Origin of the sequence: Corynebacterium nasicanis (assembly GCF_042658165.1) — a bacterium.
In the GTDB taxonomy this organism is placed as follows: domain Bacteria; phylum Actinomycetota; class Actinomycetes; order Mycobacteriales; family Mycobacteriaceae; genus Corynebacterium; species Corynebacterium nasicanis.
In genome coordinates, this window is record NZ_JBHSQE010000001.1 from 224546 (window position 1) to 337186 (window position 112641).

A 112641-nucleotide genomic window follows, 5' to 3' on the forward strand; every position below is an offset into this window, starting at 1 on the left:
GGCTTCACCGGCACGTGGCAGGGGCACGAGGTCTCGGTCATGGGCTCGGGCATGGGCATCCCGTCGATCTCCCTGTACGCGCACGAGCTCATCCACGTCTTCGGCGCGCAGCGTCTCATCCGCGTCGGTTCCTGCGGGGCGCTGCAGCCGGAGCTGGATCTCTACGAGATCATCGTCGCCCAGGGCGCGTGCACCGATTCGCGTTTCCTCGCCCAGTACGGCCTGCCGGGCACGTTCGCGCCGATCGCGTCGTGGCCGCTGCTGCGGGCCCTCACCGAGGAGGCCGCCCGCCAGAGCACCACCGTGCACGTGGGCAACATCCTCTCCTCCGACATCTTCTACCAGGCCGATGACACCGCGCTGTCCCGTTGGGCGCGGATGGGGGTGCTCGGCGTGGAGATGGAGTCCGCCGGCCTCTACGCGGTCGCGGCGGAGGCGGGTGTCGACGCCCTCGGGGTGTTCACCGTCTCCGACAACATCGTCACCGGCCAGGCCACCTCGGCGGCCGAAAGGGAGACCGCCTTCACCCGGATGATGGAGCTGGCGCTGCCGCTCGCAGCGCTGTGAGCCGCTCCTGCGCCTCCGCGCGCGTCGGGGCGACGGCCTCGAAGTAGTACTTGATCTTCGGCTCCGTGCCCGAGGGCCGCACGATGATCCGGTCGGGGCCGCGCTCACTCACCCGCATCTCCCCCTGCGGCGCGGCCACGCGCACCGCCACCTGGCTGGTCAGGTGGTATCCGAAGAGCTCGCCGAGCTCATCGAGCCGCGTCTCCAGGTTGCTTCTCGACGCCACCTCCGCCACCCGCAGACACGCCGTGATGCCGTCCTTGTCCGCCACCGCCTCCGGGTCGACGCAGTAGCCCAGGGCCTCCTCGTAGCCGAAGATGAGGTCGGGGACCCGCGCGATCCATTTGAATCCGGTGGGGGTCTCCACACAGTCGAGCCCGTGGTGCGCGGCGATTTTGCGCAGCAGCCGCGAGGAGACGTTCGAGCAGGCCAGGACGCCGCTCTCGGTCCGGGAGGCCACCTCCCACCCGAGGATCGCCCCGATCTCGTCCCCCGTGAACTGCCGCCCCGGGACCGCCACGGCGCAGCGGTCCGCGTCCGGGTCCAGCGCCAGGATGAGGTCCGCCCCGACCCGCTCGGCGTGGGCGAACGCCAGGTCCAGGGCCCCCGACTCCTCCGGGTTGGGGAAGGCGACCGTCGGGAAGTCGGGGTCCGGCTGCTCCTGCTCGGATACCGGGTGCACGCGCTGGAAACCGGCCGCCCGCAGCGCCCGGGCCAGCAGCTCACCGCCGACGCCGTGCAGGGCGGTGGTGACGATGACGGGCTGGGAGGAGGGGGCGTCGATAAGCGAGACGGCGCGGGCGAGGTACTCCTCGACCACGGTCACCTCGCGGATGAGCGAACGCGATCGGGGGATGGTGTCGGCCCAGTCGGCGGCGTCGATGAGCGCCGCGATCTGCGAGTCCGCGGGCGGGATGATCTGCGATCCGGTGGCGTCGTAGACCTTGTAACCGTTGTCCGTGGCGGGGTTGTGGGAGGCGGTGATCATGACGCCGGCGTCGGCACGCAGGTGGCGGACGGCGAAGGCGGTCACCGGGGTCGGAAGGTGCGGCGGGAGGGCGAGGACCTCGATGCCCGCGGCGGAGAGCACCTCCGCGGCGACGGCGTAGAAGGCCCGCGACCCGTGGCGGGCGTCGCACCCGAGGACGACGCGGGCCCCCGCGCCGAGCCAGGCCGCCACCCCGGCCGTGGCGCGGGTGACGGTGGCGACGTTCATCGCCGTCTCCCCCGCCCCGATCGGCCCGCGCAGCCCGGCGGTGCCGAAGGTCAGGGGCCCGGAAAAACGCTCCCGGAGCAGCGGATCCCCCGAGTCGATCCAGCCGCGCACCTCCGCCCGGGTCACCGGATCCGGGTCGTGCGCGGCCCACTCGGCGGGGTTCACAGGCCCGCCAGCACCGCCGCGGACGCGGAGCAGCCCAGGCGGGTCGCGCCGGCGTCGATCATGGCCAGCGCAGTCTCCGTGTCGCGGATGCCGCCGGAGGCCTTGATGCCCAGGAAGCCGCCGACGGTGTCGTTCATGAGCTGCACGGCGTGGACGCTCGCCCCGCCGGCGGGGTGGAATCCGGTGGACGTCTTGACGAAGTCCGCGCCCGCCCGTTCCGCGGCGATGCAGCACCGGACGATCTGCTCGTCGGAAAGCACGGCCGTCTCGAGGATGACCTTGAGCACCGCGGTGGGGATCGCGTCGCGCACGGCGCGGATGTCGGACTCGACGGCCTCGAACTCATGCTCCATGGCGAACGCCAGGTTGATCACCATGTCCACCTCGTCCGCCCCCGTGCTCACCGCCAGCGATGCCTCGGCGGCCTTGACGTGGGAGTGGTGGGCGCCCGAGGGGAAGCCGCACACGGTGGCCACCCGCAGGCTGTCCGGGGTGTACACCGGCAGGCGGGAGGGCGAGACGCACACGGAGTAGACGCCGAGGTCGACGGCCTCCTCCACGAGCCACTCGACGTCGGCGGCGGTCGCCTCCGGCTTGAGCAGGGTGTGATCGATATACCGGGCCAGTTCGTGTCGCTTCATACCTCAAGTATTAGCCGATCTGCTCCTCGATGAGCGCGCGCGGCGCGGGTGGGGTGTCCCCGATGTGCGGATGCAGCACCTCCCGGGCCCGCGCGAACCTCTCGGGGGTGTCGGTGTGCAGGGTGAGCAGCCTGTCGCCGCGGCGCACCCGCGCGCCCTGCGGTGCGTGGATCTCCACGCCCGCCCCCGCCTGCACGGGATCCTCCTTCCGGGCGCGCCCCGCGCCGAGCCGCCAACTGGCGATACCGACCTCGAGCGCGTCCAACCCAGTGACCCAGCCGTCGCGCTCCGCCACCACGTCCTCGGTGTGCCGGGCCCGGGGCAGCGGGGCATCCGGATCCCCACCCTGGTGGCGGATCATCGCCCGCCACGCGTCCATGGCGCGGCCGTCGCGCAGGGCCGCGTCCGGGTCGGCGTCCACCCCGGCCAGCGCCAGCATCTCTCGGGCCAGCGCCAGCGTCAGTTCCACCACGTCCGCGGGGCCGCCCCCGGCGAGCACTTCGACGGCCTCGCGCACCTCCAACGCGTTGCCCACCGTGCGCCCCAGAGGGGTGGACATGTCGGTGATGAGCGCGCACGTGCGCACCCCCGCGTCCTGCCCCAGCTCGACCATGGTGCGGGCGAGCTCGCGGGCGTCGGCCAGCTCTTTCATGAACGCCCCCGACCCGACCTTGACGTCGAGCACCAGCCCGTCCGTGCCCTCGGCGATCTTCTTGCTCATGATCGAACTCGCGATGAGCGGGATCGAATCGACGGTCCCCGTCACATCCCGCAGCGCGTAGAGCCGACGGTCCGCCGGGGCGAGATCAGCGGTCGCGGCCGCGACGAACCCGCCCGGAGCAGCGCGCATCTCCGCCTCGCTCAACTCCGCCCGCCACCCCGCAATCGCCTCCAGCTTGTCCAGCGTTCCGCCCGTGTGGCCCAGCCCGCGCCCCGACAGCTGCGGCACGAACACCCCGTGCGCGGCGACGAGCGGCCCCAGCGGCAGGGTGATCTTGTCCCCCACCCCGCCCGTCGAATGCTTATCGACGCTCCCCGGCCACCGCATCCGCACCCCCGAATCGATCATCGCGCCCGTCCAGTCGACGATCTCCCGCCGCTCCATCCCCCGCAACACGATCGCCATGGCCAGCGCCGCCATCTGCTCCTCGGCAACGCCCCCGTGCGTGTACGCGTCGATGACCCACCGGATCTGCGCGGTGCTCAAGAGCCCGCCGTCGCGCTTGGTACGGATAATGTCGACCATGTCCATGGCCCCCACCTTAGGGAGAAACATGCTTCTCGACGCCGCCCGCGCCGCCGCCCGCCACGCCTACGCCCCCTACAGCAACTTCGCGGTCGGGGCGGCCGTGCTCACGTCAACGGGGCAGATCTTCACCGGCTGCAACGTCGAGAACGCCGCCTACGGCTCGACCCTCTGCGCCGAGCGCGGCGCGGTCATGGCGATGGTCGCGGCCGGCTTCCGCGAGATCGACACGGTGGCCGTCATCGGACCCGACGGCCCCTGCTGGCCCTGCGGCGCCTGCCGGCAGGTGCTCGCCGAGTTCGGATGCCGGCGGGTGCTGGTCGAGGGCCACGAGGTGGCGTTTGCGGAGCTGCTGCCCCACGCTTTCGGGCCGACGCCGTAAGTTACAGCTCCCGCACGCGACCGCCCTCCACCGACAGGTGACGGGTGGCGCGGAAGGCGTCCCGGAGGCGGCGGTCGTGGGTGACCAGGAGCACCGTCCCGGTGAAGGAATCCACGGCCTGCTCCAGCTGCTCGATGGCGGGCAGATCCAGGTGGTTCGTGGGCTCGTCGAGGACGAGGGTGTTCACCCCGCGGGCCTGGAGCAACGCCAGGGCCGCCCGGGTGCGTTCCCCGGGGCTCAGTGAGGAGCTGGGGCGCAGCACGTGGTCGCCGCCGAGGCCGAACTTGGCCAGGAGCGTCCGCACCTCCGCGGCCGGCCAGTCGGGCACCTCCTGGCCGAAGCGCTCGACGACGGGCACGGGGACGTCGAAAAGCGCGCGGGCCTGATCGACGACACCGAGCTGGACCCCGGAACCGAGGTGGGCTTCGTCGGTGAGCAGGTCCAGCAGGGTCGACTTCCCGGCGCCATTGGGCCCGTCGATGAGCACCCGGTCGCCCTGGGTGATCTGGACGGTCACCGGCCCGAGGGTGAAGCCCTCCTTCTCCACGACCACCTCGTGCACCGCGCTGACCACCGACCCCGAGCGCGGCGCGGCGGCGATGCTCATCTGCAGTTCCCACTCCTTACGGGGTTCGGCCACCTCCTCGAGCCGGTCAATCGCCCGCTGGCTCTGCGCGATCTTCCCGGCCTGCTTCTCGCTGCGCTGCCCGGCCCGCGCCCGGAGGTGCTTGTCGCCGTCGCTGGCCTTGCGCACGGCGTTCTTCGTCCCCTTGTCCAGCCACGTCTTCTGCGTCTGCAGCCGGTCCTTGAGCTTGTCCACCTTCCCGGCGTACTCCTCGTAGGCCTCCCGGGCATGGATCCGCGCGCGCTCCCGCTCGACGAGGAAGGCATCGTATCCCCCGGCGTACACCGTGATCTGGCGCTGGGCGGCGTCGAGCTCCACCATGCCGGTGACGGTGCGGGCCAGAAACTCACGGTCGTGGCTGACCACGATCAGCGGGCGGCGCTCCGCGGTGACGAAGCGCTCGAGAGTCTCCAGGCCCGCCAGGTCGAGGTCGTTGGTGGGTTCGTCCAGCAGCAGGATGTCATGGCCCGCCAGGAGCACGACCGTAAGGTTGGCCCGCGCCGCCTGCCCACCCGACAGCGCGCGCATGTCGGTCTCCGCGCTGACGTCGAGGCCCAGGTCCGCCGACACCCGTTCCAAACGGCCCTCCAGATCGGCGCCCCCGAGTGCCAGCCAGTGGTCCAGCGCGGAGGCGTAGGCGTCGCCGACATCCTCCCCCGCGGCGAGGCCATCCGCCAAACGGTTCATCTCCGACTCCGCGGCCGCGACGCCGGTGCGACGCCGGATGAAGTCCCCGACGCTCTCCTCCCGGCGCTCGACCTCCTGCTCCAGCAGCCCGATCGTGGCCTCGGGCGGGGAGGTCTCCCCCGCGCCCTCGGCGATGAGCCGCAACAGCGTCGACTTCCCCGCCCCGTTGGGTCCCGCCAACCCCCAGGTCTCCCCCTCACTCACCACGAGGTTGAGGCCGGAGAACAGTTCACGGGCGCCGCGCGCCGCGGAGACATCGCGGAGATTGAGAGTTGCCATGCCTCGACAGTAACGGCTTCCCCGGAAACGCGAAAACCCCGCCGCAGCGGGGTTGATCACGGGCGCAGAACTACTCTGCGGACTCCTCGGAAGCCTCAGCGGCCTCCTCAGCCGGAGCCTCTTCCTCGGCAGCAGCCTCGGCGGCCTCAGCAGCAGCGGCCTCTTCGGCGGCAGCCTTCTCGGCGGCCTCCTTCTCAGCAGCAGCCTTGGCCTCGGCCTCTTCCTTGGCCTTGCGCTTCTTCTCGGTGATGGCCTCGGCGGTCGGGCCGTCGTTGGCCTCGGTGAGGGCCTGGTTGAACAGGTCCAGCTTGGACGGCTTCTCCTCGGCGACGCGCAGGGTGCCCTCGGCGCCGTCGATGCCCTTGTACTTCTGCCAGTCACCGGTGACCTTGAGCAGGGCGAGGACCGGCTCGGTCGGCTGGGCGCCGACGGAGAGCCAGTACTGGGCGCGCTCGGAATCGATCTTGATGACGGACGGGTCCTGCTTCGGCTCGTAGATACCGATGTTCTCGATGACCTTGCCGTCGCGGCGGGTACGGGCGTCGGCGATGACGACGCGGTAGTGCGGGGTACGGATCTTGCCGAGACGCTGCAGCTTGATCTTGACAGCCATGTGGGGCTCCTTCAATAAAGTCACTGGGCAGTTCAGACACCCGCCACTGATTCGGCGGGCCGGTTCAACCCTCGGATTTCACTGCGTGTGACTGACCGGCCGACCGGGGTCGGGGGCGGTATGACGCAGTAACCCCGAAAACTATACCGGGGCCACCGCAGGGAGCGAAATCGCTACTTCTTGCCCTGGCCGAAGTCGAGGTTGTCCAGGTCGATGCCCTCCATGCCGTTCGGCAGCTTGGGCATGCCCGGCATACCCGGCATGCCCCCGCCTTCCATCTGCTTCTGCATCTGCTGGAGCTGCGCCATATCCGGCATGCCCGGCATCCCGGGCATCCCCGGCATGCCCGGCGCGCGCATCGGACGACGCTTGCCGCCCTTGCCCTTGCGCCCCTTGGGCCGCTTCTTGGTGGCGGAGCGCTGCATGCCGCCGCCGGGCATACCGAACTGGCCGGCCATCTTGCCCATCATCTTCTTCGCCTCGAAGAAGCGCTCGACGAGCTGGTTGACGTCGGTGACGGTGACGCCTGAGCCGGTGGCGATGCGCTTGCGTCGAGAAGCATTGAGGATCTTCGGATCCTCCCGCTCGGCGGGCGTCATGCCGCGGATGATGGCCTGGATGCGGTCGAGCTGCTTCTCGTCGACCATGTCGGCCATCTCGTTCATCTGCTTGCCGCCGGGCAGCATCTTGAGGATGTTGCCCAGGGGGCCCATGCGCCGGATCATGAGCATCTGGTCGAGGAAGTCCTCGAGCGTGAGCTCGCCGGAGCCGAGCTTGGCGGCGGTTTCCTCGGCCTTCTTCTGGTCGAGAACCTGCTCGGCCTGCTCGATGAGGCTGAGGACATCGCCCATGCCGAGGATGCGGCTGGCCATGCGCTCGGGGTGGAAGACGTCGAAGTCCTCGAGCTTCTCGCCGGTGGAGGCGAACATGATGGGCTTGCCGGTGACCTCGCGGATCGACAGGGCGGCGCCACCGCGGGCGTCGCCGTCGAGTTTGGTCAGGACGACACCGGTGAAGTCGACGCCGTCGCGGAAGGCCTCGGCGGTGGTGACCGCGTCCTGGCCGATCATGGCGTCGATGACGAAGAGGACCTCGTCGGGGTTGACGGCGTCGCGGATGTTGCGGGCCTGGGTCATGAGGGTTTCATCGATACCCAGACGGCCCGCGGTATCGACGATGACGACGTCGTGCTGCAGGCGCTTGGCTTCCTCGATGCCCCGCTTCGCGACGTCCACCGGATCACCGTGGGAGGTTCCCATGTCGTGGTCGTGGGAGTCGATGCTGGTGCCCGGGTCCGGGGCGAAGGTGGGCACGCCCGCGCGCTTACCGACGATCTGCAGCTGCTGGACCGCACCGGGGCGCTGCAGGTCACAGGCCACGAGCATGGGCGTGTGGCCCTGCTTGGTCAGGTGCTTGGCCAGCTTGCCGGCGAGGGTGGTCTTACCGGCACCCTGCAGGCCGGCGAGCATGATGACGGTCGGCGGGTTCTTCGCCAGGGTGAGGCGCCGGGTCTCGCCGCCGAGGATCTCCACGAGCTCCTCGTTGACGATCTTGACCACCTGCTGGGCAGGGTTGAGCGCCTCCGAGACCTCGGATCCGGCGGCGCGCTCCTTGATGCGCTTGATGAAGCCGCGGACGACCGCCAGCGAGACATCGGCCTCGAGCAGGGCGAGGCGGATCTCCCGGGCGGTGGCGTTGATGTCCGCCTCGGTCAGTTTGCCCTTGCCGCGTAGCCCGGTGAGGGCACCGGTTAGGCGGTCTGAAAGAGACTCGAACACTAGGACACACTCCTACGACTGCGACAATGACGACTGATCAACGTCCCCATGCTAACCGTTGCCCAGCACGCGGGTCACATCCCTGTCCACCTTGCGGCGGTCGACGGGCCCGGTGAAGGCGGCCTGGACGATCATCGTGGCGCCCGGGGTGGTCATGGTGAGCCACGCCACCGCGGGCAGGGTGCGCAGCAGCACCGCCAGCGCACCGACCCGCACGGTGGTGCGCACCTCGAGGACCTGCCCGCGCCAGGACACCCACGTCGGCGCGGGCCCGGGGGCGGGAACGCTCGGGTGGACCCCGGATTTGTGGGCCTGGATGAAGGCGGCGGCGTCGAACTCCCCCGGCGTCTCGACGGTGGGCCGGGCGTCATATTCCGCGTGCTCCCCGGAGATGCGCACCGCCAGCAGCTTCCAGGCCTTGGCCGCCAGCACCGCGAGCACCCCCTGCGGGTCCTGCCCCCGGGCGGAGATGGTCACCAGGTCGTCGACGCGGCGGACGCTCAACTCCGCGGGGGCGTGCACGTGGGGGCGCAGGGGCTCCGCCTCGACCAGGGCGTGCCGGGCGCGGCGGGCGAGGGTCCGCAGAGAGGACTCCAGGCGGGAGTTCCACACGCCGGGGCCGGTGGCCTTGGCGTCGGCCTCGGTGAGCACCACGAGGAGGTCGAGGGTGTCGCGGTCGTAGTGGACGGCGTCGAGAAGCAGGTCGAGGGTGGTGTCGGAGGTGGGGTCGCGGCGGGCGGCGAGGCGCGCGATGGTGGTGTGCTCCGCGACGAGGGTCTGCACGCGGGAGCGGTCGGGCAGGTGGAGGCCGAGGCGGGCGGCGAGCCGGGCGACGGCCTCCGCCCCGACCTGCTCGTGGGGGCGTCCGGTGCCCTTGCCGATGTCGTGGAACAGCGCCCCGAGCAGCAGCAGGTCCGGCCGCGCGACCGACACGCCGGCGGCCGCGCAGTGCGCGACGGTGACGATGCTGTGCTGGTCGATCGTGTGGATGTGCGTGCGTTCCCGCGGCATACGCCCCCGGATGCGGTCCCAGTCTGGCACCACCCGGGTCCACAGCCCGTGGGCGTCGAGGTCGTTGATCACCTCGGGGTGGGTGAGCAGCTCGAAGAAGTCCTCCGCGGCGGCCGCGGGGAGGATCTCGGGCAGGGCGGGCAGCTCGCGCAGCCGGGCCCACGTGTGCTCGGTGACGGGCAGGCGGGTGCGGGCGCTGGCGGCGGCGACGCGCAGCAGCAGCGCCGGGTCGCCGAGGTCGGGGCGCCGCGAGAGCGTGATCTCTCCCCCGGCGTCGACGACGTCGACATCCAGCGGCCGGCGCTCCCCGCGCACCCGCGAACCCAGCGCAGCGCGAGCGGTGGCCAGGGCGGTGGTGACGGCGGCGTCGATACGCCGGGCGGCGACGGCCAGTTGCGCGGCGAGCTCGTGCCGGTCACGCAGGCCCATGGCGGTGGCGATGTCGGCGGCGAATTCGGGATCGAGGACGTCGCGGCGGCGGCGGGCGAGGGTGTGCAGGTGGGCGCGGACGTCGAGAAGCAGCCGGCGTTCCGCGGCGAGCGGGGGCTCGTCACACAGCTGCGCGAGCGCCAGAGCGCGGAGGAGCGCGAGGTCACGCAGGCCGCCGCGGCCGTTCTTGAGGTCCGGGTGCGTCATCGTGACCACGGAACCGAAGCGCCGCCAGCGGGCGATGGCGGTGTCCACGAGCGCATTGAAATTGCGGTGGATCTCCACGCGCCACTCGCGCAGCACCAGCTCGCGGGTCCGCGCGCTGAGCTCCGCGTCCCCCGCGAGGTGCCGCATCTCCAGCAGAGCCAGCGCCGCGGTGGAATCCGCGCTCATCATCCCCGCGCACTCGGCCGGGGTCCGCACCGCGTGATCCACGCGGAAACCGCTGTTCCACAGCGGGTACCAGAGCTTATCGACGTCCGGCTGTTCCCCTTCCGGATGCAGCAGCAGCAGGTCCAGGTCCGAATGGGGCGCCATTTCCCGCCGCGCCAGCGACCCGGTGGCCACGAGGGCGCAACCGGGAGGGACGGGCAGGTCAGAGAGCAGCTTCATCCTGCTCACCGGTGCGGACGCGGATCACCCGCTCCACCGGCGTGACCCACACCTTGCCGTCGCCCATCTTGCCGGTGTAGGCGGTGCGCACGACGGCGTCGATGACGTCGTCGGCCTGGGCGTCGGACACCAGCACCTCGAGCTTGACCTTCGGCACGAAATCGGTGGCGTACTCCGCACCGCGGTAGACCTCACTGTGTCCGCGCTGCTGGCCGTAACCCTGCACCTCGGTGACGGTGAGTCCGCCCACGTCCAGTGCTTCCAGCGCTTCCCGGATATCGGAGAGGGTGAAGGGCTTGATCACTGCGGTGACGAGTTTCATGAGCTAGATCCTAGTGTCGAGGGGGCGGGGCTGTCATCGTAGGCGGACTCGCGGTGCTCGGCGAGGTCGATGCCGCCGAACTCGTCCTCGGGGTTGATGCGCCACCCCATGGTCGCCTTGAGGGCGAGGCCGATGATGAAGGTGACCACCGCGGAGAAGACCATGGCCACCAGGGCGATGACGATCTGGACCACGAGGAGCCGCAGGTGGTCGACGTCCGCGGCGAAGAAGGCGAGGCCGATGGTGCCCCACAGACCCGCGACGAGGTGGACGCCGACGACGTCGAGGGAGTCGTCGTAACCGAAGCGGTACTTCAGCCCGACGCCGAGGCAGGCGAGGATGCCGCCGATGAAGCCGAGCATGAGGGCGCTCACCGGGGTGAGGGCGCCGGCGGCCGGGGTGATGGTGACCAGGCCGGCGACGACACCGGAGGCCGCGCCGAGCGAGGTCGGGCGGGAGTCCCGGATCCGCTCGACCAGTACCCAGCCGAGCATCGCGGCGGCCGCGGCGGCGGTGGTGTTGAGCCACGCCAGGCCGGCGAGCCCGTCGGCCGCGAAGGCGGAGCCGCCGTTGAAACCGAACCAGCCGAACCACAGCAGGGCCGCGCCGAGCATCACCAGCGGGAGGTTGTGCGGGCGGGAGGCAATCTGCCCGCGCTTGCCCACCATGAGCGCCAGGACCAGGGCGGCGGTGCCGGCGGAGATGTGGACGACCGTGCCGCCGGCGAAGTCGATGGGCGCGACCGTGGCCTCCCCGTCGGTGGTGCCGAACATCAACGCGGCCAGGCCCTCCGCCGAGTGCGAGAGCAGGCCTCCGCCCCACACCATGTGCGCGAGCGGGAAGTAGGCGAAGGTGGCCCACAGTCCGGAGAACACCAGCCAGGTGGTGAACTTCACGCGCCCGGCCAGGGCGCCGGAGATGAGGGCGGTGGAGATGACGGCGAAGGTCAGCTGGAAGGCGACGTCGATGCCGAGGGGGTAGCCGTTGGGGCCGGAGGCGTCGATAAGCATGTCCTTGAGCCCGAAGTACTGGGTCGGGTCGGAGACGACGCCCCCGATGGAGCGGTCTCCGTACGACATGGACCAGCCCCACAGGATGTAGACGACCGTGACCACGCCGAGCGTGCCGAAGGACATCATCATCATGTTCAGTGCTTGTCTGCGACCCGCCATGCCGCCGTAGAACAGCGCCAGCGCGGGTGTCATCAGGAGTACCAGGGATGCCGATGTGAGCATCCATCCGGCGTCAGAGTTCATGGGTCAGCCCTCCTAGTTTCTGTAGTGCGACAGGTCCGCACTCACAGCGTTAACTATAGGGCTATAGAAACAGTTTCTATAGAGGTGCAGATATAGTGTGGCGAAGGCAACAAAAAAGGGGCCCGAGGGCCCCTTGACTGCTTATCGACGCCTACTTCGTACCCAGCAGAGCATCCACGAAGCCCTCGACCTCGAAGGGCGCCAGGTCATCCGCACCCTCGCCCAGGCCGACGAGCTTGACCGGCACACCCAGCTCCTCCTGCACCTGGAAGACGATGCCGCCCTTGGCGGTACCGTCCAGCTTGGTCAGCGCCACGCCCGTGATGTCCACGACATCCCGGAACACCCGCGCCTGCGTCAGACCGTTCTGCCCGACGGTCGCGTCGAGCACGAGGATGACCTCATCGACGACCGCCTTCTTCTCGACGACCCGCTTCACCTTGCCCAACTGATCCATGAGACCCGTCGCCGTGTGCAGACGACCCGCGGTATCGACGAGCACGACATCCGCCTGCTCCTCCACACCCTTGGCCACGGCATCGAAGGCGACCGACGCGGGATCCGCGCCCTCCGCACCCCGCACCGTCGTGGCCCCGACCCGTCGGCCCCACGTCTCCAGCTGGTCAGCGGCCGCCGCACGGAAGGTATCCGCGGCCCCGAGGAGCACCTTGTGCCCCATGGACACGAGCACGCGCGCCAGCTTGCCGGTCGTCGTGGTCTTGCCCGTGCCGTTGACACCGACGATGAGAATGACCGCCGGCTTGCCCTGGTACGGCATCGCCCGGATCGCACGATCCATCTCCGGGTGACACGCCTCGATGAGGGTCTCACGCAGCATGGTGCGGGCCTCCGCCTCACTGGACACACCGCGCTCGGCGATCTTGTCCCGCAGCGAGTCCACGACGTTCATGGTCACCGTGGTGCCCAGGTCCGCCATGAGCAGCGTGTCCTCGATCTCCTCCCAGGCGTCCTCATCGAGGTCACCCGCCGTGAGGATGCCCAGCACGCCCTGGCCGATGACGTTCTGCGAACGCGACAGCCGACCGCGCAGACGCCCGATACGACCTGCCGCCGGTGCAATGTCCTCCACCTCAGCGGGCGCGGGAGCCTCCGCCGGGACCGTGGTAGGCACCGGAGTCTGCTCGAGTGCCGCCTCCGCAGCCTCGGCCGTCACCGACGCCGCAGCGGCAGCCTCGGTGGCCTCCTCTTCAACCCGCTCCTGCTCCTCGACGAGCTCCTGGGTTGCGTCCTCCTGCGCCACTTCTTCCTGAGACTCCAGCTTGAGCTCCGGCTCCTCAGCCAACTCCTCGAGCCTCTCAGCCACCGGCTCAGCGACGGCCGGGCTGTAGTCAGACGCCTGCGCGGCACCGTCCAGGGAGAAGGTGGACTCCTGGTGCTCCAGGGGCTCGGCGATCTCGACCGGCTCCGGGATTACCGGTGCCTCATGCGGAGGAAGATCCTCGGGTTCTGCTTCGAGCTCAGGCTCGGCAGCTTCGGGAGCGATGAACTCCGGCTCGGGGGCAATGTCGGTGTCGATCTCCTCCACGGTTTCAACTTCGGCCTCAGCCACAGCCGGCTCGGGAGCGATGTCGGTGTCGATCTCCTCCACGGTTTCGGTCTCAACCGCGGCAGGCTCGGGAGCGATGTCAGACTCGATCTCCTCCACGGTTTCGGTCTCAACCGCGGCAGGCTCGGGGGCGACGAACTCGGGCTCAGCGGGCTCGGGAGCGACAGGCTCAGCAATCGATACCGGCTCCTGCTCGTCGACGTACTTCAGCTCCTGTGCTTCCGCTGCCTCAGCAAGGTTGTCGCGCTGGACAGACTCCGACAGAAGCTGTCCCTCGAGCAGCTCGGGCTCCTTCTCCTCCGTCTTGGCGGGTGCGAAGTTGAAGCCGCCGGCAGCCTGATAGTTACCGGACTTCTCCTGCTGCGTGAGTTCCTTCGGCGCCTCTTCAACCTTCTCGAAGCTGACGGTCTTGGACTTCTTGCGGTTGAGTCCCACGATGACCAGGACGATGAGCAGCAGAATCAGAACTACTGCGATGCCAATAATGAGGTAAGTGATGTTCATGGTGTCCATAGTGTCAGCACGCGGCCGAATATTCACGCTGGTACGAGCAATTCCCGTAGCTGCGCGCTACTGGACACCCCCAGCACCAGAAGACCCGCCCTCCCCCCGCATGCGCGCACGTGCGCGGTTGCTGACCCATCCCCAACCCCCCGCCCTCACCCCGCATGCGCGCACGTGCGCGGTTGCTGACCCATCCCCAACCCCCCGCCCTCACCCCGCATGCGCGCACGTGCGCGGTTGCTGACCCATCCACAGACTTGGGATCAGGCGGACACCGGGCTCATGCGCTGGCTGAGGACGCGGGTGACGCCGTCGCCACGCATCGTGACGCCGTACAGGACATTGGCCACGTCCATCGTCGGCTTCTGGTGGGTAATAACGATGAGCTGTGAGTCCTGCCGGAGGTCCTCGAAGAGGGCGATGAGGCGGCGGAGGTTGACGTCGTCGAGCGCGGCCTCGACCTCGTCCATGACGTAGAACGGGCTGGGGCGCGCCTTGAAGATGGCGACGAGCATGGCCAGGGCGGTGAGGGATTTCTCGCCACCCGAGAGCAGCGACAGTCGCTTCACCCGCTTGCCCGGGGGGCGTGCCTCGACTTCGATGCCGGTGGCGAGCATGTCGTCGGGGTCGGTGAGCACGAGGCGGCCCTCGCCACCCGGGAACAGGGTCTGGAACACTTTCGGGAACTGCTCCTCCACGTCGTGCCAGGCGTCGGTGAACAGCTGCAGGATCCGGGCGTCGACCTCGTCGATGACACCGGCGAGGTCCTGGCGGGCGCGGATGACATCATCAAGCTGAGTCGACAGGAACTCATAGCGCTCCTCGAGGGCCTTGAACTCCTCCAGCGCCAGCGGGTTGACCTTGCCCAGTGCGCGGAGGTCCTTCTCCGCCTGCGCCAGGCGTTTTTCCTCGGCCGGGCGGTCGAAGTCCTCGTCCGGGGTGTAGTCGGCCAGCAGATCGGTGATGGACAGGCCGAGCTGCTCGACGATTTTGGCTTCGGCCTCGTCGATGCGCACCTGCGCCTGCGTGCGCGCAATGTCGCCGGAGTGGGCGTTGTCGGTGAGCCTGCCCAGCTGCTGGCGCACGGCGTTGACCTTGTCTTTCGCGCGGGCCAGGTGCGCGCTCAGTTCGGTGCGCCGGCGCGCGAACTCGTCGCGTTCCGACGCCGCCCTCTCCGTCGCATCTGCCACCCGAGCTGCCACGTCGAGCGCGCCCTTCTTCACGACGCCCGCCAGCTCCGCCGCCTCCCGGCGCTTTGTCATGGCCTCGTCGTGGCGCGCCTTCGCCTGCCGTTCGTGCGCGGCCTGCCGACGCAGCGCATCACTCTTGCCGGCGGCCTGCCCGGCGCGCTCTTCGGCGGTGCGCAGGGCGAGGGTGGCCTCCATCTCCATCGCCTTGACCTGCGCGAGGGCGGTGTTGGCTTCATCGCGGGCCAGGGTCGAGGGCTCTTCCGGGGCGTCGGTGTCCTCGACGCGGGAGAGCCGGTCGCGGGCTTCGTCGAGCTGGTCGCGGAGGTCGGCGAGGCGGGCGTCGGCACCCGTGGCCCGTTCGGCGGCCCGCTGGTGCTCGGCGCGGTTGGCCTCGTACTGCTTCTGCAGCCGCTGCAGGTCGCGCTCCCACGCGGCGAGGGCCTGGTCATGATCGCGCAGGGCGGCCTTGGTGGCGGCGGCGTCGACCCGTGATTCCTCGGCGGCGATGCGGGCACCCTCGAGGGTGCCGGAGAGTTGATCGAGGATGGCGCGGGCGTCGATAAGCTCGCTGTCGGCGTCGGCGATCTGGGCGCTCACCTCGACCGGGGACACGGCCCCCTGACCAGCCTGGATCCAGCCCTCGCCGACGAGGACGCCGGCGGGCGTGACGGCGCGCAGGCGCGGATCCTCGTGCACGACCGCGCGGGCGGCCCCCAGGTCGGGGGCGAACACGACGTCGGCGAGCAGGCGGTTGAGGGTGCGCGCGAGGCGGGCGTCGGCGTCGATGTGGTCGAGCAGCCAGCTCGTGCCCGGCGGGAGGTCGGCGTCGAGACGCCAGGTCTCACCCTGGTGCTGCGCGTCGACGAGGACGGTGCGCGAGGCCCCCGCGAGCTTCTCGACGACGCCCTCATCCACCTCACCCACCAGCGCCTCCGCGTGCGCGCCGAGGGCGGCGGACACAGCCGCCGCGTGCCGGGTGCGCAGCAGGGTGGCCAGCCCGGGCCAGTCGAGATCGACGGCGGCGACGGGCACGTTCTGCCGCAGGGTCTCGATGCGCGACTCCAGCGAGTACACCGCCCGCTCCCGCTGCCTCTGCTCATCGCGCAGCTGGTCCAGGCGCTTGTCGGCGGCCCCGGCCTCGCTGGCGGCGCGCACGTGCGCGTCGTCGAGGGGGGCGCGGGCGGCGCGCAGATCGCGGATGTGCTCCTCCGCCTCCGCAGCCTCGGCCTGCGCAGCCTGCGTGCGTCCCAGGGTCTCGGCGAGCGTCTCCGCCTGGCGTGCGATCTCCTGCTCCGCGGACGCCACCTGCCCGGCGAGGGACTCCTCTGCAGCGAGAAGGCGCACGACACCTTCCCGACGGTCCGCGATCGCCCGGACCTGCGCCATGTGCTCGGCCTCCGCTTCGCGACGTGCCTCCTCCCGCTCGAAGACCTCATCACGGATGGATTCGAGCCTCTCGGCGGCGATCTCCACGGCCTCGGTGAGCGCGGCGAGCTCCTCGTCGGCCTGCTCCGCACGCAGTTCCAGGGCCTGCGGGTCCACGCCGTGGTAGGCGACGACGTCGGCGTGCGAGGCCCGCTCAGCTGCGATACGAGCTGTCGCGGAAACACGCTCCGCCAGTGTCGAGAGGGTGAACCACAGCTGCTGCGCGGCCTCGGCCTGCGGCACGAGCACCTCGAGCTCGGCCTCGATCTCCAGCTGCTCCCCGCTGGCCTCCTCGAGCAGCTCGGTGAGCTCCTCCACCTGCTCGGCGAGCAGGCGCGCGCGGCGGTCAGCGTCCTCGAATTCCCTACGCAGGCGGTGGACCCGCTCCCCCGCCAGGCGGAGGCGGGCATCGCGGAGCGTGGCCTGCACGGTCTGCGCGCGCTGCGCCGCCTCCGCCTGCCGGGCCAGCGGCTTCAGCTGCTTGCCAAGTTCATCGGTGAGATCCTGCAGCCGGTCGAGGTTGGCCTGCATCCCGAGAAGTTTGCGCTGCGCCTTTTCTTTGCGACGCCGGTGCTTGAGCACCCCGGCCGCCTCCTCGATGAAGGCGCGGCGCTCCTCCGGACGGGACTCGAGGATCTGTGCCAGGCGCCCCTGCCCGACGATGACGTGCATCTCCCGGCCGATGCCGGAATCGGAGAGCAGCTCCTGAATGTCCATGAGACGGGCGCGGGACCCGTTGATCTCGTACTCGCCCGCGCCGTCACGGAACATCCGCCGGGTGATGGACACCTCGGTGTAGTCGATCGGCAGCGCGCCGTCGGAGTTGTCGATGGTCAGCGTCACCTCCGCGCGACCCAGCGGCTTACGGTCGCCGGCGCCCGCGAAAATGACGTCCTGCATCTTGCCGCCGCGCAGGGTCTTCGCGCCCTGCTCGCCCATGACCCACGCCAGGGCGTCGACGACATTGGATTTACCCGACCCGTTCGGCCCGACGACGGCACAGATGCCGGGCTCGAATTTCAGGGTCGTCGCTGACGCGAAGGACTTGAATCCCCGCAGCGTCAGTGATTTCAGGTGCACCCGGTCAGGTTAACACCTGGAAACCGGAGTCCCCGCGAGGTTCCTCCCATTGATGGGAGACGGTGTCGACGTGACCGGGGCGTCGATAAGCGGAGGGCTGTTCCTCGAGGCGGGCGAGCATCTCGCCGACCGCATCGTCGGACCCTTCCAGGATCACGCGGACGCGTCCGTCGGCGAGGTTCTCCGCGGAGCCGGCGAGCCCGAGCTCCGTGGCCTCCCCGCGGACCCACCAGCGGAAGCCGACGCCCTGCACGTGGCCGTCAACGAGCGCTACGAGGCGCTTCACACGCGGTCCTCGAGGGAACGGCGGGTGACCGGGTCGGAACCGTCCCAGTACTCGACGTTCTTCAGCTCGGGCAGCATGTCGCGGTGGAAGACCGGGTCGAGGCCCTTCCGGCGCTGCTCACCGTAGTTCTTGAGCAGCTTGATGGCCACGCCGCCGAGCGGGACGATCGCGATGAGGTTGATGAACACCATGGTGGCGGCGAAGGTGTCGCCCAGTGCCCACACGAGCGGGAGGGAGCCGACCGCACCGAAGAACACGAAGCCGATGACGACCACACGGTAGATGTTGAGGACCAGGTTCGACTTGGTGAGGTACTCGATGTTCGTCTGGGCCAGGTAGTAGTTGCCCAGGATGGAGGAGAACGCCAGGAAGAAGAGGATGAAGGTGACGAAGTGGGTGCCCCACGCGCCGACCTCGCTGGCCAGGGCGGTCTGGGTGAGCGCCGCACCCTGGATGCTCTCTCCGTAGGCGATGTCCTGGGTGCCCAGCAGGATGATGAAAGCGGTGATGGAACAGACCACCAGGGTGTCGAAATACACGCCCAGAGTCTGCACGAGGCCCTGCTTCACCGGGTGGGAGACAGTGGCGGTGGCGGCGGCGTTGGGGGCGGAGCCCATGCCGGCCTCGTTGGAGAACAGGCCGCGGCGCATGCCGTTCATGAAGGCGGCGCCGACGGTCGCGCCGACGATCTCCTTGAGGCCCAGGGCGTGGCCGACGATGTCCGCGATGACCCCCGGCACCTCCTCGATGCGCAGGGCGAGCACGATGACGGCGACGATGATGTAGGCGACCGCCATGAACGGCACGATGATCTGCGTGGCGTTGGCGATACGACGCACGCCGCCGAAGATGATCATGGCGGTGAACAGGGCGAGGATGCCGCCGACGACCATCTTGAAGCCGGTGTCGTCGCGCTCGAGGGAGCCGCCGACGGCCTCGACGATGGAGTTGGTCTGGATCGCGTTGTAGACGAAGCCGTAGGTGATGGAGATGAAGACGGCGAAGATGACCGCCAGCCACTTCGCGTTGAGGCCGCGGGTCATGTAGTACGCGGGACCGCCGTGGTAGTTACCTTCGGCGTCCTTGGTCTTCCACAGCTGCGCCAGCGTCGACTCGATGAAGGAGGTGGCGCCGCCGATGATGGCGATCATCCACATCCAGAAGACGGCACCTGGGCCACCCAGGGTGATCGCCACGGCCACGCCGGCGACGTTGCCGGTGCCGACGCGGGAGGCCGCGGAGATGGTGAAGGCCTGGAAGGCGGAGATGCCGCCGTACTCCTCGTCATGGTCCTTGCCGGGGCTGCCCGGCTTCTCCATGACGGCCTTGAACATGTCCGGAACCATGCGGATCTGCACGAGGATGGTGCGGATTCCGAAGTACACACCGGCTGCGATCAGCACCCACGGTACGACGGCCCAGAGATTGTCATTGATCGTCCCTGTGACGAAGGATTCGAGTTGGTCCATTCCCTTAAGGTAGCCCCCGATGTGTCTCAGGACACAATTAGGGACCGAATTGTTACGCCTCGCGGGCCAGAGCGTCGAGGCCCTCCCGGATCGAGTTCACCCGGAAATCGGGGAAACGTGCGCGGAACTGGGAGTCATCGAAGAGGTTGTCGTGGCCGTAGCGCGGCAGCAGCTCGCGGATCTCGCGTGCCTCCGGCGAGACCAGGCCCAGGGCCCGGAATGCCCAGGCCGGCACGACGGTGAGCTGGCCGTCGGCGGTAAAGGCCTCCACGATCTCCCGGTACGTCGGCCGGACGTCGTCGACCGGCAGGTGCCAGGTCTGCCCGTAGGCGTCGGGAGAATTGCCGAGCACGGCCAGGGCCCGGCTCGCGTCCGGCGTCCAGATGAGGGAACGACGACGGTCCGCGCTCACGGGGACCAGCGCCCTCTTCCCGGCGCGGAGGCGATCGATGACGAGGGTGTTGGTGAAGCTCTGCGTGCGGCCCGGTCCATAGAACTCGGGGGCGCGGGCGATGAGGACGGGAATCGCGCCGCGCTCCATCTCCGCGAGCACCATGTCCGCCATCTCGGCGCGGACGCGGCCCTTCCTGCCGACGGGCGCGAAGGGCGTGTCCTCCGTCTGGACGCGGTCATCCTGGGGGTACATGTACGTGTTGTCGAAGTAGGCGAAGGCGGCGCCAGCCGCGCGGGCGGCGTCGAGGCTGTTGCGGAGCATGGTGGGGAACTGCTGCTCCCACAGTTCGGTCTTCGGGGGCAGGCCGGCGGTGAAGTAGACGATCTCGCTGCCGGCGACGGCGTTTCGCGCCTGCGCGGCGTCGAGCAGGTCGGCGGCGACGACCTCATCCGTGGGGTGGAGAGCGCGCGGAGAGCGGCTGACCAACCGGAGGTCGGTGGTGTGGTGGCGGTGCAGTTCGTGGGCGAGTTCGACGGCGATCTGGCCACTTGCTCCGAGGATGGTCTGGGTCATGGGTTGTTCCCTCTCGCGCCGGACGCGGTATGTTATCAGTGTTCACATCAGGCTAGAGAAGAGAGTAAGCAGTGTCAACATCCGCGAAGCCCTACCACCACGGGGACCTGCGTGCGGCGCTGATCAGGGCGGCCGTCGACATGCTCGAAGAGGGCGAGAACTACTCCCTGCGCGCAGTGGCGCGCCGCACGGGTGTCTCCCCCACCGCCCCCTACCGGCACTTCCCCGACCGCGAAGCCCTCGACACCGCCGTCGCCGGCGAAGGCTTCACCGATCTGCACGGGGCCTTGAGCGCCACGCTCGACGCCGCCCCGGACAGCGCCGACCCCGTCGAGGTGATGGCCGAGCTCGGGGTCACCTACGTTGAATTCGCCCGGCGCCGCCCCGCGGTGTTCCGCCTCATGTTCGCCGACGGGTGCGGCAGCGGCAACGGCAGTGCTGACCGCCTCCACGCCCTCCTCGAACAGGCCCTCAGCAGGCTCTTCCCCGCGCGGTCCACGCCCGAACTGTGCACCGGCCTCTGGGGGCTCGCCCACGGGTTGGCATTCCTCCACCTCGCACGCGCGGATGCTGACACAGACACAACCGCGCACGTGCGCGCCGCGGTGGCCGCCGTGCTCCGGCTCTAACGCTGGCACTCCGGGCAGAAGTGCGAGGAACGCCCGCCCACCACGATCCGCCGCAGCGGCGTCCCGCAGCGCCGGCACGGCTCCCCCTCCCGGCCGTAAGCGTTGAGGGAACGCGAGAAGTAGCCCGACTCGCCGTTGACGTTGACGTAGAGCGAGTCGAAGGACGTACCGCCCTCGGCGAGGGCGCGGCGCATGACGTCGGCGGCGGCGTCGAGAAGCAGCAGGGCCTCGCGCTGCAGCAGCGAGGAGGCGCGCCGCGTCGGGGCGATTCCTGCCTGCCACAGGGCCTCATCGGCGTAGATGTTGCCTATCCCGCTGACCACTTCCTGGTTGAGCAGCACCGCCTTGATCGCCGAGCGTTTGCGACGGATGAGCCGCGCCACCGCCACGGGATCGAAATCCGCCTCCAGCGGGTCTCGCGCGATGTGCGCCACCGGCACCGGCACGCCGCCGACCTGCGGCGTGTACAGCCAGCGGCCGAAGGTGCGCTGGTCGACGAAGTTGAGTTCCCGCCCCGACACGTCCGCCCGGATCCGCACGTGCGGAGAAGTCGTCGGGCCGATGAGCATCTGCCCGCTCATGCCGAGGTGGACGTAGAGCGCGTCCTCGCCCAGATCGAGCCACAGGTACTTCCCCCGGCGTCGCAACGCCTCCACCCGGGCCCCGACGAGCAGGTCCGCCAGCGGCGCGTCCTGCCCCCGGTTGGCGCGCGGGTGCAGGACCTCGACGTCCTCGAACACCCCACCGAGCACGTGCGCCTCCAGCCCGCGGCGCACCACCTCGACTTCAGGCAGCTCCGGCACGCGGATTCTCCCGCAGCAGCAGGTAGGCCTGGCGGGCGGCCTCCTGCTCGGCGAACTTCTTGCTGCCGCCGACGCCGGTGCCCAGCACGTGCTCGTTGACGGTGACCGTCGCGGCGAACGTCAGATCATGCTCCGGGCCGGTCGACGTCGCCCCGTACACCGGCATCGGGTACTTCAGCTCCGCGACGCGCTCCTGCAGCGTCGTCTTCCAGTCCCGGTGGATGTTGCTTGCCGACGCCTGGTCGATCTTCGCCGCGAACAGCCGCAGGATGACTTCCCGGGCGGTCTCGAAACCGTGCTCCAGGTAGATCGCCCCGAACAGGGCCTCGGTGGTGTCGGCGAGGATGGAGTCCTTGGTGCGGCCCTCGGTGACCAGCTCCCCCTTGCCCAGCAGGATGTGCGCGCCGAGGCCGATCTCCCGGGCGATGTCGGCCAGGCCGAAACGCGAGACGATGGAGGCCCGCATCTTGGAGATGTCCGACTCCGGGCGCGAGGGGTACTGCGCATAGAGCTGATGCGCCACGGACAGCCCGAGCACGGCGTCGCCGAGGAACTCGAGGCGCTCGTTGTTGGCCAGGTTGCCGTTCTCGTTGGCGAAGCTGCGGTGCGTCAGCGCGTGGCGCAGGAGAGCGTCGGGAAGGGTGACCCCGAGGGCGTCGAGAAGCGGGGTGTGGTCGACCGCGGCGAAGGCCGCCGCGAGCGCCTCCTCCCCGCTGGGACGGTGGCGCTTGCGACTCACAGGAACTTCTCCAGGTCGGCCCAGCGCGGGTCGACGGGCTCGTACTCGCCGGACACGCCGTCCGGGGCCGGCGTCTCGGAGTCCGCGCAGCCGCCCTCACAGGTCGGGTTGAAGGGCAGGGTCAGGCCGGCCTCGTCGATGACGGCCTGGAGCAGGTCGATCTCGTCGCCGACAATCTCCGGCAGCTCATCCACCTGGCCCTCGTCGTCCTCTTCGCCGGTGACGAAGTCATCCGAGCCGGAGTAGACCTGCTGGACCCGCAGCTCGAGCGGGGGGTTGAGGTCACGGAGGCACCGGACGCACTGGCCGCTGAGCTGGCCGGTGACGGTGGCGTCGACAAGCACTCCCCCACCGAGCTGGGTGAGCGTCGCGTCGACGGTGACCTCCGCGCCCTCGGCGATACCGATCATCTCCGGCCCGATACGCGTGGGGGCGGGGCCGGTCTGGGTGCGCTGCTCGAAATCCGCGAGGCGCGCGACATTAAACACAAAAGGTGAAGTCATAGCGGGTGACAGCCTACTCAGGTCGGCGGCGGGACACACCTGCGCCCCGTCGCAACGCCTGCCGGTCGCGCGTGACAGTGCGCAGCACCTCCGAAAGGGAGCCCTCGAACTCGGCGAGCTTGCCGTCGACGAACTCGTCCGCCTCGACGCGCAGGCGCTCGGAATCGGCATGCGCGGTGTCGACGATGCGGTGGGCCTCCTCGTTCGCGCGGCGCACGACCTCCGCCTCGGAGACCAGGCGCTGCTGCTCCGCGAGGCCCTCGTCGACGCTGCGGCGGTAGGAGTCGTTGCCGTCCTGGATGAGACGGTCGGCCTCGTTCTGGGCGCGGTGGACGGTGTCCTCGGCCTCCCGGCGCGCCGAGCTGATCATGTGGTCGACGTCATCCTCGGCCTTGGCCACCATGGTGGTCGCCCGGTGCTGGGCGTCGTCGACCATGTGGTCGGCGTCGGCCTGCGCGCGGGTGACGATCTCGTGGGCCTGCGCCTCGGCCTCGGCGATCATCTCGCGGGCCCGGTCCTCGGCGCCGCGGAGGATCTCCTCCTGCTTGTCCAGGACGTCCTGCGCATCGTCGATCTCCACGGGGAGGGCGTTGCGCAGATCGTCGAGCAGCGCGAGGGTGTCGTGGCGCGGCACCATGCAGTTGGAGGTCATGGGCACGCCGTAGGCCTGCTCCACGGTCTGGTTGAGCTCGTCCAGGGCTTCGAAGACTCTATACATGGGTCCAACGTTACTGGCCCTGCCGCCCAAAGTGTGGTGCGGCAGGGCCAGTCGGGGCTCAGGGTCTAGATGACACCCTGGGCGAGCATCGCGTCGGCGGTCTTCTTGAAGCCGGCGATGTTGGCACCGGTGACGTAGTCACCCTCGCGGCCGTACTCCTCGGCCGTACGCGACATGGTGCGGAAGATCTTGGACATGATCTTGTGCAGGCGCTGGTCGGTGTACTCGAAGGACCAGGAGTCGCGGGAGGCGTTCTGCTGCATCTCCAGGGCGGAGGTGGCCACGCCGCCGGCGTTGGCGGCCTTGCCCGGGGCGAAGTGGATGCCCTTCTCACGGAAGACCTCGATGGCCTCCGGGGTGGAGGGCATGTTGGCGCCCTCGGCGACGAAGCGGACACCGTTGTCTGCCAGGGTGCGGGCGTGATCGCCGTTGAGCTCGTTCTGGGTCGCGCACGGGAGGGCGACGTCGGCCTCGAGGCTCCAGATGGTGCCGTCGGCGTGGAAGGTGGCGCCGTCGGCCTCCTCCGCGTAGCAGTTGATGCGCTCGCGGCGGTTCTCCTTGATGTCGCGGAGCAGCTCGACGTCGACGCCGTTGGGGGTGTGGACCCAGCCGGAGGAGTCGGAGACACCGATGACGGTGGCGCCCAGCTCCTGCGCCTTCTGCGCGGCGTAGATGGCCACGTTGCCGGAGCCGGAGACGATGACCTTGGCGCCGGACATGTCGGCACCGTGGGCACGCATCATCTCCTGGGTGAGGTAGACACAGCCGTAGCCGGTCGCCTCGGTGCGCACCAGGGAACCGCCCCAGGCGAGGCCCTTACCGGTGAGGACACCGGACTCGTGCTGGCCGGCGAGGCGACGGTACTGGCCGAAGAGGAAGCCGACCTCGCGGCCACCGACGCCGATGTCACCGGCGGGGACGTCCTTGTACTCGCCGATGTGGTTGTGCAGCTCCGTCATGAAGGACTGGCAGAAGCGCATGACCTCGAGCTCGGACTTGCCCTTCGGGTCGAAGTCGGAGCCACCCTTGCCGCCGCCGATGGGCAGGCCGGTGAGGGAGTTCTTGAAGATCTGCTCGAAACCGAGGAACTTGATGATGCCCAGGTTCACGGACGGGTGGAAGCGCAGGCCGCCCTTGTAGGGGCCGAGGGCGGAGTTGAACTGGACGCGGAAACCGCGGTTGACCTGTACCACCCCGTTGTCGTCGATCCACGGCACGCGGAAGATGAGCTGGCGCTCCGGCTCGCAGAGGCGCTGGATGAGACCGTAGTCCGCGTAGTGCGGGTCCTTCTCCAGGACGATCTTGAGGGAGGCGAGCACTTCTGCGACTGCCTGGTGGAACTCCGGTTCTCCTGCATTCCGCTTGAGGAGCATGTTGTAGTAGGAGGAGACCTGCTCGTCGATAGACATACGAGTCCTTTCCGGCCCGCAGTCGCGGGCTGCCGGGGGTGGCTTTTCTAACGGCTAACAGTTTTCACGCGAGACGCCATTCATGCAAGTCACTGACGAGTTGAATGCGTCACTCACCCTACCCCCTAGGATGTGTTGCCATGGTCCATATCATCATCGCCCCCGACTCCTACAAGGGCACCGCCACCGCCGAACAGGCTGCGCGCCTGCTCGGGGAGGGCGTCCGCTCCGTCATCCGCGACGCCGAGATCACACTCGCCCCGATGGCCGACGGGGGTGAAGGAACCGCCGCCACCTTCGACGGCGAGACCATCACCCTGCCCACCACCGACGCCGCCGGACGCCTCACGGAGGCCTCCTACGTCTTCGACGGCTCGACCGCCTACATCGACATCGCCGCCGCCTCCGGGCTGCCCGCCGTCGCGGACAACCCCGTCCCACTCACCGGCGACACCTACGGCACCGGAGTCCTCATCGCCGACGCCCAGACCCGCGGCGCCACCCGCATCGTCCTGTGCCTGGGCGGGTCCGCCACCTCCGACGCCGGCACCGGCATCCTCGTGGCCCTCGGCGCCACCCCCCTCGACGCCGCCGGCTACTCCCTGCCCAAGGGCGGCGGCGCGTTGTCCGCGCTGGAGTCCATCGACACCGCGCAGCTCAACATCCCCGCGGCCGCCGTGGAATGGGTCCTGCTCACCGACGTCCGCGCCACCGTCCCCGAGGCCGCGACCGTCTTCGCGCCACAGAAGGGCGCGTCCGCCGAGGACGTCACGCTTCTCGACGCCGCCCTCACCCACGCCGCCGAGACCCTCGGCATCGATCCCCACACCCCCGGCTTCGGGGCCGCCGGCGCCGTGCCCGTCGGCCTGTACTGGCTGTCGACGATGCTCCACGGCTCGGCCGACCACATCCACATCCTGCCCGGCGCGCCGCTGGTGGCCGACGCGCTCGGCCTCAACGAGTCCATCCCCACCGCGCAGCTCGTCATCACGGGAGAAGGCGCCTACGACGAGCAGTCGCTGACGGGCAAGGTCGTGGGCACCATCGCCGACCTGGTGGCCGGCACCGACGCCACGCTGGCCATCGCCGCGGGGCGACTCGACATCGACCCGGGCGAGGACGTCATCGCCGTGGCGATGGGTGAGCCGGGGGACGTCGAGAAGCAGCTTTTCGACGCCGGCGCCCGCATCGCGGCCGACTACCTGCGGATCTCGACCGCCCAGGGGTAGGTCGCGTCGACCTCGTAGTTCTCCTCCTGCTCGAGGAGGACGGCGTCGCCGGGCAGGTCGGCCTGCGGGGTGAGGAAGCGCGAGAGGACCATGGCCAGCTGGTTGAGCGACCCGGTCTGCCCCTCGACGCGGATGAGGTAGCGGTGGACCTGCGCGTCGTGGAGATCATCGCGGTCCTGCCGCAGCCCCTCCTCCACACCCTCGTAGAGGGCCGGGGCGTGGTCGTGGGTGACCTCGGCGGCGCTGAGCTTCCCGGCGTCGACAAGCCGACGCATGGCGTTCTCGAAGACCCCCTGGAGTTCGGGGGCGGCGGTGTCGGGAATGAGGACGTCGAACTGGATCGCAGGCATGAGCACAGACTAGCCAATAACCTGGTTGGTATGAACATCCCCGCCAACGCGCACCGCGATCCCATCACCATCATGGCCGACGGCACGATCAAGCAGGTCAACCCGTTCTCCGGAACCGAGGTGTGGACCGTGCCGGGACGCGGGAACCGGCCCCTGTCCAAGCCCGCCGTCGACCCGGCACCGCTCGGCCCCCACGACAGGGACCACCGTTGCGCCTTCTGCGCGGCCACCCCGTTGGCCACCCCGCCGGAGAAGTCCCGCATGGTCCGCGAGGGTGCCGACTGGCACATCATCAACGGCCTGCTCCCCCAGCAGCTCGACGACACCGTGCCCGAGTTCCGCCGCGTGCCCAATCTCTTCGAGATCATCTCCTACGACTACTGGGTGAAGAACTACGGCTACGTCATGGACCCCGAGACCGTGGCCCGCATGGAGACCTACCTGAGCGATCCGGAGGGCCTGGAGCACGTCCTCGACATCGTGCGCACGCGACTCACCGCCGGGGGCAAATCGGCGGATGTGCCGGTGGAGGAGCTGCTCACCTACGCGCCCGCTTACTTCGGCGGCGGACACGACGTCATCATCGCGCGGCGCCACTTCACCGACGACGCCACCCACGACAACCAGCTCGCCTCCTCCGGCACACTGACCCCCGAGGAGCATTTCGCCTTCACGCTGTTCACCATCGACGGCATCGACGACCTGTACCAACGCAACCGCTACGCCCCCTACGTGGCCGCCTTCCAGAACTGGCTGGCCCCGGCCGGCGCCTCCTTCGATCATCTGCACAAGCAGCTGGTGGCCATCGACGCCCGCTCCGTCCAGTCCGAGCTGGAGATCGCGCGACTGCGCACGAACCACAACATCTACAACGAGTGGGGCGTGGACTACGCCGGATACCGCAACCTCATCATCGCGGAGAACGAGCACGCCGTGGTCCACGCCGGGTTCGGCCACCGCTACCCCACCCTGACGATCTACTCCCGCTCCGCCGTCCCGGAGCCGTGGCTGCAGTCCAACGACGAGATCCGCGGCATGAGCGATCTCATCCACGCCTGCCACGCGGCCACCGGAGCGGACGTGCCCGTCAACGAGGAGTGGCACCACCGCCCCGTCGATCTCGACCTGCCGATGCCGTGGCGGGTGAACATCAAGTGGCGCGTATCGACGCTCGCCGGATTCGAGGGTGGCACCAAGATCTTCGTCAACACACTGTCCCCGGACAACGTCCGCGACCGGATGGTCTCCGCCATGTACCGGCTCCGCGACGAGGGCCTCATCGCGCAGGACATCAAGATCGCCACCGAGTGTTCGGCGCAGCGCAACTCCCTGCTGTACAACCCGCTGCTGCAGTAGCCCGACAAGCGCGCACGTGCGCGCTTCTCGGGCACCCCTGGCGCATGTCGAACGGGCGTGCTATGTTTGGGTTGATCGAACAGCAATTCGACAATTCCCGGGGGGAATCATGCTGGCCACGACCATCAACCTCAGCACACTCGACGACCACGACCTGCGCGACTCCATCACCACCGCCAACCAGTCCTTCACCCGCCACAAGGCCCAGTTCATCACGTCCATCGCGGAGTTCGATGCCCGCGGCCTCGCCCGCACGCAGGGAGCACCCACCACCGCCTCCTGGGTGGTCCGCACGCAGGGGATGTCCGCGCGATCGGCCCAGGAGTACCTCAGCGTGGGCCGTCGATTGCGCGCCTTCCCGCTCCTCACGGAGGCCTCCCTCCGCGGCGACGTCAGCTACTCCAAGGTGCGCCTCCTGCTCAAGTACCTGACGGCCGATAACGAATACGCACTCGTTGAACTGGCCCGGACCCACACCGTCACCGAACTGGAGGCGCTCCTCGCCGGGCAGCCGAAGGTCGGCGGCACCACGCCCAAGTCACCGAACCGCCTCTCCGTCACGGTCTGCCCCGACACCGGGCACGTCAAGCTCTGGGGCAGCTTCGACCCCGAGAACGGGGCCGAGGTTCTCGCCGCCCTCAAGGCTGCGGAGCTGGCGTCCGCCGAGCAGGAGGACCCAGAAAGCTCCTCCACCACCCGCTTCGGAGCGCCCACCGCCAGCGGCCTCCTCGGCTCCTTCCTCAGCCTCATCCGGCTGGCGCGCACCAACCCGGTGGCCAAGACCCTGGCCCCCGGCGCCCAGGTCAACATCATCGTCGACACCGATGACACCGCCCTGCTGCCCGCCCAGCCGGCCGCGGAAGGCAAGGACCTCCTGCGCAGCATCATCAACGGTTTCCTCTCCGTTCAGATCCGGGGCCGGGGCGGACGCATCCTCAACCTCGGGCGAGCGTCCCGCCTGGTCAACGGCGCGCAGGCGAAGGTCCTGCTCACCCGCTGGCGCCACCGCTGCGCCACCCCGGGGTGCAATCACACCCGTTGGTTGGAGTTCCACCACATCCTCGACTGGGCGTCCGGCGGCGCCACGGACCTGGACAACCTCATTCCGCTGTGCTCGACCCATCACACGATGATCGCCAACGGAGAGATGACGATCGTCCCCGACTCCATCGACCCCTCCCTCCTGCGCTTCCGCTTCCCAGGTGGAGAGTCATGGACCTCCTCCGACAACCGGCCGCCCGTCCCCGATGCCGCCATGGGGCAGCACGCGGACAAGTACTTCCACGGCCCCGTTCCCGCCGGAGACGAGCATCTGCTCAACACGTGGGAGCACACGGACACCTTCGACGACGAGCCGATCGGCCCGGAGCACTCCACTACAGTGGACCTGACATCAACGTCCACCTCCCGAGGAGCCTCCGAACACCCCCATGAGTGACATCTCCCGCCTTCTGTCCCAGCATTCCGCCGACCTCTCCTGGCAGCAGGCCTTCTACGAGGATCTGCACGAACGTCCGGAGCTGTCGGGCCACGAGTACGAGACGGCGGAGAAGATCGCGGCCAAGCTCGCGGACTTCGACTGTGAGGTGATCACCCACATCGGCGGTCACGGCATCGTCGCGGTATTCCGCAACGGCGACGGTCCCACGGCGCTGTTCCGGGCCGATTTCGACGCCCTCCCCATCAAGGAGGAGACGGGGGTGACCTTCGCCTCGACGCGGGTGCGCCGCGCCGCCGACGGCACGCAGACCGGCGTCATGCACGCCTGTGGCCATGACATGCACACCACCGCGCTGCTCGGCGCCTGCGCCCTGCTGGATACCCACCGGGAGGCCTGGGCGGGCACCTTCATTGCCCTGTTCCAGCCCGCCGAGGAGACGGGAGAGGGGGCCGCGGCCATGGTGGCGGACGGCCTGGCCTCCCGCATCCCGCGCCCGGACGTGTGCCTCGGGCAGCACATCATGCCGGGACGCGCCGGAGAAGTGCAGACGAAGGCCGGACCGCAGTTCGCGGCGTGCGACTCCATCCGGATCACCATCCCCGGCCGCTCGGCCCACGGATCCATGCCGCACAACTCCATCGACCCGACCTACATCGCGGCCATGGTGGTCATCCGCCTGCAGGGCATCGTAGGCCGTGAGGTGGACCCCAATGACTTCGCGGTGATCTCCGTGGGCACCCTGCGTGCCGGGACCACCAACAACATCATCCCGGACTCGGCCGAATTGGTCCTCAACTGCCGCTTCTACGACGAGACCACCAAGCGTCGCGTCTACGCGGCCATCACGCGGGTGGTGGAGGCGGAGTGCGCGGCGTCGGGAAGCGAGGCGAAGCCGACCTTCGAGTTCTTCGGCCACGGTGAGCTCGTCGACAATGACCAGGGCGTGTTCGACACGCTCCGCCCCGTCTTCGATGAGGTCTTCGGCGCTGCCTCGGTGGACGGGAAGCGCACCACGGTGTCGGAGGACTTCCCCAACATTCCGCTCGCCTTCGGCGCGCCCTACTTGTACTGGGTCGTCGGCTGCACCCCGCGCGAGGTGTGGGACAAGGCGGTGGCCGAGAACCGCGTCAAGCAGGATGTGCCGGTCAACCACATGACCACCTTCCTACCGGAGTACGGGCCCACGGTCGATGCCACCACAAGGGCGGCCGCCGCCGGGGTTCTCGCCTATCTCGGACGCTGAGGCGCGCAACAAAGTCCCTGCCTATATGCTGAGACAAGTGGCTACCTGGGGTAGCCCTCACACCTGTTGCCATATAACGACAACCCAGGAGCAATCCACATGAGTGACTCCCTTCCCGCGCTGAACACGACCGTCGGCGGTCATGTCCGCGCAGCCTCCGGCGCCACGCCGGAGACCGCCACCGACTACAAGTTCTGGTTCGGGCTCTCCCGCGGCGTGATGGAGCAGATCGCCGACAAGTGGGAGGCCACCACCGAGGCGTACGCGGGTGTCCGCCAGCAGCACTACTTCTCGGCCGAGTTCCTCATGGGCCGCGCCCTGCTCAACAACCTCACCAACCTCGAGCTCGTCGACGACGCCGCCGCCGCGGCCCGCGAGCTGGGCCACGAGCTCGGTGACGTCCTGGAGGCGGAGAACGACGCCGCTCTGGGCAACGGTGGCCTGGGGCGTCTCGCCGCCTGCTTCCTGGATTCCTCCGCCACGCAGGACCTGCCGGTCACCGGCTACGGAATCCTCTACCGCTACGGCCTGTTCAAGCAGGCCTTCGACAACGGCTTCCAGACCGAGAAGCCGGACGCGTGGAAGGAGAACGGCTACCCGTTCTACATCCGCCGCGAGGAGCAGCCGCGCATCGTCCAGTTCGACGACATGACCGTCCGCGCGGTGCCCTACGACATGCCCATCACCGGCTACGGCACCGACAACGTCGGCACCCTGCGCCTGTGGAAGGCGGAGCCGATGGAGGAGTTCGACTACGACGCCTTCAACTCCCAGCGCTTCACCGATGCCATCGTCGAGCGCGAGGCCGTCATGGACCTGTGCCGCGTGCTCTACCCGAACGACACCACCTACGCCGGCAAGGTGCTGCGCGTGCGCCAGCAGTACTTCTTCGTCTCCGCGTCCCTGCAGGCGATGATCGAGTCCCACCTGGCCAACCACGGCGATCTGTCCACCTTCGCCGAGTTCAACTGCATCCAGCTCAACGACACCCACCCGGTGCTCGCCATCCCGGAGCTCATGCGCCTGCTTCTCGACGAGCACGACATGACCTGGGAGGACGCTTGGGACATCGTGACGAAGACGTTCGCCTACACCAACCACACCGTGCTCGTGGAGGCCCTCGAGCAGTGGAACGTGTCCATCTTCCAGCAGCTCTTCCACCGCGTGTGGGAGATCACCGTGGAGCTCGACCGTCGTTTCCGCGAGGACCTGCGCGCCCGCGGCCTCGACGAGGAGCACATCAACCGGATGGCCCTGGTCCAGGACGGCCACGTCCACATGGCCTGGATCGCCTGCTACGCCGCGTACTCCATCAACGGTGTGGCCGCGCTGCACTCCGAGATCATCAAGCGCGACACCCTCGGTGACTGGCACGACATCTGGCCGGAGAAGTTCAACAACAAGACCAACGGCGTCACCCCGCGCCGCTGGCTGAAGATGTGCAACCCGCGTCTGTCCGACCTGCTCACCCGCCTCGTCGGTTCCGATGAGTGGGTCACCAACATGGACAAGCTCAAGGAGATCGCGCACTACGGTGACGACGACGCCGTGATGAACGAGCTGCTCGAGATCAAGGAGGCCAACAAGGCCGACTTCGCCGAGTGGATCCTCGAGCGCCAGGGCATCGAGGTGGACCCGCACTCCATCTTCGACACCCAGATCAAGCGCCTGCACGAGTACAAGCGTCAGCTGCTCAACGCCCTCTACATCCTCGACCTCTACCTGCGGATGAAGCACGACGGCCTCAGCGATGTCCCGCCGCGCACCTTCATCTTCGGCGCGAAGGCCGCTCCGGGCTACTACCGGGCCAAGGGCATCATCAAGCTCATCAACGAGATCGCCAACGTGGTCAACAACGACCCGGAGGTCAACCAGACCATCAAGGTCGTCTTCGTCGAGAACTACAACGTCTCCCCCGCCGAGCGCATCATCCCGGCGACCGACGTCTCCGAGCAGATCTCCACCGCCGGTAAGGAGGCCTCGGGCACGGGCAACATGAAGTTCATGATGAACGGTGCCCTCACCCTGGGCACCATGGACGGCGCGAACGTCGAGATCCACGACTCCGTGGGCGACGACAACGCCTACATCTTCGGCGCCCGCGAGGAGGAGCTGCCGGAGCTGCGCGCCACCTACAACCCGTGGCACGCCTACGAGACCGTCCCCGGCCTCAAGCGCACCCTCGACGCCCTCGTCGACGGCACCCTGGACGACAACGGCACCGGCCAGTTCCACGACATCCGTTCCTCGCTTCTCGACGGCGGCGGCTGGGAGACCCCGGACGTGTACTACGTCCTCGGTGACTTCGCCGATTTCCGCGAGACCCGCGACCGCATGGCCGCCGACTACGTCGCCGACCGTCTGCACTGGGCACGCATGTGCTGGGTGAACATCTGCGCCTCGGGCCGTTTCTCCTCCGACCGCACCATCGGCGACTACGCCCGCGAGGTCTGGAAGCTCGACCCGACCCCGATCACCAAGTAGCCACACGCACAAAGGAGGCGGCGGAGAGGATATCCTCTCCGCCGCCTCCTTTCTGTGTGGCCTGTTACTTCTGCGAGGCCGTCGGGGAACTGGTGTCCTCGCCCAGCAGATGCACGTGGATCATGTTGGTGTTGCCGGAGACCCCGGGCGGGGTGCCGGCGACGACGACCATCATGTCGTCACGGTGGTAGTCGTCCATGGCGAGCAGGGAGCGGTCGAGCTCGGCCATCATGTCGTCGGTGGAGCGGGCCTGGGCACACAGGAAGGTCTCGGCACCCCAGGTGAGCGCCAGCTGGGAGCGGACGGCCTGGTGCGGGGTGAACACGAGCAGCGGCAGGTGCGAGTGCAGGCGGGCCACGCGGCGGGCAGTGTCACCGGAGGTGGTGAAACACACCAGAGCGCGGGCGTTGAGGCGCTCGGCGATGTCGCGGGCGGAGTAGGAGATGACGCCGCGCTTGGTGCGCGGGACGTGGCTCAGCGGCGGCACGTGGCCGTCGGTCTCCGCCTGGATGACGATGCGCGACATGGTGCGCACGACGTTGTGCGGGTCGACGCCGATGGAGGTCTCGCCGGAGAGCATGACGGCGTCGGCACCGTCGAGGACGGCGTTGGCGACGTCGGAGGCCTCGGCGCGGGTCGGGGTGGAGTTCTCGATCATCGAGTCGAGCATCTGGGTGGCCACGATGACGGGCTTGGCGTTCTCACGGGCGATCTGGATCGCGCGCTTCTGCACCAGGGGGACCTGCTCGAGGGGCACCTCGACGCCGAGGTCGCCGCGGGCCACCATGATGGCGTCGAAGGCGAGGACGATGGACTCGAGGGCGTGGACGGCCTCGGGCTTCTCCAGCTTCGCGATGACCGGCACGTGGCGGCCGACGCGGTCCATCACCTCGTGGACGAGGTCGACGTCCGCCGGGGAGCGGACGAAGGAGAGGGCGACGAAGTCGACGCCCAGCTTGAGGGCGAACTCGAGGTCCTCGATGTCCTTCTCGGACAGGGCGGGCACGGAGATGTCCATGCCGGGCAGGGAGACGCCCTTGTTGTTGGAGACGGGGCCGCCTTCGGTGACCTCGAGGACGACATCGTTGCCGTCGACGGAGACGCAGGTGAGGCCGACCTTGCCGTCGTCGACAAGCAGACGGTCGCCGGGCTTGGCGTCCTTGGCCAGGTTCTTGTAGGTGGTGGACACGCGGTCGTGGGTGCCCTCCACATCGTCGACGGTGATGCGGACGGTCTCGCCGGTCTCCCAGACGGTCGCGCCGTCGATGAAGCGGCCGAGGCGGATCTTGGGACCCTGCAGGTCGGCGAGGATGCCGACGGCGCGGCCGGTGACATCCGTGGCCTCGCGGACCCACTTGTAGTTCTGCTCGTGGTCGGCGTGATCGCCGTGGGAGAAGTTCAGGCGGGCGACGTCCATGCCGTCCTCGACGAGGCGCCGGATGGCGTCCTTCGAGGCGACGGCGGGACCGAGGGTGCACACAATCTTGGTTCGTCTAGACACGGCTACCAACCTACTCTGTTTCGTTGACGACAGCCTGTCGGCGTCGCTGAAGCCACAGGAACACGCCCACTGCGGCGAGGAACACGATCGCGGACACCCAGGTGTTGACGCGCTGGCCGAGGATCATGGTGGCGGAATCATCGCGCATGAACTCGATCCAGAAGCGACCCAGCGTGTAGCCCGCGACGTAGAGGGCGAAGATGCTGCCCTGCGCCAGCTTATAGCGGCGGTCGATGAGGATGAGCGCAGCGAAGATGAGCAGGTTCCACAGCAGCTCGTAGAGGAACGTCGGGTGAACGGAGGTGATGATCTCCCCCGTGGAGCTGCCCGTCAGCGGCGCGAAGTCGCCGTTGCCGTCGACGCGGTAGAAGATGTCCAGCGCCCAGGGCAGGTCGGTGGGACGGCCGTAGATCTCCTGGTTGAACCAGTTGCCCAGCCGGCCGACGGCCTGCCCGAGGATGATGCCGGGCGCGACGGCGTCGGCGAAGGGCGCGAGAGGGACCTTCTTCCAGCGGAACAGCACCGCCACCGCCACCGCGCCGAGCGCGACGGCCCCCCAGATGCCCAGGCCACCGGCGGTGATGTTGAGGGCGTCGACCGGGTTGCAGGTGTCACAGAAGTACTTGTCGGCGTCCGTGAGCACGTGATAGAGCCGCCCGCCGATGATGCCGGCGGGAATGGCCACGATGGCCGCGTCCCACACGAGGTCCGCGTCCCCTCCGCGCGCGGTGTAACGCCGGTGGGTCACCCACAGCGCCAGGAGGATGCCGATCATGATGCATATCGCGTAGGCGCGCAGCGGGATCGGACCGAGGTACCACACGCCCTGGGGCGGGGACGGGATGTTCGCGAGGATAGTGGTCTGCACGCTAAGACAGTGTGCCAGAGACCTCAGCGCGAGGGGCAGGAGGGATGCTGACCGGTGGCCACCAGCATGCGGGTGAGCCGCGCGGGGTCCTCGGCGGTCATGAGCTCCTCGCCGACGACGACGGCGTCGGCACCCGCGGCCGCATACGTGAGCAGGTCGCGCGGCGTGTGCACCCCCGAGAGGGCGATGCGCACCGTCGTCTCGGGCAGCCCCGGGGAGATCTCCGCGAAGAGTTGCTTATCGACGTCCCCGCCCACCAGCGGGCGCGCGTTGACCGCGACGACCCGCGCCCCGGCTTCCATCGCCCGGTCCGCTTCGGCGGGGCTGCGCACCTCGAGGACGGCGGTCATGCCGAGGGATTCGATGCGGTCGAGCAGGGAGACGAGGCGGTTCTGGTCGAGCAGCTCCACCTGGAGGGGCACGAGGTCGGCGCCGTAGCAGCGGGCCTCGTGGATCTGATACGGGTCGATGATGATGTCACGGCAGAACATCGGCAGATCGACGGCGGCGCGGGCGACCCGCATGTCCTGCAGCGAACCGTGGAAGCGCAGGCGCTCGGTCTGGCAGGCGATGAGGTGGGCCCCGCCCTCCTCGAACTCGCTGGCCAGGTGGGCGATGGGGGCGGTGTCGGTGGAGTCCGCGCTGAGGAGAGTCCGTCCGGGGACGGCCCTTTTGATCTCGGCGATGACGCTGCAGCCGTTGCGCAGCAGCGCGTGGTACCCGTCACGGGTGTTGTCCGTGTCGCGGGAACGGGCCTTGATCTCCTGGAAGGAGACCCGGGCCTCGCGGGCCGCCACCTCCTCCAGGACAGCGGCGACAAGTCGCTCACGTGCACTCATCGGCACCTCCCATCGAGATCCCATTCAGGGTATCCCGTGACCTTCCTCACGAAGAAATCAGGGGCGGGAAGTGTCCGTGGGATCGATGTCGGCGTCGAGGGCGTCCCACATGACGCGGCCGGAATCCGGCTCCGCCTCGAGGTCCTCGGTGATCTTCGCCGCGCGGGACTGGCGGGTCTCGTAGCGGTTGAGCTTCGCGGAATCGGTCCCCGGGCGCACCGCCAGCAGCACCCCGCCGAACAGGGCGAGGGCAGCGCCGAGCATCGCCAGGGCGGGTCCGCCCGTGTGAACGTCGAGGCCCGCGATCTCCGCCCAGGAGGCGATGACGGTCTCATCGCCCGTGGACAGCAGCTGGTGGACGCGCCGCGGGTCGGGCTCCCCGGCCAGCAGGCCCAGCGGCGCCCAGGAGGCGCCGATACCGGCCAGGGCGGCGACGATGCCCACCACGCGGCGCCCCACCCGGCGCAACGCCAGACCGGCCACCGCACCGGCGAGCAGCAGCAGCGCCACGGCGGTCTGTTCGGTGGACCACAGGCCGCCGATGACCGCGTGCGTGGCGTTGCCGGACTTGTCGTCGAAGGTGTCGGCGGTGATCCAGGGCATGCGCGAGGCCGCCCACAGGATGAGCGCGGACAGGGCGAGCAGGAGAGCGGAGATGCGGTGCAGGTTCTTCATGGCTACAGCAGCTCGTCGGCGTCGAAACAGGTGCGGTCGCCGGTGTGGCAGGCGCCGCCGACCTGGCGGACGGTGACCAGGACGGTGTCGCCGTCGCAGTCGAGGCGCACGCCGGTGACCTCCTGGGTGTGCCCGGAGGTCAGGCCCTTGATCCAGTATTCGTCGCGGGAGCGCGAGTAGTAGGTGCCCTGGCGGGTGGCCAGCGTGTGGGCCAGCGCGTGGGTGTCCATCCACGCCATCATGAGCACCTCGCCGGTGCCGTCGGCCTGGACGATGGCGGGGAGCAGCCCGGCGTCGTTGAGCTTCAGCCGCGCGGCAATGTCTGCGTCGAGTTCGTAGTCGGCGGGGTTGCTCATCGGCGCACCTCGTGGCCGGCCTCGGCGAGCGCGTCCTTGACCTCGCCGATGCTCACCTCGCCGAAGTGGAAGATGGTGGCGGCGAGCACGGCGTTGGCGCCGGCGTCGACGGCGGGCGGGAAGTGCGCGGCCTCCCCCGCACCGCCGGAGGCGATGACGGGCACGGTGACGGCCGCGCGCACCAGGCGCAGCAGCTCGAGGTCGAAGCCGTCCTTCGTGCCGTCGCCGTCCATGGAGTTGAGCAGGATCTCGCCGACGCCGAGCTCCTCGCCGGTCTTCGCCCACTCGATGGCGTCGAGGCCGGCGGACTTCGTGCCGCCGTGGGTGGTCACCTCGAAGCCGGAGGGCTGGTCGGCGGCGCGGCGGGCGTCGACGGACAGGACGATGCACTGGGAGCCGAAGCGGTCCGCCAGCTCGCGGAGGAGCTCCGGGCGGGCGATGGCGGAGGTGTTGACGGAGACCTTGTCCGCACCCGCGCGCAGCAGCTGGTCGACGTCCTCGACGGAGCGGACACCACCGCCGACGGTCAGCGGGATGAAGATCTGCTCGGCGGTGCGCTTGACCACCTCGAGCATGGTGCCGCGCCCGTCCTTGGAGGCGGAGACATCGAGGAAGGTGAGCTCGTCGGCGCCCTCCTGGTTGTAGCGGGCGGCGAGTTCGACGGGGTCACCGGCGTCGCGGAGGTTCTCGAAGTTGACGCCCTTGACCACGCGACCATTGTCGACGTCCAGGCAGGGGATGACGCGGATGGCGACGGCCATGAATCCGCCCCTTTCAGTTCATGAGTTGAGGATCCCACTCATCGTACTCATGATGGCCTCGTGCGCCCGCGCGGTACCCGCCACCACCCCGATGGACTGCGGCGTCCAGTCGTTGCCCTCGATGTCGGTGACCACCCCGCCGTTGGCGCGGATGAGCATGACCCCGGCGGCGTTGTCCCACACGTGCGGGGAGAAGCTCACGGCCCCGCCGAAAATCCCCTGCGCCGTGAACGCCAGGTCGACGCCGACGGAGCCGGTGATCCGGGGGCGCAGGTAGGTCGCAGCCAGCTCGGCGAGCAGCCCCTGCCGCAGGAGGGAGGGGAACTCGGAGCGGACCTGGGAGGCGACCGAGGAGAAGCCCACCTGCGCGACGAGCTGGTCGCTTTCGCTCAGCGGGGTCAGCGCGCGGCCGTTGAGGCGCAGCGGCCCACCCTCGAAGGCGGTGAGACGGCGGCCGAGCAGGGGCATGGAGGTGATGGCGGCGACGGGGCGGTCGTCGATAAGCAGGCTGATGAGGATCGCGCACATCGGATTGCCCGCCGCGTAGTTGGCGGTTCCGTCGATGGGATCGACGATCCACACGGCGTCGTGGCTGTAGCTGCCGCCGGCCTCCTCCCCCAGCACGGGGATGCCGGTGAACTGGGTGAGCATCTGCCGCAGGTGCGCCTCGATGGCCAGGTCCACCTCGGTGGCGAAGTCGCCCGGGCTCTTCATCGCGGCCGGGTCCGAGCCGACGCCGGCGAGGAACATCGCCTCCGCGTCGTCGCACACCGCCTCCGCGACGGCGAGCAGTTCCCGGGCGTCCATGACTACTGCTTCGCGACGGCCGCGAGTGCCTCCCGCAGCGTGAATCGTCCCTCGTAGAGGGCCTTGCCGATGATGGCGGAGTCGATGCCCTCGTCGGTGTACTTCGCCAGCTCGACGACGTCGTCGAGGACGGAAATGCCACCCGAGGCGACGATCTTCGCGTCGGTGGCGGCAGCCACCTCGCGCAGGAGCTGGACGTTGGGGCCAGCGAGGGTGCCGTCCTTGGAGACGTCGGTGACGACGAAGCGGGAACAACCTGCGGCGTCGAGACGCTCGAGGACCTCCCACAGGTCGCCGCCGTCGGAGACCCAGCCGTTGCCGCGGGTGCGCCACTCGCCGTCGATTTCGCGGACGGCGATGTCGACGGCGACCTGCTCGCCGTGGGTCCGGAGCACCTCGGCGATCCACTCCGGCTTCTCCAGCGCGGCGGTGCCGATGTTGACGCGGGTGGCACCCGTGGCCAGGGCGCGCTCGAGGGAGGCATCGTCGCGGATGCCGCCCGTCAGCTCGACCTTGATGTCCAGCTGGCGGGTGATCTCCGCCATGAGCTCGTGGTTGGAACCGCGGCCGAAGGCGGCGTCGAGGTCGACGAAGTGCAGCCACTCCGCGCCCTGGGCCTGCCACTCCAGCGCCGCCTCCAGCGGGGAGCCGTAGGACTTCTCGGTGCCGGCCTCGCCCTGGTCCAGTCGCACGGCCTGGCCGTCGACGACATCAACGGCGGGAAGAAGAGTGAAATCGCTCATGGTGGTCAATCCTAACCTCTACAGGGTGTCGACCCAGTTGGACAGCAGTTGCAGGCCGGCATCGCCGGACTTCTCCGGGTGGAACTGGGTGGCCCACAGCGGGCCGTTCTCCACGGCGGCGACGAAGCGGTCACCTTCGTGCTGCGCCCAGGCGACGGACGGCGGAGTGGTCAGATCGTCGGTCTCCAGGGTCCAGTCGCGGACGCCGTAGGAATGGACGAAGTAGAAGCGCTCCTCCCCGGAGAGCTGGGCGAACATCTGGGAGTCGGAGGCGCGCTGGACGGTGTTCCATCCCATGTGGGGGAGGATGTGGGCGTGCAGGCGCTCGACGGAGCCCGGCCACTCCCCTGCACCGCGGGTGTGCACGCCGTGCTCGTGGCCTTCATCGAAGAGTATCTGCATGCCGACGCAGATGCCCATCACCGGGCGCCCGCCGGCCAGGCGCTGGCCGATGATGCGGGCGCCGTGGACGGCGTTGAGCCCGGCCATGCAGGCGGCGAAGGCGCCGACGCCGGGGACGAGGAGCCCGTCGGCGGTGACGGAGATCTGCGGATCGGAGGTGACGGTGACCTCGGCCCCGACCTTCTCCAGTGCCCGGTGGGCGGAGCGCAGGTTGCCGGAGCCGTAGTCGAGGAGGGCGACGGTTTTTGCCATGGGGGAAAGTGTAGCGCGGGCTACAACTCCCACTCCTCGACGGGTGTTCGACGAGCTCCCCACAGTTTTAACCCAGGCCAGGCCTCTCGTTGTTCCAGCATTGTCTCCTCGCTCAGGCGCGGGATCGACCGTGCCACGCCAACGTATTCAGGCAGCGGCTTGATCTCCTCGTGCACTCTGTATTCCTCATGCCACGTGAAGGCCCCGGCGGCATAGTACTCGCGGTAGAGGTCACTCAACGTCGCCAAGTCGGCGACCGCACAATGAAACCGGAACTCTTCCAGCGTGTATTCCCCGAAGAAGGAGTCACCCAGCAGCTTCAGTCGGATGATCAGCTCCGGATCAAGATCGGGAATGTCGCTGAGCCTCCAGAGCGGAACAGGGCATACCCTCATGCGGCTTCTTCTACGGAGATTGATCCACCTCTGCACCCGCCGCCGGCGCGTATGAGTTCAGCCGGTCCCCCCGGCCACACTTCCTTGCAATACCAACCGTTGGTGTTTTCTCCCCTACCAGCGTAGTCGCCGATTCGATTACAGCAATGTTGAAAAAGAAATATGTCTCGAAATCCTGCTGCGTCGGCAGCCGGTGCCTATCCAGACCAAAGTAGGAACACCGTGACAACGGATAACATCTTTCTTTTCCTCTTTAACCCTCTCATCTATTAGGCCCGATGTGTCACGGCCCCTTGCCCGTCGACCGACGGGGCACCGGAATCTGGCGCAGGCGGGTGCGGATGTTGTTGTGCTCGGTGACGCGGTGCGCCCCGAGGACGCGGTCGAGCACGGTCGCCAGGATTCCCACCGCCACGATTGCCGCCGCCACGGTGTAGGCGCCGGAGTAGGCGGCGCGGGCCGCGACGAAACCCAGGATGACGGAGCCGACGCCGGTGCCGGCGTCGTAGGCCATGTTCCACACGGCGGAGGCCTCCGAGACCTTGGTGCGCGGCAGGCGCTGGAACATCCCCAGCAGGGCCTCATTCTGCACCATGCCGAAGCCGCCGCCGAATAGAACGCCGGCCAGGACCAGCCACCACACGGACCACCCCTGTGCCAAGACCAGCGCCATGAGAGCCACGCCCGCAAACCCCATGATCTGACCGGGGATCATGGTCAATCCCGCGCGGCCCACCCGGTCGGCGACCATGCCGGAGATGTAGCGAAGCACCATGGAGGCGCCGCCGATGATCGAGAGCATGACGCCGCCGATGACGGCCCCGGCGACAGGGTCAAGTTCCAGCACAGCGGCCGGCAGGAAGGAGGAGACGGCACCGAAGCTCATGGCCAGGGTGTTGACGGCCAGGGCCGGGACCAGCACCAGCTTCCACATGGACACGTCCCCCGCCGCACGCCCGCGGGGACGCGCCTGCGCCCGGATCCTGGGTATGCGCAGGCACATGAGAGCCGCCACGAGGGCCACCACCGCCGCGGTGACATAGACGGTGTCGTAGCCGAAGCGGCCGACCATCCACAGTCCGGCGGGCAGGCCGATCATCTGGGCGACACCGAGGAACACGCCGAGCATGCCGGAGGCCTGGCCCAGGAAGCGGGCGGGGACCAGCTCCGCGATGAGCGCCGATTCCGCCACGGTGAGCGCGCCGAAACCGATGCCGCGTAGGGCAGAGAAAAGGAGCAGGGCCCAGACGGCGTCGTCAAGCAGGTGGCCGAGCGCCGGCACCCCGAGCGTGAAGGCGGCGGCCACCATGACCGGGTTGTAGCCGATGCGGCGCAGCATCGCCGGAGTGAGGATCTGGGTGGCCACCGTGGTGGCCATGAACACGCCCGTGGTGGCCCCGGCGATGGTGGCGGAGTGCCCCGCATCGAGTGCCGCCAGCGGGACCACCGGCAGCAGCAGCGACCAGGCGCCGAAGGCCGCGAAGACCGCGACGAGGGTGGGGATGAATCCGGGGGCCTTCCACATGGTGTCGATTTACTCCATCGCTCCCATCATCCAGAAGACGGCGCCGGCGAAGGCCACCGCGGAGCACAGCGCCAGGAAGATCGTCAGCGGACGGCTGCCCGACTGATAGGCGGACCACGTCGCGCCGACGAGCAGGCCGGCGACGATGAACAGCAGGTAGACCAGCCAGTTACCGGAACCCTCCACCGCCTACAGCGCTCCCTTGGTCGAGGGGACGCCCTCGACGCGGGGGTCCTTCTCCACGGCCTCGCGCAGGGCTCGCGCCACGGCCTTGTACTCGGCCTCGGTGATGTGGTGCGGGTCGCGGCCGTAGTGGCAGATGACGTGCAGGGTGATACGGGAGTTGAGCGCGAGTGTCTCGAAGAAGTGCTCGTTGATCACCGTGGCGTAGTGCCCGCCGATGACCGCGGTGACCATCTGGTCCGGCTCGCCGCGCATGACGAAGTAGGGGCGACCGGAGATGTCGACGACCGATTCGACGAGCGTCTCATCCATCGGCAGCTGGCGGGAGCCGAAACGACGGATGCCGGACTTGTCCCCGACGGCGTCGAGAAGCGCGGCGCCGAGCACGATGGCGGTGTCCTCGACGGTGTGGTGCGCGTCGATCTCGATGTCGCCCTTGGCGTGCACGGTGAGGTCGAAAGAGCCGTGCACCGCGAAGGCGGTGAGCATGTGGTCGAAGAAGGGCAGGCCGGTGTCGATGTCGGCGCGGCCGGTGCCGTCGAGGTTGATCTCGACGGTGATGTCGGACTCCGAGGTCGTCCGGGTGGAACGTCCGATGCGGTCGGTCACTAGTGGTTCTCCTTGATCACGTCGGCGGCGGCGCGGAGGAACGCGTCGTTCTCCGCGGGCAGCCCGATGGTGGTGCGCAGGTGTCCGGTGACCCCGACGTCACGGATGAGCACGTCGGCGTCGAGGAACTTCTGCCAGGCGGCGTTCTGGTCGGCGAAGGTGCCGAAGAACACGAAGTTCGATTCGCTGGGGACCACATCGTAGCCCAGTTCCTCCAGGGCCGCGACGACGCGGATGCGCTCCTGCGAGAGCTTCTCGACGGTCGCCAGCGTGTCACCCCGGTGGCGCAGCGCCACCGTCGCCGCCGCCTGGCTGAGCATGGACAGGTGATACGGCAGGCGCACGAGCATGACGGCCTCGACGAAGGCGGGGTCGGCGACGAAGTAGCCCAGGCGCCCGCCCGCGAAGTCGAAGGCCTTCGACATGGTGCGGGAGACGACGAGCTTGGCCGGGTACTCGGCGAGCAGGGTGACGGCCGAGGGCGAGGGCGAAAACTCGCCGTAGGCCTCGTCTACGATGACGATGCCGGGGGCGGCGTCGAGAAGCGTACGGATGTCGTCGAGCGAGGTGACGTCCCCGGTCGGGTTGTTCGGGGTGGTGATGAAGATGACGTCCGGCCGGTGCTCCGCGATGGCGGCCAACGCGGCGGCCATGTCGATGCGGAAGTCCGCACCGCGCGGGCAGTCGAGGAACTGCGTCTGCGTACCCGCCGCGAGGATGGGGTGCATGGAATAGGAGGGCTGGAAACCGAGCGCCGTCCGCCCCGGGCCGGCGAAGGCCTGCAGCAGCTGCTGGAGGACCTCGTTGGAGCCGTTGGCGGCCCACAGGTTGTCCACCGTCACGCTCACGCCGGTCTGCTCGGTGACGTAATCCGCCAGCTGGGTGCGCAGCTCGACGGCGTCGCGGTCCGGGTAGCGGTTGAGCTCGGAGGCGACCTTGGTCACGGTCTCCACGAGGTCATCGATGAGCGCCTGGGAGGGCGGGTAAGGGTTCTCGTTGGTGTTCAGCCGGACGGGCACGTCGAGCTGCGGCGCGCCATAGGGCGACTGGCCGCGCAGTTCCGCGCGCAGGGGCAGCTGGTCCAGGGTGAGGCGGGTCACCTTACATCACCTCGAATCGGGCGCGGATGGATTCGCCGTGGGCGGGCAGGTCCTCGGCGTCGGCGAGCGCGATGATGTGCGGGCCGATCTCCTTGAGCGCAGTGCGGTCGTACTCGATGAGGTTGACCTCGCGCAGGAAGGTGTGGGTGGACAGGCCGGAGGAGAAGCGCGCCGTGCCGGAGGTCGGCAGGACGTGGTTGGAGCCCGCCGCGTAGTCGCCGAGGGGCACGGGCGAGTAGGGGCCGACGAAGATGGCGCCGGCGTGGCGGATGCGCTCGGCCACCGCGCGGGGGTTCGCGGTGTGGATCTCCAGGTGCTCGGCCGCGTAGGCGTCGGCGGTGGCGATGCCCTGCTCGAGGTCGTCGACAAGCACGATGCCGGACTGCTGGCCCGTGAGCGCCCCGGCGACGCGTTCGGCGTTGCGGGTGACGGTGTAGCGCGCCTCGATCTCGCGGTCGACGGCGCGGGCCAGCTCCTCGGAATCGGTGATGAGGACGGAGGCGGCGAGGTCGTCGTGCTCGGCCTGGGAGATGAGGTCATAGGCGAGGTAGACGGGGTCGGCCGTTGCGTCGGCGAGGATGGCGATCTCGGAGGGACCCGCCTCGGCGTCGATGCCGACAACGCCGTTGACCAGGCGCTTCGCCGCGGTGACGAAGATGTTGCCGGGGCCGGTGATGATGTCGACGGGCTCCAGGTCCTCGTCGCCGTAGGCCATGAGCGCCACGGCCTGGGCACCGCCGACGGCCCACACCTCCTCGACGCCGAGGAGACGGCAGGCCGCGAGGATGGTCGGGTGCGGCCAGCCCTCGTGATCCGCCTGCGGCGGGGACGCGACGACCAGCGAGGAACAGCCGGCCTCCTGCGCGGGGACGACGTTCATGATGACGCTCGAGGGGTACACGGCCTTGCCGCCCGGCACGTAGAGCCCGACGCGCTCGATGGGCAGGTGCACCTCGGTGACGGTCGCCCCCTCCGCCAGCGTGGTGGTGTGCGGGCCCGGCTTCTGCTCGGCGTGCACCTGGCGCACGCGGGAAATCGCCTGCTGCAGGGCCTCGATGACCACGGGGTCGAGCGTCTCGACGGCGCGGGTGAGCAGCTCCTCCGGCACGCGGACGGACGCCGGGGTGACCCCGTCGAAGGTCGCGCCGTAATCCAGGGCCGCCTGCGCGCCCCGCTCGCGCACCGCCTCGACGATGGGTGCCACGGTCGGCAGGACCGCGTTGACGTCGGTTCCGCCGCGCGGCAGGGCGCGCCGTAGTTCACTGGTCGACGGGGTACGACCGCGCAGGTCGATGACGTTGAGCATCGTGAGAATTCTCCTAGGTCGGCACTGTATTGCCCTATTGTAGGACTCAGGACCTGTGCATTCCGGCACAGCCCGGACAATGCCTGGAGGTGCCAGCCCGATGGTCACCCTGACGGAGGTGTACGTCGCCGCCGAGACTTTCGGATTCCACTGTTATGTGGGCGCCGACCGGCTCGTGTTCCCGTGGCATGACCACATCGTCACCGCCTACCTGGATGAACGCAATCCCCCGGCACTCATCTTCGACACCGAACTGCGCGCGACGATCGGGATGGAGCACACCGGCGAGCTGGCGCGCACCATCACCGCCTGGAACCACGAGCGCCTCGGGCCCACCGTCTCCCTGCGGGTCGGCGACGAGGCCGCCGTGACCCTCCACGCCCGTTCCAGCCTGCTCATCGGCGCGGGAATCACCCCCGACCAGCTGGCCGACTTCGTCCGCCTCTCCATGGAGACGACCCGCCTGGCCGTCGACCACCTCATCGAGGACCTCCCCGACCTCGCGATGCCCGAATCGGAGGACAACGCCGCCCAGCGGCGCAAGCAGGACACCGCCGCGCTCAGCGGCCCCCTCCCCCGCGACCGGCACGTGGGCGTCAACGAGCTTGACGACGACGTCGTGCAGCTGAGGGACATGGACCACCGCCGCAGTCAGGACGACATCACCCCGGGCGACCCGGACGAGGAGTACTCCGCCAGCATGAGCACCGACCACGACTGGGACACCCCCGCCGGGTTCGACGCGGAACCCCCCGCGGACGTCACCCTCGAGCGCGTCCGGCAGACCCTGGCGGATCTGGGCATCGAAAAGACCCACGGCGACGACGACGTCGTCATCGCCTGGATCAACGACATCCTCTTCGGCTTCTTCCTCGACAACGGCCCGAGCTACCTGGTCAAGGGGCACTGGGACCCCGGCCTGGACCCGGACTCGGACTTTCTGCGGATCTTCCTCCTGTGCAACGACTGGAACGAATCCACGATGACCACCAAGGCCTTCTGCCACAAGGACGACGACGGCCTGCAGGTGCGCGTCGAATTCACCGCCCCCGTGCGTGCAGGCATGACGGATCTGCAGCTCGAGCACAACACCGCCGTGGCCATCAACCAGGTGCTCCACGCCATCGACGAGATCAGCACCGACGCCATCGGCGAATCCGCCGTGGCCTGGCCGGAGTGATCAGTCGAAGTCGAGGCCCAGGTCGAGCGCCGGGGCGGAGTGCGTGAGCGAACCGACGGCGAGGAAATCCACGCCCGTGCCCGCGTAATCGGCGGCGCCGTCGAGGTTGAGCCCGCCGGAGGCCTCGAGGAGGGTGTCAGGGGAGACGGCGTCGCGCCGCTGCACCGCCACCTGCACCATCCACGGCTCGAAGTTGTCCAGCAGAATCTCATCGGGGTGCTCGGGCAGCAGGGCGTCGAGCTGCTCGAGGGTGTCCACCTCCACCTCGCACCACTTGTCGGGGAAGTGCTCCCGCACGGCGCGGAACGCCGCGAGGACTCCCCCGGCGGCGATGACGTGGTTGTCCTTGATGAGGGCCCGGTCGCCCAGCCCGAGGCGGTGGTTGACTCCCCCGCCGACGGTGACGGCGTATTTCTGCAGCAGGCGCAGGCCCGGGAGGGTCTTGCGGGAATCGCGGATCCGGGCCCCGGTGCCCTCGACGGCGTCGACCCATCGCGCGGTGGCCGAGGCGATGCCGGACAGGTGCGTGAGCAGGTTGAGCATGGTGCGCTCGGCGGTGAGCAGGTCACGGGTGCCGGCGCCGATGCGCGCGACGACGTCCCCTGCCTGAACGCGGGTGCCGTCGGCGGCGATCTCCTCCACCCGGAAATCGGTGGTGGCCACCTGCCGCAGCACGCGGTCGACGACGAACAGGCCTGCCACCGTCCCCGGCTGCCGGGACACGATCCGCGCGCTCGAGCGGTGCTCGGCGGGCACCGTGGCGCGGCTGGTGATGTCCGGTCCGAAGGTGAGGTCCTCGTCGAGGGCGCGGGCGATGAGCCGGTCCACGTCCTCGAGATCGACGGTCACGGTGGGGAAGTCTGGCGTCATGCCCTCACTGTAGCGGCGGGGTCACCAGCGCGGAACACCAGTACGCCAGAGCCGCCAGGAGGGGGGCCGCGGCCCAGCCGATCCCCGGGGCCAGGCCCGGCACGATGCTCACCCGGTCCCCCGCGGCGAGCAGATGCGGGTCCCCGACGTCATGCAGCCACCCGGACGTGACGGTGCCGACCTCGAGGAACGCGAAGGCCGAAACCACCGCGACGGCCATGAGCCACCACAGCATGAGCGGGCCGCGGGTGGCGGGCGAGAGGACGTAGGCGCTCAGCGACACAAGCACCGCCAGCAGTCCGGTGGCGGCGACGAAGCTGCCGAAGGAGACGAACTCGATGTTCGCCGCGGCGGCATCGATGATCACCTGACCACCCTCGGCCAGGGTGCCCGAGTAGGCCGGGCGGAGCAGCCCCCACAGTGCCCCGACGGCACTGTAGATCAGCAGGGACACCGCGGCCACGCCCGCCGCGGTGCCCACGGTGCGCGGGATCCTCATTTAGGTGCAGAACTTCCAGCGCCCGTCCTCGTGCAGGTAGCGCTGCGTCCGGGTCTCGGTCTGGCCGGCGGACACCGCGGTGACCACGGCGGAGGCCCGGTTGCCGTCGACGCGGACGTCGGTGACGGACTGGATGTGCGGGTTGGCCGTGGCGTACTGCGGCATGTCGGCCAGGCGGGAGTCGGGCACCCCGTTGAGGTCCATGGCCTGCGCGCCACCCTGGGCGGCGACGGCCTCGTGGCACGTGTTCTCCGGGATGTAGCGCAGCATCTGGTGGAAGGTCTCCACCTCATAGATGCCGCGGACCAGGTGCTCGATCTCCGCCTGCTCCGCCGCGTTGGCGGTGTGGCCGCCCTGGACGGGCTCCGGCTCCGGGATGTTCGTGTCGAGCAGCGGATCGGCGGCGGGGGCCGCCTCCGGCTCCGGCGTGGGCTCCACGGTGGATTCCTCCGTGGTCGGCTCCTCCGAGGAGCTGGTCGGCGTCGTTGACTCGCTCGTGCGGGTCGAGGTGACGGTGCTCTGGGTGGGGACACCGGTGGCGGTGCTCTCCACGGTCTCGCCGGATCCGCACGCCGCTGCGAACGTCAATGGGACGGTGAGGGCCAGGGCCGCCACGAGGGTCTTCTTCACGGTCACTGTCGTCAATCTCCTACCGGATGCTCAATGTGCGATCGATGGGCCACCCTATCAACACGCCGCGGTCGACGCCTGGCAGCACCCTGAGAGTTTGTCCACCAGGTAGGCTCTGACGGTGTGCAGCTGACCCGCGATTCCATCATCGCCGCCGCCGTGACCATTCTGGACACCTACGGCCTGGCGGACATGAGCATGCGACGGGTCGCCACCTCCCTGGGTGTTGCACCGGGGGCTCTGTACTGGCATATCGCCAACAAGCAGCAACTCATTACAGCCATCGCCGAGGAGATCCTCTCCCCCGTCCTCTCCGACCCGGCGCCCGGCGGAGCGGCGGAGGTCGCCGGGGCCCTCCGCACGGCGATGCTCTCGCGTCGCGACGGCGCCGAGGTGGTCGCCGCGGCCCTGTCGCAGCCGGATTCGCCGACCCGCGCGGACGTCGAGAAGCGGCTCGGGCAGAGCCTGCCCGGGGACGCTGACCTGGTCCGCATCGGCGCGGCCACCCTGCTGCACCTGGTGCTCGGGGCCACCGCCCTGGAACAGGCGCGCGCCCAGCACGCGGCGGACACCGGGGCCGAGCTGCCGGGGGACGCCTCCGCCGATTTCCGGCGCGGAGTGAGCCTGCTGCTTGCTGGTCTGTCCACAAGCCGTGGCTGAGACGGAGAATCTGTCCGGGAACCGTTAAGATCGGCAACCATGACTACTGAGTCCGACCACAACTACACGGTCTGGCCGGGTGACCCCTATCCCCTGGGCTCCACCTACGACGGCGCAGGCACCAACTTCGCACTCTTCTCCTATGTCGCCGAGAAGGTGGAACTGTGCCTCATTGACCGGGAGGACAACGAAGTCCGGATCAATCTCGAAGAGGTGCACGCCAACGTCTGGCACTGCTACCTCCCCGGCGTCCAGCCCGGGCAGCGCTACGGCTTCCGCGTCCACGGTCCCTACGACCCGCACAACGGCAAGCGCTGCGACCCGAACAAGCTCCTCGTCGACCCCTACGCGCGGGCCTTCGACGGCGATTTCGACGGCGACCCCTCCCTGTTCTCCTACGACATCTTCGCCGACCCGCCGGGCTCGGGCCGCAACGAGGACGACAGCCTGGGCCACACGATGAAGTCCGTGGTGATCAACCCGTTCTTCGACTGGGGTTCCGACCGCGCCCCGCGCATCCCGTACAACGAGACCGTCATCTACGAGACCCACGTCAAGGGCCTCACCATGACCCACCCGGACGTGCCGCCGAACCTGCGCGGCACCTACGCCGGTCTCGCCCACCCGGCGATCATCTCCTACCTCAAGGACCTCGGCGTCACCGCGATCGAACTCATGCCGGTGCACCAGTTCCTGCAGGACGACCGCCTGCGTGACCTGGGCCTGCGCAACTACTGGGGCTACAACACCTTCGGCTTCTTCGCCCCGCACCAGGACTACGCCGCCGCCCGCAAGCCCGGCGGCGCCGTCTCCGAGTTCAAGGGCATGGTCCGCGCGTACCACGAGGCGGGCATGGAGGTCATCCTCGACGTGGTGTACAACCACACCGCCGAGGGCAACCACCTGGGCCCGACGATCATGTTCCGCGGCATCGACAACGAGGCCTACTACCGCCTCGTCGACGGCGACAAGTACCACTACATGGACTACACGGGCACGGGTAACTCCCTCAACGTGCGGGACCCGCACTCGCTGCAGCTCATCATGGATTCGCTGCGCTACTGGATCACGGAGATGCACGTCGACGGCTTCCGCTTCGACCTCGCCTCCACCCTGGCCCGCGAGCTCCACGACGTCGACCGCCTGGCCACCTTCTTCGACCTCGTCCAGCAGGACCCGGTCGTCTCCCAGTGCAAGCTCATCGCCGAGCCCTGGGACGTCGGCCACGACGGCTACCAGGTGGGCAACTTCCCGCCGCTGTGGACCGAGTGGAACGGCAAGTACCGCGACACCGTGCGTGACTTCTGGCGCGGCGAGCCGGCCACCCTCGGCGAGTTCGCCTCCCGCCTCACCGGTTCCTCGGATCTCTACGCCAACAACGGCCGCCGCCCCACCGCGTCGATCAACTTCATCACCGCCCACGACGGCTTCACGCTCAACGACCTGGTGAGCTACAACGAGAAGCACAACATGGCCAACGGTGAGGACAACCGCGACGGCGAATCCCACAACCGCTCGTGGAACCACGGCGTCGAGGGCCCCACGGACGACCCGGAGATCCTGGCCCTGCGCGCCCGCCAGCGCCGCAACTTCCTCACCACGCTCATCCTCTCGTTGGGCACGCCCATGCTCAGCCACGGCGACGAGATGGCACGCACCCAGGACGGCAACAACAACGTCTACTGCCAGGACAACGAGCTGGCGTGGATGAACTGGGACCAGCTGGACGAGAACTCCTCGCTCCATGCCTTCACCAAGCGGCTGCTCAACATCCGCCGCCGCCACCCCGTGTTCCGTCGTCGCCGCTTCCTGGCCGGCGGCCCCCTGGGTTCCGACGTCCGCGACCGTGACATCGCCTGGCTGGTGCCCTCCGGCAAGCTGATGACGCAGGACGACTGGGACTTCGCCTTCGGTAAGGCCCTCATGGTCTACCTCAACGGCAACGCCATCACCGAGCCGGACGCCCGCGGGCAGAAGATCGTGGACGACTCCTTCATCCTCATGTTCAACGCGCACTACGAGGAGATCGAGTTCACCCTGCCGCCCCGCGCCTTCGGTGTCCGCTGGCAGCTGCTCGTGGACACGACCGAGGACATCGGCTACCCCATCGAAGCCTCCATCATCGAGGCGAAGGGCACCATCACGGTCCCCTCCCGCGCGACCATGGTGCTCAAGCAGATCGAGCCGCCGGTCTACGACGAAGAGGACGAGCTGGAAGAGGTCGAGGTCGTCGACGACGCCGAGCGCGAGAAGGACCTCGGGATCGTCGGCGACAAGGTGACGGCGGACTCCGCCGCCACCGCCGAGCGGATCGCCGTGGAGCCCACCGTCGCGGAGCTCGAGGCAGAGGCAGCGTCGGAGGACGGCGAGGACGAGATCGAGCCCGGGCAGAACAAGGCCCTCCTGGCCACCATGAGTGAAGAGGAGCAGCTGGCCGCCAAGCGTCGCGCGGCGCAGCGCGACGAGTACACCGACGAAGAGGCCTAAGTGTCCGCCCGGTGGCGGTGGTCCTCCACGTCCCGGGTGTGGTCGATGAGCCACCCGATGAGCGGGTAGAACACCGGCAGCAGGCTGCGGCCCAGGTCGGTGAGCTCGTAGGCCACGTGCGGCGGCACCTCCGGGAACTCCCAGCGGGCGAGGAGGCCGTCGTCGACGAGCGTGCGCAGGCGGTGGGTGAGCATCTTCGGGGAGATGCCGTCCACCGCCTGTTCCAGTTCGCGGTAGCGCAGCTGCTCGCCGTCGAGGGCGAGGATGATGAGGACGGTCCATTTGTCGGCCAGCCCCGCCAACAGCAGGCGACTCGGGCAGGTGCGGTCGAAGGGATCAGCGTCGCGTACCCAGTCCTCCATGCCCGTCCATGGTACGCCGGTAGACTGACGGTTCATCCCGCCCTTCCTTCAGATCGGAGCCCTCGACGTGATCCCCGCCCACGGCGCCCAGCTCAGTGTCACCGCCGCCAGCATCCGCATCGACCGTTCCGCCCTGCTGACGGCTCTGACCGGGCAGGCCGTCGTGGAGATCCCGCTGTCCCAGGTCACGGGCGTGCGCCTCGAGGTGCCCTCGCTTCTCGACGCCGGCGTGCTCACCCTCGAGGGCCCCGGCACCACCATCGCCTTCGCCCCCGGCCAGGCGCAGGCGGCTAAGGACGCGCGGGCGGCCATCGAGGCGGCGCAGCGCGGGGAGTCGCCGGCGGCCGTGCCGGGCCTCGACTTCGTCGCCCTGTCCCTGGAGACCGCGAACGCGGACCCGGGTTCGATCCGCCAGATCGAGGTGCGCCGGATCATCGACGGTACGGAAGTGGAGGCCGCCGCGTGGTCGTGCACCCCGCCGCCCGCACTGGCGGAGGGCCCCGCAGACGGGCCGCCCTTCGCCGCGCTGGTGCCCGCGCTGCGGGAGTTCATCGGGGACCTGCCGGTCCTCGCGCACGACGCCCAGTTCGCCATGATGGGGCTGCGTCGGGCGTGCCTGGCCTCCGACGTCGAGGTGCCCGAGCTGCGCTACGCGTGCTCGCTCGTCCTGGCGCGGGCGACCGGGGTGGACGGGCAGCGTCCGGAGGAGATCGTCCTCGCAGTGGCCCAGCAGCCCGGCAGCCTCGCGGACCTGCAGGAGGCCGCGGGCTTCACCCTGGGCACCCTCAGCGCCGCGCACGCCTACCCGGTGCTGCGGCAGCGGCAGCGGCCGGCTCCCGTGGCCGCCCCGCAGAAGCCCGCCCGGCGCGCCCCCTGGCAGTCGGTGGCCACCCCGGACGTCATCCCCGAGGCCAACCCCGACGCCGACCCCACCGGCCCCCTCTTCGGTCAGCACGTCACCCTCACCGGGGATTTCGAGCCCTTCGACAAGGGGCGTTTGTGGTCGGCCATCGCGGACCTCGGCGCTGGCGTGGGCAAGAACGTGACCAAGAAGACGAGTATCCTCGTCGCCGGCACCTGGGCCACGAAGACCTCCAAGGAGAAGCGGGCGGAGGAGCTCATCGCCCAGGGGCAGGACATTCAGATCTGGAGCGGCGAACAGCTGCTGGCGGTGCTGGGGCTCGAGGAGCAGGACTCGGAACAGCCCCCGTTTTAGGGTGGGCGGGAACCGGCGGGGCGGAATCGCAGTCCAACAGTGGTGAACCTGCCCCCGCCCCAGACAGGACACCGCCCATGCCCCTTGACCCTGCCGCCCTCCTGCCCGCGCTGCGCCCGCACTCCTGGTTGCGCCGCTGCGGGCTGAGCGACGACGGATTCTCCGACACCATCGCCTACATCGCCCTGTCGCGGGAGCTGTGCGCGACGTTCACCTGTGACGGCGCTGACGTCAGCTACCGCGGCCTGGGGGACCTCGATCTCTCGGCCCACCGGGCGTGGGACCTGGCTGCCGCCAACCTCATGGCCCGCGCGCAGACCCCGGAGGGCATCCGGGTGCGCACCCGTCCCGCTCAGATCCTCCTCGGCCCCGGGGCCGAGGGTTTGCAGGTGGCGCTGCCCGGCGCGCCGGCCAGCGCGTGGCTGGCACACCCGCGGCCCTTCGCGGTGCTCGACGAGCATCTCCGGGGCCTGCTGGGTGAGTCGGTGGCGTGGTGGGCCCTGGCGTCGGGGACGGTGGTGGCGGTGCCGGAGGGGGGCGTCGAGAAGCAGGCGCCGGGCGCGGCGCTGGTGTCCACCCCGCTGGTGCGGCGCCACGGCTTCCCCGCGGCGGTGTCGTCCCGCACACCGGTGGCCGCTCCCGCCTAAGCTGTGAGGTGCACTTTTCTTCATTCATCCGACCCGAGGAGTTTCATGCGTCGTCCGATCACCGCCACCTACCGTCTGCAGCTGCGCGGACCACAGGCGGATCCTTCGGGACGCGCCTTCGGTTTCGCGGAGGCGGCCGCCCAGGTCCCCTACCTGCAGTCCCTGGGCGTCAGTCACATCTACCTCTCCCCCATTTTCACGGCGGACCCGGCCTCCAGCCACAACTACGACGTCACCGATCCCACGGAGATCAACCCGGAACTCGGGGGGATCGAGGGGCTGCGTGAACTCGCCGCCACCGCGCAGGCGGCGGGTCTGGGGCTCATCATCGACATCGTGCCCAACCACCTCGGGGTGGAGAACCCGCGGCTGAACAAGTGGTGGTGGGATGTGCTCCGCCACGGGCAGGACTCGGAGTACGAGCACTACTTCGACATCGACTGGCACGCGGACAACGGCGCGGGCGGCAAGCTGGGCATGCCGGTGCTGGGTTCCCCGGAGGACATCGATCAGCTGGAGCTGCGCGAGGTCGACGGCGAGGTCATGCTCGCCTACCACGAACACCTCTTCCCCGTCGGCGGGGAGGTCACCCTCGACGACGACGTGACGGAGGTGTACGAGCGGCAGCACTACCGCCTCATGTACTGGCGCGACGGGGTCATCTCCTACCGGCGCTTCTTCTCCGTGAACGGGCTGGCGGGAATCCGCCAGGAGGATCCCATGGTGTTCGAGCACACGCACCGCATCGTGCGCCAGCTCATCGCCGAGGACCTCATCGACGGCGTGCGGGTCGACCACCCGGACGGCCTGTCCGATCCCTTCGGTTACCTCAACCGGCTCCGTGAGGTCATCGGCCCGGACCGCTGGCTCATCGTGGAGAAGATCCTCGAGGTCGACGAGGTGCTGGACCCGCGTCTGGCGGTCGACGGCACCACCGGCTACGACGCGCTGCGCGAGCTGGACGGCGTGTTCGTGGCCCGCGAGTCGGAGGATTCGCTGTCCATGCTGGCGCTGCAGCAGTCCGGTTCGACGTGGGATGAGGCCGCCGTCGAGGTCACCCAGCACCTGCTCAAGCGGGAGGTCGCCCAGGAGGAACTGGCCGCGGAGATCCGCCGCCTGGCCCGTGCCATGCGCCGCGACAACTTCTCCACCGCCGGTTCCGGCGTGTCGGAGGAGGACCTCATCACCACCATCACCGAGCTGGTCGCCGCGATGCCTGTCTACCGCGCCGACTACCTCTCGCTGTCCCGCGTCACCGCGACGGTGGTGGCGGAGATGTCGCGGCGTTTCCCCTCGCGGCGGGACGCCCTCGACCTCGTCGTCGCGGCCCTCAACGCCAACGCGGAGGCGAAGATCCGGTTCGCGCAGGTGTGTGGCGCCGTCATGGCCAAGGGCGTGGAGGACACGACCTTCTACCGTGCCTGCCGCCTCGTCGCGTTGCAGGAGGTCGGCGGTGCCCCGGGCCGCTTCGGCGTCTCGGCGGCCGAGTTCCACCTGCTCCAGCAGGAGCGGGCGCGGCTGTGGCCGAAGGCGATGACGACGCTGTCCACCCACGACACCAAGCGCGGCGAGGATGTCCGCGCCCGCATCATCGAGCTCACCGAGCGCCCGATGGATTTCTCCGAGCTCGTCCACCGCGTCACCTCGGTCGTGCCGGCCCCGGATTCCGGCACGGGCCATTTCCTGCTGCAGAACCTGCTGGGCGTGTGGCCCGCCGACGGCCCGCCGACGGAGGCGCTGCGCGAGCGCTTCCACGGGTACGTCATCAAGGCGCTGCGCGAGGCCAGCGTGCACACCACGTGGGTGGATCCGGTGGAGTCCTTCGAGACCTCCGTGCTCGACTGGGTCGACGTGCTTCTCGACGGCCCCGTGACCTCCATGATCAGCGAGTTCGTCGCCCCCCTGGCCCGCGGCGCCGTCCGCGTCTCCCTGGGGCGCAAGATGCTGCAGCTGACGGGCCCGGGCATCCCGGACGTCTACCAGGGCACCGAGTTCTTCGATGATTCGCTGGTGGACCCGGACAACCGGCGCTTCGTGGACTACACCGCGCGCCGGCAGACCCTTGACATCCTCGCCGCGGGGGTCGACTGGGAGGATCTGGCCGCCGAGGCTGAGGCGCAGGCCGCCACCACCGGCGATTACCCGCACCTGGATCTCTACGGGGACCGCGCCAAGCTGCACATCGTCCACGAGGGCCTGAAGGTCCGCGCGGAGCACCCCGAGTACTTCGTCGGCGGGGACACGCAGGCGGTCTTCGCGGTCGGCCCGGAGGAGTCCCACCTCATCGGCCAGGCCCGGGGCACGGAGTCCGGGGTGGGCATCATCACCCTGGCCACCCGTCGCCCACTCGACCTGGAGCGCAGCGGCGGCTGGGGCGGCACCACGGTCACCCTCCCGAAGGGCACGTGGCGCGACCGGCTGACGGGGCGTTCCTACGAGGCGACGGTCCCGCTGGCCGAGGTGCTCAACCTCTTCCCCACGGCCTTGTTGGTCAAGGATGTCTGACCGGATGGCCCGCTTGGGCAGCCGCTATCACGAGTGGGTGCGCGCCCATCCGCAGGCGGCGGAGGATTTCGCCGCCGGGGTGGAGGACCTGCTGGCGGACGCGGGCGTGACCTATGACCGCGTCGTCGCCCGGGTGAAGGACTGGCCCTCGCTGAAATCCAAGGCCTACAAGCGGCGGGAGAACGGCGAGTGGATGTACCCGGATCCGTGGGAGGACATCCACGATCTCATCGGCGTGCGCGTGACCACCTTCCACTCCACGGAGATCCCGGTGGCCATCGACGTGCTCAAGCAGTCCTTCACCGTCCGGCGTTCCGTGGACAAGACGGCGGAGACCCGCATCGCCGGCGGCTTCGGTTACGGCTCCCACCACCTCATCCTCACCGTCGACGAGAACTCCTCGGACATCGAGGAGCTCAACGGTTACCTGGGTGTGAGCTTCGAGGTGCAGATCCGCACCGTCCTCCAGCACGCGTGGGCGGAGTTCGAGCACGACATCCGCTACAAGCGGGGCAACGAGGAGCTCGATCCCAAGGTGGACCGCGCCTTCGCCCTGGCGGCCGGGCTCATCGAGCTGGCAGATCAGCAGTTCGACCAGATCGCCGCCACGCAGGTGGACAGCGAGGATTCGACGACGCAGGACGTGGATCTCACCCCGGAGACGCTGCCGGGTGTCCTGGCCGTGCTGCTGGGCAACCGTTTCCCCCGCTCGCGTTCCGAGAACTACCGCTTCCTGGCGGAGATCCTGGCGGCCGACGGCATCACCACCGTGGACGAGCTGGCGGCGCTGCTCGAGGAGGGCGACATCGACTCGGTGCGCGGCGCCCTGCGCTACCGCTTCCATCCGGGACAGATCCGCCTCATCGATGACCTGCTGCTGCGCCGCTACGGGCAGGAGCACATCTCCCGGACGGGGCAGATCGGTGCGCGCCCGGCGCTGCGCCCGCAGCAGTTGGCCCGGCGTCTGAAACTCATGCGCGCCGCGCGCATCCTGCGCGACGGTGGACAGTGACAAGCAGTATCATGTGCAGGGTCTGCACTTTTCGTTGATTTGAAGGAGTTCTATTTATGTCGTCCCTCCGCGAGAACCTGCCCCAGGTGGCGGATGCCCTCCACGTGTGGGCTCTGACCGTCGCGAATTTCTTCCGCCCGATGGGCATTGACTTCCCGCCGGCGCACTGGGGTCTCTGGTAGCCACACCACGGGTTGTTGACGTATCATCGTCAGCATGAACCCTCACCTCACTTTCGGTCTCGACACCTTCGGTGACGTCAACGGCGTCGCCCCCGACCAGGTTCTGCGCAACGTGGTCGCCGAAGCGGTCGAGGCCGATCGCGTGGGCGTCGATGTCTTCGGCATCGGCGAGCACCACCGCGATGATTACGCCGTCTCCTCCCCCGACATCGTGCTGGCCACCATCGCCGGCCGCACCGAGCGCATCCACCTGACCACCTCCGTCATCGTGCTCTCCTCCGATGACCCGGTGCGCATCATGGAGCGCTTCTCCACCCTCCAGGCCCTGTCCTCGGGCCGCGCCGAAATCACGCTGGGCCGCGGCTCCTTCGTCGAGTCCTTCCCGCTCTTCGGCTACGACCTCGCCGATTACGAGCGCCTCTTCGAGGAGAAGCTCGAGCTCATCCGCGTGCTTCTCGACGCCGCCTCCTCCGGCGAACCCATCGCCTGGGACCGCGGCCCCGCCCACCTGTACCCGCCGCTGGCCGAGGATCTGCCGGTGTGGGTCGCCGTCGGCGGCTCCCCGGAGTCGGTGCTGCGCGCCGCCCGCCACCGCCTGCCGCTCATGCTGGCGATCATCGGCGGATCCGCCCGCCGCTTCCGCCCCTTCGTCGACCTCTACCGCCGGGAAATCCCGAACGGCCCCGTCGGCGTGCACTCCCCCGGGCTCATCGCGCCCACCGACACCGAGGCGCAGGAGCGGCTCTTCGAGCACTGGCTGGCCGCCCACCGCCGCATCGGCGCGGAACGCGGCTGGTCGCAGCCCACGGCCGAGCAGTTCATGGCGGAGGTCCACCACGGCTCGCTCTACGTCGGCTCCCCCGAGACCGTCGCCCGCAAGATCGCGGACACCGTCTCCGCTCTGGAACTGGACCGCTTCACCCTCAAGTACGCCACCGGCCCCATCTCCCACGAGCACAACATGGAGACCATCCGCCTCTACGGCGAGGAGGTCATCCCGCGGGTGCGGGAGCTGCTCGGCTAGAAGCCCCGCAGGCGGTCCAGCTCGCGGCGCTCCCTTTTGGTGGGGCGCCCGGCCCCGCGGTCCCGACGCGGTTGGGAGGCCAGAATCTCCTTCGGCGGGGGCGGCGGGGAATGGTCGAGGTAGCAGGTCCGCGCGACCGGGGCCCCCACCCGCTTGCGCGGGGTCTCCACCACCTCGAGCTGCAGTTCCCGGTGGTTGACCCATGCGCGGACGCGGTCCCCGGGCACCACCTGCTGGGCGGGCTTGACCGCCACCCCGTTGAGTTTCACGTGCCCGGCGCGCACGGCTGCGGCGGCCTCGGAGCGGGTCTTGAAGATCCGCACCGCCCACACCCACACGTCGATACGCACGGACACGGCTAGTAGTTGTCCCGGTGGTTGACGATCTTCTGCACCTTGTTCCAGTTGTAGAAGCCACCGACGACGGCGACGACCAGGCCCAGGACGAGCCAGGTCCAGCTGGTGGCCAGCAGTGCGAGGGCGGCGCCGCCGACGACACCGCCACCGACGGAGAGGGCCGCGTTGCGGGTGTACTTGCGCACGGCCTGCTTGCGAAGTTCGATCGGGTTGTTGGGGCGACGCTGCATTGTCATGCGCCCCATCCTAATACTCGACCCACGCGGTGCCCGCCTCGACGGGGACGACGGCCCCGGCGGTGAGCGCCGCCAGGGTCGACTCGAGGGCCTCCCGCCCGCCGGGCTCGACGGCCAGAGTGTAGGTGACGGCTGCTCCGTACTCGGTGTCGGTGACACTCACGCCCCGCGCCCGCAGGTCCGCCTCCAGCCGCCCGGCCGCGGCGTGGGGAACCTCGATGCGGTAGAGCTCGCGGCTGGCCCGGGTCACGCGCTCCACCTGCGGGAGCAGGTCGCCGACGGACTGGGAGTAGGCGTGGACGAGTCCGCCGGCGCCGAGTTTGATGCCGCCGAACCAGCGGACGACGACCACGGTGGCGTCGAGAAGCTCGGAGCCCTTGAGCACGTCGAGCATGGGCCGACCGGCGGTGCCGGAGGGCTCGCCGTCGTCGGAGGAACGCTCGACGGGGTTGGCGTTCTCCACGTGCAGGACATAGGCGCTGCAGTGGTGGCGGGCGTCGGGGTAGTCGCCGCGGACCTGCGCGATGAAGGCGCGGGCGGCCTGCTCGTCCGGGGTGCGGCGCACGAGGGAGAGGAATCGGGAGCGCTTGACCTCCCATTCGTGGCTCCACGTCTGCTCGGCGGCGGGCAACTGGTACTGCATGGGCTCTGATAGTAGTCGGGCTTTCCGTTAGCCTGGGGTGCATGACTGCGCATGAACCGTTCTCCGTCTGGGCGCCCTTCGCCCAGGATGTCCGCCTCCGACTCGGTGCGGAGGAGGTCGGGATGCGGGGCTTGGCCGGCGGCTGGTGGATCGCGGACCGGGTCGCGGAGCCGGGGATGCGCTACGGCTACGAGCTTTTCGACGGCGAGAACTGGTCCCACACCCTCCCCGACCCGCGCAGCACCTCCCAGCCCGACGGCGTCCACGGCCTCTCCGAGGTCACGGACCCCGCCTTCGGGTGGCAGGCCGCTTGGACGGGCCGGCCGCTGGCGGGGCAGGTCATCTACGAGCTGCACGTGGGGACGTTCACGCCGGAGGGGACGTTTGACGGGGTCGTCGAGAAGCTCGGCTACCTCAAGGACCTGGGGGTCACCGCCATCGAGCTCATGCCCGTCCAGCCTTTCGGCGGGGCGCGCAACTGGGGCTACGACGGGGTCACCTGGCACGCCGTCCACTCTGCTTACGGCGGTCCGGAGGGCCTCAAGCGGCTGGTCGACGCCGCGCACGCCGCCGGGATCGGCGTCATCCTCGACGTGGTGTACAACCACTTCGGCCCCGACGGCAACTACAACGGCATGTTCGGCCCCTACACCGCGGGCGGCTCGACGGGCTGGGGCGAGGTGGTCAACATCTCCGGCCCCCAGTCCGATGAGGTGCGCTCCTTCATCCTCGACGCCGTGCGCCTGTGGCTCGCCGACTACCGCATCGACGGCCTGCGCCTCGACGCCGTCCACTCCCTCGACGACACCGGCGCCTACTCCATCCTCGAGCAGATCCAGGAGGTCGCCGACGACGTCACGGCGCGCACCGGCGTGCCGCGCACCATCATCGCCGAATCCGACCTCAACGACCCCCGCCTCATCACCGAGCGCGCCGGCGGCGGCTACGGGCTGGCCGGGCAGTGGGTCGACGACATCCACCATGCGCTGCACACCATCGTCTCCGGCGAGCGCCACGCCTACTACGAGGACTTCGGCTCCCTCGACGCCCTGGCCAAGACCCTGCGCGGCGGCTTCTTTTTCGACGGCACCTACTCCTCCTACCGCGGCCGCCACCACGGCCGCCCCATCGACGTGGACACGATCCCCGCCCACCGCCTGGTCACCTACACCACCACCCACGACCAGACCGGCAACCGCGCCTCCGGCGATCGGCCCTCGATGAATCTCAGCCCCGCGCAGCAGGTGCTCAAGGCCGCGGTCATCTTCTGCTCGCCCTACACCCCCATGCTGTTCATGGGCGAGGAGTACGGCGCGCAGACCCCCTTCGCCTTCTTCTGCTCGCACACCGACGACAACCTCAACCGTCTGACCTCCGAGGGCCGCAAGCGCGAGTTCGCCCGCTCCGGGTGGGACCACTCCGCGGTGCCCGACCCGGCCGAGCCTGCCACCTTCGAGGCCTCGCAGCTCGACTGGGATTTCACGCCGGAACAGCTGGAGATCCACGCCGCCTACACCGAACTGCTGCGCCTGCGCCGCGAGCTCGGGCTCTCGCGTGCGGACCTCTCCCAGCTCATCGTCGAGACCGGCGACGGCTGGCTGGCCCTGGGCTGGGAGGACGTCATCCTGGTGGCGAACCTTTCGGAGTCCGACGTAGTCGCCCCCTACGGCGGCGAACTCATCTACTCCTTCACCGCGCCGGAAGTCGGCCCCAACGAGACGCGCCTCGGCGCGTGGGACTTCGCGCTCCTGCGCCGGTAGATGTTCCTCCGCGCCGCGCTTCTCGACGCCCCGCCCCATCCCGCCTGGCTGCGGGAGCTGCCGGTCGTGCGTGCCCTGGAGGCCGCGCCACTGGAGTTCACCTCCTCGATCACGGTCATCTCCGGAGAGAACGGAGCCGGGAAATCCACCCTTGTGGAGGCCCTCGCCGTGGCCAGCGGATTCAACCCGGAGGGTGGTTCGCGCCACGCGAGGATGCAGGTGGAGGACAACTCCGTCTCCCCGCTGCACGAGTACCTCACGCTGCGGCGCCACAACGCCCCGGACGGTTTCTTCCTGCGCGGCGAATCCTTCTACAACCTCGCGGATTGGTACGCGCGGCTGGATGATTCCCCGCTGCCCGACCTGCTGGAGATGAGCCACGGTCAGTCCCTCCTGGCCCTCATCGGGCGCCGCTTCCACGGCGGCGGCCTCTTCTTTCTCGACGAGCCCGAGGCCGGCCTGTCGAACCTGCGGCAGCTCGAGGTGCTCGGCAGGTTGTGGCACCTGGCGGATGCGGGCTCGCAGATCATCCTGGCCACCCACTCCCCGATCCTGCTGGCGATCCCCGGCGCGCAGATCCTCGAGATCGACGCCGACGGCATCCACGAGCGTGCCCTCGAGGACACCGAGGCTTTCCGGGCCGCCACCGAATTTGTCGCCGACCCGGTGGGCACCGCCACCTTCCTCACGTCATGAGGAAATACTTCGTCCACGGATACCGGCGCGCGTTCCACCCGCAGGCCCCGGCCTGGGTCGACAACGTCCCGGCCTTCCGGGCGCTGCGCGACGGCCTCAACCTCCGCCAACCAATCACCCTTTTCACCGGCGAGAACGGCGTCGGCAAGTCGACGCTGCTCGAAGGCATCGCGGTGAGCGCAGGTTTCAACGCCCTTGGAGGAGCCTATGGGGAGACCATAACCGGCCGTGAGAACCCGTTGCGCCACGCCGCTACCCTGCTGCGTGGCCCCCGCGCGATGAACGGCCACTTCCTGCGCGCCGAAGCCCACTACGGGGTGTCCAGCCAGTTCAACCTCACCCACGACACTGATCTCTACGCGCTCTCCCACGGCGAGTCCGTCCTCCGCATCGTGCAGGAGAGCTTCCACGGGGCGGGGCTGTTTCTTCTCGACGAGCCCGAGTCCGGCCTCTCCTTCATCCGCCAGATGACGCTGCTCGCGGAGCTGCACCAGATCGCGGAGGCGGGGGCGCAGCTCATCATCGCCACGCACTCTCCCGTACTGCTGGCTCTGCCCGGCGCGCGTATCTACGAGTTCACCGCCGACGGCGGCCTCCTCGAGGGCATCGGCGTGGAGGAGACCACCTCCTACCGGGCGCTGCGGGATTTCCTCGCCGACCCGCACGGTATCGCCGACTACATGCTCGACGTCACCGACGCCTAGGTGTTGACCAGGTACTCGTACTCCGGGGTGTTCGGCTTGAGGTGCTGGCAATCGATGCGCGAGGCGTTCATGCGCTCGAGGAGCGGGTCGAAGTCGCTGGCCCGGCCGAGCTCGAGACCGACGAGCGCCGCACCCGTCTCGCGGTTGTTGCGCTTGAGGTACTCGAAGAGAGTGATGTCGTCGTCGGGTCCGAGGATGTCGTTGAGGAAGTGCCGCAGCTGGCCCGGCTCCTGGGGGAAGTTCACCAGGAAGTAGTGCTTGAGGCCGCGGTGGACCAGGGAGCGTTCCATGATCTCGGCGTAGCGCAGGACGTCGTTGTTGCCCCCGGAGATGATGCACACGACGACGGAGTCGGGCTGCAGTTTCATTTCCTTGAGGCCGGTGACGGACAGCGCGCCCGCGGGCTCGCTGATGATGCCCTCGTTCTGGTAGAGGTCGAGCATCTCGGTGCACACCGCGCCCTCGGAGACGTCCATGACGTGGATGCGGCCCTGGTTGCGTTCGACGATCTCATAGGTGAGGGTGCCGATGCGCTTGACGGCAGCACCGTCCACGAAGGGGTCCACGGAGTCGAGGGTGACGGGGCCTTCGGCGCGCAGTGCGGCCTGCAGGGAGGGGGCGCCGGCCGGTTCGATGCCGACGATGGCGGTGCGCGGCGCCATGTCCGCGAGGTAACTGGCCACTCCGGCCAGCAGACCTGCCCCGCCGACGGGGACGCACACGGTGTCCAGCGACTTACCGATCGAGCTGAGCTGCGTGAGGATCTCCGCCGCCACGGTGCCCTGGCCGATGATGGTGTCACGGCCGTCGAAGGGCTCGATGACGGTGGCGCCGCGCTCGGCGGCGTCCGTGCGGGCGGCCTCGGCGGCTTCGTCGAAGCTGTTGCCGGTGACGACGAGCTCCACCATGTCCCCGCCGTGGACGAGGATGCGGTCCCTCTTCTGCTTGGGCGTCTGCACCGGCACGTAGATCCGCCCGCGGATGCCCATGGTGCGGCAGGCGTAGGCCACGCCCTGCGCGTGGTTGCCGGCGGAGGCGGCGACGATGCCGGCCTCGCGCTGCGAATCATCGAGGTTGGCGATGGCGTAGTACGCGCCGCGGATCTTGTAGGAACGCACGTCCTGGAGGTCCTCCCGCTTGAGGTAGACCTCGCAGCCGGTCTCCTCGGACAGGCGCGGGCAGTACTGCAGCGGGGTGGCGTCGATAATGGAGGAGATCCGGGCCTGCGCCAGCTGAATGTCCGAGGCGCGCACGGGCTCGAAGGTGGTCACGGCAGTCCGGGTGTCACTCATGTCGAAACAGTGTAGTCCTCTCCCCACCGAACACATCCCTCACGGCCAGGTTCACCCATTGTTCATGCGAACTCTTCCGCAAGTTCATCCCTAGCGCCTCATCCTCGCTTGAGACGGACAACACTGCTAAATTCAATCAACGATCGACAATTCAACCTCTAGGAGCCTTCTCGTGATCCGTCGCCGTCTCGCCATCGCCCTGGTCGCCGCCACCAGCCTCACCGCCGCCCTGGTCACCCCCGCCCAGGCTGAGGACACCGAGGGCGCCGCACTGTCCGCCACCTCGTCCCTGTCCTCCACCGACGAGACGATCGAGGGCGTCCCGGGCTGGGCCCAGTCCTCCGTCATCGACGAGGAGACCCAGCTCTACTTCGAGATCATCGGCGCCATTCTCAAGGTCGGCTTCGTGGCCACCCAGGGTGCCGCCATCATCCTCCCCCACGTGCCGGGCGGCACGGATCAGCTCCGCGCCTTCCTCGCACAGTGGGGTATCCGCTACTAAGCGTCAGAACAGTTCCTCGCTGGCGATCCGCGCACCCTCGACGAGGGACTCCAGCTTCGCCCAGGCGATCTGGTGGTTGAGTCGTCCGCCCAGCCCGCAGTCGGTGGAGGCGACGACGTTCTCCGGCCCGACGACCTCCGCGAACTGGATGATGCGGTCGGCCACCAGGCGCGGGTGCTCCACGGCGTTGGTGCTGTGGGAGATCACGCCCGGGTAGATGAGCGAGCCTGCGGGAAGCTGGTGCTCCTGCCACACGCGCCACTCGTGGGCGTGCCGCGGGGAGGCCCCCTCGAAGGAGAAGCCGCCGACCTCGGCGCGCAGGATCTCCTCGATGATGTCCCCGAACTCGACGTCCGTGACGTGCGGGCCGTGCCAGGAACCCCAGCAGATGTGCAGACGGGTCAGCTCGCGGGGGATCTCACGCACCGAGTGGTTGATCGCATCGACGCGGGTACGCAGCCAGTCGCGGTAGTCCTCGAGGGAGGGCTCGGGATTGATCTGGTCCCAGGATTCGGCGAGGTCGGGGGCGTCGAGCTGGACGGTGAAGCCGGCGTCGGTGATCGCCTTGTACTCCTGGGCCATGGCGTCGGCGCACGCCCACACGACCTCGTCGTCGGTGGCGTAGTACTCGTTCTTCAGGCGGGCGGCAGACCCCGGGGACAGGGCCGCGACGAAGCCGTCCCGCGCACCGACGGCATCCATGGCGGTGCGCATGAGGCGGACATCGGCGTCGACCTCATCCTGGCCGATGTAGGTGATGGGTCCGGTGAACTTGGGGTTTCCCACCTTGGCGCGCCCAGCGAAGATGCCGGACTCCGGGTCCTCGTAGGCCTCGTTGAACAGGGCGCGGTCCCGGCGGTCGGAGAACGCGGTGAGCTTGATGTTGCCCGGGGTGGAGCGCACGGCCTCCTGGCTGGCCCAGCGGTCCTCGTCGGTCATGGTGAGGCCGCCGAGGCGGGTGAAGGAGTAGTTCCACCAGGCGCCGTAGTCGACGGCCCCGGAGGTGATGTGCCCGTACTCGCCTTCGTTGATGATGTCGATGCCCATGTCCACCTGGCGGCGGACGACCTCATCGACGGCAGTCTGGAGAATCCCGTGGAACTCCTCGTCGGAGCGTTCGGCGCGGCGGAGGTTGGCGTCGAGAAGTTCAGGGGTGCGCGGCAGGGAGCCGACGTGGGTGGTCCGGATCTTGTTGGTCATGGTCCAGATGGTAATACATTATCTTGCTTCGCCCACGAAACAGGTGAGCGTCGCGCCCCCGATCCACACCTGGTCACCGGCCCTGCTCACCGCCACGCGACCCGTCCCCTGGGTCGCGGTGTAATCCCGGTCGATCTTGCCCGTGCGGTAGAACCACTGCGCCACTGAGGCGTTGAGGCTGCCGGTGACGGGGTCCTCGATGCCGTCGAAAAGCGCGCGCACCTCGAGGTCACCGTCCGGGTACTGCCCGACGAGGCCCAGCTTGAGGTCGCCGAGCACGGCCCAGTCCGGGTCGACGGCCCGCACCGCCTGCGGGTCCGCCAGCTGCACGGCCGCCCAACCGGGGCCGTTGTCCACCCACTGATGGTCGAGGATGTCACTACCAATCGCCGCGCGGACGCGCGCGAGGGTCTCCGGCTCGAGCGGACCGCTGCGCAACGTCGGGGGTGCGGCGAAGGCCAGCTCCGCACCGACCCGGACCGTGATGAGCCCGGCGGCACACTCCTGGATGATCGTGGGCTTGTCGATACCTTCGTACTCCCGCCACGCGTGCGCCGTCCCGAGCGTGGGGTGTCCGGCGAAGGGCAGCTCGCCGAAGGGCGTGAAGATGCGCACCCGGTAATCGGCCTCGGGACGGGTGGGGGCGAGCACGAAGGTGGTCTCGGAGAGGTTCGTCCAGCGGGCGATCTCCTGCATGCGGCGCTCGCTGAGATGGTCGGCGTCGAGAAGCACGGCGACCGGATTGCCCCGGTAGGGGCTGGCGGAGAAGACGTCGACCTGCGCGAACCTCATCCGAGAATGCCTGCGCCGAGGGTGGCCTTGAGGTCACCCATGAGGGAGGCGGAACGGTCGACCCGCAGGTGCTCGCCGAGGATCATCATGGTCGAATCCTCTCCGTTGACCAGCTTGAGGTAGACATCGGAATCGCCCTTGTTCGCCGCGAGGACCTCCTTGAGGCGACCGATCGTCTCCATGGTGCACTGGTCGGTGCGCATGGTCAGTCGCAGCGGCAGGCCGGCACCGTTGCCGGGGCCGAGCTCAGGGACCTTGAGATCGTCGCAGAACAGGGACATGCGGTCGTCACGGATGGACACGTGCGCCTTGGCCAGGATGATGTTGTCCTCCACGATCGAGGAGCTGACCAGCGCATACACCTTGTTGAACACGAGGAGTTCCACCTGCGCGCCGTTGTGGTCCTCGATGGTGACGATCGCCCACGGGGAGCCGTCCTTCTTGGAGAAGCGCCGGTCGACCGCGGAGATGATGCCGCCGATGAGCACCTCCGCGCCGTGACGCATCTCCCCACCCAGGATGGTGGTCAGGGCCGTGTCGGTCTGGGCCTCGAGGGCCTCCTCGTAGCCGTCGAGCGGGTGGCCGGAGACATAGAGCCCGAGCATCTCCCGCTCGAGGGCGAGCTCGTGCTTGCGGTCCCAGGAATCCTCCGGCACCTCGATGGTGAAGACACTCGCGGCCGCCGCATCCTCGCCCCCGAAACCGGCGAAGAGGTCGAACTGCCCCTTGTCGGCGGCCTTCTTCGTGGCCAGGACGGAATCCACGGCGTCCTCGTGGATGAGCATGAGCCCCTTGCGGGGATGCCCGAGCGAATCGAAGGCCCCTCCCTTGATGAGCGATTCGGTGATGCGCTTGTTGCAGGGCAGCAGGTCGATCTTCTCCAGGTAGTCGGAGAAGGTGGCGAATGTCCCCTTCGTACGTCGCGTCTCGACGATCGACTCGACCACCTCGGCACCGACGTTACGGATCGCACCCAGCCCGAAGCGGATGTCCTCACCGACGGCGACGAAGTCATTCTCCGACTCGTTGACGTCCGGGGGCAGCACCTTGAGCCCGAGGTGGCGGCAGTCCGCCAGGTAGATCGCCGACTTGTCCTTCTTGTCCGCCACGGAGGTGAGCAGGGCGGCCATGTACTCGGGCGCGTAGTGGGCCTTGAGGTAAGCCGTCCAGAAGGACACCAGCCCGTAGCCCGCGGCGTGCGACTTGTTGAAGGCGTAGGAGGCGAACGGGAGGATCGTGTCCCACAGCGCCTTGATGGCCTCCTTGCCGAAACCGTTGGAGATCATGCCCTCGGAGAACTTCGCGTACTCCTTCTCCAGGACCTCCGCCTTCTTCTTGCCCATCGCCTTACGGAAGCCGTCGGCTTCACCGGCCGTGTAGTTCGCCAGCTTCTGCGCGATGCGCATGATCTGCTCCTGGTACACGATGAGGCCGTAGGTCTCCTCGAGGATGTCCTCCAGTGCCTCGCCGAGTTCCGGGTGGATCGGCTCGATGGGCTTGCGGCCGTTCTTGCGGTCCGCGTAGTCGAGGTGGGCGTTGACACCCATCGGGCCCGGTCGGTACAGCGCCAGGGAGGCGACGATGTCGTTGAAGCCGGTGGGCTGCATGCGCTTGAGCAGCTCCTGCATGCCGCCGGAGTCCAGCTGGAAGACTCCGAGGGTGGAACCGCGGCCCAGGAGTTCGTAGGTCTCGGGGTCCTCGACCGCCAGGTTCTCCAGGTCGAGGTCGATTCCACGGTTCTTCTTGATGTTCGCCAGGGCGTCACCGATGACGGTGAGGTTGCGCAGACCCAGGAAGTCCATCTTCAGCAGGCCGATGTTCTCACACGCCGGGTAGTCCCAGCCGGTGATGAGCGCCCCGTCGGCAGGTCGCTTCCACATGGGCACGTGGTCCAACAGCGGGACGGACGCCATGATCACCGCGCAGGCGTGGACGCCGGCCTGGCGGACGACGCCCTCGAGGCCGCGGGCCGTCTCGTAGATCTTGCGCACGTCCGGGTCGGTCTCGATGAGGGTGCGCACCGCGCCCGCCTCGTTGTAACGGTCGTGCGAGGGGTCGGTGATGCCGGACAGCGGGATGTCCTTCGCCATGATCGGCGGCGGCAGTTCCTTGGTGATGCGGTCGGCCATCTGGTAGCCGGGCTGCCCGAACTGCACGCGGGCGGAGTCCTTGAGCGCCTGCTTCGTCTTCACCGTGCCGAAGGTGATCACCTGGGCGATCTTGTCCTCGCCCCAGCGCTCCGCGGCGTAGCGGATCATCTCGCCGCGGCGGCGGTCATCGAAGTCGATATCGATATCGGGTGCCGACGGTCGCTCGGGGTTGAGGAAGCGCTCGAAGAGCAGGCCGTGCTCCATCGGGTCGATGTTGGTGATCGTCAGCGCGTAGGCCACGAGCGCACCGGCGGCCGAACCACGGCCCGGGCCCACCCAGATGCCGATCGAGCGGGCGTGCTTGATGATCTCGGCGACGATGAGGAAGTACGAGGGGTACCCCTTCATGTCGATGACCTCGATCTCGTAGTTCGCGCGATCGATGTAGTCCTGCGGGACCTCGCCGCCGTTGAAGCGCTCGCGCAGACCCTCCATCACCTCGTGGTGGAGCCAGGTGGTCGGGGTGTGGCCGTCGGGCACGTCGGCGATGGGCATGCGGTCGTGCGGATGGGACTCCCAGATCTCCCCGTAGTCCTGCACCCGCTCGGCGATGAGCAGGGTGTTGTCGCAACCGGTGGGCACGACGTCGTCGAAAAGCGAACGCATTTCGGCGGCGGTCTTGATGTAGTAGCCGGTGCCGTCGAACTTGAAACGGTCCGGATCGTTCATCGTCTTGCCGGTCTGCACGCACAGCATCGCCTCGTGCGCCTGGGCCTGGGATTCGAGGACGTAGTGGCAGTCGTTGGTCACCAGCGGCGGCAGGTCGAGCTTCTGGCCGATCTCCAGCAGCTCCCGGCGCACGCGCTGCTCGATGTGCAGGCCGTGGTCCATGAGCTCGAGGAAGTAGTTCTCCTTACCGTAGATGTCCTGCCACATGGCGGCGGCCTCCAGCGCCTGGTCGAACTGGCCCAGTCGCAGGCGGGTCTGCACGTCACCGGAGGGGCAGCCGGTGGTGGCGATGATGCCGTCGGCACGCTCGGCGATGAGCTCCGCGTCCATGCGCGGCCACTTGCCCAGCTGGCCCTCGTAGGAGGCCATCGAGGACAGGTAGAAGAGGTTCTTCAGGCCGGTCGCGTTCTCCGCGATCATCGTCTGGTGCAGGTAGGCGCCGGAAGCGGAGACGTCGTCGGACTTCTGGTGCGGCTCACCCCAGCGCACGCGGTTCTTGTTGAAGCGGCTCTCCGGCGCGAGATACGCCTCGATGCCGATGATCGGCTTGATGTCCGCCTTCGTCATCGCCCGGTAGAAGGCGTCGGAGCCGAACATATTGCCGTGGTCGGTGATACCCACCGCCGGCATGCCCTGCCGCTTAACCTCCTCGGCGAGCATGTCGATCTTCGCCATCCCGTCGAGCATGGAGAACTCGGTGTGGTTGTGGATGTGGACGAAGGAGGAGTTCTTGGCCATGGATGAGAGTGTATCGAGTCGGTCAAATACGGGTGCGGGGGTCGACGACCAGCAGGTTCGAGACATCGAGGGACGTGACCTGCGCCAGGTGGTCAACGGTCCCCCACACCAGGCCCTCGAGCACCCGGGGCACAGCGACGTCCCGGACCGTGCAGTTGCTCTGAAATTGGCGGTCCTGCCCGTCACCGACCAGGAGGTCTGCGTCGGAGAGGCCGGGGTCGTCGCATTGTTCGCCAGTGACGGTGAGGTCCGCCTCCCACAGTCCGAGCTCGTCCACGCTCTTCCCGCGGTGCCCCTCCAGCTCGCTGTGGACCTCAGACTCGAGGACGCTGCTCAACCCGGAAGCGGTGGTGCGCACCCAGTTGAGGTCGTCGCTGAGTGGTTCCCGGATCCGGAAGGGGTCCGGTCCGGGGTATCCCTCGGGCACCAGTTCGATCATCCGCCCGTAATGGAACTGTGCCATCACCGTGGCACGCAATCCCGCCGTACCCCGGCGGAACTTGCGGACGACGATCACCCTGTGGTCCGGCCGGTTCGACACACTCTCAGGGAGACAGATCTCCAGATGCAGGTCGACAAGTGACGTCCACGGGGAGAATGACGAGGAGTCCGTGACCGTCATCCCTCGCGCGCTGTCGTAGTTCGCGGAGGTTCGCGAGGGACTCCCCCTCCATCTCGCTGATGCTGTCCACCACCAGCAGGTCAACGGGACCAGGTTCGAGCGGCGTGGATGACAGTATGTCGATGAGACGCCGGTGGCGTTGTCTCTCCGCCTCCGCGATCTGCTCGGCCCGGACCGCAGTGAGAGCGGACACGATCCTGTTCTCCGCCACCTCTCTGACATTCTGCAGATCGGAATAGGTGACGCGCTGACCACCGCCACGGACCGGACGAAGGTACTCGTCCCCACACGGTCGCGGAGTTGGTTGAAACCCCAGATGACATCACTCATGGCAGCGCTCCTCCTTCTCCTGGCACCCATGCTAGCGGCTGCTACTGACAGACCGCCCAACTCCACCACCCTGTTCGATTAGGCTCAGGCCATGACCCGATCCACCTCCTGGGCCGCTGCTTTCGACGACGTCGGCTGGAAGCTCCCGGAGATTCTCACCGTCGATGCCACGGCCCGGGCCGTCGAGCACCTCAAAAGCTACATGCGCCATGTTGAGCACAAGGGGCCTGAATACTCCGGTTCCTGGTTCCACCGGCTGGGCGGGGGCGGTGACAGGGAGGACATAGAGAATGTCATCACCTCCGATGATCTGGTCTCTCTGAACACACTGAATGCGAGAGCGGGAGGACAGGAAGCGATCGCACTGCTCACGGATTTGAGCGACTGGGATCGCCCGGAGGGACCACTTGATAGGACAGTGCGGGACTCAACCAGTCACCGCCTCCCCATCAATCCTGACCAGGTCACTTCGATTCCGCGGCAGATCGGGACAGATCTGCGCCTAGAGGACCTCACCGAGGATGAGTTCGCACGTTTCCAGGCTCTCTGGGATGATCTCTTCTGGTCGCTGCGCCGGAAGAAGTTCGGTCCCGTGGCGGTGTTCAAGCTCTGTGCACGCAAGCGGCCCCACCTCATCCCGATCTACGACACGTATGTAAAGATGCAGCTCGGCATCAAGAATCCTCAGGATTTCACCGCCCATCTGTACCACGTCCTCCGCCACGATGACGGCGCTTTCGCCCGTCACCTGGCTGGCATTCGCTCACAGGTCGACGAGGCCGCCGATCTCAGCCTCATCCGCATCTTCGACATCGTGGTGTGGCGTGAGCAGGAGCAACGCGGGAAGCACACCTGACACCCAAAAGATCACACCTTGAGGGTAGGATCCTCGCATGATCTACGGTCTGCTCGCCTACCTGCTGTGGGGGCTGTTCCCGGCGTTCTTCCCGCTGCTGCTTCCGGCGGGCCCGGTGGAGATTCTCGCGCACCGCATCGTGTGGACGGCCGTCACCATGTCCCTCCTGCTCACCGTGGTCCGGGGCTGGGGGCAGCTGCGGCGGGCGTCGCGACGCACGTGGGGGCTGCTCGTGGCGGCCGGCCTGCTCATCTCGGGCAACTGGGGCATCTACGTCATGGCCGTGAACACCGGGCACGTCGCGGATGCGGCGCTGGGTTACTTCATCAACCCGCTGCTCTCGGTGCTGCTCGGGGTGGTCTTCCTCCGGGAGAGGCTCAACCGTTTCCAGACCCTCGCGGTCGTCGTCGCCGCCCTCGGCGTGCTGCAGCTGACCTTCCTCTCCGGCCAGGCGCCGGTCATGGCGCTGGGGATGGCGATCACCTTCGCGTTCTACGGGCTGGTGAAGAAGCAGGTCCAGGTCTCCCCCACGGCCTCGCTGACGGCGGAGACGCTGCTCGTCGCGCCGTTGGCACTCCTCTACCTGCTGTCCATCGACGGCACCTTCCTCACGGAGGGTCCCTCCCACACGGCGCTGCTCCTGGTGTCCGGGCTCGTCACCACGCTGCCACTGCTGCTGTTCGGCATGGCGGCGAAGCGCCTGCCGCTGTCCACCATCGGCATGATCCAGTACCTGACGCCGACGATGCAGATGTTGTGGGCGCTGTTCGTGACCCAGGAGTATCTGTCCCCGGCGCGGTGGGTCGGGTTCATCATCATCTGGATCGCCGTGGCGATCTACGTCGCTGACCTCATGAAGCGGTCTCGAGCCAGAACTGGCACATCGGGGTAGTCACCCCGTGGGAACGGGCGAACTCGTCCACGGGGCGGACGTGCTCGAGCACGCCCCCGCAGGCCCGGATGACGCTTATCGACGCCGCGTTGTCTACCCGGCAGCACAGCAGCACCCGGTGCAGTCCCAGGTCGTAGGCCACGGTGAGCACCTCCCGCAGCGCCTCCCGTGCCAGGCCCCGGCCGCGGGCCGAGGGGCGCACGCCGTAGCCGATGTGGCCGTAGAGCTCCGCGAGGGCCGGGCTGTTGATGGTGTGGCGCAGCTGGATGGCGCCGAGGTATTCGTCGCCTTCGACCATCCAGAAGTTGCTGTCGGCGACGTAGCCCTCGGGGACCACGTCGGAGTTCAAGCGCTCCACCCAGGTGGCGAAGTCGGCCGGATCACGCAGGTCGAGATCGCGGGCCCAGTGGGTGGCGGCACCGTCCTGGTCGAGGGTCCCCCACTCCTCCCAGGCGCGCAGCCAGGAGTCGTGGAGGGCGACGGTGGGGGCGATGAGTTTCATGTGGCGGGCACCTCCACGGGTCGGACCCCGAAGCGGCCCCACGCGGCATCGGCCGGCAGTACCTCGATGGTGGCGATATCGGGTTTCTCCGAGAGGGTCCGCAGGACTTCTCCGTTGTCGCGGATGACGGCAGCGTCGATACGCTCCGGGACGGGGACGTTGCCGATGCCCGCCAACGACGACCCGATGCGGTCGAGCTCGCGTTGGAAGACATCCGCGCGGTCCGCGCCGACGATCGGCTCCGGCAGCGGGAAGGGCGCGGCCATCTCGATGACCATCGCGTTGACGCGCTCGACGTTCGCCAGGGCTTCGCCGGCCTCCTCCGGGGTGAGTCCGTGGGTGAAGGTCACGAGGGCGTAGGCGGGCTGGTCGGCGGGGGCCTCGAGAAGCGATCGGCTGGCGCGTTCGGAGTAGGCGTGGAAGCTTTCCCCGGACTCGGTGCCCAGCATGTCGCCCTGCGGGGGCACGGGTTTGTGGGTGGCGTCGTCGAAGAAGGCGAGCACCAGGACGCCGAGGAGTCCCACGACGGCCAGGGCGGCGAGGCTGCGGCGGATCATCCGCGGATCACCTCCAGGGCGTGGGCCAGATCGGCCGGGTAGGGGGCCTCGATCTCCATCCACTCGCCGCTGCCGGGGTGCTGGAAGCCGAGGCGGACGGCGTGCAGCCACTGGCGGATGAGGCCGAGGCGCTCGGAGAGCCCCGGATCGGAGCCGTACATGGGATCACCGACGCAGGGGTGCCCGATGGCGGACATGTGCACGCGGATCTGGTGCGTGCGCCCGGTCTCGAGGTTGACCTCCAGCAGCGTGGCCTCCCGGAAGGCCTCGATGGTCTCGTAGTGGGTGACCGCCGGCTTGCCGTCGGTGGTCACCGCGAAACGCCAGCCGGCGGAGGGGTGCCGGCCGATGGGGGCGTCGATGGTGCCGGTGAAGGGATCGGGGTGGCCCTGGACGAGGGCGTGGTAGACCTTCTTCACCGTGCGGTCGCGGAAGGCGTTCTTGAGCACGGTGTACGCGCGCTCGGAGGCCGCGACGACCATGACGCCGGAGGTGCCGACATCGAGGCGCTGGACGATGCCCTTGCGCTCCGGCGGACCGGAGGTGGAGATACGGAAGCCCGCGGCCGCCAGGCCACCGACCACCGTGGGGCCCTCCCAGCCGACGGTCGGGTGCGCCGCCACGCCCACCGGCTTGTGCACGGCGATGATGTCGCTGTCGGCGTAGAGGATGTCCATGCCCTCGACCGGCTCCTCCCGCGGAGTGAGGTCCGGGGCTGCCGGGAGGGTCACCTCCAGCCAGGCGCCCTCGTGGAGGCGGTCGGACTTGCCCACCGCGGCTCCGTCGACGAGCACGTCGCCGTCGGTGGCCAGCTCGGCCGCGACGGTGCGGGAGATGCCGAGGAGCTTGGACAGGGCGGCGTCGACACGCATGCCGGCCAGGCCCTCGGGGACGGGGAGGTTACGCGTTTCGCGGCTCATGCGGCCACCGCCTTGGTGCGCCGCTCCTCGACGAACATCGCGACGACGAAGACCACCACGCCGACGGAGATCGCCGAGTCCGCGATGTTGAACACCGCGAAGCGGCCCACGGAGATGAAGTCGACGACATGCCCGAACCAGAAGCCCGGGTCCCGGAAGAGCCGGTCGAGGAGGTTGCCCAGGGCGCCGCCGGCGATGAGCGCCAGGCCGGCAGCCTGGCCGCGGTCCCGGATACGCGGCGCGGCGATGGCGATACCGACGACGAAGACCAGCTGGATGGTGGTGAACAACCAGGTGGAGTTCTCCCCCATCGAGAACGCCGCGCCCGGGTTGAACAGCAGGAGGAGACGGAACCAGTCCCCGATGAGCGGCACCGGCACCCCCGGTTCCAGGCGGGCCAGCACGAGCGCCTTGGTGGCCTGGTCGACGGCCGCCACCGCGAGGATGATCACCGCCATGAAGGTGACGTTGCGTCCACTGGGTCCCGATACTCGCGTGCTCACGCGGTCCATCATTCCCCACCACGGCCTTTCGGGTCCACCCGGTGCCTGGCCTGCGGTAGCGTGGAACGGGTGTTGTTCCGACATTTCCCCCGCGCCTTCGCCGCCGTAGTCACCGCCACGGCCTTGACTCTCTCCGCCTGCACCTCCGAGGAGACCGGCCCGGAGACCGAGGCCGCGGTCGGCCTGCCCGTCGACGCCGCGCGCGTCACCGTGCAGACCCCGGGGACTGCGGAGCGGGTCCTCACCTACGCCTCCTCCGGGGAGCAGTCCGTGACGGTGGAGGTGGCGGACGGTTTCAACCAGCTGCTCATGCAGGCGGATTCGGTGGACGTGCAGGCGCCCGCGGGCGGGGACGTCACCCGTCTCACCCTGCCGCTCACCGGCACCACCGAGGGTGCCTCCGAGCCGGCCGAGGGCGAGCGCGAGGCCACCCGCGACGTCGAATTCAGCGTGGGCCAGCCCTCACCCGACAACCTGGAGCTGGTCGACGACGTCCGCTCGGCCGAGGGTTTCCGCCTCGGGTGGCGGGGCGAGGATGACGGCCAGGTGTCCACCGTGCGCCTCGCCGCTCCGACGGGCGCCACCGACGAGGGCCGCGCCCTGGTCGAAAAGGCCCTCATGAAGGTGCTCAGCCTGCCGGTCATCTTCCCGGCGGAGGCCGTCGGCGTGGGCGCGACCTGGTCCGTGGACACGCGCGTCACCGGCGAATCCACACTGCTGCAGACCGCGACGTACACCATCACCGGGATCGCCGGAGACCGCGTCACCCTCGACGTCGATGTGCAGCAGCGCCCCGCCCTCGGCGCCCTGACCATGGAGGACGGCCAGCCCCTCAACGTGCTCAACTCCAACACCACGAGCGAAGGCTCGCTCACCGTCGACCTGGGCCACGCCCTGCCTGTCGACGGGCGCGTCTCGTACACCACCCGCGTCGTCTACGGCGGCGCTGATTCCGACGTCCGCGTGGTGCAGGACTCCACGACGTCGCTGTCCTTCAGTTAGGAGACATCATGGCCTCCCCCCATCACCTCAAGCTCGACGGGGTCAGCTTCACGTACCCGGGTTCCGTCCGGCGGGTTCTCACGGACATCACCTTCGCGGTGCCCTCCGACCACGTCACGGGCCTCATCGGGGAGAACGGTTCCGGCAAGTCGACGCTGCTGCAGCTCATCGCCGGGTCCCTCGAGCCGGACGTCGGTGTGATCACCACTCCCCCGACCACCGGATTCATCGAGCAGGAGACGCAATTGCCCTTCTCCTCCCCCGCCGCGGCGCTCATTGATGCGGCGGTGGCGGAGCTACGGGACGTCGAGAAGCAGATCGGCGAGCTCTCCGCGCTCATGGGCGAGGATCCGGACCGCTACGCGGAGGCCTTCGACGCCGCGCTGGCCATGGCAGAGCAGGCGGGCGTGTGGGAGCTCGACTCCCGCATTGCCACGGTGCTCGCCGGCCTGGGCCTGGCGAACGTGCCGCTGGAGACCCGCCTGGGCGACATGTCCGGTGGTCAGCGCCGTCGTTTCGCCCTCGCCGCGTTGCTGCTGCGCCCGGTGGATGCGATGGTCCTCGACGAGCCGACCAACCACCTCGACGACGACGGCGTGGACTTCCTCATCCGGGAACTTGCGGAGTTCTCCGGCCCGGTGCTCGTGGCCAGCCACGACCGCTTCTTCCTCGACCAGGCCGCCGACTCCCTCGTCGACCTCGATCCCGGCCTGGGACATGAGGGCGGCGGCGGGGAGGACACCCGCCAGGGCACCGTGTTCACCGGCTCCTTCACCGACTACCTGGAGTCCCGCGAGGACATCCGGCGTCGTTGGGAGGAGCTCTACACCGTGCAGGAGCACGAGCGCGCGCGTCTGGAGAAGGCCGCCGAGCAGACCGCGGAGGACGTGTTCCACAAGCAGACGTCGAAGTCGGAGTCACGTATCTCCGACAAGTTCTACGCCGACCGCGCCGCCAAGACCGTGGGCAACCGCCTGCGTTCCGCGCGCAACCGCCTCGAGGCGCTGGAGCGCGGCGAGCTGCCGAAGCCGCCCGCCCGCCTGCGTTTCCACGGCATCCCCGAGCACACCTCGGCCTCGCTGGGTGAGCCGGCCGTCTACGCCAAGGACATCTGGGTGGGCGACCGCCTCGGCCCGCTGACCATCAAGATCAACCCGGGCGAGCACTGGCTCATCGAGGGGCCCAACGGCGCGGGTAAGTCGACGTTCCTCAAGGTGGTCGAGGGCAAGTGGGAGATCACCGAGGGCGAGCTACGCATCCCCGAGGAGGTGGTCATCGGCCGCCTCAGCCAGGACGACGAGTGGATCGACCTGGGCAAGACGGCGGAGGAGATCTTCGCGGACCACGTGCCCGCCGGCTCCCCGACGCTGGTGGACATGGGCCTGATGAACGAGGAGACCGCCGCGCGCCCCCTCGGCGAACTCTCCCTCGGCCAGCGTCGCCGCGTGTCCCTTGGCGTCATTCTGGCGTCACCGCCGGACATCCTGCTTCTCGACGAGCCCACCAACCACCTCTCCCTCGCCCTGGCGGAGGAGCTGGAGGAGGCGTTGTCGACGTTCCCGGGCACGGTGCTCATGGCCACGCATGACCGCTGGATCCGGCGCCGCTGGGCGGTGCGTACCGACGGCCGCGGCAAGGTGCTCTCCCTGCCGGGCCGCCGGGACGACTAGTTACTGCGCCGGGGCCTCTTCAGCCGGGGCCGGGTTGTAGTCCAGGCACATGGCCGGGACCTGCTCCGGGGCGACGGTGTTGGTGATGAGGGTGCAGGCCCAGGACTGGGACAGCTTCCAGGTCCCACCCTCATGGATGAACTCGACGTTCTCGGCCGGCTGGGCCTCGGACTCCGGGAGGATGAAGTTGACCGACGCCAGCACCGAATCCGGGGTGTAGCCCGGCAGCACCGGGTTGACCACCTGGAACTGCGCGCCGGACTCCGCCTGGGAGGCGGCCATGACCTCGAAGAGCTCGGGGGCGTGCTCGCCGCCCTGGACGGTGTTGACCTTCTCCTCGACCGGGACGTTCGGGTCGGTCGCCTTGGCCAGGATGGCGTTGAGCTCATCCGCGGTCGGCAGCGCCGGAGCGGCAGCGGTCTCGGTGGTCTCCGTCGCGGTGGTCTCGGTCGTGGTGGCGGTGGTGGTGTCGCCGTTGCCGCAGGCGGCGAGGGCCCAGGCCGCGCCGAGGGCGGCGGTGATCGCGGTCATCTTGCTCAGCTTCACGGGAAAAAACTCTCCTGTAGATAGGGGCGCATCTGGGTTGATGGTACACGTGTGGAAGAAGTGACAACACTTCCTGTGGCACTCTGGGCCCATGACACGTATCGCGTTGCTCACCACCGGCGGCACCATCGCCTGCACCACCGATGCCTCCGGCGCCCTGCGCCCCACCATCTCGGGGCAGCAGCTTCTCGACGCCGTCTCCGAACACGTCTCCGCCTCCGTCGAGGTCCGCGACCTCACCCGCCTCGACTCCTCCGCCATCACGCTCTCCGAGTTGGACGGGCTCATCGGCGCGGTCCACGAGACCCTCGCCGACCCCACCTGGGACGCCGTCGTGGTCACCCACGGCACCGATTCCATGGAGGACACCGCCTTCGCCCTCGACTGCTTCCACACCGATGACCGCCCCGTGGTGCTCACGGGCTCGCAGCGCGCCTTCGACCACCGCGAATCCGACGGCCCGGGCAACCTCATCGACGCGCTGCGGCTGGCGTCCGACCCGCTCGCCCGGTGCCAGGGCGTGCTCATCGCCTTCGGAGGCTGGACCATCCCGGCGCGCGGCGCGGTCAAGCGCCACACGACGGATCTCGACGCCTTCCTGTCGACCGTGCCGCGCGAGGTCCGCCGCCCCGCGGGCCTGCCGCCCGTCCCGCTCGCCGGGACGTGGGTGCCCGTGCTCGCCGCGTGGCCGGGCGCCGACCGCACGCTTATCGACGCCGCCGTCACCGCCGGCGCCCGCGGCCTCGTCATCGAGGCCCTCGGGTCCGGCAACATCGGCCCGGACATGGGCGCGGGCGTGGCCGCTGCCCTGGCCGCGGGTGTGCAGGTGGTCATCACCTCCCGGGTTCCCGCCGGTGCCGTGTCCCTGTCCTACGGCGGGACCGGGGGCGGGGCGACGTTGGGGTCGCTGGGCGCGGTCAGTGCCGGGCACCTGCGGGCCGGCCAGGCGCGGATGGCTCTCGTGGTGGCGTTGGCCACCGGAAAAAACGTCGCTGAGCTGCTCACTTAGGGCAGTTACCCCCGGAGATTACCCCCAATGTCGGGGGCGTGGTCTAGGTTGGATTTCGAACACACGAACGAGATGTGATCGAAGGGGGTGAACCACACATGTCTCAGCCGGCGTCCTGGTCCGTACTCAATCCGCAGAGTCTCTTCTCCCGCGCCCGGCGCGCCCGCACCGCCGCCGAGCACGAGTACTGGCGCATCCTGCGTCCGGTCGCCGACATCAACTCGGAGGAGGACTGGACGACCGTCTGCACCACCATCTACCGCGACACCGGGCTGAGCAAGAACCTCATCTCGCGCAATTTCCAGGCGCTGGACATTCTCGACCAACTGCCACGCCTGAAAGCGCTCGTCGGCGAGACCTTTCTGCTCGATCTCTATCACCTCTCGGTCATCGCCAAGGCGATCGGCAAGGCGCCCACCGAGCTGCAGGACGACGACTACCTGTGGAAGGTCCTCGACCAGGACCTGATGAGCCTGTTCACGCCGAAGCGCCCCCAGCAACTGCTGCCCGGCACCCGCACCATCAACAACACCATCGCGGATGCCATCGCCAGCGTGAAGGCCCTCGCCGCCCCGCAGGTCCCCTCCCCCTGGGGTGCGCCCGCTCCGGATCTGGAGGACGGTCCCGTCCCCTGCGAGGATCCCGCCGCCACCCTGCGCAGCCTGCCGCCCGCCGAGGATGCCGCGCAGCTGTCCAGCCTGTTCATCGAGCAGCTTGAGGATGACCGGGTGAACTTCTCCCTTACCGTTGATCAGGCCACCGGCACCCTGCTGCGTGACGTCATCTCCCAGGCCGCCAGCACCCGGGAGACCAGCCCGGCGAAGGCCCTGGTCAAGCAGCTGTTGGAGCCGATCTCGCTGACCGTCAACTCGCTGCTCTACTCCGCCTCCGACGTCGATGACGCCCCCGTCTACCATCCCGCCACCGGCATCCTCAACGCCGAGGCCGCCGCCACGCTGCAGGACATGGTCACCCGCACTCTCGACATGGATGCCGCGCAGGACGCCGAGACCACAAAGCACGACATGACCTTCCCCCAGCGCGCCTTCGTCATCGGCCGGGACTGGACCTGCCGCTGGCCCGGCTGCAACGCCCCGGCCACCCACCTCGACGGCGACCACCGCATCAACCACGAGGATGGTGGGCCCACCCGTCCCGACAACATGATCATGTTGTGCCGCCACCATCACAACCGCAAGACGGATGTGCAGGCGACCTACCTCCTTGATCCCGTCACCGGTGATGTCTACTGGCACTTCGCCGACGGCACCTACGCCGTCGACCTCGCCGCCGGCCCCCTCACCCCGCGGAAGAAGAACTGGGTGCAGACCTATGCGCAGCGCACCGCCGCCGCCCGCACCTACGCCGCCCGCAAGGCTGCCGCCGAGGAATTCGAGCAGTATCAGGCCAACCTGGTGCCCGATGACCCTTAATCCTGCTCCGCCAGCCAGTCCTCCCAGGCCAGGCTGGCGAGGGGGTCCGCGGGTTGCAGGTCGGGGTCGTCCTCGGCGAAGGTGCGGGTGGTGCCCGGTCCGGTGGCACGGGTCTCGAAACGCACCGACACGATGCCGTGCCCGGCCCCCTGGACCCAGCCGTGACCGAACTCCGGGTGCTGCACATCCTGGGTGGCGCGCCACCCCTCGGGGGGACGCTCCACCTCCGCCACCGGTTCGGCAATATGATCGCTGACTCCTGTCTCAAAGTCATCGTCGGCGCCCGCCACCACCACCTGCTGGTCGAGTTCCGGAAACAGCACATCCTGCTGGGCGGCCTCGAGACCGGAAAAGCCCACCCCCACCAACCGGATGGGGCCTACCTCGTCGGGGTAGCGCGCCAGGCGGAAGGCGGTGGCCTGCAGTGTCTCGAGGTTGTCGGTGGCGTACGGCAGGGTCGCGGAGCGGGATTCGATGCGGAAGTCAGCCATCCGGAGCTTGACGGTGACGGTGCGGGAGCCGCGGCCGTCGATAAGCAGGCGGCGGTGGGCGGCCGCGGCGGCGCGGGTGAGCGCGGCGTCGACCTCCGGGCGGGTGCTCAGATCCCGCGGGTAGGTGTGCTCGGCGGAGATGGACTTCGCCTCGGCGCGGGGCTCGACGGGGCGGTCGTCATGGCCGTTGGCCAGCGCCCACAGCATCGGGCCGACGGTGCCTCCGAGGGAGATGACCACCTCCTTCTCGCTCAACGCCGCGAGATCCCCGATGGTGACCACCCCGATCTGGGCGAGTTTGGCCTCCGTCACCGGCCCGACTCCCCAGAGTTCGGTGACGGGCATGGGGTGGAGGATTTCCAGCTGGCGGTCGCCGGGGATGACGAAGGTGCCGTCGGGTTTCGCCCGCCCCGAACCGATCTTGGCGTACTGCTTGCCGGTCCCCGCCCCGATGGAGGAAGGCAGCCCCGTCTCCTCGCGGATGCGTCGGCGCAGATCATCCGACCACGCCTTCACCTCTGCGGGGGTGGCTCCGACGAGTTCCTCCGGTTCCATGAAGGCCTCGTCGATGGAGAGCTGCTCGACCACCCCGACGCGGGAGGAGATGAGCTGGAACACCCGGCGCGAAGCGGCCACGTACACCGGGCGGCGCGGGGAGACCAGCACCGCCGAGAAGCCGACCAGGCGCGCTGCCTGGTGGGTGGGCATCGCCGAGCGGGCGCCGAACTTCCGGGCCTCGTAGCTGGCCCCGGCGACCACTCCCCGACCGGACACGCCCGCCACGAGGACGGGGCGCCCGCGGAGCGTCGGCCGGGTCAGTTGCTCGACGGAGGCGTAGAACGCGTCCATGTCGATGTGGAGGACCCAGCGTGTCATGGGCGTCTCAATGCCACCGCGGCGACGACGAGGACGATGCCCACCAGCTCCGCCCCCGACAGCCACTGGCCCAGGGCGACGGCGCCCAACAGAGCCGCGACGACGGGCAGCAGCGCCTGAAGCAGCGCGAAATAGGAGGAGCCGGCCATCCGCATGACCACCTGGTCGAGCGTGTACGGGATGACCGCCGAGAGGACTCCCAGCCCGAGGGCCAGGCCGAGGAGGGTGGTCGCCGGCTTATCGACGCCCGCCGGCCACCACCACACCATGACAGGCAGGGCGAGGACGGCGGCCATGGTGAAACCCACGGTCATCGACGTCTGCGGGGTGTCCAGGGCGATGCGGGAACCGACGAGGATGTACACCGCCCACAGGCCACCGGCCAGCAGGGCGAAACTCAGGCCCAGGGCGGCCGTGGACCACACCGCCCCGGAGATGACCACCACGCCGATCGTCGCCAGGGCCAGTGCCGCCCAGTCACGGACGGAGCGGGACCCGAGGGCCGCGACGAGCACCGGGCCGAGGAACTCCACCGCCACCGCCGTGCCCAGGGGCAGGCGCGCGATGGACTCGTAGAAGGCCATGTTCATGCCCATGGTGGCCACGCCGTAGAGCAGCGCCGGGGCGCTGCGGAAGTCCCGCAACCGCGGACGGACCAGGACGAGCAGGATGACGGCGGCCGCGGAGATGCGGAACCAGGCGACGATGGTGGGCGGCAGGACGTCGAAAAGCCCGACCGCCACGGCGGCTCCCGCGTACAGGCTCAAGCCTGACGCGATCATCACCGCCGGGGCACGGAGCTTCATCGCCGGGTGACGGTCGCCTTCACGCCGGTGACGATGTCATGCGCCGCGTCGAGAGCCTCGCTCGTGACGTCCAGCTCGAGCGCGAGGACCTCGCCGGCGATGAGCTCGCGGTGGCGCTGCGCCCACTCCAGCTTGTCCTCCGGGACGGAGAGGACGACGGTGATGCGGTCGGAGACCTCGAGGCCGGTGGCCTTGCGGGCATCCTGCAGTCCGCGGATGACGTCCGCGGCCCAGCCCTCGGCCTCCAGCTCCTCGGTGACCTCCATGTCGAGGACGACGAGGCCGTCGAGGCCGTCGATACGCGCGGTCGACTCCGGGTTGGCGGCGACGAGACGCTCGGTGTACTCCTCCGGCTGCAGCTCGATGCCGTCGGCCACGACCGCGTCACCGACACGCTCGTAGTTCCCGGACTTGACGGCCTTGATGACACGCTGGACATCCTTGCCCAGGCGCGGGCCCGCGGCACGCGCGTTGACGACCACCTCGAAGGTGCCCACCGAGTCGACATCCGAGGTCAGCTCGATGTTCTTCACGTTGACCTCGTCACGGATGATGCCGGCGAAGGGCGCCAGCTGCTCCGAGTCGGGCAGGGCGACGGTGAGCAGCGGCAGCGGCAGGCGGTTGCGCAGCTTGTGGGCCTTGCGCACCGAGGAGGCCGCCGAGCAGACCCCGCGGGTGGCGTCCATCGCGGCGACCAGTTCGGCGTCGGCCGGAATGGTGTCCGCCTCCGGGAAGTCCGCCAGGTGGACGGAACGCTCGCCGGTCAGGCCGCGCCAGATGACCTCCGAGGTCATCGGCAGCAGCGGGGCGGTGACGCGGGTGAGCACCTCGAGCACGGTGTAGAGCGTGTTGAAGGCCTCCGGGTGCGCGTCGTCGCCAGCCCAGAAACGGTCGCGGGAGCGGCGCACGTACCAGTTGGTCAGGGCGTCGGCGAACTGGCGGACGGCATCGGTCGCGTCGGCGATGTCGGTGTTGTCCAGGGAGACCCGGACGGTGGCCACCAGGTCGTGCAGCTTCGCCAGGATGTAGCGGTCGAGCACGTCCTCGGAATCCACGGACCACTGCGCCGGCTTTGAGGAGTAGAGCTGCAGGAAGGAGTAGGCGTTCCAGATCGGCAGCAGCGCCTGGCGCACGCCGTCGCGGATGCCCTGCTCGGTGACGATGAGGTTGCCGCCGCGCAGGATCGGCGAGGACATGAGGAACCAACGCATGGCGTCGGAACCGTCGCGGTCGAAGACCTCGTTGACGTTCGGGTAGTTGCCCTTGGACTTGGACATCTTCTGCCCGTCGTCGCCGAGCACGATGCCGTGGGCGACGACCTTCTTGAACGCGGGGCGGTCGAAGAGCGCCACCGACAGGACGTGGAGCAGGTAGAACCAGCCGCGGGTCTGCCCGATGTACTCGACGATGAAGTCCGCCGGGTTGTGGTCCTCGAAGAATTCCTTGTTCTCGAAGGGGTAGTGGAACTGCGCGAAAGGCATGGAACCCGAGTCGAACCACACGTCGAGCACGTCCGGGACGCGGCGCATGGTCGACTGCCCCGTCGGGTCGTCGGGGTTCGGGCGGGTCAGCTCGTCGATGTAGGGGCGGTGGAGGGACTGCGGGCGGACCCCGAAGTCGGCCTCGAGCTCGTCGAGGGAACCGTAGACGTCGACACGCGGGTACTCGTCGTTGTCCGAGATCCACACCGGGATCGGCGAACCCCAGTAGCGGGACCGCGAGATGTTCCAGTCGCGGGCGTTCTCCAGCCACTTGCCGAACTGGCCGTCGCGCACATGCTCCGGCAGCCACGTGATCTCGTCGTGGTTGAGCTCGACCATGCGGTCGCGGATCTCGGTGACGCGGACGAACCAGGAGGGCAGCGCCATGTAGATGAGCGGCTCGCCGGAGCGCCAGGAGTGCGGGTAGGAGTGCTCGATGGTCTGGTGCCGCAGGACGCGGCCGCGCTCCTTGAGGTCGCGGATGATGTCCTTGTTGGCGTCGAAAACCAGCTGGCCCTCGTACTCGGGGACCTGGGAGGTGAACTTGCCGTCCATGTCGACAGGGATGACCACGCCGATGCCGTACTTCTTGCAGGACTCCATGTCGTCCTCACCGAAGGCCGGGGCCTGGTGGACGATACCGGTGCCGTCCTCGACGGTGACGTACTCGGCGAGGATGACCTGGAAGGCGTTGGGCTCGTCCGCGAAGTAGTCGAACATCGGCTGGTACTGCAGGCCTTCGAGAGAGGCTCCGGGGAGCTTATCGACGACCTCGTGCTCACCGAATTCCTTCGCCAGCGTGCCCACCAGGGGGGCGGCCATGAGGTAGACGGCGTCGGCGGTACGGACCAGCGCATAATCGACGTCCGGGTGGACGGCGAGCGCCAGGTTCGAGGGCAGGGTCCAGGGGGTGGTGGTCCAGGCGAGGGCGGCGGCGTCGGCCAGCAGCGGCTGGGCGGCGAGGGTGGCCTCGGCGGCCGAGCCGGCGACCGCCCCGGTCACCGGGAAGGTGACGGTGAGGGCGGGATCCTGGCGCATCTTGTAGGAGTCGTCGAGGCGGGTCTCCTGGTTGGACAGCGGGGTGTGCTCGGCCCAGGAGTAGGGCAGCACGCGGAAGCCCTGGTAGATGAGGCCCTTGTCGTAGAGCTGCTTGAAGGCCCAGATGACGGACTCCATGTAGCCCGGGTCCATCGTCTTGTAGCCGTTGTCGAAGTCCACCCAGCGGGCCTGGCGGGTGACGTACTCCTTCCACTCCTCGGTGTAGCGGAGCACGCTCTGGGCGCAGTACTCGTTGAACTTGGCCAGGCCCATGTCCTCGATCTGGCCCTTGTCGGTGATGCCCAGCTGCTTCTCGGCCTCCAGCTCCGCCGGCAGTCCGTGGGTGTCCCAGCCGAAGACGCGGGGCACGTGGTGCCCGGTCATGGTGCGGAAACGCGGGATGATGTCCTTGACGTAGCCGGTGAGCAGGTGGCCGTAGTGCGGCAGACCGTTGGCGAAGGGCGGGCCGTCGTAGAAGACGTACTCCTGCGCCCCCTCCCGCTGCTCGAGGGAGGCCTGGAAGGTGCCGTCCTGCTTCCAGTAGTCGAGGACGATCTCCTCCATGTCGGGGAAACGGGAGGAGCCCCCGGTCATGTCCACCTTGGGGTAGACACCACCGACGGCGGTTTTCTTCTGCTCGGACATCAAGATCCCTTCACTCACGAACTGACGGTCGGTGCAGGGACGCTCGCGCGCGGTACCACCCTGCTTGGGCACCCGGGGGTGCCCCACTTCGTTCGTGGTGAAGGTCTGTCACGGTCCCACCCGTCCGGTTCTACTCGGCGTGCGCCTTTCTTCCGGATGCTCCCCGGTGATGGCCGGATCGTCGCGTCTGGGACATCACTATACACGCGACAAGGCTCCCCGCCGAAGCGGGGAGCCTTGCTCGGTGCTGCCTAGTTCTGCTTGCCTGCGTCGGCGTTCGGGGCCGCGGAACCGCGGGCCTCGAGCTCCTGCAGCTGGGACTCCAGCAGGGTCTTCAGGCGGGTGCGGTACTCGCGCTCGTAGGTGCGCAGCTCCGCGATCCGGGTCTCCAGGGCCGTCTGCTGCTGCTTGACGGTGGCCATGATCTCGGTGTGCTTGCGCTCGGCGTCGGCCTGCAGGGCGTTCGCCTTTTCCTCGGCCTGACGGATCTGGGCCTCGGCGCGGGAGTTCGCCTGGTTGGTGGTCTCCTCGGCGCGCTTCTCGGCGTCGGCGACCAGGGACTTGGCGCGGGTGTCGGCCTCGTTGACCTGCTGCTCGGCGCGCTTCTGCGCATCGGCCAGCTGGTGCTGGGACTTCTGGTCGGCCTCGGAGAGCTGGGCCTCGGCGGCGGCGCGGGCCTCGTCCAGCATGGAGCGGGACTCTGCCTGTGCCTCGGAGGTGAGGCGGTCGGCCATCTCCTGGGCCAGGCCCAGGACCTTGGCGGCCTGCATGTGGGTGTCGGCGGTGGCCGGGGTGGTGTCCTGCGGCACAGCGGCGACGGCGGCGGCCTTCTGCTGCTGCTGGGGCTGAGCCTGAGCCTGCTTCTTGGCGGCCTCCAGCTCGGACTTCGCCTTCTGCAGGTCGGCCTTGGCGGTCTTCGCCTCGGCCTCGGCCTTCTCGGTGGCCTTGCGGGCCTCGCCGAGCTTGGCCTCGTACTCCTTGCGGACCTTCTCCTCAATCTCCTTGCGGAGCGCGGCCTCATCAACACCGTCACGGCTGCCGGCGGGGGCTCCCCCCTCGTCGAGACGCGCGCGAAGATCGTCGTTGTCATCCTGCAGCTGGGCGAGGGTGTCTTCAACGAGGTCGAGGAACTGATCGACCTCGTCCTCGTTGTAGCCCCGCTTGCCGATCGGCGGCTTACTGAAAGCGACGTTGTGCACATCAGCTGGTGTCAGCGGCATTGGCGTTCCCTTCGAGTTTGTGATGGCCCGGTAGGCCTGCGCGGTGTGACCCGCTTAATGCATTTCGTTTAATAGTACGTCGACTGCTGGGTCAAGTGTAACCCCGGGCGAAGCCACGCAGACCACGGACACACTAAATCTTTACCGGAGGTTCAGTGTAACGGCCACTCATCAGCGGAAAACACTCAACACGATGAGTTGCAGGACAAAGAGAATGATGAACAGGACAATCACCGACATGTCGAGGGCGACGCCACCCATTTTCAGGGGAGGAATGACCTTCCGCAGCGCCTTGACCGGCGGATCCGTGATCACGAACAGCGGCTCCGCGACATAGATGAACCAGCGCGGGGGCTGGAAATTGCGCGAGAAGGACTGGATCATCTCGATGACGATGCGCGCGATAAGGACGAGTGAGAACACCCGCAGGATGAGGTACAGGACAGCTCCGATAAGACTCACGTCCACCGAGCCTAGTGCCTGGGCCACGAAAAAAGGTAGGCACCCGCCGAAGCGGATGCCTACCTGAGTCCAGCTGCGTGTCGGATCAGCGCAGCTTCGCGGAGCGCTCGAGCTCCACCTGGGAGAAGTCGGCGCCCTCCGGGACGATGGCGAAGACCTGGCGGTCGGTATCGACGTTCTTGGACACGTTGACCATCGTGCCGCGCAGCGCGTAGCAGAGGCCCGCGGCGAAATCGACGATGCGCTTGTTCTCGCCCGGCTCCATGCGGGTCATGTCGAAGACCACGGCGTCGCCGTCGCGGAAGGGCTCGCCGATCTGGGCGGCCTGGCTGTAGGAGGAGACCTCCACGGCGACGAGCTTGGCGGCCGGGGTGTAGCGGGGGCGCTCCTCGCGGTCACGGTCGTAGTCGTAGCCGTAGTCGCGGGACGGGGCGTAGGCGGCCGAGCCGCTGGAGCGGTAGCGCGGCTCCTCGCGGTCGTAGTCGTAGTAGGCGTCCTCGTGCTCCATGTCGATCGGAGTCAGACCGAAGAACTCCTTGGCGTTCCTGATGATGGACATATGGTTTCCTCTCCCGTCGGTGCAGCTGGCACGGGGTAATCGTCGATGACTTTGCCCTTACGCTAGTGGCCGTAGACCCATCACATCGGTTCCGACACGCACGATATCCGAACCCTGGGCGATGGCGGTTTCCAGGTCCGCGGACATGCCTGCGGACAGCTCCATTCCGGCGCTGAGTTCCCGCGCGCGGGCGAAGACGGGGGCCGGATCCACGCCCAGGGGCGGAACCACCATGAGGCCCCTGAGCTCGAGGTTCTCCGCCGCCCGCACGATGGTGACGAGCTCCGGGAGGTCCTCCTCCGTCACTCCCCCGCGGGCCGCGTCCCCGTCGGCGGACAGCTGCAGGTAGACGGGCAGCGGCGTGTCCCGCTCCCCCCGCTCGCGGGCGAGGGCGACGCCGCGGTCAAGCGCCTGGGCCAGCTTCACCGAATCCACCGAGTGGACGCTGGCCGCCCAGCGCGCGACCGCGTTGGCCTTCTTGGTCTGCACCTGTCCGATCATGTGGATGCGCATGGCCGGCACCGCCTCGGCCTTGGCGCGCGCCTCCTGTTCCCGGTTCTCCGCGACGTCCGTGACGCCGAGTTCGAGGAGCAGCTCCAGATCGGAGGCGGGGTGGAACTTGGTCACGGGCAGGAGGCGGACGGGGCGCCCGTTCGCGGCGGCGTCGATACGCCGGCGGGTGGCGGCGAGGTTGGCCCGCAGGTCGTCGAGACGCGTCACGGCAGCCACACCAGCCCTGCCTGTCGTCCCGTCGTGCCCTCGCGGCGGTAGGAGAAGAAGTCCGCGTCCTCGATGGTGCAGCGCGGGTCGGCCTCGATGTTGGTCACGCCCAGGCCGAGCAGCTGCCGCACCAGCCCGGCGCGGACGTCGATGCCCGCGGTCCCCTGCTCCGTGCGGGTCCGCGACCCGGGCAGATGCTTCTCGACGTCCGCCGCCATCTCCGCCGGCACCTCATAGTGACGCCCCGAGGCCGCCGGCCCCATGACCGCCTGGATGGAGGTGGCGCCGAGGTCCCGCATCGTCTCGACGGCCCGGCGGACGATGCCGTTGCGTGCGCCCATGCGGCCGGCGTGCACCGCGGCGACGACGCCGTTGGTGTGGTCGGCCAGCAGGACGGGCACGCAGTCGGCGACGAGGACGGCCAGCGCCAGGCCCCGCTGGGTGGTCACCAGGGCGTCGGTGGCCTCGACGGGTCCCGGCTGCGGGCCGTCGACGACTGTGACGGTGTGGGAGTGGATCTGCTCCATCCACACCACATGCTCGAGGTCGAGGACGCGGGCCAGGCGGGCGCGGTTCTCGGCGACGGCCGCCGGGTCATCCCCGACGTGGTCACCGAGGTTGAAGGAATCATAGGGGGACGACGACACCCCGCCCGCACGGCTGGTGAAGACCATGCGGACGGGGCGGGGGGCCTCGTTGGCGCTGCTGAGGGACATGCCCTAGAGGTTAGCGCAGGAAGTCGGGCACATCGAGATCGTCGTCGCGGGAGGTGCGCTGCTCGCGGGCGGAGGTGAACAGACCGCCGGTGTCGCGCTGGTGGTGACGCCCCACCTCGGGGGTCTCCTCCTTGCGCTCCTCGAAGAGGCTGCCGCGCGGGGCGGGCTCCTCCATCGGGGAGGGGGTGGCGACCACGGGGGTGTTGTTCTTCGAGGCGTCGAAACCGGTGGCCACGATGGTGACGCGGACCTCGTCGCCGAGGTTGTCGTCGATGATCGTGCCGAAGATGATGTTGGCGTCCTCGTCGGCCTGCTCCTGGACGGTGGTCATCGCCTCGTTGACCTCCATGAGGCCGAGGTCGGAGGCACCGGCGACGGAGAGCAGCAGGCCCTTCGCGCCTTCCATGGTGGACTCGAGCAGGGGCGAGTTGATCGCCTGGAGGGTGGCGGCCATGACGCGGTCGTCGCCACGCGAGGAGCCGACGCCCATGAGGGCGGAGCCGGCGTCGGTCATGACGGAGCGGACGTCGGCGAAGTCGACGTTGATCACGCCCGGGGTGACGATGAGGTTGGTGATGCCCTGGACACCGTTGTGCAGGACCTCATCGGCGGCGCGGAAGGCCTCCATCATGGACAGCGAGGCGTCGCCGAGCTGGAGGAGACGGTCGTTGGGGATGACGATGAGGGTGTCGCAGACCTGACGCAGCTCCTCGATACCGGCCTCGGCCTTGCGGTTACGGGCCGGGCCCTCGAACTTGAAGGGCTTGGTGACGACACCGACGGTCAGCGCGCCGAGCTTCTTGGCGATGCCCGCGACGACCGGCGCGGCGCCGGTACCGGTGCCGCCGCCCTCGCCGGCGGTGACGAAGACCATGTCGGCACCCTTGAGGGTCTCCTCGATCTCGGACTTGTGGTCCTCGGCGGAGGTGCGACCGACCTCCGGGTTGGCGCCGGCGCCGAGGCCGCGGGTGGCCTCGCGCCCGATGTCGAGCTTGGTGTCGGCGTCGGAGAAGAGCAGGGCCTGGGAGTCGGTGTTGATGGCGACGAACTCGACACCCTTGAGGCCCTCTTCGATCATGCGGTTGACGGCGTTCACTCCGCCGCCGCCGACGCCGACGACCTTGATGACGGCGAGGTAGTTGTTCGGTGAGGTCATAGGTTCTGGCCGCGCCTTTCAGGGAAATGTGTGGTCTGTTACGAGGTTGTCTCCATCATGGGTGACCGCGCGCGGAATGTCAGGGACATTTCGGGGCGTGTCGATACCCTCAACCTCAGGTTTAACGTACGGTCACCAGCGAAGGATTCGACACATTCCAGTGCTGACCCTCCCGCTGAATCGCCGTCTGCACGGCAAGCGACTTGTCGTGGTTGGCGTCCGAGGCACCCCAGAAGATGGTGCGCCCGTCGTGCAGCCGCAGCTCCAGCTCGTACTCGCCGGGCACGTCGACCGACGCGATGAGCGCCCGCACGTGCTCCGGCAGGGCCATGAGGGCCGCCGCCACGCCGGTGAGCGTGTCGGGGTCCTGCCGCTGGGAGCCGGTCACCTCGACCGATCCCTCCGGCGGGACGTCGATGACGAAGGGACGGCCGTCGGTGTCGATGAGGTGCTCGCCATCTCCCTCCCGGCTGTACATGAGCGCCTGCCGCTCGATGACGGAGACCGCGAGGGTGGAGGGCCAGTGCCGGGAGACGGTCGCGCTGCGGACCCACGGGAGTTCGGCGACGCCCCGGGCGGCCTGCCCGGCGTCGACACGCACGAGGTTGTCCCCCTCCCGCACCCCGGTGGCCTCGCGGACGTACTCCTCCGGGGAGTGGGCGTTGCCGCTGATCTCGAAGGTGGAGACCCGCAGGACGGGGAACGCCCACAGCACGCCGACGGCGAGCAGGAGGACGAGCAGCACCCCGCCGGCGGCGGTGATGATTCGGCGACGCGACATCTAGCTGTCCAGGGCCGCGAGAATCTCGGCGGCGAGCAGCGTGACGTCGCCCGCACCCATGGTGAGCACCAGGTCCCCCGGCCGCGCGAGGCCGCGCACGGTCTCCGGGGCGTGGGAGAAGTCGGGCTCGTAGACGACCTCGGTGGTCATGGCGTCGGTGATGATGCGGGAGCTGACGCCCTCCACCGGCTTCTCGCGGGCGCCGAAGATGTCGAGGACCACCGCGGCGTCGGCCAGCGACAGCGCCGCGGCGAACTCCTCGGCGAACTCGATGGTGCGGGAGTACAGGTGCGGCTGGAAGGCGACGATGACCCGCGCGCCCTCCCCCTCGGCCTCGACCTTCTGGCGGGCGGCCTGGAGGACGGCGGTCACCTCGGTCGGGTGGTGGGCGTAGTCGTCGTAGACCCGCACGCCGCCGGCGGTGCCGCGGTACTCGAAGCGCCGGCGCACGCCGTTGAAGTCACTGAGCCCCTCGGCCAGGCGCTCGAGGTCGCCGCCCGCCAGGTGTGCGGCCAGCAGCGCCGCCGCCCCGTTGAGCACCATGTGCTGCCCGGGGATCTGCAGGGTGACGTTGAGGTCGCGGCCGTCGATACGAATCAGTGCCGCGGAACCGGCGTCGGTGACCTCGGTGGAGAGCACCTCGGCCCCGAGCGGGATCTCCGGGTGCAGCGCGGCGGCGTCGGTCGTGCCGTAGCCGAGGACGCGGAGGCCGCGCTGCAGGCTGCGCTCGCCGAGCGCGGCGGCGTGGATGTCATCGAGGCAGACGACGAGGTAACCGTCCGGGGTGACGCGGTCCGCGAAGTCGTCGAACACCTGGTGGTAGGCCTGGGCGGTGCCGAAGTAGTCGAGGTGATCCGGCTCGATGTTGGTCACCACGGCGACATCCGGGGAATACCGCAGGAGGGAGGCGTCGGATTCGTCGGCCTCCGCCACGAAGGTGTCCCCGGTGCCGTGGTGGGCGTTGGTGCCCGAGCGGTTGAGCTGCCCGCCGATGGAGAAACTGGGGTCCAGGCCCGCGGTCTGCATCGCCGCCACCGCCATGGAGGTGGTGGAGGTCTTGCCGTGGGTGCCGGCGAAGAGCACCTGGCGGTGGCCCTCCATGAGCTCCCCGAGCAGGTCGGAGCGGCGGATTACCGGGATCCCCTCCTCGTGGGCGCGCACCAGCTCCGGGTTGTCCTGCGGAATGGCGGCGAAGGACACGACCACCACGGTCGGCAGTTCGCCGGAGATGAGGAGGTTGGCGGCGTCGTGCCCGACGGCGACGTGCGCCCCCGAGGAGCGCAGGGCCCGCACGGGGCGGGAGTCCTTGACGTCGGAGCCGGTGACCACGGCGCCCCGGTCCAGCAGGATCCGCGCCACCCCGGACATGCCGGAGCCACCGATGCCGATGAGATGGACGCGGGAGAGATCGACGGTCACGGGTGCTGCGCTCCTGGTGTGAGGGGACGGGGTCGGGGAAATTATTCTACTGCCGCGGCGATGGCGTCGGCGAGCGTCACTGCGGCGTCACCGGCGGCGTGCTCGCGCGCGGCGGCCTGCATGGCCTGACGCTGCTCGTCCTCGCCGAGGATCGCGGTGACCTCCGCGACGAGGCGCTCGGGGGTGAGTTCGGCGTCGGGGACGAGGCGGGCGGCCCCGGCCTCGACGACGCTGGTGGCGTTGAGGGCCTGCTCGCCGTTGCCGTGCGGGAGCGGGACGTAGACGGCCGGCAGCCCCGAGGCCGTGACCTCCGCGACGGTCATCGCCCCGGAGCGGCAGACGATGAGGTCGGCGACGGCGTAGGCGGCGGCCATGTCGTCGATGTAGGGCACGGCCACGTAGTGGTCGCGGCCCTGCGGCGCGGTGTTGCGCTTCCCGTAGGCGTGCAGGACCTGGTAGTTCTCCGTGAGCTTCTCGACGCCCCCCGCCACCGCCTCATTGAGGCGCACCGCGCCCTGTGAGCCGCCGGTGACCAGCAGGGTCTTACGCTCATCCAGGCCCCAGGTCTCGCGGGCGCGGGCGACGGCGGCGTCGTGATCGAGGTGGCGCAGGCCGGCGCGCACCGGGATGCCCACGACCTCCCCCGGCATGCCCGAGTCCGCCACCGCGTTGAAGCTGGTGGCGCCGAGCTTCTGCCCGAGCTTGTTGGCCAGGCCGGCGCGCGCGTTGGCCTCGTGGACGAAGAAGGGGATGCCCAGGCTGCGGGCCGCGAGGTAGGCGGGCGCGGAGACGTAGCCGCCGAAACCGATGAGGGCGTCCGCCCCCGTCCGCTGCAGCACCGCCCGCGCCTGCCGCACGGCGTTGACCATGCGGAACGGCAGCTTGAGCAGGTCGAGGCTGGGACGCCGCGGCACCGGCACCGGGTCGATGAGCTCGAGCTGGAAGCCGCGGGCCGGGATGAGGTCACGCTCCAGGCCGCGCCGGGTGCCCAGTGCCGTCACCTGCGCCCCGTGCCTCTCGACGAGTGCCTCGGCCACCGCCAGCGCGGGCTCGATGTGGCCGGCGGTTCCCCCGCCGGCGACGACGACACTGAGGGGCTTCGTGGATGCGGACATGGATCACCGTCTCCTGTCAGGGTGGGGCCGATTTCTCCTGTTGACGCTACCAGTGACGGGCTCGCCGAACCTTTCGCGCGGGGTCGGGGCGCTGCGGCGCCGGACGGGGGCGCGGCGGGCCGCCGGCTCCGGGAGGAGCAGCAGGCGGTCGAAGAGCGGGCGCCCGTAGGACTGCATGGCGGACACCGCCTCCGGCTCGTAGCGGGCGACGGAGGCGAGCAGGCCCATCGACCCGAGGGTGATGATCGTGGAGGTACCACCGGCGGAGATCATCGGCAGCTGGATGCCCGTGACGGGCAGCAGGCCGACGACGTAGCCGATGTTGATGAACGCCTGGGAGACGACACCCGCGGTGAGCGCCCCGGCCATGAGCGCCTGGAACTGGTTCTGGGCGCGGAAGGCCGCCCGGAGGCCGAAGTAGCCCAGCGCGGCGAACAGGGCGATGACGAGCGCGCCGCCCCACAGGCCCAGCTCCTCGCCGATGATGGCGAAGATGAAGTCGTTCTTCGCCTCCGGCAGGTAGAACCACTTGGCGCGGGACTGCCCGACGCCGACGCCGGCGACGGACCCGTCCGCCAGGGAGAGGAAGCCCTGATAGGACTGGAACGCCACGCCCTGGGTGTCCTCGAAGCGCCCGAAGAGGGCGTCGAAGTAGACGTGGAAACGGTTGGAGCGGAAGCCGCCGCTGAGGAAGAGCCACACGAGCAGCGCGCCGGCGGCGATGAACGCGGCGAAGATGAGGCGGATGTCCACCCCGGCGAAAAACAGCGTGAACATGACGACGATGCCGAAGTTCACCGCCATACCGAAGTCACCCTGCGCGGCGATGAGCACCGCCATGACGGTGGCCACGACGGTGTACACGACGAAGGGGCTGCGCATGTCCGAGCTGGTGTGCCGCTTGTCCGCCAGGTAGGCCGCGCCCCACACGGCGATGGCGACCTTCGCCAGCTCCGAGGGCTGGAAGCGGATGGGTCCGACGGCGATCCACGACTGCGAGCCCACCTCGAGGCGACCGGTACCGATCCCCGGGATGAGCACCGCGACGAGCAGCACCAGCGCCACCAGCAGCAGCCAGGGCGTGAGTCGGCGGATGGTCTCGGGGCGGGTGCGCAGGGCGACCCAGAAGGCGAGGAGTCCGGCGACGATCATCATGAACTGGCGGGCCGCCTGGTTCCACACGGTCGCGCCCTCGAGGACGGACCAGGTCATCGTCGAGGACATGACCATGACGGCGCCGATGCCGACGAGCAGGAAGACGACGGAGCGGATCATGAAGTAGTCGAAGCCCGGGCGGGACTCCATCATCCGGTGCCAGTCGGCCCGCCAGCGGGTGAAGGTTCCGGTGGGGGTGCTCATGTCAGCCTCCCGGCCGCGGCGGCGAAGAGGTCCCCGCGCTCGGCCATGCCGCTGAACATGTCCAGCGAGGCGGCCGCCGGCGCGAGCAGCACCGTGTCGCCTGCGCGGGCGATGCCCGCCGCCCACTCGACCAGTTCGTCCATGGCGGCGGCCGGGTCGGTGGAGGTGGTGGTGTGCACGGGCAGCTCCGGGGCGAGCTCGGCGAGTGCCCGGGCGATGAGCGGGGCGTCGACGCCGAGCAGGCCCACGGCCCGCATGCGGTGGGCGTGCTCGCGCAGCAGCGGGGCGATGTCGGCGCCCTTGAGCTGGCCGCCGGCGATCCAGATGACGTTGTCCAGCCCGGCCAGCGCGGCGTCGGCGGCGTGCGGGTTGGTGGCCTTGGAGTTGTCCACCCAGGCCACTCCCCCGCTCTCCGCCACGGTCTGCCCGCGGTGCCCGTCGACCTGGAAGGCGGCGAGGGCGGCGGCGATGTGTTCCGGCCGGGCGCCCTGGCTGCGGGCGATCGCCGCGGCGGCGAGGGCGTCGAGGACCCCGGCCGGCCCGGCGGGCTCGATCCCGGCGACGGGCGCCAGGATGACGGGGGCGTCGCCGGTGTTGTCCACCAGCTGGCCGCCGATGACGCCGAACTGTCCCAGGCCCGGCTCGCCGAGGGTGAAGCCGGTGTGCTTCTCGACGCCCGCGCGGCCCAGCGCCGCGCACACCTCGGCGTCGTCGACACCCGCGACGGCCACCGGGCCACGCAGAGCGCGGGCCTTGTCGTCGGCGTAGGCGGTGAAGGAGCCGTGCCAGTCGATGTGGTCCTCGGCCAGGTTGAGCAGCACCCCGGCGTCGGGCGTGAGCCGGGAGGACCAGTGGAGCTGGAAGGAGGAGAGTTCCGCGACGAGGATGTCGACGCGCGAGGCGTCGCCGAGCGCGTCCGCGACGGAGACGCCGATGTTGCCCACCGCCTCGGCCCGCAGGCCGGTCTCCCGGCCCAGCTCCTGCATCATGGCGGCGAGCATGGCGGTGGTGGTGGTCTTGCCGTTCGTGCCGGTGACCACCAGCCAGGTGCGGGGGGCGCCGAAGGTGCCCGCCCGGTCGAGCCGGTAGGCGAGTTCGACGTCGCCGATGACCTCGAGGCCGGCGGCTGCGGCGTCGATAAGCAGCGGGTTGTCGGGGCGCCAGCCCGGCGAGGTGACGACGATCTCGAACTCGGCGAGGCGCTCGCGGGCCTCCGCGACGGGGATGCCCGCGCCGTTGTCGTCGGCGACGACCACGGACACGCCGAGATCGTCGAGCAGGCGGGCAATGCCGCGTCCGGAGACTCCGGCGCCGGCGATCAGGGCGGTTCCGGTGATCATCTCAGGCTCACTCCCGTGACGGACAGCCACTCAGCGTAGAAGATGGAGACTCCCAGCATCACGGCCATCGCGGCGATGAGCCAGAAGCGGACGACGACGGTGGTCTCGGGCCATCCGCCATTCTCGAAGTGGTGGTGGAAGGGGGCCATGCGGAAGAAGCGGCGGCCGGTGGTGCGGAAGACGATCACCTGGATGACCACGGAGGCGGCCTCGATGACGAAGAGCGCGCCGATGATGATCATGAGCAGCTCGGTGCGCGAGGCGACCGAGAGGCCGGCGACGAGGCCGCCGAGGGCCAGGGAGCCGGTGTCGCCCATGAAGATCTTGGCGGGCGCGGCGTTCCACCACAGGAAGCCCAGGCAGGCGCCCAGGCCCGCGGCGGCCAGGACGGCCAGGTCGAGGGGATCGCGCACGGAGTAGCAGCCCGGCTCGACGGAGACGGTGCAGGAGTTGCGGAACTGCCAGAAAGTGATGAGCGCGTAGCCGCCCATCACGAAGGCGGTGGTGCCGGCGGCGAGCCCGTCGAGGCCGTCGGTGAGGTTGACGGCGTTGGACCAGGCGGCGATGAGGATGTACATGAACAGCACGAACACCACGATGCCCAGCAGCGAACCGCCGAAGGCGATGTCGAAGGTGTCGATGTCCCGGACGAACGACAGGTGCGTCGAGCCCGGAGTGAGGCCCTGCTCATCCGGGAACCACAGGATGAGCAGGCCGAAGGCGACGGCGAGCACGAGCTGGCCGACGAGCTTCGCGGTCTTATTGAGGCCCAGGTTACGGCCCTTGACCAGGCTGATGAAGTCGTCCGCGAAGCCCAGGCCGCCGAGGCCCAGGGTGAGTCCGAGGACGAGCAGGCCGGAGATGGTGAAACCACCGGAGCCGATGATGAGTCCGTAGACACCGACGGTGAGGTATCCGACGACGATGCCCGCGATGATGGCGATACCGCCCATCGTCGGGGTGCCGCGCTTGCGCAGATGGGACTTCGGCCCCTCCTCGCGGATCTCCTGGCCGATGCCCTCGGCGGAGAACCGCCGGATGAGCACCGGGGTGGTGAAGATGGCGACGAGGAAGCTGACGATTCCTGCGATGATGATCTGTGTCACGTCGTTGCGCCCCTATTGACCCTTCTCGATGAGTTTCTCGGCCACCCGCCACAGCCCCCATGCGTTGGAGGCCTTGACCAGCACGACATCCCCGGGATTCCCGGGGCCCGTGTGCTCGATCGGGCGGGTTCGCAGCACGGCGTCGACGAGCTGGGTGGCCTCGTCGACGTCGCGAGCGATCTCAGTAGTTATACCCCGATTCCGGGCCTCGGTGGCCATGGCGCGACTGTTGGGGTTGTCCCCCACCGCGATGAGATGGCCGACCCGGTAGCGGTCGAGCTGCTCGCCGAGGAGGCGGTGGGACTCCTCCGCGTCCGCGCCCAACTCACCCATCTCGCCGAGCACCGCGATGGCGCGGGCGTGCGGACGGGCCGCGGCGGTGTAGGCCAGGGCTGCGATCCCGGCGCTCATGGAGTCCGGGTTGGCGTTGTAGGCGTCGTTGATCACGGTCACGCCGTCGGCGCGGGTCTGCACGTCCATGCGGTGGGCGGAGGCACTGGTGTGCGCCGCCAGCCCGGCGGCGACCTCGGCCAGGCTCAGCCCGGCCTCGAGTCCGACGGCGGCGGCGGCCAGGGCGTTGGAGACCTGGTGCTCGCCGAAGACCTGCAGGCGCACCGGGGCGGAGTCCGCGCCGGCACGCAGCGTGAAGCTGGCGCGGGCGACGTCGTCGAGGCGCACGTCCTCCGCCCACACGTCGGCGCGCTGCTGCGCGGAGTAGGTGACCACGCGGGCGCGGGTGCGCGGCGCCATGGCCGCGACGAAGGGGTCGTCGGCGTTGAGGATGGCCACGCCGTCCGCGGGCAGCGCCTCGACGAGCTCGCCCTTCGCCTGGGCGATGTTCTCCCGGGAGCCGAACTCCCCGAGGTGGGCGGAACCGACGTTGAGCACCACGCCGATGTGCGGCGGGACGGATTCCGCCAGGTGGGCGATGTGGCCGATGCCGCGGGCGGACATCTCGGCGACGAGGAAGCGGGTGTCCGCGTCGCACCGCAGCGCCGTGTAGGGGTGGCCGATCTCGTTATTGAAGGAGCCGGGCGGGGCCACGGTCTCCCCCGCGCGGCGCAGCACGGAGGCGACGAGGTCCTTGGTGGAGGTCTTGCCGGCGGAGCCCGTGATGCCGACGACGGTGAGATCCGACAGGCGCGTGACCACCCCGTGTGCCAAGGCGGCCAGTGCCTCGACGACCGCTCGCGCGGAACCGTCGGTGTCGTGGGCGTAGATGTCGGCGTTGGAGTCGCTGCGGCCGCGCGGCGTCACTACGACCGCGGGCACCCCGACCGGGCGGGCCGCCAGGACCGCGACGGCCCCGGCGGCGGTGGCGGTCTCGGCGAAATCGTGGCCGTCGACACGCGCTCCCGGCAGGGCGAGGAAGAGCCCTCCCGGGGCGACCTTGCGGGAGTCGAACTCGACGAAACCGGTCACCCGGGCGCTCGGATCGGCGCCCCCGGCGAGCTCGCCGCCGGTGATCTCGGCGATCTCGGCGAGAGTGAGAGGGATCATGACATCTTCTCCTTCAGAGCGCGGCGGACTTCCTCGCGGTCGTCGAAATGGTGGTTGACGCCGGCGATGAGCTGGCCGACCTCGTGTCCCTTGCCGGCGACGACGATCGCGTCCCCGGGTCGTGCCCACTCGATGAGGGCGTCGATGGCGGCGGCGCGGTCCCCGATCTCCCGGATCTCCGCTTGCGTCCCGGCCTCCTCGGCCCCGGCGAGGACGGCGGCGCGGATGCTGGCCGGTTCCTCGCTGCGCGGGTTGTCGTCGGTGATGATGACGAGGTCCGCGCGGCGTGCCGCCTCCGCGCCCATGAGGGGGCGCTTGGTGGCGTCGCGGTCGCCGCCGGCACCGACGGCCACGCCGAGGCGTCCCGTGATCTGCCCGCGCAGGGTGTCCAGCACGGCGGCGACGGCGGCGGGCTTGTGGGCGTAGTCGACGACGGCGAGGAAGTCCTGGCCTGCGTCGATACGCTCCATCCGGCCCGGGACGGCGACGGCGGAGAAACCGGAGGTGAAGGCGCGGGGATCGACGCCCACCGCATAGGCCATGGCCGTGGCCAGGGCGGCGTTGGCGATGTTGAAGTCACCCGGCAGCGGCAGCTCGGCCTCGAGCAGTCCGCTGGGCAGGTGCATGACGATGAGCTGCGCGCCGCTGGGCCGCATCTCGGCCAGGGCGGCGCTGACGTCAGCCTGCGCGCCCCGGGTGGCGACGGTGAGCGGAGCGGCCGCCCGCGCGGCCATCCGCTGCCCCCACTCGTCGTCTATGCAGATGACGGAGTGCGCGGCCGCCAGCGGGGAGGCGGGGTCGAAGAACCGGGCCTTGGCCTCGAAGTACTCCTCCATGGTCGGGTGGAAGTCGAGGTGGTCCTGGGAGAGGTTGGTGAAGCCGGCGACGTCGAAACGCGTCCCCGTCACCCGCCCCAGCTCGAGGGCGTGGGAGGAGACCTCCATGACGACGTGGGTGACGCCCTCGTCGAGCATCTCCGCGAACAGCGCCTGGAGGGTGGTGGCCTCCGGGGTGGTCAGGGAGGTGGGGACGGGGCGGCCGTCGATACGCGTGCCTGTGGTGCCGATGAGCCCGACCTTGTGCCCGGCGGCCATGAGCCCCTGCTCGAGGAGGTAGCTGGTGGTGGTCTTGCCGGAGGTGCCGGTCACGCCGAGGAGCGTGAGCTGTTCGGAGGGATGGCCGTGGATCTCGGCGGCGACGAGGCCGAGGATGGCGCGGACGTCCTCGACGACGATGACGGGGCGGGTCTCCTGCTGCTGCGTGAGGATGCCGTGTCCGGCGCGGTCGGTGAGGATCGCGACGGCCGGGGTGTCGGCGGCGAACTCCGCGCCGTGGCGGCGCGTGCCGGGCAGCGCGGCGAACAGGGCCTCGGTGTCGGCCAGCCGGGCGGAATCGAGCTCGAGGGAGCTGATGGCGGGATCGACCCCGGCGGCGGCGACCAGCTCTCCCCCGGCGATCCGGGCGAGATGCGACAGTGCGTGCGTGGTGTGCAAGGCGGTGCTCCTCCTTGGGGTCAGGTTATTGGGCGTGGAGGATGAGAAGGTCCTCCATGGGCGGTGACGTGGGGATGTTGTCGCGGTTGAGCAGCCACGAGGCGATGTCCCGGAAGAGCGGGGCCGCGGACTGGCCGCCGCCTCCGCCCTGCTCGACACCGGACCGCGGCTGATCGACCATGACGGCCACGACGAAACGAGGATCGTCCGCCGGGGCGATGCCGGCGAAGGTGATCCAGTAGTCACTGTTGGAGTACGCGCCGGTGTTGGGATCCACCTTCTGCGCGGTACCAGTCTTACCGGAGGTCTGGTATCCCGGCACGGCGCCGTTGAAACCGGTGCCGGACTGCACTCCGCCCGGATCGTCCTGCATGACGGAACGGAACATGGAGACGACCGTCTCCGCGGTCTGCGGGCTGACGACCTGGGTGCGCTTCGGCTCCGGGGAGTCCGTCACCTTGCCGTCGGGGCCGGTGACCGACGCGATGATGCGCGGCTCGATGCGCAGGCCGTCGTTGGCCAGCGACTGGTAAATGCTGGCCATCTGGAGCGTGGTGAAGGACATGCCCTGCCCGATGGGCAGGTTGGCGAAGGTGCCGCCCGACCACTGCTCGCGGGCAGGTAGGAGGCCGGCGGACTCGTTCGGCAGCTCGATCCCGGTGGGGCGGCCGATGCCGAAGCGGTCGAGGTAGTCGGCGTAGGCGTCCTCGCCGAGGCGGTCGGCCAACATGAGCGTGCCGACGTTCGAGGACTTACCGAAGATGCCGGTCGTGGTGTACGGGACCACGCCGTGCTCCCAGGCATCCGCGACCGTGACCCCGGCCATGTGGATGGAGCCCGGCACCTCGTGCACCTCGTCCGGGGTGGTCAGCCCCTCCTCGATGGTGGCGGCCGCGGTGATGACCTTGGCCACGGAACCCGGCTCGAAGGGGTGCGAGATGGTCTGGTTCTCGAAGTCCTTGCCCGCCGCCAGCTGGCGGTCGATGTTGCCGTTCGGGTCGATGGTGTCGGTGTTGGCCATCGCCAGGACCTGGCCCGTGGCCACGTCGAGGACGACGGCCTCCGCTGAGCGGGCCTGCGAATTGGCCTTCGCCTGCTCGAGCAGCTGCTGGACGTAGGTCTGCAGGTCGAGGTCGAGGGTGAGTTCCACGGCGGAACCGTCGACGGGGGGCACCACATCGCGCAGCGTGCCCGGGATGACCTGGCCGTCGGTGGAGACATCCTCCGTGGAACGGCCGTTGATGCCGGAGAGGATGGCGTCGCTCGAGGCCTCGAGACCGAACTGGCCCTGGCCGTCCATGGAGACCTTGCCGATGACGTTCTCCCCGATCGCCCCGTTGGGGTACTGCCGGATATCCTGGTGGTCGGCGGCGACCCCGTGGAAGGTGGAGGCGATCTCCGCGGCGACATCCGGGTCCACGTTGCGCACGAGCACCTCATAGGAGGTCTCGGCCTGCAGCTTCTCCAGGATGTCCTGGGCCTTGACCTCCCCGGTGATGGCACCGGAGTCCTCGATCATGCGGGGGATCTCCTCCGACATGGTCACCAGGATGTCCTCGACGCGCCCGTCCAGCTGGGCATCGATGTCTGCGCGCGCCATGCCGTCGATACGCATCGCCAGGTCCTGCTGCTGGGCCAGCTCGCGGCGCAGCAGCTGCGGGGAGACCGTGAGGCTGCGGGCCTGCATGGTGTAGGCCAGCTGGTTGCCCCGCTTGTCCGTGACCTCGCCGCGGCGGGCCGGGTCAACGTAGATCCGGGCGCGCTGCTCCTGCGCGCGGGCGGCCAGGTCAGGCCCCCACACGACCTGCAGCCAGGCCAGACGGCCGACGAGGAGGACGGCGATGACGAGGAAGAGCCCGAGCACCAGCTGCATGCGGCGCACCATGAGGGTCTTCTGATCACGCTGGGGCGGACGGGGACGGCTCACCCGGGCGTCGGAGTAGGTGCGCGATGAGGAACGGCGTCCCGCGTCACGTCGCACGCCTCCGGGTCCGGGTCGTGTCACTGGCCGTCCTCACCTGCTAGTTGTCTGTGGATTCTGAAACTGTCTCGGGCTCCGGGACGTTGGGGGCGTAGGGCAGCACGCCCGGTTCGGCGGCCGGGGCCACCGGGTCCGGGAGGATATCATCCGGCGACCGGAGCTGGCGCCCCTGCGGCACCGCCTCCAGGTTGTCACCGAGCTCACTGATCGCGCGCGGATCACTCGATGCCTGCCCCGGACGGACCGGGGCACCGTTGACGTCAATGATAGGACGCGTCGCCGGATCCGCTGGGCGCTGCTCCACGATGTCGCCGTTTTCCTGCACCGCGAGGATACCCGGCTGCGCCGGGGACACCATCCCCAGCTCACCCGCCCGCCGGGCGATCTCCGCCGAGGAACGGACGTTCTCCAGGTCGCGGTTGAGGGTCTCCAGCTGGTTCGATAGCTGCTTGTCCTGCGACTGCAGCAGCTGCATCTGGAAGGTCTGCTGGGTAGCCAGACCGGCCAGCCACATGGCCACGGCCACACCGACGACGGCGAACACCATGGACACGGTGACGAGCTTCGCCAGCAGCGAGGTCTTCTTCAGCTCCGCGACGCGACGCCCCCGCACCGAGACGACCTGGCGGGAGCCGAGGCGATTCGGCACCGGGCGGCGCCGCTGCGGCAGCGGCGCCTGTGCGGGCGGGGCGGGCGGGGCGTAGGAGCGCGTCCGCTGCTCCCGGTCGAGCAGGGCGGTGGACGTGAAGTCGCGGCTGGCACCCATACGGCGTTCCTTGTTGGTCGGGGTCACGGGCGTTCTCCAAACGGGTCAGGGAGCTTCTCGACGGCGCGGACCCGCACCGGGGCCGCCCGGGGGTTTTCTTCGATCTCGGCCTCGGTGGCCTTCTCCGCCCCCCGGGTGATGGTGGCGAAACGGGGCGCGGTACCCGGCAGGTCCATGGGCAGACCCGGCGGGGTGCGGGAGGCGGTCATCTCCGCGAATGCGGTCTTGACGATCCGGTCCTCCAGCGACTGGTAGCTCATGAACACGGCGCGCCCACCGACGGCGAGGAGATCGGTGATGACGGGCAGCACCTTCTCCAACGCCTCCAGCTCGGCGTTGACCTCCACGCGCAGGGCCTGGAAGGTCCGCTTCGCGGGGTGTCCGCCGGTGCGTCGGGTGGCGGCCGGAATGGTGGCGTAGAGCAGCTCCACCAGGCGGGCGGAGCTGCTGAAGGGCTCCTTCTCCCGCTCGCGCAGGACCGCCGAGGCGATCTTCCCGGCGAAACGCTCGTCGCCGTAGGTCTTGAGAATGCGGGCCAGCTCACCGTGGCTGTAGGTGTTGAGCACATCCGCGGCCGTCCGCCCCGAGGTGGGGTCCATCCGCATGTCCAGGGGGGCGTCGGTGCGGTAGGCGAAACCGCGCTCCACCTGGTCCAGCTGCATGGAGGAGACTCCGAGATCGAAGAGGGCGCCAGCGACGCCGTGCTCACGCGCCAGGTCGAAGATCTCCCCCTCGCCGGTGGCGATGGCCTCGCCGATCCCGTCGAAACGGGTCTGCACCCCGACGAAACGCTCCCCGAAGGGGGCCAGCCGTCGGCGGGCATCGGCCAGAGAGGCGGGATCACGATCGACGCCGATGACCCGGGCCTCCGGGAACACCCGCAGGAAATGCTCGGTGTGCCCACCGGCCCCGAGGGTGCCGTCGACGATGACCGCCGCGGCGCCCTGCGCCAGGACGCCCGGCGCCAGCAGGTCAGCCATCCGGTCCCGGAGCACGGGGACGTGGCCGTGGTTGTCGGTGATGTCGAAGCTCATGTCACTCATGACGCCGCCCCCTTCCTGGTCAACGTGTGGCTGTGGTCAGGTCCGGGTGGCGGGGCACGTACAGGGCCCTGCCCGATGTGTTCATCTGATGTCGGGGAAGTACACCAGAGCATCACCTCGGGCAGAGTCCGTACACGTACCCCGCCCCACCCTTGAGACCGTCAAGGTCAGAGCAGTCCTCCGAGGACGTCTTCTGCATCGGCCGCCGAGAAAGCGGCCTCTGTCTCCTGCTGATACGCGGCCCAGGATTCGGCATCCCAGATCTCGAGAAAATCCACCGATCCGATGACCACACACTCCTTGGTCAGGCCCGCATAGTCACGGTGCCCAGCTGAGAGGGTGATGCGACCGCTCCCGTCGGGACGCTGTTCATCCGCACTGGCAGCCAGATTTCGGATGAACGCACGCGCCTGAGGATTGGTTCGAGACACCGCCGCGGCCTTCCGGACGCGCTCAGCGAACTCCTCCCGGGGATAGACCGCAAGACTGTGATCCTGCCCCTTCGTCACCATCAACCCGCCGGCCAGTTCGTCACGGAACTTCGCCGGCAGTGTCAGTCGACCCTTGTCATCGAGCTTGGGAGTGTAGGTACCGAGAAACATCCCGGGGCCACCTTCCTTGTCTCGACGCCACGGATCCTGTCAGACCTGATTCAATTCTCACGATGGATCTCTCCACCGCTGCGCCCCACAATACCCCACTTTCCCCCACCCACAACCCCCATACGCCCCACACATTTCTCTGGTCGCGACATCTACGCAGGTAAGCGAAGAAAACTCCGGTGGGGCGCCCGCCCGTCACGGCGCGTCATGTCCACACTTCTGCACGCGGCCGGCGAGCACGCTGGCCGCTGAACGATGTCATTGCTGGGCCATGGAGCGATCCGGTGGGAGAAAGTGGGGAGAACCAGGCGGCCGTTCGGATTCACCAGCACGATGCGCTAGTGTCTGTGTGGTGCGGATGTTGGTGTCCGCACACGCTGACGGGTTCAACCGTTCCAGCCCTGTGGTGGGGCCGGATACTGGTCCGTTGGTTTCTTAGGTTGGTGAAGCACCCCCGCCTGGCCGTGGTTGGCCAGGAACAACGGGGGTGCTTCCTTATTTGCGGCATGACAAAACCCCCAACACCAATCAAGGTGTTGGGGGTTTCAGGCTGGGTTAGAAGTTCGTGCCCGCGAGCTGATTACGAGCCCGACGACGAGCAAGTCGCTCTTCCACTTCCTTCTCGCGTTCCAGGGAACGGCGAGAAATTGCTGCGATAATCCTGTTCACGCGGTCAACATGCTCGGGGTTGTCGCCGTCAAGCATGAACCACTCTCCGGGCCGGTCATATCGAACACGGTCTTGGAAAGCCGCGCTCGGCACCCAACGTGCCGGGGTTCCATCCATTTCAGACGGGCCACGAAACAGTTCCATGGTACGCCCATCCTCATGGTCACGCACAATGGAGCCGTTACCCCGCTTCGTTGCTGTCGAGTAGTACTTCATCGCGGTCTCCTCCCAGGAGCTTTTAGTCCAACCTACCCGCCGGGCGCCATCGTAAGCTCGTCGTTAAGCAACGCCGCCGATAAATCACCACAGCCCGCCGCTCACGACTGGGCGACGGGCTGGAACGTGAAGACCGGCAAACGCTCCTCAAAGCGGCGGCGGGAATTCTCCACCATGCGGCCGGTCTTGAGGGAGGGTCGCTCGGACAATCTGTGCCGGACTTGCGCGGAGCATCCACACCCCGGCCCCAAACATCAGTTGGCCGGGAACAACGTGGGTGCTTCCTTTCTGGCATGAGAAAACCCCCAGCACCCTTGGTTCGATCTTGGAGGACCAGGCTGTGAGGCTAGAAGCTCGTACCCGAAAGTTGATCACGGGCCTCGCGGCGAGCAAGTCGCTCGGCCACTTCCTTCTCGCGTTCCAGGGAGCGGCGGGAAATTGCTTCGAGGAGGACTTCAACCCGTGCAGCGTACTTAGGGTTGTCCCCGTCGTACACGTACCACTCCCCTGGTCGGTCAGAAATAACACGGTTCTCGTAAGCCTCATTCGGAACCCACCGGGCCGGAGTGTTCTTCTTCACGGACGGACCACGAAACAATTCCATCGTCCGCCCATCCTCATGGTCACGCACAATGTAGCCACGCCCGTCGTCCCATGCGGTCGAGAAGTACTTCATCATGGCCCCCTTCCAGCGGCTTTTAATCCAACCTACCCGACAGTCACCATTCCAAGCTCGCCCTTTAGCAACGCCAACTACGGATCATCACGCCGAAGAATCACCACAGCCCGCCACCCACAACGGGGCGACGGGCTGAAAGTTGAAGGCCGGCTAACGCTCCTCGAAGCGGCGGCGGAAGTTTTCCTCCATGCGGCTGGTCCGGGAGGAGGGGTCACTCGGGCGGTCGGCGCCGGGCTTGCGCGGAGCGCGCGGTGCGCCCGCTCCCCCGCCACCGCGGAGCATCCACACCCCGGCACCGAACATCACCAGGAAGCCGACGATGCTGAGGGCGATGAACCACAGACTCTGCTGCGCCAGGGCGACACCACCTACGAGGAGGAGCAGTCCGACCACAACCAGGGCAATCCCGCGGAGCGTGAGGCCGGGCGCGCCGGACCCGCCGAAACCGTGGTCGCCGACCACGGACGCCCCGAACTTGGGGTCGTCAGCAAGGAGAGATTGCTCAATCTCCCGGAGCATCCTCTGCTCCTTCTCTGAAAGCGACACTGTTCCTCCCGGATATCGCTGGGGTTGTACCTGTCTACTGACTTAACGCCCAGACTATCGGGATTGTTCCCGCGAACGCCAACCCCGCCGCACGCTGCACTAAGCAGCCGCCGGGAGCCACCCCGCCTCCTCCTCGACTTCCGCGAGGAAACGTGCGGCCAGGTCCATCACCCGGTCGACCACGGAGGCCTCCACCGAACGCTCCAGGCCCGAGGAGACCCGGGAACGCAGACGGGAGTACTGCGCGAACTCGGTGGCCCACCGGGCCCCGTTGTCGTCGACAAGCCGCAGCTGTTCCCACGCGCTCGTCGGGCGACGACGGCGCGCCGCAACCGGCGAGGCGGAGATGCGGGCCCCGGCGGTCCGCAGCGCCGCCTGGAAGGCCGCCTCGAGAGCCAGGTCCACATCCCCGGCCGCCCGGTAGTCCACAGCCTGCGCCAGCAGCGCCCGCGCCTTGAGAATGAAGTCGGCCCGGCGGGTACCCGCTGCCGCACCCGCGAACCTCGTCGTTGCTGAAATGATCTGTGCCACCGGAACCAACTCCTTTCTCTTAACCTCGCTCCGTCTGCGATGCCCTCACCCTAGAAGCAACCTCGAACACCACACCCCAATCATAGAACAACCATTCGAACACGTCAATGGTCTCGCACGTCAAGACCCACTTTTCCCGCGGTCTCGCCCACACGGCGCACGAATTCTGGTTCAGTGGTGGTGTGACCATGGAGATCCGCCGCTTGTCCGGACCTGAATTCGCCGTCCTGGCCCCGCAGCTCGTCGACCTCTACCTCGAGGCGATGAGCTATGACCCGAGCATCCGCTCCGGCCGCATCGCGGTATGGCGCCAGGAGATCATGCAGCCCGGCTTCACCGCGCTCGTGGCGCTGGACCAGGACACGGTCCTCGGCCTGGCCTATGGCTACCTCGGCGCGGCCGACATGTGGTGGGACCGCCAGGTGCGGCGAGGTATCCGCGAGGCAGGCGGCCCCGACACCCGCCAGCTGCTGCTCATGCGCGACTATTTCGAGGTGGCGGAGATCCACGTCGACCCGGCCCAGCAGGGCCGGGGCATCGGCCGTCTCCTGCTCTCCCAGCTGCTCTGGCTGGTCCCGGCCGGGCACGCCATGCTCTCGACACCGGAGGTCGAGGGGGAGGCGAACAACGCCTTCGCCCTCTACCGCTCGATGGGTTTCCGCGATGAACTGCGTGATTTCCACTTCGACGGCGACGCCCGCCCCTTCGCAGTCCTCTCCGTTCCTTTGCCGCTGCCGGGAATGGTGGAGAAGCCTGCCGTGGTGACTCACCCGGGTTAGGCCTCTGGGTATCGTTGTTAGTCGTACACACACCGTCCGACTGCAAGGATCCCCCGCGTTGACCACCCAGGACATTCAGGCGCCGACCCTCGACCAGATCCCCGCCGCGGCCCGCGAGGAACTCGCCCGCTTCTTCGACGCCCGCCGGGACCAGGTCGCCGCCATCGGCGCCCCGGTCACCCGGGCGGTCTCCCACCTGGAGTCCTTCGTCCTGGACGGCGGGAAGCGCATTCGCCCGCTCTACGCCTGGGCCGGTTTCGTCGGCGGCGGCGGGTTGGAGACCGACGAGGACCCGACGGCCATGCTCCGCGCGGCCGCCGCCCTCGAATTCATCCAGGGCTGCGCCCTCATCCACGACGACATCATCGACGCCTCCGACACCCGCCGGGGCAACCCGACCGTGCACCGGGCCGTCGAGGCCGTCCACCGGGAGAGTTCCTGGACGGGCGATCCCGCCCACTTCGGCGAATCCGTGGCCATCCTCGTCGGCGATCTGGCTCTGGTGTGGGCCGAGGACATGCTGCTCGATTCGGGCCTGTCCGTGGCGGCGCTACAGCGGGCGCGGGAGCCGTGGCGGGCGATGCGCACCGAGGTCATCGGCGGCCAGCTGCTCGACATCACTCTGGAGGCCACCGCCGACGAGGACGTTGCATTGGCGGACTCGGTCAACCGTTTCAAGACCGCCGCCTACACCATCGAACGCCCTCTCCACCTGGGCGCCGCCATCGCGGGCGCGGACCAGCAGACCATCGACGCCTTCCGTGGTTACGGCCGCGACATCGGCATCGCCTTCCAGTTGCGTGACGACGAGCTCGGGGTCTACGGCGACCCGGCGGTCACCGGCAAACCCGCCGGCGATGACCTGCGGGAAGGCAAGCGCACCGTCCTTCTGGCCACCGCCCTGCAGCGCGCCGACGAACGCGATCCCGCCGCGGCGGCCGAGCTGCGCCGCGGCATCGGCGCGACCTCGGATCCCGCCGCCATCGCCCGGCTGGCCGAGATCATCACGGAGACCGGCGCGGTCGCGGCCCTCGAGGAGCGCATCGCCGCCCTCACCGCCTCCGGGCTCGAACACCTCGCCGCCGCCGGCACCTCCCCCGAGGTCACGGCGACGCTCACCGACCTCGCGCACCGCGCCACGGCCCGCCGACGCTGATGATCCTCCGTCTCCCTTCCGCGCTGCCCCTCGGGCTCATCGGTTCCCTGCTTCTGTTCCTCGGTTCCTTCGGCGGCGGCGCCACCCGCAACCGCGGGGGCATCCTCGAGGCGCTCCACCTGGATTTCCTCGCCTACGGGCGGGGGGCGGGGGTGTCCAACGTCGTGTTCTGGGCGGGCGTCGCCTTCCTCCTCGCCGGCTGGATCATCCTCGGCCGTCGGCACGTGCTGCGGGGAACGGGGGGTGAGGGGGGCGTCGAGAAGCAGGTCCGCCAGACGATGTGGCTGTGGATCCTGCCGCTGCTCCCCGCGGCCCCGATGCTGTCGCGGGACGTCTACTCCTACCTCATGCAGGGCGCGATGATGCGCGACGGCTTCGACCCGTACACGCAGGGCGCGGCCGTCAACCCGGGCCCGTACCTGCTCGAGGTCTCGCATGACTGGCGCAACACCACCACGCCCTACGGTCCGCTGCACCTGTGGATCGGCGAGGGCGTGACGCGCCTGGTCGGGGACCACGTCACGGCCGGGGTGCTCGTCTACAAGGTCATTTCGGTCCTCGGATTCGCGGCCATCGCGTGGGCGGTGCCCCGCATCGCGCGTGCCCTCGGCGGCGACCCCGCCCTCGCCCTGTGGCTGGGCGTGGCCAACCCCGTGATGATCCTCCACATGATCGGCGGCATGCACAACGAGTCCGTCATGGTCGGGCTCGTCTCCCTCGGGCTGCTGGCCTGCCTGCACCAGCGCTTCCTGGCGGGCGTGGCGCTCATCGCGGTGGCGGTGTCCCTCAAGGCGACCGCCGCCATCGCCCTCCCCTTCGTCGTGTGGCTGGCCACGCTCCACTACGCGCGTCGCCTGCCGCGTGTCGTGGCTTTCCTGGTGACGGGGTTCGTGGGTCTCGTCGAGACGCTGGCCGTGGTCGCGGCGGTGACCTGGCTCTCCGGCTCCTCGTGGGGCTGGCTCTCGGAGATCTCCGGCAACTCCAAGGTGATCAACCCCCTGGCCCTGCCCTCCCTGCTGGCCAGCTGGGTGACGTGGGTGGTGCAGGTGGTCGACACGGGCTTCGAGTACAACACCGCGCTGGCGGTGCTGCGGAACATCTCGCTCGTGGCCATGCTCGCCGGGCTGGTCATCGTCTGGTGGCTGTTCCGGCAGAATGCCCGGCGCGCCCTCGCCGGCACGGCGCTGGCCTACCAGGTGGCGTTCGTGTTCAACTCCGTCACGCTGCCGTGGTACTACGCCTCGGTGATCACGCTGGTGGGGGCGGTCCGCCCGCCGGAGTGGGTGCTGCGGCTGGCGGTGGGGGCCTCCATCGTGGTCACCCTCGCCTTCACCGGCAGCGGCAACCACCAGCTCTACAACACGTGGTGGATGGCCGGTGTGTTCGTGCTGGCCTGGCTGCTCACCGACTGGGCCTTCGGCCGGGACTTCACAGGCCCATGGCCTGCGCCCGGCGCAGCACCTCCCGGGCCAGCTGACCGTGCAGGGCATCGACCGGACGCCCCGGCAGAGTCTCGTCCGCGGTGAACAGGTAGCGCAGGATCTCCTCGTCGGAGTAGCCGCCGTCGGCCATGAGCGTGAGCAGGCCGGGGACGAACTTGCCGGTCGTCGAGGACCCAGCGGCGAAGAGGGCCTCCGGGACATGCCGCTTGCCGTCGATGACGTGGGCGATGAGCTTCTTGGCCGCCAGCAGATCGTGCACGCGGGTGATCACCACGCCGAGCCGGTCGGCTGTCTCCGGCAGCGTGAGCATCGGTTCGTCGGCGAGCAGGGTCTCCAGGGGGGTGTCGTTGTCTTTCACGGCGTCCACTCTATCCGTTGGCGTGGGCACCCGGGTGTGGACCATACTGGTCCGCATGGCTCAACTGGCAGTGGGAGACCTCCTCGAGGATCGCTACCGCATCGATCACCCGATCGCCCGCGGCGGCATGTCCATGGTCTGGCGCTGCGTGGATCTCCGGCTCGGCCGGGCGGTCGCGGCGAAGGTGCTCGAC

At 69.0% G+C, this 112641-nt stretch carries 109 protein-coding genes (2 of these 109 only partly in view); 31 read left to right on the forward strand and 78 right to left on the reverse strand.

All coding sequences use genetic code 11. The features are described 5' to 3' along the window. Positions 1-567: the 3' portion of a purine-nucleoside phosphorylase gene (gene deoD / locus ACFPUZ_RS01165; RefSeq protein ID WP_376999052.1), read on the forward strand. Its footprint begins 144 nt before the window's first position; only the last 567 of its 711 coding nucleotides appear in the window; the start codon falls outside the window, past its left edge; its stop codon occupies positions 565-567. Here deoD and ACFPUZ_RS01170 read toward each other — a convergent pair. Genes ACFPUZ_RS01170 through ACFPUZ_RS01180 form a run of 3 tightly spaced genes read right to left on the reverse strand, consistent with a single transcriptional unit; the run spans position 524 to position 3865 of the window. Then, positions 524-1948, reverse strand: a complete 1425-nt coding sequence (locus ACFPUZ_RS01170; RefSeq protein ID WP_376999054.1) for a phospho-sugar mutase — start codon at positions 1946-1948, stop codon at positions 524-526. The genes deoD and ACFPUZ_RS01170 overlap by 44 nt on opposite strands. Beyond that, positions 1945-2589 carry a deoxyribose-phosphate aldolase gene (gene deoC / locus ACFPUZ_RS01175; RefSeq protein ID WP_376999056.1) on the reverse strand — a complete coding sequence of 215 codons (645 nt, stop codon included), beginning with the start codon at positions 2587-2589 and terminating at the stop codon, positions 1945-1947. Before deoC ends, ACFPUZ_RS01170 begins: the two co-directional genes overlap by 4 nt. Positions 2590-2599: 10 nt before the next feature. Continuing rightward, positions 2600-3865, reverse strand: a complete 1266-nt coding sequence (locus tag ACFPUZ_RS01180) for a thymidine phosphorylase (protein ID WP_376999058.1) — start codon at positions 3863-3865, stop codon at positions 2600-2602. Between ACFPUZ_RS01180 and ACFPUZ_RS01185 the strand changes: the two genes are divergently transcribed. Next, positions 3825-4217: a cytidine deaminase gene (locus ACFPUZ_RS01185; RefSeq protein ID WP_376999060.1), complete on the forward strand. Its 393-nt coding sequence runs from the start codon at positions 3825-3827 to the stop codon at positions 4215-4217. The genes ACFPUZ_RS01180 and ACFPUZ_RS01185 overlap by 41 nt on opposite strands. Before the next feature lies 1 nt (position 4218). Here ACFPUZ_RS01185 and ACFPUZ_RS01190 read toward each other — a convergent pair whose 3' ends face one another. The 11 genes from ACFPUZ_RS01190 to ACFPUZ_RS01240 form a co-directional block, all read right to left on the reverse strand. Further along, positions 4219-5808 carry an ABC-F family ATP-binding cassette domain-containing protein gene (locus ACFPUZ_RS01190; RefSeq protein WP_376999062.1) on the reverse strand — a complete coding sequence of 530 codons (1590 nt, stop codon included), beginning with the start codon at positions 5806-5808 and terminating at the stop codon, positions 4219-4221. A 70-nt stretch (positions 5809-5878) separates the two neighbouring features. Beyond that, on the reverse strand, positions 5879-6421 hold the full coding sequence (rpsP, locus tag ACFPUZ_RS01195) for a 30S ribosomal protein S16 (RefSeq protein WP_376999064.1): 543 nt from the start codon (positions 6419-6421) through the stop codon (positions 5879-5881). 173 nt (positions 6422-6594) lie between these two features. Continuing rightward, positions 6595-8199, reverse strand: a complete 1605-nt coding sequence (gene ffh, locus ACFPUZ_RS01200) for a signal recognition particle protein (RefSeq protein WP_376999066.1) — start codon at positions 8197-8199, stop codon at positions 6595-6597. A 51-nt stretch (positions 8200-8250) separates the two neighbouring features. After that, a complete protein-coding gene (locus ACFPUZ_RS01205) occupies positions 8251-10251 on the reverse strand; it encodes a [protein-PII] uridylyltransferase (protein WP_376999068.1) in 2001 nt (666 codons plus the stop codon). After that, a complete protein-coding gene (locus ACFPUZ_RS01210; RefSeq protein ID WP_376999070.1) occupies positions 10235-10573 on the reverse strand; it encodes a P-II family nitrogen regulator in 339 nt (112 codons plus the stop codon). Before ACFPUZ_RS01210 ends, ACFPUZ_RS01205 begins: the two co-directional genes overlap by 17 nt. Further along, a complete protein-coding gene (locus ACFPUZ_RS01215) occupies positions 10570-11829 on the reverse strand; it encodes an ammonium transporter (protein WP_376999072.1) in 1260 nt (419 codons plus the stop codon). The genes ACFPUZ_RS01210 and ACFPUZ_RS01215 overlap by 4 nt, the downstream gene beginning before the upstream one ends. Positions 11830-11980: 151 nt before the next feature. Beyond that, positions 11981-13909: a signal recognition particle-docking protein FtsY gene (ftsY, locus tag ACFPUZ_RS01220; RefSeq protein ID WP_417291728.1), complete on the reverse strand. Its 1929-nt coding sequence runs from the start codon at positions 13907-13909 to the stop codon at positions 11981-11983. Positions 13910-14163: 254 nt separating this feature from the next. Next, positions 14164-17595 carry a chromosome segregation protein SMC gene (gene smc, locus ACFPUZ_RS01225; protein WP_376999076.1) on the reverse strand — a complete coding sequence of 1144 codons (3432 nt, stop codon included), beginning with the start codon at positions 17593-17595 and terminating at the stop codon, positions 14164-14166. A 4-nt stretch (positions 17596-17599) separates the two neighbouring features. Next, positions 17600-17881: an acylphosphatase gene (locus tag ACFPUZ_RS01230; protein ID WP_376999078.1), complete on the reverse strand. Its 282-nt coding sequence runs from the start codon at positions 17879-17881 to the stop codon at positions 17600-17602. Continuing rightward, the gene (locus tag ACFPUZ_RS01235; protein ID WP_376999080.1) at positions 17878-19350 is read right to left on the reverse strand and encodes an alanine/glycine:cation symporter family protein; all 1473 of its coding nucleotides are present in this window, start codon (positions 19348-19350) and stop codon (positions 17878-17880) included. Before ACFPUZ_RS01235 ends, ACFPUZ_RS01230 begins: the two co-directional genes overlap by 4 nt. Before the next feature lie 52 nt (positions 19351-19402). After that, complete coding sequence (locus ACFPUZ_RS01240; RefSeq protein ID WP_376999082.1) at positions 19403-20317, reverse strand: NAD-dependent epimerase/dehydratase family protein; 915 nt, start codon at positions 20315-20317, stop codon at positions 19403-19405. 71 nt (positions 20318-20388) lie between these two features. Here ACFPUZ_RS01240 and ACFPUZ_RS01245 point away from each other — a divergent pair, with 71 nt between their 5' ends. Next, complete coding sequence (locus ACFPUZ_RS01245) at positions 20389-20946, forward strand: TetR/AcrR family transcriptional regulator (protein WP_376999084.1); 558 nt, start codon at positions 20389-20391, stop codon at positions 20944-20946. Here the strand turns inward: ACFPUZ_RS01245 and mutM are convergent. The 5 genes from mutM to gdhA form a co-directional block, all read right to left on the reverse strand. After that, on the reverse strand, positions 20943-21749 hold the full coding sequence (gene mutM, locus ACFPUZ_RS01250) for a bifunctional DNA-formamidopyrimidine glycosylase/DNA-(apurinic or apyrimidinic site) lyase (RefSeq protein WP_376999086.1): 807 nt from the start codon (positions 21747-21749) through the stop codon (positions 20943-20945). The genes ACFPUZ_RS01245 and mutM overlap by 4 nt on opposite strands. Then, a complete protein-coding gene (gene rnc, locus ACFPUZ_RS01255; protein WP_376999088.1) occupies positions 21733-22488 on the reverse strand; it encodes a ribonuclease III in 756 nt (251 codons plus the stop codon). The genes mutM and rnc overlap by 17 nt, the downstream gene beginning before the upstream one ends. Beyond that, positions 22485-22991 carry a YceD family protein gene (locus ACFPUZ_RS01260; RefSeq protein WP_376999090.1) on the reverse strand — a complete coding sequence of 169 codons (507 nt, stop codon included), beginning with the start codon at positions 22989-22991 and terminating at the stop codon, positions 22485-22487. The genes rnc and ACFPUZ_RS01260 overlap by 4 nt, the downstream gene beginning before the upstream one ends. Before the next feature lie 13 nt (positions 22992-23004). After that, entirely contained in the window at positions 23005-23709 is a 705-nt protein-coding gene (locus tag ACFPUZ_RS01265) for a DivIVA domain-containing protein (RefSeq protein WP_376999091.1), read from the reverse strand. 65 nt (positions 23710-23774) lie between these two features. Next, positions 23775-25118, reverse strand: a complete 1344-nt coding sequence (gene gdhA, locus ACFPUZ_RS01270) for an NADP-specific glutamate dehydrogenase (RefSeq protein ID WP_376999093.1) — start codon at positions 25116-25118, stop codon at positions 23775-23777. 140 nt (positions 25119-25258) lie between these two features. Between gdhA and ACFPUZ_RS01275 the strand changes: the two genes are divergently transcribed. After that, positions 25259-26347 (forward strand): glycerate kinase, encoded by a 1089-nt coding sequence (locus ACFPUZ_RS01275; protein ID WP_376999095.1) that lies wholly within the window; start codon positions 25259-25261, stop codon positions 26345-26347. Here the strand turns inward: ACFPUZ_RS01275 and ACFPUZ_RS01280 are convergent. Next, positions 26317-26697 (reverse strand): hypothetical protein, encoded by a 381-nt coding sequence (locus tag ACFPUZ_RS01280; protein WP_376999097.1) that lies wholly within the window; start codon positions 26695-26697, stop codon positions 26317-26319. The genes ACFPUZ_RS01275 and ACFPUZ_RS01280 overlap by 31 nt on opposite strands. A gap of 30 nt (positions 26698-26727) precedes the next feature. On the opposite strand from ACFPUZ_RS01280, the gene ACFPUZ_RS01285 reads away from it, so the two are divergent. From ACFPUZ_RS01285 to ACFPUZ_RS01300, 4 genes are all read left to right on the forward strand, one after another. Beyond that, positions 26728-28053 (forward strand): DUF4921 family protein, encoded by a 1326-nt coding sequence (locus ACFPUZ_RS01285; protein WP_376999099.1) that lies wholly within the window; start codon positions 26728-26730, stop codon positions 28051-28053. A gap of 109 nt (positions 28054-28162) precedes the next feature. Further along, positions 28163-29491, forward strand: a complete 1329-nt coding sequence (locus ACFPUZ_RS01290) for an HNH endonuclease signature motif containing protein (protein WP_376999101.1) — start codon at positions 28163-28165, stop codon at positions 29489-29491. Next, positions 29484-30737 carry an amidohydrolase gene (locus tag ACFPUZ_RS01295; protein ID WP_376999103.1) on the forward strand — a complete coding sequence of 418 codons (1254 nt, stop codon included), beginning with the start codon at positions 29484-29486 and terminating at the stop codon, positions 30735-30737. The genes ACFPUZ_RS01290 and ACFPUZ_RS01295 overlap by 8 nt, the downstream gene beginning before the upstream one ends. Before the next feature lie 99 nt (positions 30738-30836). After that, positions 30837-33221 carry a glycogen/starch/alpha-glucan phosphorylase gene (locus ACFPUZ_RS01300; protein ID WP_376999105.1) on the forward strand — a complete coding sequence of 795 codons (2385 nt, stop codon included), beginning with the start codon at positions 30837-30839 and terminating at the stop codon, positions 33219-33221. A 64-nt stretch (positions 33222-33285) separates the two neighbouring features. Here the strand turns inward: ACFPUZ_RS01300 and pyk are convergent, their stop codons facing one another. The 15 genes from pyk to hisD form a co-directional block, all read right to left on the reverse strand. Next, positions 33286-34722: a pyruvate kinase gene (gene pyk, locus ACFPUZ_RS01305; RefSeq protein WP_376999107.1), complete on the reverse strand. Its 1437-nt coding sequence runs from the start codon at positions 34720-34722 to the stop codon at positions 33286-33288. A gap of 10 nt (positions 34723-34732) precedes the next feature. Beyond that, positions 34733-35590, reverse strand: a complete 858-nt coding sequence (lgt, locus tag ACFPUZ_RS01310) for a prolipoprotein diacylglyceryl transferase (protein WP_376999109.1) — start codon at positions 35588-35590, stop codon at positions 34733-34735. Positions 35591-35613: 23 nt separating this feature from the next. Continuing rightward, complete coding sequence (locus tag ACFPUZ_RS01315) at positions 35614-36429, reverse strand: indole-3-glycerol phosphate synthase TrpC (protein WP_376999111.1); 816 nt, start codon at positions 36427-36429, stop codon at positions 35614-35616. Positions 36430-36486: 57 nt separating this feature from the next. Next, entirely contained in the window at positions 36487-37104 is a 618-nt protein-coding gene (locus ACFPUZ_RS01320; protein WP_376999113.1) for a TIGR02234 family membrane protein, read from the reverse strand. 2 nt (positions 37105-37106) lie between these two features. After that, positions 37107-37460, reverse strand: coding sequence for a phosphoribosyl-AMP cyclohydrolase (gene hisI / locus ACFPUZ_RS01325; RefSeq protein ID WP_376999115.1), 354 nt, complete (start codon positions 37458-37460; stop codon positions 37107-37109). Continuing rightward, positions 37457-38221, reverse strand: a complete 765-nt coding sequence (gene hisF / locus ACFPUZ_RS01330; protein ID WP_376999117.1) for an imidazole glycerol phosphate synthase subunit HisF — start codon at positions 38219-38221, stop codon at positions 37457-37459. Before hisF ends, hisI begins: the two co-directional genes overlap by 4 nt. Before the next feature lie 18 nt (positions 38222-38239). Continuing rightward, positions 38240-39028 (reverse strand): inositol monophosphatase family protein, encoded by a 789-nt coding sequence (locus ACFPUZ_RS01335; protein ID WP_376999119.1) that lies wholly within the window; start codon positions 39026-39028, stop codon positions 38240-38242. 2 nt (positions 39029-39030) lie between these two features. Further along, a complete protein-coding gene (gene priA, locus ACFPUZ_RS01340) occupies positions 39031-39771 on the reverse strand; it encodes a bifunctional 1-(5-phosphoribosyl)-5-((5-phosphoribosylamino)methylideneamino)imidazole-4-carboxamide isomerase/phosphoribosylanthranilate isomerase PriA (RefSeq protein ID WP_376999121.1) in 741 nt (246 codons plus the stop codon). Positions 39772-39789: 18 nt separating this feature from the next. Beyond that, positions 39790-40425 carry an imidazole glycerol phosphate synthase subunit HisH gene (hisH, locus tag ACFPUZ_RS01345; RefSeq protein ID WP_376999123.1) on the reverse strand — a complete coding sequence of 212 codons (636 nt, stop codon included), beginning with the start codon at positions 40423-40425 and terminating at the stop codon, positions 39790-39792. A 20-nt stretch (positions 40426-40445) separates the two neighbouring features. Next, complete coding sequence (locus ACFPUZ_RS01350; RefSeq protein ID WP_376999125.1) at positions 40446-40820, reverse strand: hypothetical protein; 375 nt, start codon at positions 40818-40820, stop codon at positions 40446-40448. Between the two features lie 283 nt (positions 40821-41103). Further along, complete coding sequence (locus ACFPUZ_RS01355; RefSeq protein ID WP_376999127.1) at positions 41104-42345, reverse strand: MFS transporter; 1242 nt, start codon at positions 42343-42345, stop codon at positions 41104-41106. Positions 42346-42354: 9 nt separating this feature from the next. Continuing rightward, a complete protein-coding gene (locus tag ACFPUZ_RS01360; protein WP_376999129.1) occupies positions 42355-42531 on the reverse strand; it encodes a hypothetical protein in 177 nt (58 codons plus the stop codon). Positions 42532-42534: 3 nt separating this feature from the next. Continuing rightward, on the reverse strand, positions 42535-43137 hold the full coding sequence (hisB, locus tag ACFPUZ_RS01365) for an imidazoleglycerol-phosphate dehydratase HisB (RefSeq protein ID WP_376999131.1): 603 nt from the start codon (positions 43135-43137) through the stop codon (positions 42535-42537). Continuing rightward, positions 43137-44237 carry a histidinol-phosphate transaminase gene (locus ACFPUZ_RS01370; protein ID WP_376999133.1) on the reverse strand — a complete coding sequence of 367 codons (1101 nt, stop codon included), beginning with the start codon at positions 44235-44237 and terminating at the stop codon, positions 43137-43139. Before ACFPUZ_RS01370 ends, hisB begins: the two co-directional genes overlap by 1 nt. A 1-nt stretch (position 44238) precedes the next feature. After that, entirely contained in the window at positions 44239-45543 is a 1305-nt protein-coding gene (hisD, locus tag ACFPUZ_RS01375) for a histidinol dehydrogenase (RefSeq protein ID WP_376999135.1), read from the reverse strand. Positions 45544-45643: 100 nt separating this feature from the next. Between hisD and ACFPUZ_RS01380 the strand changes: the two genes are divergently transcribed. Then, positions 45644-46723 carry a YbjN domain-containing protein gene (locus ACFPUZ_RS01380; RefSeq protein WP_376999137.1) on the forward strand — a complete coding sequence of 360 codons (1080 nt, stop codon included), beginning with the start codon at positions 45644-45646 and terminating at the stop codon, positions 46721-46723. On the opposite strand, the gene nadC is transcribed toward ACFPUZ_RS01380, so the two are convergent. Genes nadC through ACFPUZ_RS01395 form a run of 3 tightly spaced genes read right to left on the reverse strand, consistent with a single transcriptional unit; the run spans position 46724 to position 48728 of the window. Continuing rightward, the gene (nadC, locus tag ACFPUZ_RS01385; protein ID WP_376999139.1) at positions 46724-47593 is read right to left on the reverse strand and encodes a carboxylating nicotinate-nucleotide diphosphorylase; all 870 of its coding nucleotides are present in this window, start codon (positions 47591-47593) and stop codon (positions 46724-46726) included. Between the two features lie 4 nt (positions 47594-47597). Then, a complete protein-coding gene (locus ACFPUZ_RS01390; RefSeq protein ID WP_376999141.1) occupies positions 47598-48092 on the reverse strand; it encodes a hypothetical protein in 495 nt (164 codons plus the stop codon). Further along, a complete protein-coding gene (locus ACFPUZ_RS01395) occupies positions 48093-48728 on the reverse strand; it encodes a hypothetical protein (RefSeq protein WP_376999143.1) in 636 nt (211 codons plus the stop codon). Between the two features lie 117 nt (positions 48729-48845). Between ACFPUZ_RS01395 and ACFPUZ_RS01400 the strand changes: the two genes are divergently transcribed. Both ACFPUZ_RS01400 and glgX read left to right on the forward strand, forming a co-directional pair. After that, entirely contained in the window at positions 48846-49382 is a 537-nt protein-coding gene (locus tag ACFPUZ_RS01400; protein WP_376999145.1) for a TetR family transcriptional regulator, read from the forward strand. 39 nt (positions 49383-49421) lie between these two features. Continuing rightward, positions 49422-51869 carry a glycogen debranching protein GlgX gene (gene glgX / locus ACFPUZ_RS01405; protein WP_376999147.1) on the forward strand — a complete coding sequence of 816 codons (2448 nt, stop codon included), beginning with the start codon at positions 49422-49424 and terminating at the stop codon, positions 51867-51869. On the opposite strand, the gene ACFPUZ_RS01410 is transcribed toward glgX, so the two are convergent. Continuing rightward, a complete protein-coding gene (locus ACFPUZ_RS01410) occupies positions 51866-52267 on the reverse strand; it encodes a winged helix-turn-helix transcriptional regulator (RefSeq protein WP_376999149.1) in 402 nt (133 codons plus the stop codon). The two genes, glgX and ACFPUZ_RS01410, sit on opposite strands and share 4 nt — an antisense overlap. Positions 52268-52298: 31 nt before the next feature. Here ACFPUZ_RS01410 and ACFPUZ_RS01415 point away from each other — a divergent pair, with 31 nt between their 5' ends. From ACFPUZ_RS01415 to ACFPUZ_RS01440, 6 genes are all read left to right on the forward strand, one after another. Next, positions 52299-53447, forward strand: coding sequence for a DNA polymerase III subunit epsilon (locus ACFPUZ_RS01415; protein WP_376999151.1), 1149 nt, complete (start codon positions 52299-52301; stop codon positions 53445-53447). A gap of 77 nt (positions 53448-53524) precedes the next feature. Next, entirely contained in the window at positions 53525-54094 is a 570-nt protein-coding gene (locus tag ACFPUZ_RS01420; protein WP_376999153.1) for a hypothetical protein, read from the forward strand. A 45-nt stretch (positions 54095-54139) separates the two neighbouring features. After that, on the forward strand, positions 54140-56599 hold the full coding sequence (gene treY / locus ACFPUZ_RS01425; protein ID WP_376999155.1) for a malto-oligosyltrehalose synthase: 2460 nt from the start codon (positions 54140-54142) through the stop codon (positions 56597-56599). Between the two features lie 4 nt (positions 56600-56603). Then, complete coding sequence (locus tag ACFPUZ_RS01430; protein ID WP_376999157.1) at positions 56604-57611, forward strand: GTP pyrophosphokinase; 1008 nt, start codon at positions 56604-56606, stop codon at positions 57609-57611. Positions 57612-57667: 56 nt separating this feature from the next. Further along, complete coding sequence (locus tag ACFPUZ_RS01435; protein WP_376999159.1) at positions 57668-57793, forward strand: hypothetical protein; 126 nt, start codon at positions 57668-57670, stop codon at positions 57791-57793. A gap of 34 nt (positions 57794-57827) precedes the next feature. Continuing rightward, entirely contained in the window at positions 57828-58817 is a 990-nt protein-coding gene (locus ACFPUZ_RS01440; protein WP_376999161.1) for an LLM class flavin-dependent oxidoreductase, read from the forward strand. Here ACFPUZ_RS01440 and ACFPUZ_RS01445 read toward each other — a convergent pair. From ACFPUZ_RS01445 to ACFPUZ_RS01455, 3 genes are read right to left on the reverse strand one after another with little or no spacing between them, the layout of a single operon-like run. After that, positions 58814-59173 (reverse strand): RNA-binding S4 domain-containing protein, encoded by a 360-nt coding sequence (locus tag ACFPUZ_RS01445; protein ID WP_376999163.1) that lies wholly within the window; start codon positions 59171-59173, stop codon positions 58814-58816. The two genes, ACFPUZ_RS01440 and ACFPUZ_RS01445, sit on opposite strands and share 4 nt — an antisense overlap. Before the next feature lie 2 nt (positions 59174-59175). After that, a complete protein-coding gene (locus tag ACFPUZ_RS01450) occupies positions 59176-59409 on the reverse strand; it encodes a hypothetical protein (protein WP_376999165.1) in 234 nt (77 codons plus the stop codon). Positions 59410-59419: 10 nt separating this feature from the next. After that, positions 59420-60052: an IMPACT family protein gene (locus tag ACFPUZ_RS01455; RefSeq protein WP_376999167.1), complete on the reverse strand. Its 633-nt coding sequence runs from the start codon at positions 60050-60052 to the stop codon at positions 59420-59422. Positions 60053-60093: 41 nt separating this feature from the next. On the opposite strand from ACFPUZ_RS01455, the gene treZ reads away from it, so the two are divergent. Genes treZ through ACFPUZ_RS01470 form a run of 3 tightly spaced genes read left to right on the forward strand, consistent with a single transcriptional unit; the run spans position 60094 to position 63212 of the window. Next, positions 60094-61812: a malto-oligosyltrehalose trehalohydrolase gene (gene treZ, locus ACFPUZ_RS01460; protein ID WP_376999169.1), complete on the forward strand. Its 1719-nt coding sequence runs from the start codon at positions 60094-60096 to the stop codon at positions 61810-61812. Beyond that, positions 61813-62508: an AAA family ATPase gene (locus ACFPUZ_RS01465; protein WP_376999171.1), complete on the forward strand. Its 696-nt coding sequence runs from the start codon at positions 61813-61815 to the stop codon at positions 62506-62508. It begins immediately after the preceding gene. After that, positions 62505-63212, forward strand: a complete 708-nt coding sequence (locus tag ACFPUZ_RS01470) for an AAA family ATPase (protein WP_376999173.1) — start codon at positions 62505-62507, stop codon at positions 63210-63212. Before ACFPUZ_RS01465 ends, ACFPUZ_RS01470 begins: the two co-directional genes overlap by 4 nt. On the opposite strand, the gene ilvA is transcribed toward ACFPUZ_RS01470, so the two are convergent. Continuing rightward, entirely contained in the window at positions 63209-64504 is a 1296-nt protein-coding gene (gene ilvA / locus ACFPUZ_RS01475) for a threonine ammonia-lyase IlvA (RefSeq protein ID WP_376999175.1), read from the reverse strand. The two genes, ACFPUZ_RS01470 and ilvA, sit on opposite strands and share 4 nt — an antisense overlap. A gap of 172 nt (positions 64505-64676) precedes the next feature. Here ilvA and ACFPUZ_RS01480 point away from each other — a divergent pair, with 172 nt between their 5' ends. After that, positions 64677-65006 carry a hypothetical protein gene (locus tag ACFPUZ_RS01480; protein WP_376999177.1) on the forward strand — a complete coding sequence of 110 codons (330 nt, stop codon included), beginning with the start codon at positions 64677-64679 and terminating at the stop codon, positions 65004-65006. A 3-nt stretch (positions 65007-65009) separates the two neighbouring features. Here the strand turns inward: ACFPUZ_RS01480 and ACFPUZ_RS01485 are convergent, their stop codons facing one another. Genes ACFPUZ_RS01485 through ACFPUZ_RS01500 form a run of 4 tightly spaced genes read right to left on the reverse strand, consistent with a single transcriptional unit; the run spans position 65010 to position 71018 of the window. Then, on the reverse strand, positions 65010-66206 hold the full coding sequence (locus tag ACFPUZ_RS01485; protein WP_376999179.1) for a cobalamin-independent methionine synthase II family protein: 1197 nt from the start codon (positions 66204-66206) through the stop codon (positions 65010-65012). A gap of 18 nt (positions 66207-66224) precedes the next feature. Then, positions 66225-66998: a PhzF family phenazine biosynthesis protein gene (locus ACFPUZ_RS01490; protein WP_376999180.1), complete on the reverse strand. Its 774-nt coding sequence runs from the start codon at positions 66996-66998 to the stop codon at positions 66225-66227. Then, a complete protein-coding gene (dnaE, locus tag ACFPUZ_RS01495; RefSeq protein WP_376999182.1) occupies positions 66995-70555 on the reverse strand; it encodes a DNA polymerase III subunit alpha in 3561 nt (1186 codons plus the stop codon). The genes ACFPUZ_RS01490 and dnaE overlap by 4 nt, the downstream gene beginning before the upstream one ends. A gap of 22 nt (positions 70556-70577) precedes the next feature. Next, positions 70578-71018 (reverse strand): hypothetical protein, encoded by a 441-nt coding sequence (locus tag ACFPUZ_RS01500; RefSeq protein ID WP_376999184.1) that lies wholly within the window; start codon positions 71016-71018, stop codon positions 70578-70580. 580 nt (positions 71019-71598) lie between these two features. On the opposite strand from ACFPUZ_RS01500, the gene ACFPUZ_RS01505 reads away from it, so the two are divergent. Next, on the forward strand, positions 71599-72363 hold the full coding sequence (locus ACFPUZ_RS01505; RefSeq protein ID WP_376999186.1) for a DUF6308 family protein: 765 nt from the start codon (positions 71599-71601) through the stop codon (positions 72361-72363). A gap of 37 nt (positions 72364-72400) precedes the next feature. After that, the gene (gene rarD, locus ACFPUZ_RS01510) at positions 72401-73255 is read left to right on the forward strand and encodes an EamA family transporter RarD (RefSeq protein WP_376999188.1); all 855 of its coding nucleotides are present in this window, start codon (positions 72401-72403) and stop codon (positions 73253-73255) included. Here the strand turns inward: rarD and ACFPUZ_RS01515 are convergent. The 4 genes from ACFPUZ_RS01515 to lspA are packed head-to-tail and all read right to left on the reverse strand — an operon-like array spanning position 73215 to position 75746. After that, the gene (locus ACFPUZ_RS01515; RefSeq protein WP_376999190.1) at positions 73215-73757 is read right to left on the reverse strand and encodes a GNAT family N-acetyltransferase; all 543 of its coding nucleotides are present in this window, start codon (positions 73755-73757) and stop codon (positions 73215-73217) included. The two genes, rarD and ACFPUZ_RS01515, sit on opposite strands and share 41 nt — an antisense overlap. Further along, positions 73754-74314, reverse strand: a complete 561-nt coding sequence (locus ACFPUZ_RS01520) for a hypothetical protein (RefSeq protein ID WP_376999191.1) — start codon at positions 74312-74314, stop codon at positions 73754-73756. Before ACFPUZ_RS01520 ends, ACFPUZ_RS01515 begins: the two co-directional genes overlap by 4 nt. After that, on the reverse strand, positions 74311-75234 hold the full coding sequence (locus tag ACFPUZ_RS01525; RefSeq protein ID WP_376999193.1) for an RluA family pseudouridine synthase: 924 nt from the start codon (positions 75232-75234) through the stop codon (positions 74311-74313). The genes ACFPUZ_RS01520 and ACFPUZ_RS01525 overlap by 4 nt, the downstream gene beginning before the upstream one ends. Beyond that, positions 75231-75746, reverse strand: coding sequence for a signal peptidase II (gene lspA / locus ACFPUZ_RS01530; RefSeq protein ID WP_376999948.1), 516 nt, complete (start codon positions 75744-75746; stop codon positions 75231-75233). The genes ACFPUZ_RS01525 and lspA overlap by 4 nt, the downstream gene beginning before the upstream one ends. 60 nt (positions 75747-75806) lie before the next feature. Between lspA and ACFPUZ_RS01535 the strand changes: the two genes are divergently transcribed. Together ACFPUZ_RS01535 and ACFPUZ_RS01540 are read left to right on the forward strand one after the other, a co-directional pair. Further along, the gene (locus tag ACFPUZ_RS01535) at positions 75807-76739 is read left to right on the forward strand and encodes a hypothetical protein (protein WP_376999194.1); all 933 of its coding nucleotides are present in this window, start codon (positions 75807-75809) and stop codon (positions 76737-76739) included. Positions 76740-76747: 8 nt separating this feature from the next. Continuing rightward, positions 76748-78409, forward strand: a complete 1662-nt coding sequence (locus ACFPUZ_RS01540) for an ABC-F family ATP-binding cassette domain-containing protein (RefSeq protein ID WP_376999196.1) — start codon at positions 76748-76750, stop codon at positions 78407-78409. Here the strand turns inward: ACFPUZ_RS01540 and ACFPUZ_RS01545 are convergent, their stop codons facing one another. After that, complete coding sequence (locus ACFPUZ_RS01545) at positions 78410-78955, reverse strand: WKL family lipoprotein (protein ID WP_376999198.1); 546 nt, start codon at positions 78953-78955, stop codon at positions 78410-78412. A gap of 91 nt (positions 78956-79046) precedes the next feature. Between ACFPUZ_RS01545 and ACFPUZ_RS01550 the strand changes: the two genes are divergently transcribed. Together ACFPUZ_RS01550 and ACFPUZ_RS01555 are read left to right on the forward strand one after the other, a co-directional pair. After that, positions 79047-79964 carry an asparaginase gene (locus ACFPUZ_RS01550; RefSeq protein ID WP_376999200.1) on the forward strand — a complete coding sequence of 306 codons (918 nt, stop codon included), beginning with the start codon at positions 79047-79049 and terminating at the stop codon, positions 79962-79964. A gap of 98 nt (positions 79965-80062) precedes the next feature. Continuing rightward, on the forward strand, positions 80063-81397 hold the full coding sequence (locus tag ACFPUZ_RS01555) for an HNH endonuclease signature motif containing protein (protein ID WP_376999202.1): 1335 nt from the start codon (positions 80063-80065) through the stop codon (positions 81395-81397). On the opposite strand, the gene ACFPUZ_RS01560 is transcribed toward ACFPUZ_RS01555, so the two are convergent. The 25 genes from ACFPUZ_RS01560 to ACFPUZ_RS01680 form a co-directional block, all read right to left on the reverse strand. Then, entirely contained in the window at positions 81394-82764 is a 1371-nt protein-coding gene (locus ACFPUZ_RS01560; protein WP_376999204.1) for a DNA polymerase IV, read from the reverse strand. The genes ACFPUZ_RS01555 and ACFPUZ_RS01560 overlap by 4 nt on opposite strands. Continuing rightward, a complete protein-coding gene (locus ACFPUZ_RS01565; protein WP_376999206.1) occupies positions 82761-83570 on the reverse strand; it encodes an EamA family transporter in 810 nt (269 codons plus the stop codon). Before ACFPUZ_RS01565 ends, ACFPUZ_RS01560 begins: the two co-directional genes overlap by 4 nt. Beyond that, a complete protein-coding gene (ileS, locus tag ACFPUZ_RS01570; RefSeq protein WP_376999208.1) occupies positions 83567-86734 on the reverse strand; it encodes an isoleucine--tRNA ligase in 3168 nt (1055 codons plus the stop codon). Before ileS ends, ACFPUZ_RS01565 begins: the two co-directional genes overlap by 4 nt. 251 nt (positions 86735-86985) lie before the next feature. Next, positions 86986-87954 (reverse strand): DivIVA domain-containing protein, encoded by a 969-nt coding sequence (locus ACFPUZ_RS01575; protein ID WP_376999210.1) that lies wholly within the window; start codon positions 87952-87954, stop codon positions 86986-86988. A gap of 171 nt (positions 87955-88125) precedes the next feature. Then, complete coding sequence (locus ACFPUZ_RS01580) at positions 88126-88416, reverse strand: YggT family protein (protein ID WP_376999212.1); 291 nt, start codon at positions 88414-88416, stop codon at positions 88126-88128. 85 nt (positions 88417-88501) lie between these two features. Then, on the reverse strand, positions 88502-88975 hold the full coding sequence (locus tag ACFPUZ_RS01585; protein ID WP_376999214.1) for a cell division protein SepF: 474 nt from the start codon (positions 88973-88975) through the stop codon (positions 88502-88504). 57 nt (positions 88976-89032) lie between these two features. Next, positions 89033-89695, reverse strand: coding sequence for a YggS family pyridoxal phosphate-dependent enzyme (locus ACFPUZ_RS01590; RefSeq protein WP_376999950.1), 663 nt, complete (start codon positions 89693-89695; stop codon positions 89033-89035). Continuing rightward, a complete protein-coding gene (gene pgeF, locus ACFPUZ_RS01595) occupies positions 89692-90411 on the reverse strand; it encodes a peptidoglycan editing factor PgeF (protein WP_376999216.1) in 720 nt (239 codons plus the stop codon). The genes ACFPUZ_RS01590 and pgeF overlap by 4 nt, the downstream gene beginning before the upstream one ends. Positions 90412-90421: 10 nt before the next feature. Beyond that, the gene (gene ftsZ / locus ACFPUZ_RS01600) at positions 90422-91567 is read right to left on the reverse strand and encodes a cell division protein FtsZ (RefSeq protein ID WP_376999218.1); all 1146 of its coding nucleotides are present in this window, start codon (positions 91565-91567) and stop codon (positions 90422-90424) included. Between the two features lie 121 nt (positions 91568-91688). Next, positions 91689-92348: a cell division protein FtsQ/DivIB gene (locus tag ACFPUZ_RS01605; RefSeq protein ID WP_376999220.1), complete on the reverse strand. Its 660-nt coding sequence runs from the start codon at positions 92346-92348 to the stop codon at positions 91689-91691. Beyond that, the gene (gene murC / locus ACFPUZ_RS01610; protein ID WP_376999952.1) at positions 92349-93716 is read right to left on the reverse strand and encodes a UDP-N-acetylmuramate--L-alanine ligase; all 1368 of its coding nucleotides are present in this window, start codon (positions 93714-93716) and stop codon (positions 92349-92351) included. A gap of 92 nt (positions 93717-93808) precedes the next feature. After that, the gene (gene murG, locus ACFPUZ_RS01615) at positions 93809-94882 is read right to left on the reverse strand and encodes an undecaprenyldiphospho-muramoylpentapeptide beta-N-acetylglucosaminyltransferase (RefSeq protein ID WP_376999222.1); all 1074 of its coding nucleotides are present in this window, start codon (positions 94880-94882) and stop codon (positions 93809-93811) included. Between the two features lie 3 nt (positions 94883-94885). Continuing rightward, positions 94886-96241, reverse strand: a complete 1356-nt coding sequence (locus ACFPUZ_RS01620) for an FtsW/RodA/SpoVE family cell cycle protein (RefSeq protein ID WP_376999224.1) — start codon at positions 96239-96241, stop codon at positions 94886-94888. Next, positions 96238-97581 (reverse strand): UDP-N-acetylmuramoyl-L-alanine--D-glutamate ligase, encoded by a 1344-nt coding sequence (gene murD / locus ACFPUZ_RS01625; RefSeq protein WP_376999226.1) that lies wholly within the window; start codon positions 97579-97581, stop codon positions 96238-96240. The genes ACFPUZ_RS01620 and murD overlap by 4 nt, the downstream gene beginning before the upstream one ends. Next, entirely contained in the window at positions 97578-98687 is a 1110-nt protein-coding gene (gene mraY, locus ACFPUZ_RS01630; protein ID WP_376999228.1) for a phospho-N-acetylmuramoyl-pentapeptide-transferase, read from the reverse strand. The genes murD and mraY overlap by 4 nt, the downstream gene beginning before the upstream one ends. Positions 98688-98699: 12 nt before the next feature. Beyond that, entirely contained in the window at positions 98700-100187 is a 1488-nt protein-coding gene (locus tag ACFPUZ_RS01635; RefSeq protein ID WP_376999230.1) for a UDP-N-acetylmuramoyl-tripeptide--D-alanyl-D-alanine ligase, read from the reverse strand. Next, positions 100184-101680: a UDP-N-acetylmuramoyl-L-alanyl-D-glutamate--2,6-diaminopimelate ligase gene (locus tag ACFPUZ_RS01640; RefSeq protein ID WP_376999232.1), complete on the reverse strand. Its 1497-nt coding sequence runs from the start codon at positions 101678-101680 to the stop codon at positions 100184-100186. Before ACFPUZ_RS01640 ends, ACFPUZ_RS01635 begins: the two co-directional genes overlap by 4 nt. Before the next feature lie 25 nt (positions 101681-101705). Further along, on the reverse strand, positions 101706-103565 hold the full coding sequence (locus ACFPUZ_RS01645; RefSeq protein WP_376999234.1) for a peptidoglycan D,D-transpeptidase FtsI family protein: 1860 nt from the start codon (positions 103563-103565) through the stop codon (positions 101706-101708). 136 nt (positions 103566-103701) lie between these two features. Continuing rightward, positions 103702-104454, reverse strand: coding sequence for a cell division protein FtsL (gene ftsL / locus ACFPUZ_RS01650; RefSeq protein ID WP_376999236.1), 753 nt, complete (start codon positions 104452-104454; stop codon positions 103702-103704). Then, complete coding sequence (rsmH, locus tag ACFPUZ_RS01655; RefSeq protein ID WP_376999238.1) at positions 104451-105470, reverse strand: 16S rRNA (cytosine(1402)-N(4))-methyltransferase RsmH; 1020 nt, start codon at positions 105468-105470, stop codon at positions 104451-104453. Before rsmH ends, ftsL begins: the two co-directional genes overlap by 4 nt. A 167-nt stretch (positions 105471-105637) precedes the next feature. After that, positions 105638-106072, reverse strand: a complete 435-nt coding sequence (gene mraZ, locus ACFPUZ_RS01660) for a division/cell wall cluster transcriptional repressor MraZ (protein WP_303357401.1) — start codon at positions 106070-106072, stop codon at positions 105638-105640. Between the two features lie 555 nt (positions 106073-106627). Beyond that, positions 106628-106957, reverse strand: a complete 330-nt coding sequence (locus ACFPUZ_RS01665; RefSeq protein WP_376999241.1) for a hypothetical protein — start codon at positions 106955-106957, stop codon at positions 106628-106630. Positions 106958-107303: 346 nt separating this feature from the next. Next, positions 107304-107636, reverse strand: a complete 333-nt coding sequence (locus tag ACFPUZ_RS01670) for a hypothetical protein (RefSeq protein WP_376999243.1) — start codon at positions 107634-107636, stop codon at positions 107304-107306. 150 nt (positions 107637-107786) lie between these two features. Next, positions 107787-108182, reverse strand: coding sequence for a DUF3040 domain-containing protein (locus ACFPUZ_RS01675; RefSeq protein WP_376999245.1), 396 nt, complete (start codon positions 108180-108182; stop codon positions 107787-107789). A gap of 99 nt (positions 108183-108281) precedes the next feature. Further along, entirely contained in the window at positions 108282-108713 is a 432-nt protein-coding gene (locus ACFPUZ_RS01680) for an SAV_6107 family HEPN domain-containing protein (protein ID WP_376999247.1), read from the reverse strand. Between the two features lie 182 nt (positions 108714-108895). Here ACFPUZ_RS01680 and ACFPUZ_RS01685 point away from each other — a divergent pair, with 182 nt between their 5' ends. From ACFPUZ_RS01685 to ACFPUZ_RS01695, 3 genes are read left to right on the forward strand one after another with little or no spacing between them, the layout of a single operon-like run. Next, complete coding sequence (locus ACFPUZ_RS01685) at positions 108896-109492, forward strand: GNAT family N-acetyltransferase (RefSeq protein WP_376999249.1); 597 nt, start codon at positions 108896-108898, stop codon at positions 109490-109492. A 58-nt stretch (positions 109493-109550) separates the two neighbouring features. Next, positions 109551-110648: a polyprenyl synthetase family protein gene (locus tag ACFPUZ_RS01690; protein WP_376999251.1), complete on the forward strand. Its 1098-nt coding sequence runs from the start codon at positions 109551-109553 to the stop codon at positions 110646-110648. Beyond that, on the forward strand, positions 110648-112174 hold the full coding sequence (locus ACFPUZ_RS01695; protein ID WP_376999253.1) for an alpha-(1->6)-mannopyranosyltransferase A: 1527 nt from the start codon (positions 110648-110650) through the stop codon (positions 112172-112174). Before ACFPUZ_RS01690 ends, ACFPUZ_RS01695 begins: the two co-directional genes overlap by 1 nt. Here the strand turns inward: ACFPUZ_RS01695 and ACFPUZ_RS01700 are convergent. Then, a complete protein-coding gene (locus ACFPUZ_RS01700; RefSeq protein WP_376999255.1) occupies positions 112077-112448 on the reverse strand; it encodes an Rv2175c family DNA-binding protein in 372 nt (123 codons plus the stop codon). The two genes, ACFPUZ_RS01695 and ACFPUZ_RS01700, sit on opposite strands and share 98 nt — an antisense overlap. 55 nt (positions 112449-112503) lie before the next feature. On the opposite strand from ACFPUZ_RS01700, the gene pknB reads away from it, so the two are divergent. Further along, positions 112504-112641, forward strand: the start of a protein-coding gene (pknB, locus tag ACFPUZ_RS01705; protein ID WP_376999257.1) for a Stk1 family PASTA domain-containing Ser/Thr kinase. The gene runs 1980 nt beyond the window's last position; the window shows 138 of its 2118 coding nt (coding positions 1-138); it begins with the start codon at positions 112504-112506; its stop codon lies beyond the right edge, outside the window.

What these genes read in the sequence shown, in the direction of transcription:
- ACFPUZ_RS01605 (WP_376999220.1), bottom strand. Translation starts at nt 92,348, where the DNA reads ATGTCGCGTCGCCGAATCATCACCGCCGCCGGCGGGGTGCTGCTCGTC.
- ACFPUZ_RS01575 (WP_376999210.1), bottom strand. Translation starts at nt 87,954, where the DNA reads ATGCCGCTGACACCAGCTGATGTGCACAACGTCGCTTTCAGTAAGCCG.
- ACFPUZ_RS01560 (WP_376999204.1), bottom strand. Translation starts at nt 82,764, where the DNA reads ATGACACGCTGGGTCCTCCACATCGACATGGACGCGTTCTACGCCTCC.
- ACFPUZ_RS01190 (WP_376999062.1), bottom strand. Translation starts at nt 5,808, where the DNA reads ATGGCAACTCTCAATCTCCGCGATGTCTCCGCGGCGCGCGGCGCCCGT.
- gdhA (WP_376999093.1), bottom strand. Translation starts at nt 25,118, where the DNA reads ATGTCTATCGACGAGCAGGTCTCCTCCTACTACAACATGCTCCTCAAG.
- nadC (WP_376999139.1), bottom strand. Translation starts at nt 47,593, where the DNA reads ATGACGCCAGACTTCCCCACCGTGACCGTCGATCTCGAGGACGTGGAC.
- ACFPUZ_RS01215 (WP_376999072.1), bottom strand. Translation starts at nt 11,829, where the DNA reads ATGAACTCTGACGCCGGATGGATGCTCACATCGGCATCCCTGGTACTC.
- ACFPUZ_RS01670 (WP_376999243.1), bottom strand. Translation starts at nt 107,636, where the DNA reads ATGATGAAGTACTTCTCGACCGCATGGGACGACGGGCGTGGCTACATT.
- ACFPUZ_RS01265 (WP_376999091.1), bottom strand. Translation starts at nt 23,709, where the DNA reads ATGTATAGAGTCTTCGAAGCCCTGGACGAGCTCAACCAGACCGTGGAG.
- ACFPUZ_RS01260 (WP_376999090.1), bottom strand. Translation starts at nt 22,991, where the DNA reads ATGACTTCACCTTTTGTGTTTAATGTCGCGCGCCTCGCGGATTTCGAG.
- ACFPUZ_RS01380 (WP_376999137.1), top strand. Translation starts at nt 45,644, where the DNA reads ATGGTCACCCTGACGGAGGTGTACGTCGCCGCCGAGACTTTCGGATTC.
- ACFPUZ_RS01585 (WP_376999214.1), bottom strand. Translation starts at nt 88,975, where the DNA reads ATGTCCATCATCAGGAACGCCAAGGAGTTCTTCGGTCTGACTCCGATC.
- ACFPUZ_RS01320 (WP_376999113.1), bottom strand. Translation starts at nt 37,104, where the DNA reads ATGAAGAACCTGCACCGCATCTCCGCTCTCCTGCTCGCCCTGTCCGCG.
- ACFPUZ_RS01210 (WP_376999070.1), bottom strand. Translation starts at nt 10,573, where the DNA reads ATGAAACTCGTCACCGCAGTGATCAAGCCCTTCACCCTCTCCGATATC.
- ftsZ (WP_376999218.1), bottom strand. Translation starts at nt 91,567, where the DNA reads ATGACCTCACCGAACAACTACCTCGCCGTCATCAAGGTCGTCGGCGTC.
- ACFPUZ_RS01520 (WP_376999191.1), bottom strand. Translation starts at nt 74,314, where the DNA reads ATGATCCGCCGCAGCCTCGCCGCCCTGGCCGTCGTGGGACTCCTCGGC.
- ACFPUZ_RS01240 (WP_376999082.1), bottom strand. Translation starts at nt 20,317, where the DNA reads ATGACCCAGACCATCCTCGGAGCAAGTGGCCAGATCGCCGTCGAACTC.
- ACFPUZ_RS01555 (WP_376999202.1), top strand. Translation starts at nt 80,063, where the DNA reads ATGTCTCAGCCGGCGTCCTGGTCCGTACTCAATCCGCAGAGTCTCTTC.
- ACFPUZ_RS01645 (WP_376999234.1), bottom strand. Translation starts at nt 103,565, where the DNA reads ATGGTGCGCCGCATGCAGCTGGTGCTCGGGCTCTTCCTCGTCATCGCC.
- ACFPUZ_RS01410 (WP_376999149.1), bottom strand. Translation starts at nt 52,267, where the DNA reads ATGAACCGTCAGTCTACCGGCGTACCATGGACGGGCATGGAGGACTGG.
- murC (WP_376999952.1), bottom strand. Translation starts at nt 93,716, where the DNA reads ATGTCCGGGGTGGCGCGGATCCTGCTGGACCGGGGCGCCGTGGTCACC.
- ACFPUZ_RS01540 (WP_376999196.1), top strand. Translation starts at nt 76,748, where the DNA reads ATGGCCTCCCCCCATCACCTCAAGCTCGACGGGGTCAGCTTCACGTAC.
- treZ (WP_376999169.1), top strand. Translation starts at nt 60,094, where the DNA reads ATGACTGCGCATGAACCGTTCTCCGTCTGGGCGCCCTTCGCCCAGGAT.
- ACFPUZ_RS01565 (WP_376999206.1), bottom strand. Translation starts at nt 83,570, where the DNA reads ATGAAGCTCCGTGCCCCGGCGGTGATGATCGCGTCAGGCTTGAGCCTG.
- ACFPUZ_RS01430 (WP_376999157.1), top strand. Translation starts at nt 56,604, where the DNA reads ATGGCCCGCTTGGGCAGCCGCTATCACGAGTGGGTGCGCGCCCATCCG.
- ilvA (WP_376999175.1), bottom strand. Translation starts at nt 64,504, where the DNA reads ATGAGTGACACCCGGACTGCCGTGACCACCTTCGAGCCCGTGCGCGCC.
- ACFPUZ_RS01550 (WP_376999200.1), top strand. Translation starts at nt 79,047, where the DNA reads ATGACACGTATCGCGTTGCTCACCACCGGCGGCACCATCGCCTGCACC.
- rarD (WP_376999188.1), top strand. Translation starts at nt 72,401, where the DNA reads ATGATCTACGGTCTGCTCGCCTACCTGCTGTGGGGGCTGTTCCCGGCG.
- ACFPUZ_RS01490 (WP_376999180.1), bottom strand. Translation starts at nt 66,998, where the DNA reads ATGAGGTTCGCGCAGGTCGACGTCTTCTCCGCCAGCCCCTACCGGGGC.
- ACFPUZ_RS01180 (WP_376999058.1), bottom strand. Translation starts at nt 3,865, where the DNA reads ATGTTTCTCCCTAAGGTGGGGGCCATGGACATGGTCGACATTATCCGT.
- ACFPUZ_RS01205 (WP_376999068.1), bottom strand. Translation starts at nt 10,251, where the DNA reads ATGAAGCTGCTCTCTGACCTGCCCGTCCCTCCCGGTTGCGCCCTCGTG.
- ACFPUZ_RS01390 (WP_376999141.1), bottom strand. Translation starts at nt 48,092, where the DNA reads ATGAGGATCCCGCGCACCGTGGGCACCGCGGCGGGCGTGGCCGCGGTG.
- treY (WP_376999155.1), top strand. Translation starts at nt 54,140, where the DNA reads ATGCGTCGTCCGATCACCGCCACCTACCGTCTGCAGCTGCGCGGACCA.
- ACFPUZ_RS01235 (WP_376999080.1), bottom strand. Translation starts at nt 19,350, where the DNA reads ATGGACCAACTCGAATCCTTCGTCACAGGGACGATCAATGACAATCTC.
- hisI (WP_376999115.1), bottom strand. Translation starts at nt 37,460, where the DNA reads ATGAGCAACCCCGCCGACTACGAACTCGACGCAGACATTGCCGCGCGG.
- ACFPUZ_RS01355 (WP_376999127.1), bottom strand. Translation starts at nt 42,345, where the DNA reads ATGTGGAAGGCCCCCGGATTCATCCCCACCCTCGTCGCGGTCTTCGCG.
- murG (WP_376999222.1), bottom strand. Translation starts at nt 94,882, where the DNA reads ATGTCCGCATCCACGAAGCCCCTCAGTGTCGTCGTCGCCGGCGGGGGA.
- hisD (WP_376999135.1), bottom strand. Translation starts at nt 45,543, where the DNA reads ATGCTCAACGTCATCGACCTGCGCGGTCGTACCCCGTCGACCAGTGAA.
- ACFPUZ_RS01450 (WP_376999165.1), bottom strand. Translation starts at nt 59,409, where the DNA reads ATGACAATGCAGCGTCGCCCCAACAACCCGATCGAACTTCGCAAGCAG.
- rsmH (WP_376999238.1), bottom strand. Translation starts at nt 105,470, where the DNA reads ATGAGTGACATGAGCTTCGACATCACCGACAACCACGGCCACGTCCCC.
- ACFPUZ_RS01525 (WP_376999193.1), bottom strand. Translation starts at nt 75,234, where the DNA reads ATGAGCCGCGAAACGCGTAACCTCCCCGTCCCCGAGGGCCTGGCCGGC.
- ACFPUZ_RS01515 (WP_376999190.1), bottom strand. Translation starts at nt 73,757, where the DNA reads ATGAAACTCATCGCCCCCACCGTCGCCCTCCACGACTCCTGGCTGCGC.
- ACFPUZ_RS01420 (WP_376999153.1), top strand. Translation starts at nt 53,525, where the DNA reads ATGCCCCTTGACCCTGCCGCCCTCCTGCCCGCGCTGCGCCCGCACTCC.
- ACFPUZ_RS01500 (WP_376999184.1), bottom strand. Translation starts at nt 71,018, where the DNA reads ATGGCACAGTTCCATTACGGGCGGATGATCGAACTGGTGCCCGAGGGA.
- ACFPUZ_RS01455 (WP_376999167.1), bottom strand. Translation starts at nt 60,052, where the DNA reads ATGCAGTACCAGTTGCCCGCCGCCGAGCAGACGTGGAGCCACGAATGG.
- deoC (WP_376999056.1), bottom strand. Translation starts at nt 2,589, where the DNA reads ATGAAGCGACACGAACTGGCCCGGTATATCGATCACACCCTGCTCAAG.
- hisH (WP_376999123.1), bottom strand. Translation starts at nt 40,425, where the DNA reads ATGGCAAAAACCGTCGCCCTCCTCGACTACGGCTCCGGCAACCTGCGC.
- ACFPUZ_RS01620 (WP_376999224.1), bottom strand. Translation starts at nt 96,241, where the DNA reads ATGAGCACCCCCACCGGAACCTTCACCCGCTGGCGGGCCGACTGGCAC.
- ACFPUZ_RS01635 (WP_376999230.1), bottom strand. Translation starts at nt 100,187, where the DNA reads ATGATCCCTCTCACTCTCGCCGAGATCGCCGAGATCACCGGCGGCGAG.
- ACFPUZ_RS01465 (WP_376999171.1), top strand. Translation starts at nt 61,813, where the DNA reads ATGTTCCTCCGCGCCGCGCTTCTCGACGCCCCGCCCCATCCCGCCTGG.
- ACFPUZ_RS01275 (WP_376999095.1), top strand. Translation starts at nt 25,259, where the DNA reads ATGGTCCATATCATCATCGCCCCCGACTCCTACAAGGGCACCGCCACC.
- ACFPUZ_RS01335 (WP_376999119.1), bottom strand. Translation starts at nt 39,028, where the DNA reads ATGGACGCCCGGGAACTGCTCGCCGTCGCGGAGGCGGTGTGCGACGAC.
- ACFPUZ_RS01290 (WP_376999101.1), top strand. Translation starts at nt 28,163, where the DNA reads ATGCTGGCCACGACCATCAACCTCAGCACACTCGACGACCACGACCTG.
- pgeF (WP_376999216.1), bottom strand. Translation starts at nt 90,411, where the DNA reads ATGTCCCTCAGCAGCGCCAACGAGGCCCCCCGCCCCGTCCGCATGGTC.
- ACFPUZ_RS01665 (WP_376999241.1), bottom strand. Translation starts at nt 106,957, where the DNA reads ATGAAGTACTACTCGACAGCAACGAAGCGGGGTAACGGCTCCATTGTG.
- ACFPUZ_RS01470 (WP_376999173.1), top strand. Translation starts at nt 62,505, where the DNA reads ATGAGGAAATACTTCGTCCACGGATACCGGCGCGCGTTCCACCCGCAG.
- hisF (WP_376999117.1), bottom strand. Translation starts at nt 38,221, where the DNA reads ATGGCCGTCGCCATCCGCGTCATCCCCTGCCTGGACGTCGACAATGGT.
- ACFPUZ_RS01285 (WP_376999099.1), top strand. Translation starts at nt 26,728, where the DNA reads ATGAACATCCCCGCCAACGCGCACCGCGATCCCATCACCATCATGGCC.
- glgX (WP_376999147.1), top strand. Translation starts at nt 49,422, where the DNA reads ATGACTACTGAGTCCGACCACAACTACACGGTCTGGCCGGGTGACCCC.
- ACFPUZ_RS01350 (WP_376999125.1), bottom strand. Translation starts at nt 40,820, where the DNA reads ATGAGGGTATGCCCTGTTCCGCTCTGGAGGCTCAGCGACATTCCCGAT.
- ACFPUZ_RS01300 (WP_376999105.1), top strand. Translation starts at nt 30,837, where the DNA reads ATGAGTGACTCCCTTCCCGCGCTGAACACGACCGTCGGCGGTCATGTC.
- ACFPUZ_RS01435 (WP_376999159.1), top strand. Translation starts at nt 57,668, where the DNA reads ATGTCGTCCCTCCGCGAGAACCTGCCCCAGGTGGCGGATGCCCTCCAC.
- priA (WP_376999121.1), bottom strand. Translation starts at nt 39,771, where the DNA reads ATGAGCGATTTCACTCTTCTTCCCGCCGTTGATGTCGTCGACGGCCAG.
- lspA (WP_376999948.1), bottom strand. Translation starts at nt 75,746, where the DNA reads ATGGACCGCGTGAGCACGCGAGTATCGGGACCCAGTGGACGCAACGTC.
- ACFPUZ_RS01695 (WP_376999253.1), top strand. Translation starts at nt 110,648, where the DNA reads ATGATCCTCCGTCTCCCTTCCGCGCTGCCCCTCGGGCTCATCGGTTCC.
- mraZ (WP_303357401.1), bottom strand. Translation starts at nt 106,072, where the DNA reads ATGTTTCTCGGTACCTACACTCCCAAGCTCGATGACAAGGGTCGACTG.
- dnaE (WP_376999182.1), bottom strand. Translation starts at nt 70,555, where the DNA reads ATGGCCAAGAACTCCTCCTTCGTCCACATCCACAACCACACCGAGTTC.
- ACFPUZ_RS01280 (WP_376999097.1), bottom strand. Translation starts at nt 26,697, where the DNA reads ATGCCTGCGATCCAGTTCGACGTCCTCATTCCCGACACCGCCGCCCCC.
- ileS (WP_376999208.1), bottom strand. Translation starts at nt 86,734, where the DNA reads ATGTCCGAGCAGAAGAAAACCGCCGTCGGTGGTGTCTACCCCAAGGTG.
- murD (WP_376999226.1), bottom strand. Translation starts at nt 97,581, where the DNA reads ATGATCACCGGAACCGCCCTGATCGCCGGCGCCGGAGTCTCCGGACGC.
- ACFPUZ_RS01440 (WP_376999161.1), top strand. Translation starts at nt 57,828, where the DNA reads ATGAACCCTCACCTCACTTTCGGTCTCGACACCTTCGGTGACGTCAAC.
- ACFPUZ_RS01185 (WP_376999060.1), top strand. Translation starts at nt 3,825, where the DNA reads ATGTCGACCATGTCCATGGCCCCCACCTTAGGGAGAAACATGCTTCTC.
- rpsP (WP_376999064.1), bottom strand. Translation starts at nt 6,421, where the DNA reads ATGGCTGTCAAGATCAAGCTGCAGCGTCTCGGCAAGATCCGTACCCCG.
- ACFPUZ_RS01505 (WP_376999186.1), top strand. Translation starts at nt 71,599, where the DNA reads ATGACCCGATCCACCTCCTGGGCCGCTGCTTTCGACGACGTCGGCTGG.
- ACFPUZ_RS01315 (WP_376999111.1), bottom strand. Translation starts at nt 36,429, where the DNA reads ATGAGTGCACGTGAGCGACTTGTCGCCGCTGTCCTGGAGGAGGTGGCG.
- ACFPUZ_RS01485 (WP_376999179.1), bottom strand. Translation starts at nt 66,206, where the DNA reads ATGACCAACAAGATCCGGACCACCCACGTCGGCTCCCTGCCGCGCACC.
- ACFPUZ_RS01295 (WP_376999103.1), top strand. Translation starts at nt 29,484, where the DNA reads ATGAGTGACATCTCCCGCCTTCTGTCCCAGCATTCCGCCGACCTCTCC.
- ftsY (WP_417291728.1), bottom strand. Translation starts at nt 13,909, where the DNA reads ATGGACACCATGAACATCACTTACCTCATTATTGGCATCGCAGTAGTT.